The sequence below is a fragment of the Clostridium mobile genome (genome assembly GCF_018918285.1).
Taxonomy (GTDB): Bacteria; Bacillota; Clostridia; order Clostridiales; family Clostridiaceae; genus Clostridium_AW; species Clostridium_AW mobile.
Map to the genome: position 1 here is coordinate 229905 of NZ_JAHLQF010000003.1, position 115343 is coordinate 345247.

107 protein-coding genes, 1 tRNA gene, 1 riboswitch and 2 other annotated features (2 of these 111 cut by a window edge) are annotated in these 115343 nt (G+C 30.4%); of the genes, 89 read left to right on the top strand and 19 right to left on the bottom strand.

Going from position 1 to position 115343, the window contains the following annotated elements; all coding sequences use genetic code 11:
* From abc-f (KQI86_RS12815) to KQI86_RS12900, 18 genes are all read left to right on the top strand, one after another.
* Positions 1 to 264 carry the final stretch of a ribosomal protection-like ABC-F family protein gene (gene abc-f, locus KQI86_RS12815; protein ID WP_216439780.1) on the top strand. 1383 nt of this gene lie to the left of the window's left edge, so the window shows 264 of its 1647 coding nt (coding positions 1384-1647); the start codon falls outside the window, past its left edge; it ends in the stop codon at positions 262 to 264.
* Between the two features lie 96 nt (positions 265 to 360).
* Positions 361 to 1125 carry a MerR family transcriptional regulator gene (locus tag KQI86_RS12820; protein ID WP_216439781.1) on the top strand — a complete coding sequence of 255 codons (765 nt, stop codon included), beginning with the start codon at positions 361 to 363 and terminating at the stop codon, positions 1123 to 1125.
* 210 nt (positions 1126 to 1335) lie between these two features.
* Positions 1336 to 2001: a GntR family transcriptional regulator gene (locus KQI86_RS12825; RefSeq protein WP_216439782.1), complete on the top strand. Its 666-nt coding sequence runs from the start codon at positions 1336 to 1338 to the stop codon at positions 1999 to 2001.
* Between the two features lie 246 nt (positions 2002 to 2247).
* Positions 2248 to 2532, top strand: coding sequence for a citrate lyase acyl carrier protein (gene citD, locus KQI86_RS12830; protein WP_216439783.1), 285 nt, complete (start codon positions 2248 to 2250; stop codon positions 2530 to 2532).
* Between the two features lie 14 nt (positions 2533 to 2546).
* Positions 2547 to 3455: an aldolase/citrate lyase family protein gene (locus tag KQI86_RS12835; protein WP_216439784.1), complete on the top strand. Its 909-nt coding sequence runs from the start codon at positions 2547 to 2549 to the stop codon at positions 3453 to 3455.
* Entirely contained in the window at positions 3445 to 4998 is a 1554-nt protein-coding gene (citF, locus tag KQI86_RS12840) for a citrate lyase subunit alpha (RefSeq protein WP_216439785.1), read from the top strand. Before KQI86_RS12835 ends, citF begins: the two co-directional genes overlap by 11 nt.
* 80 nt (positions 4999 to 5078) lie before the next feature.
* Positions 5079 to 6437, top strand: a complete 1359-nt coding sequence (gene citS, locus KQI86_RS12845) for a citrate/sodium symporter CitS (RefSeq protein WP_216439786.1) — start codon at positions 5079 to 5081, stop codon at positions 6435 to 6437.
* Between the two features lie 107 nt (positions 6438 to 6544).
* Positions 6545 to 6727, top strand: coding sequence for a hypothetical protein (locus KQI86_RS12850; RefSeq protein ID WP_216439787.1), 183 nt, complete (start codon positions 6545 to 6547; stop codon positions 6725 to 6727).
* Between the two features lie 137 nt (positions 6728 to 6864).
* The gene (locus KQI86_RS12855) at positions 6865 to 8040 is read left to right on the top strand and encodes an NAD(P)-dependent malic enzyme (RefSeq protein ID WP_216439788.1); all 1176 of its coding nucleotides are present in this window, start codon (positions 6865 to 6867) and stop codon (positions 8038 to 8040) included.
* A 119-nt stretch (positions 8041 to 8159) separates the two neighbouring features.
* The gene (locus KQI86_RS12860; RefSeq protein ID WP_216439789.1) at positions 8160 to 9326 is read left to right on the top strand and encodes an iron-containing alcohol dehydrogenase; all 1167 of its coding nucleotides are present in this window, start codon (positions 8160 to 8162) and stop codon (positions 9324 to 9326) included.
* A gap of 60 nt (positions 9327 to 9386) precedes the next feature.
* Positions 9387 to 9977: a sigma-70 family RNA polymerase sigma factor gene (locus tag KQI86_RS12865; RefSeq protein WP_246582798.1), complete on the top strand. Its 591-nt coding sequence runs from the start codon at positions 9387 to 9389 to the stop codon at positions 9975 to 9977.
* 2 nt (positions 9978 to 9979) lie between these two features.
* On the top strand, positions 9980 to 11071 hold the full coding sequence (locus KQI86_RS12870; protein WP_216439790.1) for a DUF4179 domain-containing protein: 1092 nt from the start codon (positions 9980 to 9982) through the stop codon (positions 11069 to 11071).
* 470 nt (positions 11072 to 11541) lie between these two features.
* Entirely contained in the window at positions 11542 to 13104 is a 1563-nt protein-coding gene (locus KQI86_RS12875; RefSeq protein WP_216439791.1) for an AbgT family transporter, read from the top strand.
* Between the two features lie 187 nt (positions 13105 to 13291).
* Positions 13292 to 14386, top strand: a complete 1095-nt coding sequence (locus KQI86_RS12880; protein ID WP_216439792.1) for a glycerol dehydrogenase — start codon at positions 13292 to 13294, stop codon at positions 14384 to 14386.
* Positions 14387 to 14449: 63 nt separating this feature from the next.
* Positions 14450 to 14679: a binding site (T-box leader), on the top strand.
* Between the two features lie 201 nt (positions 14680 to 14880).
* Positions 14881 to 16170: an aspartate--tRNA(Asn) ligase gene (aspS, locus tag KQI86_RS12885; protein WP_216439793.1), complete on the top strand. Its 1290-nt coding sequence runs from the start codon at positions 14881 to 14883 to the stop codon at positions 16168 to 16170.
* 60 nt (positions 16171 to 16230) lie between these two features.
* Complete coding sequence (locus KQI86_RS12890) at positions 16231 to 16701, top strand: DUF1905 domain-containing protein (protein WP_216439794.1); 471 nt, start codon at positions 16231 to 16233, stop codon at positions 16699 to 16701.
* Between the two features lie 149 nt (positions 16702 to 16850).
* Positions 16851 to 18692, top strand: a complete 1842-nt coding sequence (locus tag KQI86_RS12895) for a glycerophosphodiester phosphodiesterase (protein ID WP_216439795.1) — start codon at positions 16851 to 16853, stop codon at positions 18690 to 18692.
* Positions 18693 to 18919: 227 nt separating this feature from the next.
* Positions 18920 to 19975 carry an HD-GYP domain-containing protein gene (locus KQI86_RS12900; protein ID WP_246582799.1) on the top strand — a complete coding sequence of 352 codons (1056 nt, stop codon included), beginning with the start codon at positions 18920 to 18922 and terminating at the stop codon, positions 19973 to 19975.
* A gap of 141 nt (positions 19976 to 20116) precedes the next feature.
* On the opposite strand, the gene KQI86_RS12905 is transcribed toward KQI86_RS12900, so the two are convergent.
* The 3 genes from KQI86_RS12905 to KQI86_RS12915 form a co-directional block, all read right to left on the bottom strand.
* Positions 20117 to 20266, bottom strand: a complete 150-nt coding sequence (locus KQI86_RS12905; protein WP_216439796.1) for a hypothetical protein — start codon at positions 20264 to 20266, stop codon at positions 20117 to 20119.
* A 385-nt stretch (positions 20267 to 20651) separates the two neighbouring features.
* Positions 20652 to 21116 carry an ImmA/IrrE family metallo-endopeptidase gene (locus KQI86_RS12910; protein WP_216439797.1) on the bottom strand — a complete coding sequence of 155 codons (465 nt, stop codon included), beginning with the start codon at positions 21114 to 21116 and terminating at the stop codon, positions 20652 to 20654.
* A gap of 40 nt (positions 21117 to 21156) precedes the next feature.
* A complete protein-coding gene (locus KQI86_RS12915) occupies positions 21157 to 21534 on the bottom strand; it encodes a helix-turn-helix domain-containing protein (protein ID WP_216439798.1) in 378 nt (125 codons plus the stop codon).
* 275 nt (positions 21535 to 21809) lie between these two features.
* Between KQI86_RS12915 and KQI86_RS12920 the strand changes: the two genes are divergently transcribed.
* The 27 genes from KQI86_RS12920 to KQI86_RS13060 all read left to right on the top strand — a co-directional run bounded on the left by KQI86_RS12920 (position 21810) and on the right by KQI86_RS13060 (position 42718).
* Positions 21810 to 22259 carry a sigma factor-like helix-turn-helix DNA-binding protein gene (locus tag KQI86_RS12920; protein WP_246582800.1) on the top strand — a complete coding sequence of 150 codons (450 nt, stop codon included), beginning with the start codon at positions 21810 to 21812 and terminating at the stop codon, positions 22257 to 22259.
* 308 nt (positions 22260 to 22567) lie between these two features.
* The gene (locus KQI86_RS12925) at positions 22568 to 22747 is read left to right on the top strand and encodes a hypothetical protein (protein ID WP_216439799.1); all 180 of its coding nucleotides are present in this window, start codon (positions 22568 to 22570) and stop codon (positions 22745 to 22747) included.
* Between the two features lie 27 nt (positions 22748 to 22774).
* Entirely contained in the window at positions 22775 to 23206 is a 432-nt protein-coding gene (locus KQI86_RS12930; RefSeq protein WP_216439800.1) for a phage tail terminator family protein, read from the top strand.
* On the top strand, positions 23199 to 23375 hold the full coding sequence (locus KQI86_RS12935; RefSeq protein WP_216439801.1) for a hypothetical protein: 177 nt from the start codon (positions 23199 to 23201) through the stop codon (positions 23373 to 23375). The genes KQI86_RS12930 and KQI86_RS12935 overlap by 8 nt, the downstream gene beginning before the upstream one ends.
* Complete coding sequence (locus KQI86_RS12940; protein ID WP_216439802.1) at positions 23376 to 24692, top strand: phage tail sheath family protein; 1317 nt, start codon at positions 23376 to 23378, stop codon at positions 24690 to 24692. It abuts the gene before it with no gap.
* 3 nt (positions 24693 to 24695) lie between these two features.
* Positions 24696 to 25160 carry a phage tail tube protein gene (locus KQI86_RS12945; protein ID WP_216439803.1) on the top strand — a complete coding sequence of 155 codons (465 nt, stop codon included), beginning with the start codon at positions 24696 to 24698 and terminating at the stop codon, positions 25158 to 25160.
* A gap of 28 nt (positions 25161 to 25188) precedes the next feature.
* Complete coding sequence (locus KQI86_RS12950) at positions 25189 to 25599, top strand: phage tail assembly chaperone (RefSeq protein WP_216439804.1); 411 nt, start codon at positions 25189 to 25191, stop codon at positions 25597 to 25599.
* A gap of 261 nt (positions 25600 to 25860) precedes the next feature.
* Positions 25861 to 26943 (top strand): hypothetical protein, encoded by a 1083-nt coding sequence (locus KQI86_RS12960; protein ID WP_216439805.1) that lies wholly within the window; start codon positions 25861 to 25863, stop codon positions 26941 to 26943.
* A gap of 121 nt (positions 26944 to 27064) precedes the next feature.
* A complete protein-coding gene (locus KQI86_RS12965) occupies positions 27065 to 28999 on the top strand; it encodes a phage tail family protein (protein WP_246582801.1) in 1935 nt (644 codons plus the stop codon).
* Positions 28999 to 29655: a LysM peptidoglycan-binding domain-containing protein gene (locus KQI86_RS12970; protein WP_216439806.1), complete on the top strand. Its 657-nt coding sequence runs from the start codon at positions 28999 to 29001 to the stop codon at positions 29653 to 29655. Before KQI86_RS12965 ends, KQI86_RS12970 begins: the two co-directional genes overlap by 1 nt.
* Before the next feature lie 10 nt (positions 29656 to 29665).
* A complete protein-coding gene (locus KQI86_RS12975; RefSeq protein ID WP_216439807.1) occupies positions 29666 to 30640 on the top strand; it encodes an XkdQ/YqbQ family protein in 975 nt (324 codons plus the stop codon).
* Between the two features lie 2 nt (positions 30641 to 30642).
* Positions 30643 to 30975 (top strand): DUF2577 domain-containing protein, encoded by a 333-nt coding sequence (locus KQI86_RS12980; protein ID WP_216439808.1) that lies wholly within the window; start codon positions 30643 to 30645, stop codon positions 30973 to 30975.
* A 3-nt stretch (positions 30976 to 30978) separates the two neighbouring features.
* Positions 30979 to 31383, top strand: coding sequence for a DUF2634 domain-containing protein (locus tag KQI86_RS12985; protein WP_216439809.1), 405 nt, complete (start codon positions 30979 to 30981; stop codon positions 31381 to 31383).
* The gene (locus tag KQI86_RS12990; protein WP_246582802.1) at positions 31384 to 32427 is read left to right on the top strand and encodes a baseplate J/gp47 family protein; all 1044 of its coding nucleotides are present in this window, start codon (positions 31384 to 31386) and stop codon (positions 32425 to 32427) included. It abuts the gene before it with no gap.
* A 4-nt stretch (positions 32428 to 32431) separates the two neighbouring features.
* On the top strand, positions 32432 to 35209 hold the full coding sequence (locus tag KQI86_RS20210; RefSeq protein ID WP_246582803.1) for a pyocin knob domain-containing protein: 2778 nt from the start codon (positions 32432 to 32434) through the stop codon (positions 35207 to 35209).
* A 3-nt stretch (positions 35210 to 35212) separates the two neighbouring features.
* The gene (locus tag KQI86_RS13005; RefSeq protein WP_216439810.1) at positions 35213 to 35830 is read left to right on the top strand and encodes a YmfQ family protein; all 618 of its coding nucleotides are present in this window, start codon (positions 35213 to 35215) and stop codon (positions 35828 to 35830) included.
* Positions 35831 to 35841: 11 nt separating this feature from the next.
* Complete coding sequence (locus KQI86_RS13010) at positions 35842 to 37008, top strand: hypothetical protein (protein ID WP_216439811.1); 1167 nt, start codon at positions 35842 to 35844, stop codon at positions 37006 to 37008.
* A 15-nt stretch (positions 37009 to 37023) separates the two neighbouring features.
* Positions 37024 to 37314 (top strand): hypothetical protein, encoded by a 291-nt coding sequence (locus KQI86_RS13015; RefSeq protein ID WP_216439812.1) that lies wholly within the window; start codon positions 37024 to 37026, stop codon positions 37312 to 37314.
* Between the two features lie 12 nt (positions 37315 to 37326).
* Positions 37327 to 37473, top strand: coding sequence for a hypothetical protein (locus KQI86_RS13020; protein ID WP_216439813.1), 147 nt, complete (start codon positions 37327 to 37329; stop codon positions 37471 to 37473).
* 103 nt (positions 37474 to 37576) lie between these two features.
* The gene (locus KQI86_RS13025) at positions 37577 to 37864 is read left to right on the top strand and encodes a putative phage tail protein (protein ID WP_216440233.1); all 288 of its coding nucleotides are present in this window, start codon (positions 37577 to 37579) and stop codon (positions 37862 to 37864) included.
* Between the two features lie 11 nt (positions 37865 to 37875).
* The gene (locus KQI86_RS13030; protein ID WP_216439814.1) at positions 37876 to 39282 is read left to right on the top strand and encodes an NHL repeat-containing protein; all 1407 of its coding nucleotides are present in this window, start codon (positions 37876 to 37878) and stop codon (positions 39280 to 39282) included.
* 18 nt (positions 39283 to 39300) lie between these two features.
* Positions 39301 to 39579, top strand: coding sequence for a hypothetical protein (locus KQI86_RS13035; RefSeq protein WP_216439815.1), 279 nt, complete (start codon positions 39301 to 39303; stop codon positions 39577 to 39579).
* Position 39580: 1 nt separating this feature from the next.
* Positions 39581 to 39721, top strand: a complete 141-nt coding sequence (locus tag KQI86_RS13040; protein WP_216439816.1) for a hypothetical protein — start codon at positions 39581 to 39583, stop codon at positions 39719 to 39721.
* 149 nt (positions 39722 to 39870) lie between these two features.
* On the top strand, positions 39871 to 40485 hold the full coding sequence (locus KQI86_RS13045; RefSeq protein WP_216439817.1) for a YdcF family protein: 615 nt from the start codon (positions 39871 to 39873) through the stop codon (positions 40483 to 40485).
* 137 nt (positions 40486 to 40622) lie between these two features.
* On the top strand, positions 40623 to 41333 hold the full coding sequence (gene uppS / locus KQI86_RS13050) for an undecaprenyl pyrophosphate synthase (RefSeq protein WP_216439818.1): 711 nt from the start codon (positions 40623 to 40625) through the stop codon (positions 41331 to 41333).
* A 189-nt stretch (positions 41334 to 41522) separates the two neighbouring features.
* Positions 41523 to 41945: a phage holin family protein gene (locus tag KQI86_RS13055; protein ID WP_216439819.1), complete on the top strand. Its 423-nt coding sequence runs from the start codon at positions 41523 to 41525 to the stop codon at positions 41943 to 41945.
* Positions 41942 to 42718, top strand: coding sequence for a peptidoglycan recognition protein family protein (locus tag KQI86_RS13060; RefSeq protein ID WP_216439820.1), 777 nt, complete (start codon positions 41942 to 41944; stop codon positions 42716 to 42718). The genes KQI86_RS13055 and KQI86_RS13060 overlap by 4 nt, the downstream gene beginning before the upstream one ends.
* A 153-nt stretch (positions 42719 to 42871) precedes the next feature.
* Here KQI86_RS13060 and KQI86_RS13065 read toward each other — a convergent pair whose 3' ends face one another.
* Together KQI86_RS13065 and KQI86_RS13070 are read right to left on the bottom strand one after the other, a co-directional pair.
* The gene (locus KQI86_RS13065) at positions 42872 to 43564 is read right to left on the bottom strand and encodes a TraX family protein (protein WP_216439821.1); all 693 of its coding nucleotides are present in this window, start codon (positions 43562 to 43564) and stop codon (positions 42872 to 42874) included.
* 80 nt (positions 43565 to 43644) lie between these two features.
* Positions 43645 to 44343: a cyclic nucleotide-binding domain-containing protein gene (locus tag KQI86_RS13070; RefSeq protein WP_216439822.1), complete on the bottom strand. Its 699-nt coding sequence runs from the start codon at positions 44341 to 44343 to the stop codon at positions 43645 to 43647.
* Between the two features lie 326 nt (positions 44344 to 44669).
* Here KQI86_RS13070 and KQI86_RS13075 point away from each other — a divergent pair, with 326 nt between their 5' ends.
* Complete coding sequence (locus tag KQI86_RS13075; protein WP_216439823.1) at positions 44670 to 45092, top strand: DMT family transporter; 423 nt, start codon at positions 44670 to 44672, stop codon at positions 45090 to 45092.
* A gap of 11 nt (positions 45093 to 45103) precedes the next feature.
* Positions 45104 to 45562, top strand: coding sequence for a DMT family transporter (locus KQI86_RS13080; protein ID WP_216439824.1), 459 nt, complete (start codon positions 45104 to 45106; stop codon positions 45560 to 45562).
* A 42-nt stretch (positions 45563 to 45604) separates the two neighbouring features.
* Here the strand turns inward: KQI86_RS13080 and KQI86_RS13085 are convergent, their stop codons facing one another.
* Complete coding sequence (locus KQI86_RS13085) at positions 45605 to 45967, bottom strand: phage holin family protein (RefSeq protein ID WP_425514378.1); 363 nt, start codon at positions 45965 to 45967, stop codon at positions 45605 to 45607.
* 153 nt (positions 45968 to 46120) lie between these two features.
* A complete protein-coding gene (locus KQI86_RS13090) occupies positions 46121 to 47317 on the bottom strand; it encodes a DEAD/DEAH box helicase (protein ID WP_216439826.1) in 1197 nt (398 codons plus the stop codon).
* Positions 47318 to 47820: 503 nt separating this feature from the next.
* On the opposite strand from KQI86_RS13090, the gene KQI86_RS13095 reads away from it, so the two are divergent.
* The 4 genes from KQI86_RS13095 to KQI86_RS13110 all read left to right on the top strand — a co-directional run bounded on the left by KQI86_RS13095 (position 47821) and on the right by KQI86_RS13110 (position 55255).
* A complete protein-coding gene (locus KQI86_RS13095) occupies positions 47821 to 48252 on the top strand; it encodes a response regulator (protein ID WP_216439827.1) in 432 nt (143 codons plus the stop codon).
* Positions 48253 to 48516: 264 nt separating this feature from the next.
* Positions 48517 to 50712 carry a DNA topoisomerase III gene (locus KQI86_RS13100; protein ID WP_216439828.1) on the top strand — a complete coding sequence of 732 codons (2196 nt, stop codon included), beginning with the start codon at positions 48517 to 48519 and terminating at the stop codon, positions 50710 to 50712.
* A gap of 531 nt (positions 50713 to 51243) precedes the next feature.
* On the top strand, positions 51244 to 53109 hold the full coding sequence (ftsH, locus tag KQI86_RS13105; RefSeq protein ID WP_216439829.1) for an ATP-dependent zinc metalloprotease FtsH: 1866 nt from the start codon (positions 51244 to 51246) through the stop codon (positions 53107 to 53109).
* A 19-nt stretch (positions 53110 to 53128) separates the two neighbouring features.
* On the top strand, positions 53129 to 55255 hold the full coding sequence (locus KQI86_RS13110; protein ID WP_216439830.1) for a HelD family protein: 2127 nt from the start codon (positions 53129 to 53131) through the stop codon (positions 55253 to 55255).
* Between the two features lie 44 nt (positions 55256 to 55299).
* Here KQI86_RS13110 and KQI86_RS13115 read toward each other — a convergent pair whose 3' ends face one another.
* Positions 55300 to 56373, bottom strand: coding sequence for a PRK06851 family protein (locus KQI86_RS13115; RefSeq protein ID WP_246582805.1), 1074 nt, complete (start codon positions 56371 to 56373; stop codon positions 55300 to 55302).
* Positions 56374 to 56451: 78 nt separating this feature from the next.
* Positions 56452 to 57630 (bottom strand): cation diffusion facilitator family transporter, encoded by a 1179-nt coding sequence (locus tag KQI86_RS13120; RefSeq protein ID WP_216439832.1) that lies wholly within the window; start codon positions 57628 to 57630, stop codon positions 56452 to 56454.
* Positions 57631 to 57766: 136 nt separating this feature from the next.
* On the opposite strand from KQI86_RS13120, the gene KQI86_RS13125 reads away from it, so the two are divergent.
* The 3 genes from KQI86_RS13125 (at position 57767) to KQI86_RS13135 (ending at position 69397) form a co-directional block, all read left to right on the top strand.
* Positions 57767 to 59068, top strand: coding sequence for a M18 family aminopeptidase (locus tag KQI86_RS13125; RefSeq protein ID WP_216439833.1), 1302 nt, complete (start codon positions 57767 to 57769; stop codon positions 59066 to 59068).
* A gap of 64 nt (positions 59069 to 59132) precedes the next feature.
* A riboswitch (Lysine riboswitch) is annotated at positions 59133 to 59300 on the top strand.
* A gap of 85 nt (positions 59301 to 59385) precedes the next feature.
* Entirely contained in the window at positions 59386 to 60678 is a 1293-nt protein-coding gene (gene lysA, locus KQI86_RS13130) for a diaminopimelate decarboxylase (protein WP_216439834.1), read from the top strand.
* Positions 60679 to 60829: 151 nt separating this feature from the next.
* Positions 60830 to 69397 (top strand): glycoside hydrolase family 94 protein, encoded by an 8568-nt coding sequence (locus KQI86_RS13135; RefSeq protein ID WP_216439835.1) that lies wholly within the window; start codon positions 60830 to 60832, stop codon positions 69395 to 69397.
* Positions 69398 to 69455: 58 nt separating this feature from the next.
* Here the strand turns inward: KQI86_RS13135 and KQI86_RS13140 are convergent, their stop codons facing one another.
* Entirely contained in the window at positions 69456 to 69662 is a 207-nt protein-coding gene (locus KQI86_RS13140) for a hypothetical protein (protein ID WP_216439836.1), read from the bottom strand.
* Between the two features lie 219 nt (positions 69663 to 69881).
* Between KQI86_RS13140 and KQI86_RS13145 the strand changes: the two genes are divergently transcribed.
* The 3 genes from KQI86_RS13145 (at position 69882) to KQI86_RS13155 (ending at position 73297) form a co-directional block, all read left to right on the top strand.
* Complete coding sequence (locus tag KQI86_RS13145; protein WP_216439837.1) at positions 69882 to 70256, top strand: desulfoferrodoxin; 375 nt, start codon at positions 69882 to 69884, stop codon at positions 70254 to 70256.
* A gap of 45 nt (positions 70257 to 70301) precedes the next feature.
* Positions 70302 to 70535 (top strand) — a binding site (T-box leader).
* 69 nt (positions 70536 to 70604) lie between these two features.
* Entirely contained in the window at positions 70605 to 71612 is a 1008-nt protein-coding gene (gene trpS / locus KQI86_RS13150) for a tryptophan--tRNA ligase (RefSeq protein ID WP_216439838.1), read from the top strand.
* Between the two features lie 89 nt (positions 71613 to 71701).
* Positions 71702 to 73297 (top strand): peptide chain release factor 3, encoded by a 1596-nt coding sequence (locus tag KQI86_RS13155; protein WP_216439839.1) that lies wholly within the window; start codon positions 71702 to 71704, stop codon positions 73295 to 73297.
* A 56-nt stretch (positions 73298 to 73353) separates the two neighbouring features.
* Here the strand turns inward: KQI86_RS13155 and KQI86_RS13160 are convergent, their stop codons facing one another.
* From KQI86_RS13160 to KQI86_RS13170, 3 genes are all read right to left on the bottom strand, one after another.
* Positions 73354 to 73509, bottom strand: coding sequence for a DUF5670 family protein (locus KQI86_RS13160; RefSeq protein WP_216439840.1), 156 nt, complete (start codon positions 73507 to 73509; stop codon positions 73354 to 73356).
* Between the two features lie 99 nt (positions 73510 to 73608).
* Positions 73609 to 73779, bottom strand: a complete 171-nt coding sequence (locus KQI86_RS13165) for a zinc-ribbon domain-containing protein (protein WP_216439841.1) — start codon at positions 73777 to 73779, stop codon at positions 73609 to 73611.
* 156 nt (positions 73780 to 73935) lie between these two features.
* A complete protein-coding gene (locus KQI86_RS13170) occupies positions 73936 to 75063 on the bottom strand; it encodes an endospore germination permease (protein ID WP_216439842.1) in 1128 nt (375 codons plus the stop codon).
* A 95-nt stretch (positions 75064 to 75158) separates the two neighbouring features.
* Here KQI86_RS13170 and KQI86_RS13175 point away from each other — a divergent pair, with 95 nt between their 5' ends.
* The 10 genes from KQI86_RS13175 to KQI86_RS13220 all read left to right on the top strand — a co-directional run bounded on the left by KQI86_RS13175 (position 75159) and on the right by KQI86_RS13220 (position 87524).
* Positions 75159 to 76571, top strand: coding sequence for a spore germination protein (locus KQI86_RS13175; RefSeq protein ID WP_216439843.1), 1413 nt, complete (start codon positions 75159 to 75161; stop codon positions 76569 to 76571).
* A complete protein-coding gene (locus KQI86_RS13180; protein ID WP_216439844.1) occupies positions 76552 to 77661 on the top strand; it encodes a Ger(x)C family spore germination protein in 1110 nt (369 codons plus the stop codon). Before KQI86_RS13175 ends, KQI86_RS13180 begins: the two co-directional genes overlap by 20 nt.
* A gap of 56 nt (positions 77662 to 77717) precedes the next feature.
* A complete protein-coding gene (locus KQI86_RS13185) occupies positions 77718 to 78869 on the top strand; it encodes an AlbA family DNA-binding domain-containing protein (RefSeq protein WP_216439845.1) in 1152 nt (383 codons plus the stop codon).
* Between the two features lie 122 nt (positions 78870 to 78991).
* Positions 78992 to 79411: a hypothetical protein gene (locus KQI86_RS13190; protein WP_216439846.1), complete on the top strand. Its 420-nt coding sequence runs from the start codon at positions 78992 to 78994 to the stop codon at positions 79409 to 79411.
* A gap of 183 nt (positions 79412 to 79594) precedes the next feature.
* On the top strand, positions 79595 to 80815 hold the full coding sequence (gene tyrS / locus KQI86_RS13195) for a tyrosine--tRNA ligase (protein ID WP_216439847.1): 1221 nt from the start codon (positions 79595 to 79597) through the stop codon (positions 80813 to 80815).
* 438 nt (positions 80816 to 81253) lie between these two features.
* On the top strand, positions 81254 to 82681 hold the full coding sequence (gene hydA, locus KQI86_RS13200; protein ID WP_216439848.1) for a dihydropyrimidinase: 1428 nt from the start codon (positions 81254 to 81256) through the stop codon (positions 82679 to 82681).
* 102 nt (positions 82682 to 82783) lie between these two features.
* The gene (locus tag KQI86_RS13205; protein ID WP_216439849.1) at positions 82784 to 84157 is read left to right on the top strand and encodes a cytosine permease; all 1374 of its coding nucleotides are present in this window, start codon (positions 82784 to 82786) and stop codon (positions 84155 to 84157) included.
* 496 nt (positions 84158 to 84653) lie between these two features.
* Positions 84654 to 85037, top strand: a complete 384-nt coding sequence (locus KQI86_RS13210; RefSeq protein WP_216439850.1) for a RidA family protein — start codon at positions 84654 to 84656, stop codon at positions 85035 to 85037.
* Between the two features lie 20 nt (positions 85038 to 85057).
* A complete protein-coding gene (gene dpaL / locus KQI86_RS13215) occupies positions 85058 to 86281 on the top strand; it encodes a diaminopropionate ammonia-lyase (protein WP_246582808.1) in 1224 nt (407 codons plus the stop codon).
* Positions 86282 to 86339: 58 nt separating this feature from the next.
* Positions 86340 to 87524, top strand: a complete 1185-nt coding sequence (locus KQI86_RS13220) for a YgeY family selenium metabolism-linked hydrolase (protein WP_216439852.1) — start codon at positions 86340 to 86342, stop codon at positions 87522 to 87524.
* A gap of 91 nt (positions 87525 to 87615) precedes the next feature.
* On the opposite strand, the gene rimI is transcribed toward KQI86_RS13220, so the two are convergent.
* From rimI to KQI86_RS13240, 4 genes are all read right to left on the bottom strand, one after another.
* Entirely contained in the window at positions 87616 to 88059 is a 444-nt protein-coding gene (gene rimI / locus KQI86_RS13225; protein WP_216439853.1) for a ribosomal protein S18-alanine N-acetyltransferase, read from the bottom strand.
* The gene (tsaB, locus tag KQI86_RS13230; protein ID WP_216439854.1) at positions 88049 to 88750 is read right to left on the bottom strand and encodes a tRNA (adenosine(37)-N6)-threonylcarbamoyltransferase complex dimerization subunit type 1 TsaB; all 702 of its coding nucleotides are present in this window, start codon (positions 88748 to 88750) and stop codon (positions 88049 to 88051) included. The genes rimI and tsaB overlap by 11 nt, the downstream gene beginning before the upstream one ends.
* Entirely contained in the window at positions 88747 to 89205 is a 459-nt protein-coding gene (gene tsaE, locus KQI86_RS13235) for a tRNA (adenosine(37)-N6)-threonylcarbamoyltransferase complex ATPase subunit type 1 TsaE (protein ID WP_216439855.1), read from the bottom strand. Before tsaE ends, tsaB begins: the two co-directional genes overlap by 4 nt.
* 142 nt (positions 89206 to 89347) lie before the next feature.
* The gene (locus KQI86_RS13240; RefSeq protein WP_216439856.1) at positions 89348 to 90592 is read right to left on the bottom strand and encodes an HD-GYP domain-containing protein; all 1245 of its coding nucleotides are present in this window, start codon (positions 90590 to 90592) and stop codon (positions 89348 to 89350) included.
* Positions 90593 to 90746: 154 nt separating this feature from the next.
* Here KQI86_RS13240 and KQI86_RS13245 point away from each other — a divergent pair, with 154 nt between their 5' ends.
* The 12 genes from KQI86_RS13245 (at position 90747) to KQI86_RS13300 (ending at position 103111) form a co-directional block, all read left to right on the top strand.
* Positions 90747 to 91634 (top strand): metal ABC transporter substrate-binding protein, encoded by an 888-nt coding sequence (locus KQI86_RS13245; RefSeq protein WP_216439857.1) that lies wholly within the window; start codon positions 90747 to 90749, stop codon positions 91632 to 91634.
* Positions 91634 to 92011 (top strand): zinc ribbon domain-containing protein, encoded by a 378-nt coding sequence (locus KQI86_RS13250; RefSeq protein WP_216439858.1) that lies wholly within the window; start codon positions 91634 to 91636, stop codon positions 92009 to 92011. Before KQI86_RS13245 ends, KQI86_RS13250 begins: the two co-directional genes overlap by 1 nt.
* 179 nt (positions 92012 to 92190) lie before the next feature.
* A tRNA-Trp gene (locus KQI86_RS13255) sits at positions 92191 to 92266 on the top strand.
* 225 nt (positions 92267 to 92491) lie between these two features.
* A complete protein-coding gene (locus tag KQI86_RS13260) occupies positions 92492 to 92932 on the top strand; it encodes a sigma-70 family RNA polymerase sigma factor (RefSeq protein WP_216439859.1) in 441 nt (146 codons plus the stop codon).
* Positions 92907 to 93845 (top strand): DUF4179 domain-containing protein, encoded by a 939-nt coding sequence (locus KQI86_RS13265; protein WP_216439860.1) that lies wholly within the window; start codon positions 92907 to 92909, stop codon positions 93843 to 93845. Before KQI86_RS13260 ends, KQI86_RS13265 begins: the two co-directional genes overlap by 26 nt.
* A 360-nt stretch (positions 93846 to 94205) precedes the next feature.
* Positions 94206 to 95924, top strand: a complete 1719-nt coding sequence (locus KQI86_RS13270; protein ID WP_216439861.1) for a methyl-accepting chemotaxis protein — start codon at positions 94206 to 94208, stop codon at positions 95922 to 95924.
* A gap of 95 nt (positions 95925 to 96019) precedes the next feature.
* A complete protein-coding gene (locus KQI86_RS13275; protein WP_216439862.1) occupies positions 96020 to 97576 on the top strand; it encodes a spore germination protein in 1557 nt (518 codons plus the stop codon).
* Positions 97569 to 98744 (top strand): Ger(x)C family spore germination protein, encoded by a 1176-nt coding sequence (locus KQI86_RS13280; protein WP_216439863.1) that lies wholly within the window; start codon positions 97569 to 97571, stop codon positions 98742 to 98744. Before KQI86_RS13275 ends, KQI86_RS13280 begins: the two co-directional genes overlap by 8 nt.
* Entirely contained in the window at positions 98744 to 99859 is a 1116-nt protein-coding gene (locus KQI86_RS13285; RefSeq protein WP_216439864.1) for a GerAB/ArcD/ProY family transporter, read from the top strand. Before KQI86_RS13280 ends, KQI86_RS13285 begins: the two co-directional genes overlap by 1 nt.
* A gap of 153 nt (positions 99860 to 100012) precedes the next feature.
* Entirely contained in the window at positions 100013 to 101455 is a 1443-nt protein-coding gene (locus KQI86_RS13290; RefSeq protein ID WP_216439865.1) for an NAD(P)/FAD-dependent oxidoreductase, read from the top strand.
* Positions 101456 to 101469: 14 nt separating this feature from the next.
* Positions 101470 to 102735 (top strand): NAD(P)/FAD-dependent oxidoreductase, encoded by a 1266-nt coding sequence (locus KQI86_RS13295; protein WP_216439866.1) that lies wholly within the window; start codon positions 101470 to 101472, stop codon positions 102733 to 102735.
* Positions 102736 to 102739: 4 nt separating this feature from the next.
* Positions 102740 to 103111 carry a DUF1667 domain-containing protein gene (locus KQI86_RS13300; protein ID WP_216439867.1) on the top strand — a complete coding sequence of 124 codons (372 nt, stop codon included), beginning with the start codon at positions 102740 to 102742 and terminating at the stop codon, positions 103109 to 103111.
* Between the two features lie 15 nt (positions 103112 to 103126).
* Here the strand turns inward: KQI86_RS13300 and KQI86_RS13305 are convergent, their stop codons facing one another.
* Complete coding sequence (locus KQI86_RS13305) at positions 103127 to 103741, bottom strand: RusA family crossover junction endodeoxyribonuclease (protein ID WP_216439868.1); 615 nt, start codon at positions 103739 to 103741, stop codon at positions 103127 to 103129.
* A 134-nt stretch (positions 103742 to 103875) separates the two neighbouring features.
* On the opposite strand from KQI86_RS13305, the gene tsaD reads away from it, so the two are divergent.
* The 4 genes from tsaD to KQI86_RS13325 all read left to right on the top strand — a co-directional run bounded on the left by tsaD (position 103876) and on the right by KQI86_RS13325 (position 107891).
* Positions 103876 to 104901 (top strand): tRNA (adenosine(37)-N6)-threonylcarbamoyltransferase complex transferase subunit TsaD, encoded by a 1026-nt coding sequence (tsaD, locus tag KQI86_RS13310; RefSeq protein ID WP_216439869.1) that lies wholly within the window; start codon positions 103876 to 103878, stop codon positions 104899 to 104901.
* A gap of 68 nt (positions 104902 to 104969) precedes the next feature.
* On the top strand, positions 104970 to 106253 hold the full coding sequence (locus tag KQI86_RS13315) for a glycoside hydrolase family 18 protein (protein ID WP_216439870.1): 1284 nt from the start codon (positions 104970 to 104972) through the stop codon (positions 106251 to 106253).
* A 255-nt stretch (positions 106254 to 106508) separates the two neighbouring features.
* Entirely contained in the window at positions 106509 to 107321 is an 813-nt protein-coding gene (gene proC / locus KQI86_RS13320; RefSeq protein ID WP_216439871.1) for a pyrroline-5-carboxylate reductase, read from the top strand.
* Positions 107322 to 107420: 99 nt separating this feature from the next.
* Entirely contained in the window at positions 107421 to 107891 is a 471-nt protein-coding gene (locus KQI86_RS13325) for a response regulator (RefSeq protein ID WP_216439872.1), read from the top strand.
* Positions 107892 to 108027: 136 nt separating this feature from the next.
* On the opposite strand, the gene abc-f (KQI86_RS13330) is transcribed toward KQI86_RS13325, so the two are convergent.
* Entirely contained in the window at positions 108028 to 109944 is a 1917-nt protein-coding gene (abc-f, locus tag KQI86_RS13330) for a ribosomal protection-like ABC-F family protein (RefSeq protein ID WP_216439873.1), read from the bottom strand.
* Positions 109945 to 110159: 215 nt separating this feature from the next.
* Here abc-f (KQI86_RS13330) and KQI86_RS13335 point away from each other — a divergent pair, with 215 nt between their 5' ends.
* The 6 genes from KQI86_RS13335 to KQI86_RS13360 all read left to right on the top strand — a co-directional run.
* Positions 110160 to 110792 carry a redox-sensing transcriptional repressor Rex gene (locus KQI86_RS13335; protein ID WP_216439874.1) on the top strand — a complete coding sequence of 211 codons (633 nt, stop codon included), beginning with the start codon at positions 110160 to 110162 and terminating at the stop codon, positions 110790 to 110792.
* 281 nt (positions 110793 to 111073) lie between these two features.
* On the top strand, positions 111074 to 111853 hold the full coding sequence (locus KQI86_RS13340; protein WP_216439875.1) for a short-chain-enoyl-CoA hydratase: 780 nt from the start codon (positions 111074 to 111076) through the stop codon (positions 111851 to 111853).
* A gap of 12 nt (positions 111854 to 111865) precedes the next feature.
* Positions 111866 to 113005: an acyl-CoA dehydrogenase gene (locus KQI86_RS13345; protein ID WP_216439876.1), complete on the top strand. Its 1140-nt coding sequence runs from the start codon at positions 111866 to 111868 to the stop codon at positions 113003 to 113005.
* 17 nt (positions 113006 to 113022) lie between these two features.
* Entirely contained in the window at positions 113023 to 113802 is a 780-nt protein-coding gene (locus KQI86_RS13350) for an electron transfer flavoprotein subunit beta/FixA family protein (protein ID WP_216439877.1), read from the top strand.
* A gap of 16 nt (positions 113803 to 113818) precedes the next feature.
* Positions 113819 to 114826: an electron transfer flavoprotein subunit alpha/FixB family protein gene (locus KQI86_RS13355; protein WP_216439878.1), complete on the top strand. Its 1008-nt coding sequence runs from the start codon at positions 113819 to 113821 to the stop codon at positions 114824 to 114826.
* A gap of 83 nt (positions 114827 to 114909) precedes the next feature.
* Positions 114910 to 115343, top strand: partial view of a 3-hydroxybutyryl-CoA dehydrogenase gene (locus KQI86_RS13360; RefSeq protein ID WP_216439879.1) — the 5' portion only. Its footprint extends 415 nt past the window's final position; only the first 434 of its 849 coding nucleotides appear in the window; the start codon lies at positions 114910 to 114912; its stop codon lies off the right edge, out of view.

Below are 115343 nucleotides of genomic sequence, written 5' to 3' on the forward strand. Positions count from 1 at the left end.
TCTGTTGCGGATAATATAATGACCATAGAGAACCATAAAATAAAAATATTTAAAGGAAACTACCAGGAATACTTATCTAGCAAAAGTATGTGTTTAGATAAGGATAAAGATGATATTGAAAAACAAATTTTTATACTACAGAATCGACTTTCAGAAATCATAGGAAGATTATCTATGCCATCAAAGAAGGATGATATAGTAGCGCTAGATAAAGAGTATTATGAAGTATTAGATAAATTAAAAAAGTTAAAGCTAAAAATATAAATAAAAACATGAAATTGGATGAGAAACTATTATATAAAAACCCTTGACATTAACGCAGCGTAAAGGTGTAGAGTAATATTGGAAGGGGGTAAGCGTATGGAATATACAGTGCAAAAGCTAAGTAGATTAGCAGGTATTAGCACTAGAACACTTAGGTATTATGATGAAATAGGAATTCTTAAGCCGGCAAGAATTAATTCATCAGGATATCGAATTTATGGTCAAAGAGAAGTTGATAGATTACAACAAATACTTTTTTACAGAGAATTAGGCGTAAGTTTAGATAATATAAAAAATATAATAATGTCACCTTCCTTTGATGAAATAGTTGCACTTAAAGAACATCGTGAAAAGCTCCTGGAGAAGAGAGAACAATTAGATTTGTTAATAGCTAATGTAAATAAAACTATAGCTTTAACAGAAGGGAGAGTTGAGATGAGTGATAAAGAAAAGTTTGAGGGTTTTAAACAAAAGATGATCCGTGATAATGAGGAGAAATATGGTGAGGAAATTCGAGAAAAATACGGCAAGAACGTAGTTGAGAAATCAAATGCAAAATTAATGAACATGACTCAAGAAGAATATGATAAAGTAACAAGTTTAGCGGAAGAGGTAATATCAACATTAGAAGAAGCTTTTAAAACCGGTGATCCAGCTAGTGATATAGCTCAAAGAGCGGCTGATTTGCACAAGCAATGGTTAACATTTTATTGGAGTGAATACAGTAAAGAGGCACACGCTGGTCTTGCTCAAATGTATGTTGATGATGAAAGATTCACAGCATATTATGATAAAAAACAGCCTGGAACAGCAGTGTTTTTAAGAGATGCAATTTTAATTTATACAGGGATGAAAGAATAATATTTCATAACAGATTAGATAAAAGGGACTGGTTTTTAATCAGTCTCTTTTTATATGTATATTGTTAATATGTGTATAGACACTCAAACTTGAATTATGGTATAAATTAACTTATAATATATTCTATAAAAGAATTTTTAAAAATAAAGTAAGTATGTAATAATGGAAGTATAAGTTTAAATATAATGATTTATTAAGGAAGTTGAATTTATGGAACATATTTTTGAAAAGATTGATGATAACGATTCAAGATCTGCAAGAGAAATTATTCTTGAAGAACTTAGAGCTGCTATTTTCGATAAAAAATTAAAACCAGGAGATAGGTTGGTTGAGAATAATATAGCTAAAAGTATGGGAGTTAGTAGAACACCAGTTAGAGAAGCTTTGCGACAGTTAGAAATAGAAGGATTAGCTATAAATATTGCTAGAAAGGGAACCTTAGTAAAGGGCATTAGCAAAGAAGATGCTATGGAAATTTATGATATAAGAGAAGTGCTAGAAGGATTAGCAGTAAGAAAGGCATGTTTAAATATCTCAAGAATAGAAATATTAAGGTTAAAAGAAATAATTGAGACAATGAGAAGATGTATTGATGAAAATGACAATGATAACTATATTAAGTCTCACAATGAATATAATAAAATAATACTAAAGTCCTCAAAAAACAAAAGACTTATAGAAAAGTTAGAGCATATATATGAATATCTAAAAAGCATGAGAAAAATAAGTCTGGCTAACAATGTTAGAAAAGAAAAAGCTCTTTTAGAACATAAAGGAATAGTAGAGGCGATAGAAAAAGGCGATGAATCATTAGCGGAAAGATTAGCTAGAGAACATGTTATAAATGCGAAAAATGCATTTATAGGGAAAATATAAAATATAAAAGACATGGATGATGGAATACATTATCCATGTTTTTTATTTTAACTTAATTAAAAATTTAATTGAGTTAAAATTCATAATATTACTAAATTTTCTAAAAACACTATTGAAATTACTGGAATAATAGTATACAATAACTAATAACGGTATACAATTCAATAATATTGCATACAATGTCATTAAATGTATATCCATAAGGAATGAGATGCATAAAGAGCTAGGGGAAAGGGAGGATTTTACATGGAACTCAAGGTAGTAGCTAAAGCGGGGACTTTAGAGTCAAGTGATATTCAAATAATAATAGAGCCAGATAATGATGGTATAGATATTGAATTGAGTAGCACTGTTATGGCTCAATTTGGAGAGCAAATAGAATCTGTTATTAGAGAAACTTTAAATTCATTAGGGATTAAAAATGCAAAAATACTTGCTAATGATAAAGGTGCAATAGATCCAGTAATTATAAGTAGAGTTCATACTGCAGTATACAGATCAGCACAATCAACAGATTTTAAATGGGTATAAAGGGGGAAGGAGAAATGAAGCTTAGACGTTCGATGTTGTTTGTTCCTGGTAATAACCCGGGTCTAATTAGAGACGTACACGTATATAGACCTGATTCAGTAATGTTTGACTTAGAAGATTCCATTTCAATTACTGAGAAGGATTCAGCTCGTTTCTTAGTTCATAACATGTTAAAAAAGCTAAGAGATTATTATAAAGAACTAAATATAGAAACTGTAGTTAGGATAAATGGATTAGATACTGACTTTGGATTGAAGGACTTAGAAGCAGTAGTTTTAGCTCAACCAGATATAATTAGAATACCAAAAACAGAAACTCCACAGGATGTACTTGAAGTTGAAAAACATGTAGAAAAAATAGAAAAAGAAGCGGGAATAGAAATTGGTTCAACTAAAATAATGGTTGCTATAGAATCACCTCTAGGAGTTTTAAACGCATATGAAATTGCGACTTCTTCAAAAAGACTTGTGGCCATGGCAATAGGAGGAGAAGACTTTGTAACCAGTATGAAGACAAACCGTTCACAGGAAGGATTTGAGATGTTTACAGCAAGAGGGATGATAGCTATGGCTGCTAGAGCCGCTGGTATCTCAGCATTAGATTCAGTATATTCAGATGTGAATAATGATGAAGGTTTCTTAAGAGAAGCGAAACTTATAAAACAATTAGGTTTTGATGGCAAATCATTAATACACCCAAGACAAATAGAACTTATTCATTCAGTGTATACTCCATCAGAAAAGGAAATACAAAAAGCTTATAAAATAGTAGTGGCGACAGAAGAAGCTATAAGAGAAAACAAAGGAGTGTTCACTGTAGACGGAAAAATGGTAGACAAACCTATAATAGATAGGGCAAATCATGTTTTAGCATTAGCAAAAGCCGCTGGTGTTAAAGTAGGGGGTGACTGCGATGAAATCTAAAAGAGTAAATGAGATTTTATTAAAAAGTATAGAGGGTTATGAGGATAGAAGGCCTTATGTTGAGCCATTCACTTACCATCCAGAAGGGACTATGGGTCATAGTGAAAGTGAAAATATAAAAGAAAAAGTAAAGAGAGACAAGCTAGCAGAATCCTTAAAGGAAGCAATAGAAAATGCAGGTATAAAGGATGGAATGACAATTTCTTTCCACCATCATTTTAGAGCTGGGGATAAACTAGTTATGATGGTTGTAGAAATCCTAGCAGAAATGGGAGTTAAAGATTTAAGAATAGCTGCAAGCTCACTAACAAGTGCTCATGAAGAACTTGTTGAATATATAAAGAGCGGTGTAGTTACAAGAATAGAAACTAGTGGTATAAGAGGAAGATTGGCATCGGAAATATCAGAAGGAATATTAGGAAAACATCCAGCAGTAATACGTTCTCATGGTGGAAGAGCTAGAGCTATATGTGAAGGTGAAATAAAAATAGATATTGCATTCATTGCTGCGCCATCATCGGACTGTATGGGGAATGCCAATGGTGTTAAAGGAAAATCTATATGTGGATCCATGGGATATGCTAAAGTAGATGCAGAGTATGCAGATAAGGTTATAGTTGTTACAGATACATTAGTTGATTATCCTAACTTTCCACAAAGCATTCCACAGACATTAGTTGATTATGTAGTTGTAGTTGATGAGATTGGAGATTCTAAAGGGATAATGTCAGGTGCAACTAGACTTACATCTAATCCAAAGGAATTATTAATGGCTAAGAGAGTTTCAGATGTTATGTTAGCTACGGGACTATTTGTTGATGGTTTTTCAATGCAAACTGGTTCAGGGGGGGCAGCTCTTGCAGTTACTAGATTTGTAAAAGATGAAGCCAAAAAGAGAAACATAAAGCTTAGTTATGCCTTAGGTGGAATAACTAAACCAATGGTTGATTTATTAGAAGAAGGCTTAGTTGATACATTATTTGATGTACAATGCTTTGATTTATCTGCGGCAGAATCTATAGGTAAAAATGAAAAACATGTTGAAATAAGTGCAGACTTTTATGCCAATCCATTTAATAAATCAGCAGCAGTGAACAAGTTAGATTTCGTTATATTAAGCGCATTGGAAATAGATGTGGATTTTAATGTAAATGTTATATCAGGATCTGATGGAGTTATAAGAGCTGCTTCAGGAGGACATAGTGATACTGCAGCAATGGCTAAGGTTTCTATAGTAGTTGCTCCACTTACTCGTGGAAGGATATCAACAGTAATTGATAAGGTTACTACTGTTGTTACTCCAGGAAGCACTGTAGATATACTTGTAACTGATTATGGAGTAACTGTTAATCCAAGACGTAAAGATTTAATTGAGAAATTTACAAAAGCGGGTCTTCCACTTATAACAATGGAAGAGTTAAGAAAAATTTCTACAAGATTATTAGGAACTCCAAAGGAAATAGAGTTCAGTGATGAAGTTGTAGCGGTAGTAGAGTATAGAGATGGAAGTATAATAGACGTAATCAGAAAGAGGAAGCAATAATCAGTTGTTCATTAAATTGTAAGAGGTGCTATAAAACATCTCTTACAATTTAAAAATAAATTTGGGGGAGGAAAATTAAAATGTCTACAACAACGGTTACAAAAACGACTAAAGAAATGAAAGAAACCTTTAAAGTATTTGGAATGCCATGGTATATTTTGGCTGGAGTTTCATTAACAGTTATATTTGCAGCCGCAAAGGGATTTTTGCCTAACAACATAGTAGGAGGTTTTGCATTACTTTATACAGTGGGTATATTATTTGGATTTATAGGTGACAGAATTCCTATATGGAATGAATATGTTGGTGGAGGACCTATATTAGCATTCTTAGGCGCAGCGGCATTAGTTTATTGGGGTGTAATACCGGAGAAGAGTGTTGAAACTGTAAAATTATTTATGGATACAACTGACTTTTTGGATTTATTCATTTCAGTACTTATAACAGGTTCGATATTATCAGTTAATCGTAAATTATTAATGAAGGCATTCTTAGGATACATTCCAGCAATAATTGGAGGAATTATCGCTGCCTTTGTATTTGGAATCTTAGGAGGGGTAGTATTTGGTATACCTGCTAGCGAAGTTGCTACAAAGTATGTTTTACCTATAATGGGTGGAGGAACTGGAGCGGGAGCTATACCAATGAGTGAAATATATGCTAGTGTTACAGGAGGGGACCCAGCGGCATGGTTATCCTTTGCATTATCAATATTAACTATAGCCAACATAATAGCTATATTTTCAGCTTCCGTATTAAGCAAACTTGGAGAAACAAAAGCAGGGGAAAAATTTAATGGACATGGTGAATTAATTAGAACAGCAGACGATATTTCGAAGTTAGAAGAAAAAGTAGAGATTAAGGTTACTGCTAGAGAAGTTGCAGTTGGGTTAATATTATCTTGTGCATTTTATGTATTAGGAAACATATTTTCAAAGATTATAATAATACCTGAGTTCACTGTATTTGGAACTAATGTAAAAATAGATATACACAGATTTGCATGGATGGTTATCTTAGTAGCAGTTGCTAATGTAGCTAATGTTATACCTCTAGAATTGAAAGAAGGTGCTAAAAAACTGCAGGGATTCTTCTCAAAGCAATTTACAATAGTAGTAATGGTTGGAGTTGGAATAGCATTAACAGATCTTGGAGAGTTGATAGCAGCATTTACCTTTGGAAATGTTGTTATAGCAGCACTTATAGTTTTTGGAGCTATAGTGGGTTCAGGTTTAATTGGATGGCTAGTAGGATTCTATCCAATTGAAACAGCAATAACTGCAGGGCTTTGTATGGCAAACCGTGGAGGATCTGGAGACGTAGCTGTTTTAACAGCGGCAAAACGTATGGACTTAATGTCATTTGCACAAATATCATCTCGTCTCGGCGGTGGACTAATGCTTGTCATCGCAAGCATACTATTTGGTATATTCTTTTAGGAGATAAAAAGTAAAAGAGTGTTGATTTTCAACACTCTTTTTAAACAAACTATTGAATTAGATTTATTTATAGAATTAGGAAACTATCTAATATGAGAGGTGTTAAAATGGGGAAAAAGACTATAAAGAAATTAGCAGAAGAAGCAAGGCGAGAGGGTTTGTTCAGTGAAGCTTTTGAAATATCCAAAAGAAAAAAGGTATACAGGGTTAAGAGTTTAAAGGATGGTATGCTGATAGTACTTTATTTCATTTTAGCTCTTATATTTGTTGCTCTTATTAGAAACATTTAATAGATTAAGAGTTGGATTATGATAAAAGATGATCATATGAATTATGTTGATGTAGAGAGGAATTTAGGATAACTTATAGAAACGTAGAAGGAGGTGTAGTTGAACTAGGGTGTTTTTACCCAGTTTGACAAAAAAATATGAGTTTAGATGTAAGAGGGCAAGCTTTAAAAATCCATGAAGAGAAAAGGGGAAAGTTAGAGGTAGTAGGAACTATACCAATTGAAAATGGACAAGACTTGGCTTTGGCTTATACTCCAGGAGTAGCTGCACCTTGTTTAGAGATAGCTAAGGATAAGAATAATGCATATAAATATACCATAAAAGGAAAGACTGTAGCAGTTGTTTCCAATGGAACAGCAGTGCTTGGATTAGGAGATATAGGGCCAGAAGCATCTCTTCCAGTAATTGAAGGTAAAGCATTGCTGCTAAAAAGGTTTGGAGAAGTGGATGCAATACCCATTAGTATAGATTCTACAGATTCTAATGATATAGTAAATACCATAAAAAATATAGCCCCAGGCTTTGGAGGTATTCATCTTGAGGACATAAAAGCTCCTGAATGTTTTTATATTGAAGATAAACTAAAAGAACAATTAGATATTCCAGTATACCATGATGATCAACACGGCACCTCCATTGCTGTATTAGCCGGCTTATATAATGGATTGAAGATATTAAATAAAAAAATAGAGGAAATAAAAATAGTTATAAATGGAGCCGGTGCATCTGGTATTGCAGTAGCCAAGCTTTTAAGGGTAGCAGGTGTTAAAGATATAATTCTATGTGACTTACAGGGGGCCGTAATTGAAGGCGATACTTCATTAAATGGAGCTCAACAAGAAATTGCAAAAGTAACTAATAGAAATTTTGAAAAGGGTAAATTAGAAGATGTAATTAAGAACAAGGATGTATTTATAGGAGTTTCCGATGGAAATGTACTAACTAAAGAAATGGTTAAAACAATGAATAAAGATAGTGTAGTTTTTGCTCTAGCTAATCCTACTCCAGAAATAATGCCAGATGAAGCGAAAGCAGGAGGAGCAAGAATAATAGCTACGGGTAGGTCTGACTTCCCAAATCAAATTAATAACGTATTAGTATTCCCAGGAATATTTAAAGGAGCTTTGAAGGTTAGGGCAACGGATATATCTGATGAAATGAAAATTGCAGCAGCAAAGGGACTTGCTGATTTAATAAAAGAAGAAAGATTAAATGAAGAATATATAGTTCCTAGTGTATTTGAAGATGGAGTTTGTAATGCTGTGGCAAATGCAGTAATAAAAGTAGCAAAGGAACTTGGGTTAACTAAGTAAAATATAAAAATTTATATTTTTAGAAAGCCTTCTATTATATTTTTTATATTACTATTTATACTATGATATAATAAAATTAACATAGTAGTATAAATTTATTATACGAGGAGGATTATAATATGAACAACTTTACATTTTACAGCCCAACATATTTTGTTTTTGGGAAAGAAACAGAAAATCAAGTAGGTAAATATGTGAAGCGCTTTGGTGGGACTAAGGTTTTAATTCATTACGGTGGTGGTTCAATCGTTAAAAGCGGTTTATTGGATAGAGTTGTAAAATCACTTTCAGAAATTGGTATAGAATACACAACTTTAGGTGGTGTAAAACCAAATCCAAGAAGTGGACTTGTTTATGAGGGAATAAAGCTTTGTAAAGATGAAAATATAGATTTTATTCTAGCTGTTGGTGGAGGAAGTACCATTGATTCTGCAAAAGCAATAGCAGCAGGAGCAAAATATGATGGGGATTTTTGGGACTTCTATGAGGGCAAAGAGATAACAGATGCAATTCCAGTGGGAACTATTTTGACAATTTCAGCGGCAGGTAGCGAGGGTTCAAGCGGATCTGTTATAACCCATGAAAAGGGTATGTTAAAGCGTAGTGCAGGTGGAGATGTACTTAGACCAGTATTCTCAATATTAAATCCAGAACTAACGGTTACTTTGTCTAAATATCAAACAGCTTGTGGTGCTACAGATATTATGGCACATGTATTTGAAAGATACTTTACCAATACTAAAGATGTTGAGATAACGGATAGACTTTGTGAGGCAGTGCTATTGACAATGATCAAAGAAGTGCCTACAGTTATCGAAGACCCAGAAAATTATAGTGCCAGAGCAAATATAATGTGGGCAGGAATGGTTGCTCATAATAATATTTGTGGAGTAGGACGTGTTCAAGATTGGAGCAGTCATCGTATAGAACATGAATTATCAGCTATGTATGATGTTGCACATGGAGCAGGGCTTGCAGTTATTTTCCCAGCATGGATGAAATACGTGATGAAAAATGCTGTAGGCAAATTTGCTCAAATGGCAGTTCGTGTATGGGGATGCGAAATGGACTTTGAAAACCCTGAAAAGACTGCACTAGAAGGAATTCATAGATTTGAAAGCTTCTTAAAGTCAATTGGTATGCCATTAACCTTTGATGAAATTGGAGCAAAGGAAAGTGACATTCCCGAAATGGTAAATAAATTAATGAGGGATAATGATTCTCTAGGTAGTTTGGTATCACTAACTGCTGATGATGTGGAAAAAATATATCGTTTAGCGTTATAATAACAGAAATTTTCACCCCTTGAGTTTTTACGCTCAAGGGGATTTTTATTTTGTAAATTTATGCAACGTTTCTTATGCCTCATACGTCTAATAAATGAAGCAGCTTCGAAAGGGAAAATGAAAGGAGTGGAGAAGTTGGTTGATGAAATAAGCTTTTACAAAGCTAAAGATGGAGATGGGGAGAGTTTTTATAGGATGCTAGAACCTATAAAAAACAAGCTATACAGAGTGGCTCTTATTTATATGAAAAATGAAGATGATGCATTAGATTGTATTCATGATTCTATTGTAAAAGCTATTCAATCCATTGATAAATTAAAAGAGCCACAGCATTTCAATACCTGGATTACTCGTATTATGATAAATACTTGCAAGGATCATATACGTAAAAATAAAAATATAGAGATAAATGATACTACTACTTTTGAAGAAAAATTGATCTATAATAATAGCAATATAGAAGAAAATATGGATTTGTATAAGGCTTTAGATAGCTTGAAGGAAAATGAAAAAGAGCTAATTGCAATGAGATATATGGATGATATGAGCATAAAGGATATATCACAGGTAACTAATGTTCCAATGGGAACTATTAAAAGTAGTATTAGTAGAACCATAAAGAAGTTGAGAGTCTATATGAAGGAGGTATAGAAATGAAGTATGAGAATATAGATAAAATTAAAGTTTCATCAAAGCTAGATGAGAGAATTAGAGATGCAATTGAAGAGGGGTATAAAGGTAAGGGAGAATCAAAAATGAAAAATAAATGGAAGAAAAAAGTAGCGGCAGCGGCGGCAACTATGGTAATTGGAACAACAGCATTTAGCGTGGCATTTCCGGCCTATGCTAAAGAAATTCCTGTTATAGGAAATATATTTTCTTATTTAAGTGAAAACAGAAATGGAAGCTATATGGACTACAAGGAGTATTCTAAATCACTAGATATGACTCAGGAAGATAAGGGAATTAAAATTACTTTAAATGATGCAATATATGATGGAAGGACAGTCATGATCACATATACTATAGAAAGTGAAAAAGATTTGGGGGATAGCATATATACTAAAGATGATCTTAGCATTGAGGGATATAAAGGTGGAATGACAGGTAGCAGTGGAGTTCATAAGGTAAGTGAGAACACCTACGTGGGCTTTACTAGAATGTCTATAGATGAGCCTAAAGATGATCTTAATGTAAAACTAAAATTTGAAGGTATAAATGATTATAATGATCACAATGGCTTAGATATAAATGGTAATTGGGGTTTTAAATTTAATCTTAAAAAGAGCGATGCTGATATTATGATGATTAATAAAAGCACAACTAAAGAAGGAGTAAATTTAAATATAGAAAAAATAACTTTTACACCTATGTCCACTATTTTATATTATAGTCAACAGGTTTCTGACGAAGAATTAAATGGATATCATAGTGTAGACACTGAAATTGTTGAAGTGAAAGATGATTTAGGTAATGTATATTCAGGTGAGGGAGACGGAGGACATGGTACTAAAAACATTATGAATTGGACGTCTACTTACGAAAAAATAGATGAAAATGCTACTAAGCTTATAATAACTCCTAAAGCTGAGTTTAATGTATTAGCTAAAGATGGGCAGCGAATAATTGGATCATCAGCCCTTAAAGATAAATATATGGATAAAGAAGTGTTAGAGTACTTAAAAGAGAAAGGAACAATGCCTAAAGAGGTAATTTTAGATGACATAGTTATTGATTTAAAATAGATGTTTAGATTTAATCATAAATTTTACCCCTTGAATTTTATATTCAAGGGTATTTTTATTTTTTAAGTTTAAAAGAGAACTAGTGACAATAAAAATGCAACTTTCTATTAGTTTATATGAGGATATAAATGATAAAAATGAAATATAATTTTCGTATAGGTTTCTTTTTATGCAATTCTTGATAAAAAATATTTTATTATGAAAAAAAGAAATCATCTTGAATTTTCTTGATTTAAATCTTATAATATTGATGTTATAAGGATTTTATTAGGAAATTAAATATTAAATATATATATAATTTGAATAAGAAATATAATAAATAATTCAAAATTAAATATTATTGAATTATTTTAAGTCATATGTTAGAATGTTAATAAATTGTAAATGAATATTAAAAATAATATGCTAAATTTAAATAAATAATAATGTGTATTATTAAAAAAATTAATATTATGATGGGGGAGTGAATTATGGCTAGACCTATTACGGAAACTAAAAAAGACAAGAAAAAAGGTACCGGAGGCTTTTTAAACTGGGTTGAAAGGGTTGGAAATAAAATGCCACACCCTATGGCGATTTTCATTATATTAAGTATTATAGTAATAATAGTATCCGACCTTTGTGCAAGAGCAGGCGTAAATGTTCAATATGATATGTTGGACAAGGTCAATGGAGGAACAAAATTAACAACTGTAGAGGCAGTAAGTTTACTTACACCGGATGGCATAAGATATATGTTTACAACTGCAGTTACGAATTTTACTTCCTTTGCACCATTAGGAACAGTTTTAGTTGCTATGCTGGGAGTAGGTATGGCAGAGGAAACTGGATTTATACAAGCTCTACTTAGAAAAACAGTAATGAGCACACCTAAACAATTAATAACAGCAATAGTTGTATTCCTTGGTATTATGTCTAACATAGCATCAGATGCGGGATATATAGTTTTAATACCTTTAGGAGCATTGGTGTTTTTAAGCTTTGGTAGACATCCACTTGCAGGTATTGCTGCAGCGTTCGCAGGTGTATCTGGTGGTTTTAGTGCGAATTTACTTATAGGTACTACAGATCCATTACTTGGTGGTATTAGTACTGAAGCTGCTAGACTTATGAATCCAGGTTACGATGTAGCAGCTACAGCAAACTGGTATTTTATGATTGTTTCAACTTTTTTAATAACTATTATAGGAACTTTTGTAACGGATAGAATAGTAGAACCAAGGCTTGGAGTATACAAGGATGCTCCAGCAGAAGACATACTTGGATTAACTAAAGAAGAGAAGAAAGGTTTAAAGTATGCAGTTATAGGATTCTTAATATTTTTAATAGTTATATTAGCAATGGTTGTACCATACAATGGTATACTTAGACATCCAGAAACACATAAAATTATAGGAAAAACTCCATTTATGGACTCAATTGTTCCAATCATAGCATTATTTTTCTTTGTGCCAGGGGCTTGTTATGGAATCGCTGCTGGTAACATAAAAAGCAATAAGGATATTGCAAATGCTTTAGGTAAATCCATGGGTAAAATGGGAGGTTATCTTGTTTTAGTTTTCTTTGCAGCTCAATTCGTTGCATATTTTGGTCATACTAATTTAGGAACTATATTAGCAGTAAAAGGTGCACAATTCTTAGAAACTACAGGACTGACTGGTATACCGCTTATAATATTATTTATTTTACTTTGTGCATTCATAAATTTATTTATGGGATCAGCTTCAGCAAAATGGGCGATCATGGCACCAGTATTTGTCCCAATGTTTATGGGAATAGGCTTTACGCCAGAATTTACTCAGGCAGCCTTTAGAGTAGGAGATTCATGTACAAATATTATAACTCCGCTTATGTCATATTTTGCGTTGATAGTTTCTTTTGCTGAAAAATATGATGAGGATACAGGAATAGGTACATTAATATCAATGATGTTGCCATACTCCGCATTATTCTTAATAGGATGGAGCGCTTTATTGATGTTATGGTATGGTCTAAACTTACCACTAGGACCTGGAATAGGAATATTTATGTAGTAAAATATAATATTAGAATCATATAGTTATATATTTATATAGTTAATAATCCCCTTAGGTTTTAATCCTCAAGGGGATTTATTTTATTGTAATTATTTAGCTTATTTTTATTATTAATACGAATAAAATAACATGAAACACATAAACTATTCACTGAATAAAAATAGCTATTTAAGGAGTGATTTATATGACAACAAAAATTGTTGCATCACCAAGTAAATATATTCAAGGAAATGAGGAGTTGGCTAAAGTTGGGAATCATACAAGAGATTTTGGCAAGCTCCCATTTGTTATTGCAGATGATTTTGTTATGAGTTTGACTAAGGATATTATAGAAAAAAGTTATAAAGATAATGGCTCAAATTTTGTAATGGAAAAATTCAATGGAGAATGTTCAAAAGTAGAAATAAATAGATTAAAAGAAATATGTAGAGGTAAATCTTGCGATATAGTTGTTGGTATAGGTGGTGGAAAAACTTTAGATACAGCAAAAGCTATAGCTCATTATTTAAATTTGCCTGTTATTATAGCACCTACTATAGCATCTACAGATGCCCCTTGTAGTGCTTTATCTGTAATTTATACTGAAGAGGGAGAATTTGATGAATATCTATTATTGCCTAAAAATCCAACAATGGTGCTTATGGATACAAAAATAATAGCAGCTGCACCAGTAAGGTTACTAGTAGCAGGTATGGGAGATGCTTTAGCTACATATTTTGAAGCTAGAGCTTGCAAACAGTCAAATGCAATTACAATGGCTGGAGCACATTCCACTGAAGCTTCCTATGCCCTTGCTGAGCTTTGTTATAATACGCTGATGACAGATGGATTAAAGGCGAAATTAGCAGCTGAAAGCAAAGTGTCAAACCTATCTTTAGAAAAAATAATTGAAGCTAATACATATTTAAGCGGTATAGGTTTTGAAAGTGGAGGATTAGCAGGAGCCCATGCTATCCACAATGGTTTTACGGTATTAGAAGAGTGCCACCATTTATATCATGGTGAAAAGGTTGCCTTTGGTACAATAGCACAACTGGCGCTTGAAAATGCTCCTATGGAAGAGATTGATGAAGTAATTGAATTTTGTATTGACGTAGGACTTCCTATAACTCTTGAGGATATGGGAATAAAGGAAGTTAAAGAGGATGATATAAGAAAAGTTGCTAAAGCCTCTACCGCTGAAGGAGAAACCATATACAACATGCCTTTCCCAGTAACTGAGGATGATGTATATGCAGCAATATTAACTGCTGATAAAATAGGAAGGTTATATAAATAAAAATAATATTTCCTTGACAAAATAATTATTAAATCATATTATAGATAGTAAAATATATTATATTGAATTCCATTGAAGGGAAGAGTAAATATTATCTTAGTATCCAAAGCGAGTGGAGGCAGGTGGAAGCTCCATGAGAAAAGTGGTATTGAAAGACATCCTAGAGGAGTTTATCTGAAATTAAAAGTAGGATAAAACGGATTCCACCGTTAAAGGGATTAAAGATAACTTAGTTATTAATTAACTTTGTTGAAGCAGGATGGCACCGTGAATTTATAGCTTTCACTCCTATAAGGAGTGAAAGCTTTTTGTTTTATCCGATGATTAGAATAGGGCCCATTCTAATTATATGGTGTTATTCTATGGTTTCATAAGTTAATAATATAAGATTAATTAGGGTGGTACCGCGAATTTTCGCCCCTTGAGCTTTAATGCTCAAGGGGATTTTTGATTATTAAAATTAGTTTTTATTAAATTTAAAAGGAGAGATTGTAATGAGAAGAGTTATGGTAAAGGAATTAAATAATTATATAAATGAAGAAGTTAAAATTCAAGGATGGATTTATCGTATTAGAAAACTTAAAGAGATTACTTTTATGATTTTAAGAGATAGAACTGGCTTAGTGCAATGTGTTATAGATAATAAAACAATAGATATGGGAAATATAAAATTAGAATCTGTAGTATCAATTATAGGAGAAGTAAAGGAAAATAATAATATATTGAATCCTTTTGAGATCTCTACTAAGAACTTTGAAATATTAAATGAAGTAAAAGAAGAACTACCTATTGAGATTAATAAAAAACAGTTAGAAATTAATTTAGATACTATGTTAAATAATAGAATTTTAAGCTTGCGTCATGAAAAGATAAATTCTATATTCAAAATACAAAATCTTATAATACAAGGATTTAGAGAGTTTTTGACTAAAGAAGGATTTACCGAAATTTTTACACCTAAGATTGTAGCTGAAGGTGCTGAGGGAGGTACAGAAATATTTGAAGTAAAATATTTTGAAAATAAAGCATATCTTGCACAAAGCCCTCAATTTTATAAGCAGATGATGGTTGGAGCTGGCTATGAAAGGGTTTTTGAAATAGCCCACGTATACAGGGCGGAACAGCATAATACTAATAGACATCTCAATGAATATATAAGCATGGATTTTGAGATGGGGTTCATTGAAAATGAAGAAGATGTAATGAACATGGAAGAAAATCTTTTGAAGCATGTACTAAATAAGATAGAAAAAGAGGGGAAGGAATATTTAGAGATATTGAATATAGTTATACCTAAGATAGAAAATACCATTCCAAGAATTAAATTTAGTGAAGCTATAGAGATACTGAGAAAGGAATATAATAAAACTGACATAGATGGAGACTTAGACCCTGAAGGAGAAAAATTAATTTGTAAGTATGCAAAAGAAAAATTGGGATGCGAGTTTATATTTTTAACTCATTATCCAAGAAAGAAAAGACCTATGTATACAATGCCTTGTGGGGAAAATGAAACTCATAGTTTTGATTTATTATTTAGAGGCATTGAAATAACAACTGGAGGACAAAGAATTCATGAATACGATATGTTAATAGATAATATAAAGTACAAGGGTTTAAATCCAGAAAAATATCATAACTATACCTCAGTATTTAAATATGGAATGCCTAGGCATGGAGGTCTTGCTATTGGACTTGAAAGAATAACAATGCAAATTCTTAAATTAGAAAATGTGAGAGAGGCTTCATTAATTCCTAGGGATAGAACAAGATTGACTCCATAGAAGTATTTGAGATGATGTTGTAAACTTAATGTTGTAAGTTTAATAAGGAGGAAATAAAATATGCTAAAAGTATATGAATTTAAAGAAACTATAGAAGCTCGTGAGGGCATTGATGGGGCATATATACAGTTTCCATACAATGTGAAAGAGGAGTTTGGGACCAATGGAATAGTTAAAGTAATCGCCACTTTTGATGGCGTAGAATATCGTGGTGCACTGATTAAAATGGGTACATCATGCCATATTATCGGTATAACAAAGGCTATAAGAGAAAAGATTGGCAAACAACCAGGTGATGAAATAGTAGTTACCATTAAAAAAGATACTGAAAACAAAGTCAATGATATACCAGAAGATTTTAGTATAGCATTAAAAGAAAACCAGCAGGCCTCAGAATTCTTTAATAATCTTACTGTTAGTCAAAAAAATAAATTTATTAATTTTATTGCTTCAGCTAAGAAAAAAGAAACATCAGATGCAAGGGTGCTAAAAGTTATCACTATGCTTGAAAATAAGGAGAAAATGAAGTGAAATATAAAATCAATTAACAAAGGGACTTTGCTTAAGCAAAGTCCCTTAAATTTATTTATAAGAAAACTTCGTAGTGAAACATAGTCTAATTTTCCTAAGTGGACTTATATATTATAAGTATATAGAAATCAAGAAGGTGAGTACTCATTATGAAAAATCCATTTTTAAATGAAATAAAAGCATTAAATAATTTTAGATATGGGTTAAAGAATTTTATAAAATACCAAATTGTAACAAAACTTTTATTATCTATAATTATACTTCCTATATCTTCATTTATAATAAATATATTAATGAGTAGAAGAGGATTTTACATTATCACCAATGATGAAATTTTAAAATATGGTTTTTCCATGGAAGGAATATTAACTCTGCTCACACTATATATAATGTCAACCTTAATAATACTTTTAGAAATAGGGGGACTAATAGTAATTAGTAATGAAACTTTGTCAAATAGAAAAGAATCTGATTTTTACTCTATATTAAAGTTTTGTTTAAAGAAAACTCCTAAGTTCATAGGGGTAGGTGGTATTTTTGCTATTTTATTTTTCTTCATTTTTACAAGGTTTATAGGAATAGAGTCATATACAAGTTTAGGATTTTCATTTAAAATTCCATATTTTATACAAAGTTTTATAGATGAATATATATTTTTAAGCGCTATGGAAGCATTGATTTTAATTATACTTTTCATTAAATCTATAGAATTAATTTTTTCATTTCATTTTATAATATTAGATAATAAAAAACCTATGAAAGCCTTAAGAGCTAGCAGGAAATTAATTAAAGACAATAGAAAAAAATTTCTAACTTATTTTTTAGCTATAACTATACTTCATATAATATTATTTCTATTAATTTATATGTCATGGATTTCAATTATGGCTGCTTTAGTAAGAAAAGTTAATTATAATTCTTATTTAGGAAGAATTATAATATCAAGTATATTTGTATTTCATCAAATGGGAACTATGATATCTTCTTTTGTAGTTGCTCCATTAGGAGTTTATTATATAACAAGGCTTTTTTATATATTAAAACAAAGAAATAATGAAATACAGGTTGCACCTTTAAATATAAAAATTAAAGAAAGACCAGGTTTATTAGATAAAATATTTTCTAACAAAAGAAGAATTCTTGTGGCATTTATTTCTGTATTCCTAGGCTTTACTATAATAACAAGTTTTATAGTAAGTGAAATAATAAACATTAAGTATGATGTAAAGATAACTGCTCATAGAGGAGCTGTTAAAGAAGCACCAGAAAATACTTTGTCATCTATAGAAGCAGCAATAAAACACAATGCAGATTTTGCTGAAATTGATGCACAAGAAAGTAAAGATGGGGAGGTAGTTCTTTTACATGATTCTAATTTAAGGAGGACAACAGGTCTTAACAAAAATATATGGGAGATTACTTATAATGAAATAAAAGAATTGGATGCAGGAAGCTATTTCGATAAAAGGTTTTCTAATGAGAGGATACCTTTACTTGATGAAGCTATTAAATTATCAAAAGACAAGATTAAACTTAATATTGAAATTAAGACAAATGGTCATGAAAAGAATTTGGTTAAAAATGTAGTGAAAATAATAGAAGAAAATGATTTTATTGATTCTTGCGTTATAACATCCCTTGATTATAAAGTACTTGAAGAGGTAAAAGAAATAAATCCTAAAATTAAAAGAGGATATATTATATTTTTGATAAAGGGAGATTTGAAAAAACTAGATGTAGATTTTTATAGTATTGAACAATCAATTGTTAACGATGATATTATATATACAGCTCATTCCATGGGAAGAGAAGTTCATGTTTGGACTGTAAATAATTCTATCAATGTGAAAAGATTAGTTAATTTAGGCGTAGATAATATAATAACAGATGATGTGGTTATGGTTAAATATATTTTAAATGAAATGAAGAAAATATCTCCTTATGAAAAGTTCTTTAACAATATTATAAATATTCAGGGAAAATTAAAATAAAGAATAGGCAGAAGCTACCGATATATATTGTAATAGATTAAACGTTTTATTAAATTTAATTTATAAAATAATAATAATTATTTATAAAATATGGAATATTTATGGTGGCTACTATATAACAGCATTTATTTAATATATATAATTGATGAGATGGATTATACGGGTATGGTGGTTGTATTAGTAATTTGACACTAATATTATGTAAGTGGAAGAGAGGTTGATTTGGTTTGGGAGATAAAAAGGTTGTTGCAAGTGTAGAAGATTTAAAAGAGGGTATGATTGCAGCAGAAGAGATTATAGTTAATAATAATGTACTAATAACAAAAGGAACAAGGTTAACAGAGAGTATAATAAAGAAATTAAAAAATGTTTATTTAGAGAATGACTTGCAAGTATATGAAAGAGATCCAGAGCAAGAAAATATATTAAAAGAAGGTAAAAAAGAACTAGAACAAGCTCAGATAACTGTTAAAAAATTATGTAACCATTTGGAGAACATATTTTTTAAAATAAAGCTTGAGGGAAAAACAGATATGAATGAAGTGAGAAATTTCTCTAAAAAAGTAATGGAAGAGTTAATTTCTCCAAGAACTATGATTAAGAATATAGTAATAGAGGGAAATGGACAAGACTCCATATATAAGCATTCAGTTAACGTCATTGTATTAAGTTCTCTACTAGGAAAATGGTTAGGATTTGCAGAAGATAGGTTGAACTTATTAGCTTATTCAGCTATTTTACATGATTTCGGTAAAACAAAAATAGATAAAAAAATAATTTCTAAATCTTCTAGGCTTACTACAGAAGAAAGAGAAGAATTAAGAAAACATCCAGTAATAGCTTATAATTTAATTAAGGATATATCTTACTTAAGCAATTCTGTAAAATATGGTGTATTGATGCACCATGAAAGAATTGACGGATCAGGATATCCTCTAGGATTAAAAGATAATAAAATACATGAATTTGCAAAAATTATAGCTATTGCAGATACTTTCGATTATATTAATTCAAATAAAAATTCTGATGATCCTTTTAAAGCGTTAGAATATATTAGGAAGGATTGTTTAGGAAAGCTTGACTATAACTATAGCAAGCTATTTGTAGAACATGTAGCAAACTATTTCTTTGGAGAAAATGTGTTATTGAATAATGGTAAAGTAGGTAAGATAGTACATATAGATATAAATAATTTATCCAGACCTCTCATTTTATGTGATGAAAATTTTATAGATTTAAAAAAGGAAAATGAATTAAAAATAGAAGGTTTTCTAGCAGATTAGCCCTATAAGTCCACTGAAATTGTTATATTATGATATTATTACATATGGATAAATTATTGAATTATAAAACCCCTAGAAGCAGCTAAAATGCTTCTAGGGGTAAACTTTTTTAATAAATTCAGATTTTTATATAATAATAAATTATTTTTTTAAAACTGAATATATTAGGTTTGTAAAGTATTCTAAATTAAAACCTTCATTTTTACAATAAAGTCTAATATCACTATTACACTTATTGTTATCACGAGAATTAACATAATAATCTAAATAAGTTACTCCGATCATGAACATATATATCACCTCCTAATAAATTATTTGCAGTTGTCATGTTAAAATTTTTCATCATTTTGCATACGCTCCTTTCTTATTTTTTTATATTAAAAAAAGCCATGGAAATACCAAGGCTTTTTAATAGCATAAATATAATATTAAAAATTTAAAAAGCCATGGGCTATGATAACCCATGGACACAAACACTAAAAATATTAATAAATAAAAATTTATATAATACTTGTGGCAGAGCTATCAGTACTTATCAAGATGTATTTAGTTGAATTTTTTAATGAAAATATTGATGTTAACATAACTCTACCTCCTTATAGTAAATTTTAACAAATTAATAAAATAATTATAGCATGTGTAGAAAAAATTGTAAATAGTTTATTTGATAAATTTATTATATATTTTGATTTTTGCTATCTAAAAGTAATTTTAAACATTTAACGGGCAAATTAAAGCTATTAGCTATTTGCTCTATAGTAAAACCTTCAAAAGCGATTTCATCCATATTAAGATCCATTAATTTTAAAGCAAAATAATTGGCTTGCTTTTCAAGTTTATTTAAATTTAAAAGATTTCTACTAAAAGCACTAGTTATTATATTCGTATGTATAATAGCGTGTCCCAATTCGTGGCATAATATAAATTTTTCATATTCCATATTTAAATCATCACGTATAAATACAACTTCTTTATTTAAAAAATTTCTATTATAAAAAGCTTCATTACCTTGAAGTAAAATATTACACTTAGGTAACTTTCTTATGGAAATTTCTAAAGAGTCGTATAGTTCATAAATATCCTTAGTACCGTAAACATCAATCAACCCATCTATGAAATTATCAATCCATTTATATTCCATAGAACCCCTCCATTTGTATAGATTAAGCTATAAATTCAAGTCATTTTTTATATTTATAGCTTATTAACTTAAGTTGTCTTAACAATTCATTAGCAAACTCTATAATTTCATCATCGCTCATCTTACTTATGTCAAATCCCCCAAAACCCATAATAGCTGGTTGTTCAATAATAAATTTCATAGCTTCTTCTGGAGTATTAAAATTTATGCCAGTATCTTTATTATCCTCATCTAGCAGATCGCTGGTTTTTACCTCTAAAGAATTAGCGATAGAATTTAGTACATCTAAACTAGGGTTATATCTACTATTTTCCACGTCAGCAAGATAAGAACGTGATATATTAGCTTTTTCTGCCAGCTCTTTTTGCGTCATTATTTTTTCTTTTCTATATTTTTTTATATTTTTTCCGATAGACATACAAACCTCTCCTGTATACTGTTAAATTTATCATGTGGGTTTAACCGACATTCTTAATGCTATTATATAATATAAAATACGTAAATACAATACATTACTAGTCGGATATACCAGTTAATAGGAGTTAAAAGACGTATAAACAAGTAAAATAAATATATTTAATTAAAATAATCCAAAAACAGGAATATAATGCTTTTACATTTTGACGGAAATACAATACAATATTTTTAAAGGATATTGAAGTTTTAAATAATGAAATTTAGGGGGTATATATAATGGATAAAAATTTAAATAGAAAGACGGATGGACTATTAAATAGTTACAACTTAATATTAGCGGAGATAAAAAATTTAGAAATAGAAATTGAAGAATTAAGGCTTGAGTACAATGGGTATAAATCAATTAATTATAATGAAAAAACAAGCAAAACCTTTAAAATTAACAATGTAGTAGAAGAGGAATACATAAGAAAAGAAACTTTAATAGATAAATTGATGAAAGAAAAAGAAAATAAAGAGAGATTAATTAATAAAGTAGATAATGCTTTAAGCACGCTAGATGATAAAGAAAGAAGCATTGTAAAATTAAGATGTATAGATAATAAACCTTGGAAAGAAGTAGGGGAATTATTAGGCTTAGATTATGATTATGCAGGGAGAATAAAGAGAACTGCCATAAAGAAGATATCTGATTTAATATGGATTAAAGAAAAATACAGTAAATAAGTCGTAAAAATTACTTTTATGTTACGTTTCATTCGTGGTTTAATAGTAAATGAGAAAGTGAACTGATTCGAAAAAACATTCAGCAGTTCATTATTTTAATGAGACTCTTGAATTTCAAGGGTCTTTTTATTTTATCCGATGACTACCATCTGTAATACTCCCATCTTCTACAAGTGGGAGATAACGGATGGTACGTCCCTGGATAAGTTCTTCTAAGCTTCAGTTGGAGTAAGTATTTCTTTTAAGCAAACTCCATCTGAAGCTAAGAATCACTTGATAGATATTTTTTAAAAAGGGAGGTGATGCATATGGAAACAGCTACTTTAATACATGAGAAAATAAAAAAAGACTTGTACAAAAAGTATCCTTATGATAGAGATGGCACTAGTTTTAAAGAGCGACTAAGCATTAGAGACTTAGAAGAGCTAATGGGAGTTAACAGGCCTACTTATAAAAGGCACAAAGGTGCTTATAGGCAGAATTATTAAGCCCAATATTAATGGTAGGTGATTTAAATGGCAAATATAAATGATTTAATAATAGGAATTAGCCAAGCACTAGAGAAAGAATTTCCCAACATAAATATATATAAAGAAGAAGCAAAAGAGGACTTTAAAAGGCCTTATTTTTTTATTAAGGTTTTAAGCTCCATGCAGAAGAAAGAGTTTAATACTAGATATAAAAGAAATGTTTCTTTTGATATCAGCTACTTTAGTGACAAAGAAGATATTAATTGGGATTGTTTAAACATAGCTGATAAACTCTATGAAATTCTTGAATATGTAGCTGTAGATAAAAATCTATACAGAGCTACCAATATGACACACGAAATTACAGAGGGAGCTTTACACTTCTTTTTACAGTTTAGTTACAGAATAGTTAAACAAGTAGAGGAAGAACCTAAAATGCAAACATTACATGGGGAGGTATTAACTAAGAATGACTAAGAAGGAAATTAATAAAGAAATCAAATTTACAAAGGAACAAATTATTAACTGTAACAAGTTTAATACAATCGAGAAAGATATTTTAGAAGCTTTGCTAGAAGATAAAGAATATAGCTTAGATGAGGCTAAAAAGATCATAGAAGACTTTAATAAGAAAGAGGTGAAATAAATGGCAGGAGGAACATGGAATAAACAAAACAAAATTAGACCAGGAGCATATATAAATTTTAAATCTAAAAGGAAGGATTCTCATATCCTTGGAGAAAGAGGAATAGTTACAATGCCTTTAAATCTTTCATGGGGACCAGAAAAACAGGTTATTGAAATAGGGGCTAACGATGATTTATTTGATTTAATAGGTATAGATACAACTGAAGAAAGTGCATTATTAATCAAGGAATCACTTAAAAGAGCAAATAAACTTCTATTATATAGAGTTAATGCAGGTACTAAGGCTACAGCTACAATTGAGGGATTAACTATAACAGCTAAACATAGTGGTATAAAGGGAAATGACATTAAAGTTATTATACAAAATAATATTGATGATGAAACTTCCTTTGATGTAATTACTATGTTAGGAAATAGACAAGTAGATAAACAAATGAGAGTTAAATCTATAGAGAATTTAAAACCTAATTCTTTTTTAGAGTTTAAAGGTACTGGAGAGTTAAAAGCTACTGCAGGTATTAACCTTAGTGGAGCTAGCGATGGTGTAGTGACTAATGGAGATTATACGGATTATTTAGCTGCAATTGAATTGTACAATTTTAACACTATGGCAATTCCTACTAAGGATGCTAGTATTAAGGCTATAGCTACAAGCTTTATTAAAAGACTTAGAGAAGAAGAAGGAAAGAAGGTACAATGTGTACTTGAGAATTATCCAGAAGCTGATTATGAAGGAATAATTTCTGTTAAAAATGGTGTAATTTTAAATGACATGACTGTCATTCCTTCTGAAAAGGCAGTGGCATTTGTTGCAGGAGCAACTGCTGGTGCAAATGTTAATCAGTCTCTAACTTATAGTAGCTATGATGGAGCTGTAGATGTAGATACTAGATATACAAATAAAGATATAGAAAATGCTTTAAACAATGGGGAACTAGTATTTATAACAAGTAATAGCAAGGTAATCATGGAGCAGGATATAAACACCTTAAAAACTTTTACAGAAGATAAAAATGATGATTTTAGAAAAAATAGAATTATAAGAGTTATAGATGGAATAGGTAGTGACATTAAGTCTTTATATGAAAATAACTATATAGGTAAAGCTTCTAATAATGAAGATAGCAGAAATTTATTTAAGAAAGATATAATAAAATACTTAGAAACTTTACAAGGCATAGGAGCAATAAGAAATGTTGTTACAGAAGATGTAACAGTATCATATGGAAATAATAAGGACTCCGTATTTACTACAGTAGGAATACAACCTATAGACAGTATGGAAAAACTTTATATGAACGTGGAGGTGCAATAACATATGGGATTTTTTAAAGCAGAAGATACTATTGGTGGACAAGAAGCAAGAGGATATATTACTATAGAAGGCCGTAACGAAGAGCTTTTTTATGCGAAGAAAATAGAGGCTAAGGTGGAAAAACAAAAGGCAGAAGTAAAAACACTTGGTAAAAGGGGAACACAAAATAGAGCCATAGGGTGGAAAGGAACAGGAACACTTACGGTTTATTATGCTACATCTTTGTTTAGAGAGCTTATGCTTAAATATATGAAAGAAGGTAAGGACGTTTACTTTGATATTACTGTAATCAATGAAGACCCAACAAGTAGTTTAGGTACTCAAACAGTTGTGTTAAAAAATTGTAATCTAGATGAAGTAAACATGACTACCTTTGATGTAGATAGTGAAGTTTTAGAGGAAGAGATGGCCTTCACTTTTGAAGATGTGGATTTATTAAATAAATTTAATAAACCAATATTAGGATAAGACAGGATAATAATAGGAGGAGTATGGAATGGATTTTAAAGACTTTTTAATGGATGAGTTTGAAGATATAGAACCTATAGAGAAAATTGTAAAAATGGGTGGCAAAGAAAAGAAAATGAAATTTAAGCCTATATCAGCAACACTAGGTGATGAACTTAGAAAAAAGTGTAGGAAAGTAGATTTTTATAAAGGGCAAAAGGTTATAGAAACTAACCAAGATAAGTATGTTGCTAACTTAATAATAGAGACCACCATGCATCCTGATTTAAAAAATGCAGAGCTTCAAAATGCGTGGGGAGTTAAAGGGGCAGAGGAATTATTAACTTCTATGAAAGCTAAAATGAATGATGGGGAATATGCAGAATGGTCAAGCATAGTTAGCCAGATAAATGGATATGACAAAAGTATGCAGGAGCTAGTTGAAGAAGGAAAAAACTAATAAAGGAGGGCGACAGTGAGGCAAGCTATGCGCACTATGCCCTCCATAAACTTAAAATTAGACCAGGAGTATTAATGGGTAAATCTCCTCTAGATACAATAGATAGAAAAGAAAGAGCTTTTATATATGCTTCTATAGATATACACGTTGAGAATGAAAAGAAAGCTATGAATAAGTCTAGAAAGAAAAGATAGGTATAAAAATATATACTGTCAAATATTGTATTGGTATAATAGACTATAAAAGGGGAGGGGATTTATAATGAAAGTAAAAATGAGAAAAATATTAGTTTTTTTACTTATCACCATTATTACTATTGCACCAACTTCTGTATTTGCTAGTACCAATAAAAAGAATATAAAAGTAGCCTTTAATAAAGCTAACATTAAAGTTGATGGAGTTAGTTTTAATGGCAATAGAATGGTGTACAACAATAAAATATATCTACCAGTTGAAAATATTGCTAAACTATTTGATATGAATATTTATAACTATAAAGAAAAAAATACAATATATATAGGTCAAGTACCGGCAGGAGAGGTTTCTAAGAAGGTTATTGAGTCTTGGAAAAATGTGAAGCAGCCAGATAAAAATAAAAAAGAAACACTAATTTCAAAAGAATTGACCACTATTAATGGAGTATTTAATAGTGTTAGTATTAAAGTTCATGGGGAAAAAATGAATACGGAAAATATTCTGTATAATAATATTATTTTTATATCATTGGAAGAAGTTTGTAAAATACTCGAAACTAATTACAATTATTACAAACCAACTTCAACAACATATGTAGGAATGATTCCTCAAAATGAAGTTCCATACGATGTATATAAAAAATGGGTTTCTCATAAAACAAAAGAATTACAATCAAAACCAGCATCAGGGGAAATGGCAGGATGGCAAAAACTTATAGGTCATGAATATGAGAGTATCGCTGAGATTTACTATAAGTTAGATGGAGATATTTTATACGTAGAATTAAACGATATAAGAAAAGTTGATTTAAATAGAGTCATAGAATGGACAAATGATGATGGTATAAAAATACGTAGCACATTAGGAGATATATATTCACTATTTTGTGATTTAAGTCCATATTTAACAGAGTGGCTTAATAATAAATTCGGTAAGATCTATCAAGATTGGATACTTGTAAGCACCATAGAAGCTGAAAATATAGTATCCGATTACCTACAAGAAACAGGACAAATGCCAAAACAAAACAATATATTGTTAACTCCAGACGCTGAATTTAAAGTTATAGAACCTGAAAAAAATACTCCTAGTGCTGAAGAAATAATAAGAAATATAGAAAACTATATGAAAACTATTGAAAATAAATAAGAATATAAACTTAGAATTGAACTAAAAAAGTATTTTAATAATAAAAACACTTACCAACGTAAGTGTTTTTATTATGTGTAAAAGTGAGGTGATAATTATAGATACAGTATCAAATAGTCTGATGGTGATTGAAGGAATGTCAAGATCTTTAGAACAAGTACCTCCAGCATTACAATTTCTGAGATTAGTAATGGATAGTATTAACAATAGTGCAAATATAGATATGGAAATGTCAAATAGAAGAATAATTGACGTAGAGATAATTGAAGAAACCTCAGCAGAATTAGAAGAATTAACAAGAGCTCAAGACGCTGCAGCTAATTCTTCTAATGGACTATCAAGTAAAATTAAAGGTTTGATAGATGATTTTCTAAAATTTGAAAATATAAAAAAAGGATTAGATGCAACCATAGGGGGAGCAGCTAGATTAGAGAGAGAAATTATCGATATGGGCAATGCATTAGGAAATAAAGATGTTGGAGAAGCTTTCTTTTTAAATTTAAATAAGTATGCTAACGAAAGTGCATATAGTATAGAAGAACTTAATGGAATAACAAGGCAATTTATTAATTCCACAAAAGATCCAAATAAATTGATGAATTTAAATAAAACTGCTGAAAAGCTTACATTATTAAATCCAAATGAAGGACTAACAGGTGCAGGTGGGACGCTAAAAGAAGCTCTCGGAGGGGACTATGCCTCTTTACAAAGTAATTTTCAATTCAATGATGGTGACATCCAAATGTTGCAAAGTGCTAAAGGTATGGATGATTTCATAAATAAGTTTAATATTTTATTAGATAAAAAAGGAGCTACAGAGCAGTCATTACAAGAATTGAATATGTCAGCTTCAGCCCAGTTTAGTAATCTTAAATCTAATATGCAAACTTCTTTTGCACAAGCTGGTAGCAATGCTTTACAAGCCTTAAAGCCTATTTTTAGTACTATTAATGAAGGTTTTAGAGATGGGAGATTTCAACCATTTTTTAATGGAATAGCTGGCGGACTAAGTTTTATAGCTAATATAGGAGCAAAGCTAATAGATGTATTTAGCTGGATAGGTGAAACAGTGCAGAGTAATTGGGGAATAATAGGTCCTATATTGTCATTTGCTGCAGGTACTTTACTAGTAGCGTTGACTCAAAAATTGCAGGCTTCAGCGTTAGCGTTATGGGCACAAGTAGCACCATTAATATCTCAAGCTTCCGCATGGTTTCTTCTCAATTGGCCTATTATAACTATAGTTGGGTTTATAGCTGTTATTATTTATATGCTGAATAAATGTGGAGTTACAGCAGAGCAAATAGTTGGATCTATTGGAGGAGCTTTTGGTATTTTATTTGGATTTTTATACAATATGGTGGGTACAATATGGAACATATTTGCAAGCTTCGCAGAGCTTTTAGTCAATGTATTTAACCATCCACTTTATTCAATTAAAAAGTTATTTGTTAACATATGGAACAGTATAGTTGAATTTGTTGGTGGAGCTTTAGATTCTATAGTCGGACTTATTAAGAAAGTTCCATTTTTAAAAGATTTAGTAGGAGATTTCTCTTTTGTAAATACTTTTACAGCTGATGCAGGACCTCCACCAGAAGATTATTGGGAAACACCTAAAATAAAAATGAAGGATTATGCTAATGAATTGAATTTTGGATATAATAAAGGCGCAGATATAGCAAATGGTGTAGGGAATTTATTTGGTGATTTCAAAACACCAAAAGACCAAAATGCATTGTTAAACAATGGCCTAGATACAGGTCTAGATAAATTCGCAGCTGCTCCAGAGATAGGAACCAAAGATGGTTTGGCATTGGCTAACGATAATCTTGGTCAAATTAAAGATAGCATAGATGTAAGCAATGAGAATTTGGAACTTATGAGAGATTTAGCTGAGCAGGAAAGTATACAAAACTTCGTTACTCTAACTCCTACGGTACAAGTGACTACAGGGGATATAAAAGAGGAAGCAGATATTAATAAGATAATATCTAAGATAGAGACTTATATGCAAACTGAATTGGTTAATAGTGCAGAGGGGGTATATGCTTAATGTATAAGATGTATTTAGGAATAAATGAAGGGGAAGAAGGATTCGTTCTTCCTGTACTCCCTGAGAAAATAGAGTTTAATGAAAGTGGAGATAACAAAACCTTTGATATTGTAAATTTAGGAGAGGTTAGTACAATAAATAAACCTAAGTTAACTCAAATATCTTTTGAAAGTTATTTCCCTAAGAATATAGGACCATATGTAAGTGCAGAGCAGCTATTCTCTCCTAATGTTTATATTTCTAAAATAAGAGAGTGGAGAGAAAAAGAGCAAAGGATAAGGTTTATATTTACAGGAAGTCCTTTAGATATTAATGACCTGTTTACTATAGAAAGTTTTAAGCTAACGGAAAAAGGTGGAGAAGTAGGAGATATACATTATTCCATAGAACTTAAAGCCTACAGACCTTATGCAGCAAGGAAGATAGTTATGGATACTAAGGGGAATAATACTAGCAAAGCTAAAGTAGAAGCTAAACCTCCAAGACCAGCGGAAAAACCAAAGCAAAAAACACATACCGTTGTTAGCGGAGATACATTATGGCATATTGCTAAGAGGTATCTTGGTGATGGTGCTAGATATAAAGAAATAGCAAAAATAAATAATATTAAAAACCCTAATTTAATATATCCAGGACAGGTTTTTAAAATTCCATAGGGGTGATTTTATGCAAATACAATTATTGCTAGATGACAAAAGAGGAAATATATTTGATATAAGTGAACTTGTTACACAGATTACATGGAAAACTAAAAGGAAAGGTAAACCTTCTAGTTTAGAATTTAGCTTCTTAAAAGATAAGTCCATAGCTATAAATAATGGATATGTAGTTAGCTTTAAAGCAGATAACTATAAGGTCTTTTATGGATATGTATTTGATATAAGCGGCAGTAAAGACCAAGAAATAAAAGTAACAGCCTACGACCAAATAAGATATCTACTAAGTAATGATACTCATGCATTTACTAATAAAAAAGCTAGTCAAATAATAATGCAAATTCTTAAAAACATAGGATTAACAATGGGAACCATAGAAGATACAGGCTATGTTATACCAAGTCTTCTCGAGGAGAACAAGAAGCTTTTGGATATAATGTATAGTTCACTAGAAAAGACATTAATGAGTACAAAACAAACTTATATTTTATATGATGATTTTGGTTCTATTTGTTTAAAAAATATAAATAATATGAAGCAACAAGTTGTAATTTCTGACTATAGTAATTTGGGTGACTTTGACTGGAAAAATAGTATAGATAATGACACATATAATAGAATTAAAATAGTTAGAGACAATAAAGAGATCAAAGGTAGAGATGTATATATAGGACAGGATAGTGAAAATATTGCTAAGTGGGGAAGGTTACAGCATTTTCAAAAGGTAGATGAAAATCTAAATAAGGCCCAAATACAAGAAATGATTAACAACTTATTGAAGCTTAAAAATAGAGAAAGTAAAACATTAAAACTTAAAGATGTATTAAGCACAGACATTAAAGAGGATTTAAAGCTAAGAGCCGGATCAGGTGTGTATGTAGAAATAAAAGAAAAAGATATAGGTCAATATTATTTAATAGAAGATGCTACACATAAATTTGAAAAGGGAAGTTTAGTTATGGATTTTGATTTAAAGGTGGTGTAGATATGGGAATGATAGATATTATAAAGAAGGCTGGAGTGGATGCAGTAGGAGCAAACAATCCAGTTAATATTTTGTTTGGCGAAGTATTAAATGTAGAGGATTTAAAAATAAAAATAGATCAAAAGCTTATATTATCTAAAGAATTTTTTATTATTCCTCAGAGTTTAACTAAATATGAAATAGATTTAGGCCATAGTCATAGTTATTCCAATGGTTCAACTTCTAAAGAACTAAACAAGATAGTTATTAGAGAAGGACTTAAACAAGGGGATAGGGTGTTACTTTTAAGAGTACAAGGTGGGCAACAATATGTCGTCCTAGATAAGGTGGTGTGATAATTGAGCGTATTACCACAAGGAGCAACAATAGAAAATGATTTAGAAATAGAAAAAGTAATTGAATCTAGCAAAACTTATAAAATTGACTTTGAAAAAGGAAAAATAATAGGGTATTGTAATGAGGTTGAAGCACTTAGGCAGGCTGTACAATTAATATTAAACACCGAAAGATATGAGCATCTTATTTATAGTTGGGACTATGGCAGTGAATTAAGGGATTTAATTGGTAAGGATAAAGATATAACAGAGAGCGAAATTAAAAGAAGGATAAGAGAGGCTCTTATGCAGGATGATAGAGTTAATAATGTGGATAATTTTATATTTAATTATGATAAAGATGGTGTAACGGTAGATTTCACTGTCTTTTCTATTTACGGAGAATTTACTGAAAGTGTGGTGAGATAGTTGTTTGAGGAAGTAAATACAGATGAAGCTATACTTAAAAGAATGATGGATAAGGTTCCAAGTGATTTAGATAAAAGAGAAGGTAGTATAATTCACAATTCCCTAGCTCCTATAGCTTTAGAGTTAGCTGTAGCTTATTCTAATTTAGATAGATTCTTAGAGTATACTTTTGCACAAGCAGATACTCCAGAAGAATTCTTAGAAAAAAGGGTAAGCGAAATAGGAATGTATAGAAAGCAACCGACTAAAGCTATTAAAAAAGGACAGTTTTATAATGGTGAAAATAAATTAATAGATATACCTATGGGTAGTAGATTTTCTATAGATGATTTAAATTATAAAGCAGTAGAAAAGATAGACACAGGTATATATAAAATGGAGTGCGAAGAATTAGGAACTGTAGGAAGCAAGTCAACAGGAGTTTTAATTCCCATAGATTATATAGAAGATTTAGCAATTGCCAAGTTAGAAGAAACAATACAAGAAGGACAAGATATTGAAGAAGGTGAGGATTTATATAATAGGTTCACAGAAAAGATTCAAAATCCTACTACCTCTGGTAATTATAATCATTATAAACAATGGGCTTTAGAGGTTACAGGAGTTGGTAAAGTAAAGATATTCCCACTTTGGAACGGTAATGGAACTGTTAAGGTAGTAATAGTAGATAGTAATAAGAAATCTCCTTCACAGGATTTAATAGATAAAGTCTACCACCATATAGAAGAAGTTAGGCCTATAGGAACTAAAGTTACTGTGAAAGGGGCTATGGAAAAACCAATTGATATAAGTGCAAAAATAGTACTATCTAGTGGCTTTAATATTGGGAAGGTTCAAGGAGAATTCATTAAATTATTAGATGCTTATTTAAAGGATATAGCTTTTGAATTATCTTATATTAGTATAGCAAGGATAGGAAATCTACTTCTTAGTACTCCAGGAGTTTTAGACTATGCAGATTTAAAGATCAATAATTCAACGGTAAATATGGGACTAGAAGATGAAGAAATACCAGTTTTAGGAACTGTGGAATTGGGGGTGTAGAAATATGTATCCTAATGATATAGATAAGTTTACAGAAAAGCTAAATAAGATTGATGGCAACACCTATGTAATTGAAGAGGAAGTTAGTTTAAAAGATGGAGTCTATGAAGGAGAGCTAGGACATGATAATGCAAGCAGTTCTAGTGTAAGGGTTTATGCTGGATCAAAATTAACGGGAGAAAAATTAGAAAACTTTATATTGTCTACTCCAAGTACTACCCCATGGAAAACTATAATTCGTCTTTATGGAAATGTAGATAAAGCCTATATTACCTATGAAACTCCTGGTGATACCATAGAAGCGGAAGATATAAATAAAGTTCAGGAAAGTATTGTTAATACTCAGAAAGCATTAAATAGTGAAGTTGAAAGAGCGACTAAATCTGAAGAAAATATAAATAAAAATTTAAATGAAGAGATAGGAAGAGCTAAAAATGCAGAGAAGGTTTTAACGGATAATCTAAATAGTGAAATTAATAGGGCTAAATCAGCGGAAGAAAAGTTAGCTAGTAATATTAGTGAAACAAATAAGAATCTAAATAATGAGATTATTAGAGCGAAAGCTTCTGAACAAAATTTATTAGATAATCTTAACGCAGAAGTTAATAGAGCTGTAACTAGCGAAAAGTTATTGTCTGATAATCTTAATATAACTAATGATAATTTAAATTCTTATAAAACTACTAATGATGCTGAAATACAAGGATTAAGGACTAAAGATACTGATTTAGAAAATAAAAAAGCTAATAAAACTTATGTAGATACTGAATTAAATAAAAGATATTTAAAAGAACAGGTATTTACTAAAGAAGAAGTTCTACAAAAGATAAAGGATGTTATAGGAACCGCTCCTGAAGCCTTGGATACCTTACAAGAGATAGCAAAGGCGTTGAATAATGATGCAGACTTTGCTGTAACAATGACTAATGAATTAAGTAGAAAGGTTGATAAAGTAGCAGGAAAACAATTAAGTACAGAAGATTATACCACTGCAGATAAAAATAAACTTGCGGGAGTAGAGCAGGGAGCAAATAAGTATATTCATCCTTCAACACACAGCGCTGATATTATAGTTGAAAATGCAAATAAAAGATTTGTGAGTGATACAGAAAAAGCTAATTGGAATTCTAAAGAAACACCTACAGGTGCCCAGACTAAAGCAGATAATGCTCTTAAGACAGCTAAAGAATACACAGATACCCATGACAGCAATGAAATAAAGCATATATTAGCAGCTGAAAGAACTAACTGGAATGAAGCCTATGGTAAAAGACATGAACACAGCAATAAATCCGTATTAGATAAAATTACACAAGCATTGTTAGATGCATGGGATACTTCTGTAACTCACATTTCAGATTCTATAAAGCATATAACATCCAATGAGAGAACACTATGGAATACTGTAAGCAATAAAGTTGACAAAGCGACAGGCAAAGGGCTATCAACTAATGATTTTGATAATAACTATAAAGGTAAATTAGATGGAATAGCTACAGGAGCCACTAAAGTAGAAAATAGCAGCACCAACGGGAATATTAAAATAAATGGAACAGAGGCGACTGTATATACTCATCCCTTAGGAACTAATCCTCATGGAACCACTAAAGGTGATGTGGAATTAAGTAATGTGGATAATGTTAAACAAGCTACCAAGACAGAATTTGATACACACGCAGCCGATAACGTAAAACATATAACTGCTGCTGAAAGAACAACGTGGAATAATAAGTGGGATTACAATGTAGCAACTATAAAAGCAGTAAAAGTAAATAGTGCGGTTAATTCTGATACAGTTGGCGGAAAAAATATTAGTGATTTTGTACAAAGAAATTCTTTAGAGAGAATAGAGGGTACAACTAAAGACTTAAATAACTACACATTAGGTGGTTTTTATAACGTAAAAGCAGGTGTTCAAAATTATCCGCTAAACCATGATGGGTATTTAATTGTTATGCCTTGGGATATATCTAACGGAAAGTTTTCAGGACAAATAGTATTCGCAGGTGCAGTGAACCCAAATCCAGATATGTATTATAGATATTCAAAAAGTAATGATGCTAGTATTTGGAGTACTTGGACCAAGATAGCTAAGTTTAGTGATTTGCCAACAAAACTAAGTCAACTTACTAAAGATATTAACTTTGATGACAGATACTACACTGAAATTGAAGCAAATTCTAAATTTGCAACAAAACAGGAGTTAGAAAGTGCTGGGTATGGAGATATGCTTAAATCTATCTACGATAAAAACAGTAATGGTAAGATTGATGTGGCAGAGGTTGCCGATAGTGTAACTTGGGCAGGTGTAACAGGAAAGCCAAGTAGCTTTAACCCATCCACGCATACGCACACTAAAGCTCAAGTAACAGACTTTCCATCTAGCCTGCCAGCTAATGGAGGAAACGCTGACACAGTAGATGGGAAACATGCTAGTGATTTTCTATTAAAAGCAACAAAGTTAGCTGCAAACACAGATTTTAATAATATAACAGCCGAAGGGATTTATTATAATCCTGCCAATGCAGAGGTAGTTACTATGAAGAATGTTCCCATTCAGCAAGCCTTAACGCTAGTTGTATTGCCTAATGCAGGTTGTACACAAATTGTTGTAAATTATTTAAATAATGATGAGAGAATATATATAAGAAATATGTATTCGAATAATTGGGGCAGTTGGAAACAAATAGCTAAACAAGGGGATAGTTATTTAAAATCTGAAAGTGATAGCAAATATATGAAAAAAGGTTCTGTAATTTGGAATGATTTAAAGGGGGTGTAGGCTATGTATGGATCTATAAAGTATGGTACTACTAAATACGGAGAAAAACCATCATTATCAGAAGAGGAAATAGATTTATATAGACCTAATCTTTTAGCTTATCTACCTCCAATTTTAAGAGAAATTAAAGAGTTTAAGATAATAGATGATGTGGTGGGATATGAGTTAGGACTTTTGAGTTGGAATATACAAGATTTGCTTAAACAATGCTTTATTGATAATGCTACATGGGGACTAACCTTATGGGAAAAAGAATATGGAATTAACATAGATATAAGTAAGAGTTACGAAGAAAGAAGAGAAGTAATAAAAGCTCAAAAGCGAGGGCATGGTACAGTAAGCAAAAAACTTATAAAAGAAACAGCAGAAGCTTTCAGCGGTGGAGAAGTGAAAATAATAGAACACCATGAAATCTATTCTTTTACAGCACAATTTATAGGGATTAGAGGTATACCAAAGAATCTAGCAGGTTTTAAAGATATATTAGACAATATAAAGCCAGCTCATTTATCCTATGATTTTAAATACACTTATACGATTTGGGATTATTTGAATAAAAAGAAATTAACATGGACCAATGCTAAAGCTAAATCATGGAATGATTTGAAAGTATATGAATAGAGGTGATTATAATGAAAACTACAATTAACTATGGACTCAAAAAGCCAGAAGGGACAGATGTAGTTAATATTGAAGACTTAAATTACAATGCAGATGTAATTGACAAGAAAATAAAAGAAGTAGATACAAAGGCATCAAATATAAAAGTTCCAGTGACTTCTGTAAATGGGAAGACTGGAGCAGTTACTTTAGCAGTTAGTGATTTAGGCGCAGTTCCTACGAGCAGGAAAGTTAATAATAAGCCTTTATCCGCAGATATTGCATTAAGTGCAAATGATATTAAGACAAGTTCAGGATCTACAGTTGAGTCACAATTGGCTCAAAAAGCGACGAAAACAGAAGTTGGAAATATAAATGATACTACTTTGCCGGCTGAATTGAGAGGGAAGTCTTTAACGGAGATGGCAAAAATAAATTTTACCTCTGGAGTTAATGCAAAAGATGATATAAGGAACGCCGTTAACTCCAAAGGTGGAAGCGTTCCTATTAACCCAACAGTAATCAATTTAGTAGATTCCATAAATAAATTAGCAGTTATAGACTTAATTAAATTACGAAGTAGAATATTAGACATAACGAGAAAAGGAGACAACCTTTTTAAATGGTATATAACACAAAATGGTGAGTTTGTAACTATAAAAATTGTAGATAGCAAAGATGTGTATATAGAAAAATATAACCTTGATAATGTTTTAGTAAATAGTACTAAAATTTACACATCAGCATCAAGCATACATTATGCTATATTTAGTATGTATAGAGGTCATGTAGTTTTATTTGGTAGTAATCCAGACATGTTAGGAATTACTAAAGATGGCGTGCTTAAATATTCAAATTTGGGGTATTTTTCTTCTAATAGAGAAAGTAAGAGCCATAAATGTTTGGTAGATAATGGGAGGAATGAATTTGTTGTTGAGGCTACTGGTGATGGCTATGTAAGAACATATACCACGGGTGGTACTGTAATAGATGCCACAGCTCATACTGCTAAATACCGTACTGCGGACACTTATGGATATGACAATAATTATTTATATTTAAGGATACCTGGATATGACCATACATTTTATGTAGAATTATATTCAGGACGTGTAAGTTATGCTAATCAGTATAATATGATAGATGAGTATTTAAAACCTTCTATATACTTTAGTACACTTAGTAGGACAATATATTAAAAAAGGAGTGTTTTTATGTTCTTAAAAGTAAAGAATTTTATGGATAAAAATGTTGATTATAAAGGTTTAATTATAGATTCTATTAAACCATTTTCACAGTCTGTAGATTATGATAAAAATGAATCTGTATTTATATATAATGATACTTATGAAGAAAACGAGGATATTATAGAAATAACAGAAGAAGAATATTTAATGTTTAAAGAAGAAATAGAAAATAAACTCAAACAGCCAACCGAAGTTGATTTGTTAAAACAACAAATTGAATCTTTAAGTATAGCAATGGCTAAAATAATAGGAATGTAGGAGAAATAATATATGCCAATATGGAAGAAAACTATTTTTGTTAATGCAATAAAGTCAAGAATGGATCAAGAAAATAGGAATGCAGAAGATATACTACAAGAGTATATTAAATTAACGGGGGAAGAGAAAGCAGAGATTTTAAGTGCTATAAATTCATAATTGAGTATTATTGCAACATAAGCTAAATAAGGACTGGAACACAGTCTTTTTATTTTGCATAATTTTTTAATGAAGAGCTTATTGATGAGAAAGAAGTGCATTCATAGTAACTAAAAAATTTATAAAAGAAACAGCAGAGGCTTTCAGCGGTGGAGAAGTGGAAATAAAAGAACACCCTGAAAGCTATTCTTTTACAGTGCAATTTATAGGAGTTAGAGGTATACCAAAAAACTTATCAGGTTTTAAGGGTATATTAGACAATATAAAACCAGCTCATTTATCCTATGATTTTAAATACATTTATACAGTTTGGGATCACTTAAGTGAAAAGAAATTAAGTTGGAATGATGATAAAAACAAATCATGGAATGGCTTAAAGGCATATGAATAGAGGTGATTATAATGAAAACTACAATTAACTATGGACTTAAAAAACCAGAGGGTACAGATGTAGTTAATATTGAAGACTTAAATTACAATGCAGATATAATTGATCAAAAAATAAAAGAAGTAGATACAAAGGCATCAAATATAAAAGTACCAGTGACTTCTGTAAATGGGAAGACTGGAGCGGTTACTTTAGCTGCTATTGATATAGGGGCAGTACCTACAGGTAGAAAAATTAACAGCAAGCCTTTGTCCGTAGATATTGCACTAAGTGCAAGTGATATTAAGACCAGTTCAGGAGCTACAGTTGAGTCGCAATTGGCTCAAATTAAGACAGATATAGGGAGTGAAACATTACAAACCACTAAGAAAAATCTTAAAGGTGCTATTAATGAGGTTTTTCAATTTGCCAATGAGGGAAAAAAGTCTATCTCAACTGCTGTAACAGCTAAAGGTGTTCCTGCGAGTCCTTCTGATACTTTCCCTACATTGGCTAACAAGATAGGTCAGATTGAAACGGGATATGGTGTAGGTAAAAAAATACCTGCTTCTAGTTTACAATTTAATTTTGGTGTTTTATGGGACTTTACTGTCACCAATAATATTTTATCCCCTGTTGGTAAAGTTATTAGTGACAGTGAAAACAACACTTACACATATGACGCTCGTGAATCAAAGGTTGTAAAAATATCTCCAAGTGGCACTTTGTTATGGGAATATTATGGGTTTGTTGGTGCTATACATGATATAGCTATAGATAAATATAATAATGTTTATGCTTGTGGTAATGATAGAACAATTAGAAAAATATCTTCACTTGGTGAGGAAATTTGGAAATTAAGTATTACTGGTATGCCTAGTGTATTGACTGTAGCCCCTAATGGAAGGGTTTATGTTGATGAAGCTTATGGTGATGTTGTAAGGATAAACTCGGATGGTAGTGGAAAGGTTACTATGACAATTCATAGTAATAAAGCTATAGCAAGTATTGATGTAGATAGTGATAATAATATTTATACATGTGCTAATTACTCTGTTAAAAAGAATAAAGACTCGATTTTAATATGGGAATATACTAATAAAACATATGCTTATTATTTAGCTGTTGACTCTAATAATTGTTGTTACATTATGGGTGATATCCTTACAAAGTTAAAAGTAGATGGTGTTAAGGATTGGGATTATTCTGGTTTTAAAGAAAGACCAAACTGTTTGACTTTAGACAAAGAATCTAATGTATACACAAATAATGGATACTATAACATAAAAAAACTAACCTCTAATGGTGTTGCTTTGATGGATTTTGAAATACCTTACGACCGACCTATTAGGGCTATTGACGTTGACACACTTGGTAATTTAGCTATTAGTGCTAGAAATACTATTTTTAAATTAGAACAAAGCTATACTGTATTAAACTAAAAAAGGAGTGCTATTTATATGAAATATTATTTTTATGACAATCAAGGAAATGTGTATTTAATTTATGGTGTTGAACCACCTATTGAATTAGGTGCTCAATATATTAAAACAGATGAAATATTTGCAGAAAAAGAAGGTTATAGATTAGAATTTAAAGTTATTGATGGTATTTTATATTCTGAATATATAGAACTTCCAAAAGATAAATATGAATTGTTGTTAGCAGAAAATGAAGCTACAAAACAGGCTCTAGCAGAGCTTACATTATTTATATCAACAATGAATGGAGGAATATAGTATGTTTAATAAAAATAGTGGATTAGTTAAGGTATGGGTTAGCTTGATAATGGTAGGTACTTATAAGCTTGAACAGGTGCCAGCATTAAGTAACCTAAAGGAAGTAGTAACAGAAGTGATAAATGCTACAGCATCGAGTTAAATTCTTTAATATATTTAATACCAAACTCTTTATTTCATATTAGTATAATATTTGGTATAATGTTCTCTAACAAGGATTGAGACAGTTCTGTAAGAAATTGCGAAACATGTATAAATAAATTATACGCAATGAATGGAGTGAAAAAGGAAATGGATGCTAATATTCTTATTATTTTATTAAAGTATATGGCAATAAGTGTTTTTATTTTTATTATTATAATCCTTGTATTAATCAACTTATATCCTCTTTTGTTTTATAAGTCTCCTGCAACAAAATTGAAAAGGGATGGATTTGATGTGATAATTATTTTAGGCTTTCCTGCATTACAGGACGGGAGGCCTTCTCCGATAATGAGAGAAAGAGTTATAAAAGCAGTTGAATTATTTAATAAGGGATACACTAATAACATTATATGTTCGGGTGGAGGAGTCTATAATAAATATATTGAAGCAGATATTATGGCTAATTTCGCAGAATCATTAGGTATTCCAAATAGTTGTTTGATTAAAGAGGATAAATCAAGAAATACATATCAAAATATACAAAATTCAATAAAGATAATGGTAGATAAAAATTGGTCATCAGCAATGGTAGTAACTTCTCCTTGGCATTTAAGACGTTCTAACTATTTTTTATCAAAATTCAATATTACATATCAAATGGAGAAATCTAACTATCCAAGAGAATTCTCTTATCTTTATATTATTACTATATATATGTGGGAGAATTATGTAATGACCAAAACTAAAATAAAAAGACACTAATACTATACTGTTTCGCAACTTTCTTTTTTTCGTTGCAGTATTTATAGTGCAAGATTGTAAAAAGCAAGAACGTAAGAAACAGTGAAATAACATATCTTTAAAGAACATATTAATGCATTTGGAAATGGGGACAATAAATGATTGAGAAAGCAAATAACAATATTCCAAAACACGTTGCTATTATGATGGATGGTAATGGGAGATGGGCGAAAAAAAGACTGATGCCACGTAAAATGGGACATATAGAAGGCAGTAAAAGGCTTGAAGATATTTGCGAAAGTTCTTATAAATTCGGAATAAAATATCTTACAGTATACGCTTTTTCAACCGAAAACTGGAACCGCCCAAAAGATGAGGTTCAAGGAATTATGAATCTATTCCGAAAATATTTAGTAAATAAAATAAACGAATGCATTCAAAATAATATGTGTGTTCAAGTTATAGGAAACAGAAATGGTTTAGATACTGATATTCTTCAAATGATTGAGAATATTGAAGAAGCAACAAAAAAATGTAGTGGCTTAAATTTGCAAATAGCTGTGAATTATGGTGGAAAAGATGAAATAATAAGGGCAGTTAATAAAATTCTTTTGTTTAAAGAACACTTGAGTAGTATTACTGAAGATGAGTTTTCTTCTTATCTGGATACATGGGACATTCCTGAACCTGATTTATTTATTAGAACTGGTGGAGATAAGAGATTATCTAATTTCTTATTATGGGAGATGGCATATACTGAGTTCTATTTTACTGATGTATTATGGCCAGATTTTAATGAAGAAGAATTGAAAAATGCACTAAATGCATTTACTAAAAGAGAACGTAGATTTGGTCAAATAAAAGAATAATTATTGGTAATAAAAGGCATAACCAAACTTAAAGAATTGATTCACGATTTTCTTATTAAGCGATGTAAAACTAAATTTACGTCGCTTTAGAGTTATATTACGATACAAACTAAATAACTAAAAAGCAAAATAAAGACTGAAACGCAGTCTTTTTATTTTGCCTATTTTTTCAAAACAAGGAGGGATGATATGGATAAAAAAGAAGTATTTAATGGGGTGATTGCAGGAGCTGGAACATTTTTTACTTATCTTTGTGGATTTTGGGATACTGCTCTTATAGTGTTAATATCTTTTATGATATTGGATTATATTACTGGAATACTTGGAGGAATGGTATATAAGGATTTAAGCAGTGAAGTTGGCTTTAAGGGTCTTTTAAGAAAGTTCACTATAATGGTAGTACTCATTGTTGCAGTTTTACTTGATAGATTATTAAATGATGGAACTTGGGTATTTAGGACATTGGTATGTTATTTTTATATAGCAAATGAGGGGATTAGCATATTAGAAAATGCAGGTAGGTTAGGGCTCCCCCTTCCAGAAAAACTACTAGAGGCATTATCTCAGTTAAAGGAAGGTAATAAAAAAGCTAATAAAGAAATAAGGAATTGATTAAGTTGAAGATAATTAAAACTAATTTAAATAGGATTGGTTCTTTAAAATGGGGTAATAAACCTAATAAGATAATAATTCATCATCCTCAGTTCTATGGGGGCGTTGAAGAGTTAAATAATTTAATGATAAACATGGGATACTCCATGATAGGATATAATTATTATATAAGAAAAGACGGTAGTTTATGGGAAGGAAGGCTAGTTGAAGCTATAGGAGCTAACTGTTATGGACAAAATTCTCGTAGCATAGGAGTGTGCTTTGAAGGAGATTATGATAATGATAGAACTATGCCAAAAGCTCAACTCAATTCAGGTATAGAACTAATAAAATATTTGATGAAGAAATATAGTATAGAGGAAGTAGAGGGACATAGGGCTTATTACAACACCTCATGTCCAGGTAGGTATTTCCCATTAGAGGAACTGTTGAATGGAGTAAAAGAACATTCCTATATAAGTATAGATGGAGGAGCATACTCAAATTACAAAGGTATGCCTGCATTAAATTTAATTATCAGAGATTATTCAAAGGATATTTTAAGAGTTTTTGCTTGGGTGGATAGCGATAAGAAAGCAAGCTGGGCCTTTGATATTAAACCTCCTAATAGTAATTATACAAGGTTATTTAAAAATATTAACAAAGTTATAAATACAAGAAATGGTGGGTTCACTTTTTCTAAAGGAGCCTACTATAAAATTAAAGCTAAAGGCTACAATGACATGGGAAGAGTTGTAGCAGAAAATCAAATAGTTTTAAAAGTTCTAGATTAGAATTAAAGCTAAAGTTAAAGCCATGGGTAAGAGAAAACTTATCCATGGCTTTTTGTTTTTATATTATTAAAATTTGTGCAATTAAAACTGAGAAAATTAAAATAATCATAGATTAAAAATTTAGGTTTATTCCTTTATATTCTTTTAGATTTTTTACATTATCTTTATTAAATATAATAGCAAAAGATGGGTTGGATAGAAAGCGTAAAACAGATATTTTATATTAAAGCCTTTTTCTCCATTGTATAATTTTATTGGTATTAATGCTAATATGGCTAAAAGTTGCATAAGCATATCTAAGGATAATAGATATTGAACTGGTACTCCTAATAGCAACATATATGCACTATAGGCTAATTGGGCCACGAGTATGAGAAATATTTGATTCTTAGCCATATCTTTAAAGCTGTCATGGTATTTAAAGAAGAAGTAAATGCTAAATACTCCAGTAAAGTCTCCGTCTATACGCAAGAAGAAAGCTGCAATGGCAATAACCCAAACAAAAGCAATTCTATATTTACTTTTAGAATTATCATAAAGATATATAGCTACAAGTCCTAAAAATAAATCAAAGATAGTATTCAGTGCAAGAAAATTTTCCCCAAAAGCTTGTCTAAACGCAAGGGTAAAGGGTATTTGAGATATTAAAGCACAAATAAACAATCTTAACATATACTTCTTTTTATTTCTTGTTTTTAAATATCCTTCTGCAATAAAAAAGCAGAATATAGGAAAGGCAAGTCTTCCTATTAGCTTAAAAATTATAACTTGTGGATAAAGAACAGTTCCAATATGATCTAAAAGCATTGCTATAATAGCAAAAATTTTAAGAGTAGTTGAATTCATATAAATTCCTCCTGTATTTTTATTAATAATATAAAGATACAGGGTAATTTTAAGGATTCTATAAAGTTTATATAAAAACTTTACTCATATATATCCCCAGCTAATTTTTCTAAAGCTTCCCCATCCAATATAATTATAGAATTTTTATCTTTTTTAATTATTCCATCGCTGCATAATTTATTTATGGTTCTATGAAGATGTCTATAGCTGCTGCCAAGTAGGTCAGCCATTTCAGTTAGCTTATCTGTTGAAATTCCGTTAATAGTATCACTCCATTCCTCCTTTGAAGAAGAAACCGCTAAAAGATAACTGGCTAATCTATTTTCTAGAGGGTAGAGAAGATTAATAGAGCTGACTTTTGAATTTTTATCTAATTTATCTCCCAGACTATTTATTATGTATCTTAAAAACAAGGTATCATCAAGGGCAAATTGGCGCAATATCTTCATGGGTATGCATATACATAAAGCTTTTTCTACTACCTGAACATTTGAGTGAGTATAATTATCATTTACAATTTCCACATCTCCTATTATACTTAAAGGCTTATAAAATCTTAATAAGAGGGATTTGCCATTCTTAAGCAACAAATAAACCTTAGTTTTACCTTTTACTAAAAAATAAAAATACTCTAGTCTTTCTTTTGATTTGCATATATACTCATTTTTATCGAACATATATAGCTCCATATATTCGGTCATATCCTTTAAAAACATATCTTTAATATTATACTTATCAATATAATATTTAAGTTTATTTTTATCTGTAATTTTTTGCAAAACTATCACCTCAAGACTAAAATTTATACTTATATCAAGTGATTCTTAGCTTCAGATGGAGTTTGCTTAAAAAGAATACTTACTCCAACTGAAGCTTAGAAGAACTTATCCAGGGACGTCATCCGTTATGCACAGCATAAGAACTCTAAATCACTGAAGCTCAAGAGCTCTAATATCTCCCACTTGTAGAAGATGGGAGTATTACGGATGGTAGTCATCGAATAAACTAAATAAATTAATAAAATTATGACATATGTCCTATTATATAATTTTATTTATATTATAACATTAAGTAAGAACAAATAATTGAAATGGAGAGTAAATGTATGTATAAACTAGGTTCAGTAATTATAGGATTTTTAATTACAATCATGGTCACCATCAATGGTGTTTTAGCCAAAGGAGTAGGAGATTATAAATCAGTATTAATAATACATGTGGTAGGTCTTATAGCTATAAGTTTATTACTATTATTAAGAAAAGAAAAAATTAACTTGAAAAAAGAAATTCCTAAATATCTTTTCAGTGGAGGAGCTATTGGAATTTTTGTTGTACTATTTAATAACATATCATTTAATAAATTGGGAGCGGCTCTTACATTGTCATTAGGTCTATTTGGACAACTAATAATGTCAGGAATAATAGATCATTTTGGATTGTTTAATATGGATATAAGTAAGTTTAATGTAAAAAAGATATTTGGTTTTTTGCTAATTTTTGCAGGATTAGTTGTTATGATCATATATTAGGAGGGTGAGATATGATAAATATTATGATTGCCTTTATAACTGGAGCTTTAGTTATTTTATCTATGGTAATAAACTCTAGTTTAGGAAAAAAGATTGGAGTGCTCCAGGGAACTTTTATAAATTATATTGTAGGATTGATAGGCATTGCTGTGGTACTTTTAATTAAATATGGTGGAATAGATATACCTTTTGGAGATCTACAAAAGGTACCCTTATGGGCATATTTAGGAGGAGCAATAGGGGTTATAGTGGTAGCAACTTCTAATATTATAATACCTAAGATTCCAACTATATATTCAACTTTATTAATTTTTATAGGACAACTTGGAACAGGTATAGTAATAGACTATTTAACAATGAATGTAGTATCAAAAGGAAAGATTATAGGAAGTATTCTTATATTATTAGGACTTGTATATAATTTTTATATAGATAAGAAAGAATTAGTAAAAGAACAAGCTGGTTGTTAAAAACCAGCTTGTTAATTTTAAAAATATAAAATAATATTAACTTTACATAACTCTTCCAGGTAATAAAGCATCTATTACTCCAATAACTAAAGCAGCTAATATGGCACCTATTATAGATACTCTCATATTAGGTACAAAAAGTTGAGTTAAGTATATTATTATAGCTGCTATAATAAATCCTTTAAAGCCTTTTCCAAAAGGTGAGGCATCTGCGCCCATGAAGCTTTCTACTAAAGCATCTATTATTGTAATTACAACTGCGGCTAATATCATTGGCCAAAATCCTACTATAGTAAAGCCAGGTGTTAAAAAGGATGTTATTGCTAGCACAATAGTAGTTAATACAAGTCTTATTATATAACCCATAAAAGTAGAGTTAGTACCTTCTGCATTTTTGTTGCCCATAATCATTTCCTCCTTTAAAATAAAAAATTAATTCATATATATTGTGTGTATAAAATATAAAAATATTTAAATAATAAGAGAATATTTTTGATATTAATTTATCATTACCTTAAAAATATAAAAAAATGCATTTATAAATGCATTTTTTTAAAATTACTTAAATTTTTTTGAATTATTATCTCGTTTTTTATTAGTTGCTTTATTAGATTCATTGCTATCTATTAAATTTCCTTTATATATAGATTTACCTATAATTTTTATATTTAAGTCTTTCTCATATCTTTTGAGCAAGGAAACTTCCTTTTCTGTAGCTATAGAAATAGTAGTTCCTAAACTACCTGCTCTTCCAGTTCTACCTGCCCTATGTATATATTCTTTTGAGTCCTGTGGTAAGTCTAGGTTAAATATATGAGTCACTTCTTTTACATCTAACCCTCTAGCTGCTAAATCAGAAGCTACTAATAATTGAAATTTACCACTTCTAAAACCATCTAAAGCTTTTTTTCTTTCTTCCTTTGAAGCATTTCCATATATTCCATAAGCATTAATATGATGATATTGAAGTTTTGATGTAGCTATTTCCACCTCATCTGGTTTATTTATAAAAATTATACCTCTCTTAGGTTTTGTTGCGGCTATTAATTTTCTTAAAACTTCAATTTTATCTCTTTGTTCACAAGTCAAATATAAATGATTAATATTTTCGTTAACCTGAACTTTATCTTCTATGGTTATAATTTCAGGATCCTTCATTAGTCCTTTTGCTATATCTAAAGTTCTATTGTTTATTGTAGCTGAGAAGGTCATCAGTTGCCTATCTCTCATTGTTGTTTTTATCACATCTTTTACACGAGTTAAATTATTTTGATCAAGCAATCTATCGCCTTCATCTATGACTATAGTTTTTATAGTGTGGGCACTGATTTTTTTCATTTTTATAAGCTCAAATATTCTACCTGTAGATCCCACAATTATATGAGGTTTTTCTTTTAGCTTTTCTATTTGTCTTTTTACATTTACTTCTCCTATTATAGGAGTTGAAGTTACAGGAATTTCAGAATTTGTAGCTAAAAGTTTTATTTCTCTGTCTATCTGCATAGCTAGCTCATGAGTTGGAGCTAATATAATAGCTTGCATTTCTCTTTTTTCAGAATTTATTTTTTGAAATATAGGAAGTAAATAGGCTAAAGTTTTACCGCTTCCAGTCTGTGACTGTCCTATAATATCTTTATTTTCTAAAGCTAGAGGAATAGCTTTTGCTTGAATATCTGTAGGGACTTTTATACCACCTTTATTCAATCCATCCACTAATTGAGGATTTAAATTTAGTTTATCAAATGATATCGTCATATTTATCTCCTTTTGTTTATCTATTTAAGAATTATTATTTACTGGATTAATTTTTATATAGCATTTTTATAGAAAGATTTACTTATAAACTTTTTTCATAAAGAAATGTTAGTTTGAAAGAAATAATCTTTATCTGTGACTTCTCTTGAAAGAGCTGTAATAATTCTGCATTTAATATTATAATCTGACAAATTAATAAAATCTACTATATTATTCTTTTTACTGAGTTCTTTCTACTTTTTTTATAAGATCAAATGTATAATTTTTTCTAGTTTCAAAAAATATATTAATATTATAACATATCTTCTATTATAAAAATGCAATACAAGTGTAAGAATATGTAGTAGATAGTTTACATATATTATTTTAAGAAATACTATTAGCAATGTAATAGTTATGCTCTTTAAGAGGCAAGGATTGTGTAAATATTTAAAATTTAGTATAATTTTACTTAAGCATAATCCTTTGTAATGAAATTCATTAACTTAAAGGAGGAAAAATTGATGATTAAAAGAATAGTAATAGCCGAAGATGAGCCTATTACTAGAATGGATATTTCAGAGACTTTAATGGAGGCGGGCTACGAAGTTGTAGGCATAGCCTCTAATGGATTAAGTGCAGTGGAGATTGCTAGAAAAACTAATCCAGATTTAATTGTTATGGATATAAACATGCCTGTACTTAATGGATTAGAAGCCTCAAAAATGATTATTGAAGAGGCAATAACAAATTGCATTATAATTATAACAGAACAAAATATAGAAGAATTTATAGATGTTGCAGATGAAATTGGAATTATGGGATATGTGGAAAAACCCATAAATGAAAAAAAGCTTTTATCTACTATAGAGACAGCAATATTTGAAAGTAAAAAAATGAAAAGTAATAGAAAGTACATAAATAACATCAATACAAAAATAGCTATGGATTTTTAATTTAGCTTTGTGTATTATATATTTAATTTTAAAAAACTAATAGGCATAAAAAATATAATTAATTTATAGAATTATTATGTTATAATTATATTAATAATTAAATATAGAAATTAAACATAAAATTGATAAAGTAGTTATTTTAGTTTACTATTAGAATATAAGTAATGTATTAAATAAAATCATGTAATTATAAAGGGTATCTTTAAAACTAAGGTACTCTTTTTTTTATATAGTTATTATAAAAGTTAATATGGAGGAAAAATTATGGGAAAGATTTTAGTTTTGGCGGAGAAGCCAAGTGTAGGTAGAGATTTAGCAAGGGTTTTAAAGTGTAATATAAAAGGAAATGGATATCTAGAAGGAAATAAATATATTGTAACTTGGGCATTAGGGCATTTGGTTACCCTAGCAGATCCCGAGGCTTATGATGACAAATATAAAAAGTGGAGTATGGATACTCTTCCAATGCTGCCTAAAAGGATGAAGCTTAATGTTATAGGAAAGACTGGGAAGCAATTTAGTCAGGTAAAAAAAGTAATGACTAGAAATGACATAGATGAGCTTGTTATAGCAACAGACGCTGGAAGGGAAGGAGAGCTAGTTGCTAGATGGATTATTGAAAAAGTAGGTTTTAGAAAGCCTATAAAACGTCTTTGGATTTCATCTCAAACGGATAAAGCTATAATTGATGGTTTTAACAACTTAAAGCCTGGAAAAAACTATGAAAATTTATACAGATCTGCAGTATGTAGAGCAGAGGCAGATTGGCTTGTAGGGCTTAATGTGACAAGGGCATTAACATGCAAATATAATGCTCAGCTTTCTGCGGGAAGAGTTCAGACACCAACTCTTGCATTAATAGTAGAGAGGGAAGAGGAAATTAAAAACTTCAGACCTAGGGATCAATATAGTATAGGGGCTAGCGGTAAGGGTTTTACCCTTCGTTGGCAAAATAAAGGAGGGCAGTTCTATACTTTTGATGAAAATATTGCAAAAGAGGTTGTAGCTAAGGTTAGTGGTCAGAGTGGTAGAATAGTTGAAGTACTAGAAAAGGATAAGAAGCAATATGCTCCAGCTCTTTATGACTTAACGGAGCTTCAGAGGGATGCAAATAGAATATTTGGATATTCTGCAAAAGAAACACTTTCTATAATGCAAAGATTATATGAAAATCACAAGGTGTTGACTTATCCAAGAACGGATTCTAGATATATTTCTAGTGATATTGTATCTACGCTTCCACTTAGATTGAAATCCATAGCCATAGGTCAGTATAGCAAATTTGCAAATGATATATTAAAAGATAGGATTAAAGCTCATAAAGGTTTTGTAGATGATAGCAAGGTATCAGATCACCATGCCATAATTCCAACAGAGCAAAAGATTAATTTAGCATATTTGAGTAGTGAAGAAAGAAAGATATATGATTTAGTTATTAAACGTTTTTTAAGCGTTATGCTTCCACCTTTTGAATATGTGCAAACCACTATTAAAGCAGAAGTTAATGGAGAAACATTTATAGCTAATGGTAAAAATATTAAAGCAAAGGGTTGGAAGGCTATTTATGATAAAGAGGAAGAGCTAGATGAAAGCATGGATGGAGAAGATGAAATCAAAGATCAGAACCTTCCAAAGGTTAATAAGGGAGATGCTATAAGCTTTATTTCCGTTAACATAAATAAAGGGCAAACAAAACCACCTGCAAGATTTAATGAGGGAACACTTTTATCAGCTATGGAAAATCCTCAAAAATACATTAATTTGAACAAAGAACATGCAAAGACATTAGGAGAAACTGGTGGACTAGGAACCGTTGCTACAAGAGCGGATATAATAGAGAAACTTTATAACTCCTTTTATATAGAGAAAAAAGGAAAAGAAATAACTCCAACATCAAAAGGAAAGCAAATTGTAGATTTAGTACCTGAAGATTTAAAATCCCCTGTATTAACTGCGAAATGGGAAAAGGAACTAGATTTGATAAGCAAAGGGAAGATTAGTGATAGAGAGTTTATAGATAAAATGAGAACATATTCTTCAAAACTTGTAGAAGATGTAAAAGGAAGTAAAGATAAGTATGTACACAACAATTTAACGGGAACTAAATGCCCTGATTGTGGTAAGTATATGCTTGAGGTTAATGGAAAACACGGAAAGATACTTGTATGTCAAGATAGAGAATGTGGTAAAAGGCAGAATATCAGTAGATTTACTAATGTAAGATGTCCTGAATGTCATAAAAGATTAGAACTTAAAGGGCAAGGTGAAGGGCAGATTTATGTTTGTGGAAATTGTACCTTTAGGGAGAAACTTTCTTCATTTAATAAGAGATTTAAGGAAAACGAAGGTAAGTTAAATAAAAAAGAAGTTTCAAGATATATGAAAAAAATGAAAGAGGAAAGTGAAGCACCTATAAATTCAGCTCTTGCAGAAGCTTTAGCAAAATTAAATTTAAAATAATTAGTGAACAAAATATAATTTTAAGACACATAGCTTTTCAGAACTAGAGGATGACAAATTGTTTTTACAAGTATAAGTTTTACAAAGACAACTTGTTATGGAAAATAGAAAGCTAAATATGTAGTGAAGCCACTTCATCAAAAGTCGCTATTTCACTACATATTTAGCTCTTTTATAGTTTACAAATCTTTTTTCAATTATAGTAAATACTCATTTACTGTCTAAAACTTAAAAATGCTATGTAATGCATACTTAGAAATCTAAATATCTAAATAAAGTTGCATCGCAATTTTTAATATTATTAACATTGAAAAGCATAGATGATATAAAGTATAATATAAATATGTAAGTACCGTATAGGGGTATTAATAACAAATATGTATAAAATAAAAACTCTATTTAAAACTATTGTAAACAATATTTTTAAATGTATAATTATTTATTATAATCAATATATACAGTTATTAAAAACAATGTATGTAGTTTTTTAAAACTAGCATACATAATTAAATTTAAATATGGAGGAAGATAATGCTCAATAATAAGAACGACAAAGACAAGAACAATAAGTTTGATGACAATAAATTTAAATACATCATTTATTATGCTATCGCTGTTACTTTAGTTGTATTTCTAATTAATGACTATGTAGTAAACAATCAAGTTAAGCATATAAAATACACAGAATTTAATACTATGGTTCAAGAGAATCAAATAAAAGAAGTACAAATTGCTTCAGATAAAATTATAATATATCCTAAAGAAGGTACAAAAGATGAAGGAAAGGTGCTTTATACAGGTAAGATAGCAGAGGATGAAGAGCTGATAGAAAGATTAAAAAAAGCTAATGTTCCTTATGATGGAGTTGTAGTTAAGCAAGATAGCCCTATTAAGAGCTTTATAGTAAACTGGGTTTTACCATTTTTAATTTTCATGGCTCTAGGAAGATTCATGTTTAGTAAAATAGATAAGAAAATGGGTAGCGGTGTTATGTCCTTTGGGAAAAATACTGCAAAAATTTATGCAGAAAGTGAAACAGGTGTAACTTTTAAAGATATGGCAGGACAAGAAGAAGCTAAGGAATCTCTTGTGGAGATAGTTGATTTCTTGCACAATCCTAAAAAGTATTCAGAAATTGGTGCAAAGCTACCTAAAGGAGCATTGTTAGTGGGTCCTCCAGGAACAGGTAAGACGCTTTTAGCTAAAGCTGTTGCAGGGGAAGCAAAGGTTCCTTTCTTCTCTATATCTGGTTCAGGTTTTGTTGAAATGTTTGTAGGTATGGGTGCTGCCAGAGTAAGGGATTTATTTAATCAGGCTCAAGAAAAGGCCCCATGTATAATTTTTATAGATGAAATAGATGCCATAGGTAAAAGCAGAGATGGAAACTTAGGTGGAAATGATGAAAGAGAGCAGACTTTAAATCAGTTGTTAGCTGAAATGGACGGTTTTGATTCCTCTAAAGGGGTAGTAATTTTAGCTGCAACAAATAGACCAGAAGTTTTAGATAAGGCTCTTTTAAGACCAGGTAGATTTGATAGAAGAGTTATTGTAGATAGACCTGATCTAAATGGTAGAGAAGAGATACTAAAGGTTCATATAAAGGGAGTTAAAATGTCAGAGGATGTAGACTTAAATGCTGTAGCAAGATCAACTCCAGGTGCTGTAGGAGCGGATTTAGCAAATATTATAAATGAAGCAGCATTAAGAGCAGTAAAGAATAATAGAAAAGAAGTTATACAAGAGGATTTAAATGAAGCTGTAGAAGTTATAATTGCAGGAAAAGAAAAGAGAGATAGAATATTATCTCCTAAAGAAAAAAGAGCTGTTGCGTTCCATGAAGTTGGCCACGCATTAGTAGCTGCATTGCTTACTAATACTGATCCGGTTCATAAAATTACAATTGTACCAAGAACAATGGGAGCGTTAGGATACACCATGCAGCTTCCAACAGAGGAAAAATATTTAATAACTAAAGAAGAAATGTTTGATCAAATTTGTGTAATGCTAGGAGGAAGAGCAGCAGAAGAAGTAGTGCTTAATAGCATATCTACTGGTGCATCAAATGATATCGAAAAAGCTACAGCTACTGCAAGGAGCATGGTAACTATTTATGGAATGACCGAAAAATTTGATATGATGGGATTAGAATCCACATCAAATAGGTATTTAGATGGAAGGCCTGTTAAAAATTGTAGCGCTGAAACAGAAGCTATTATTGATGAAGAAACCTTAAAGATAATAAAAGAAGCTCATAAAAAGGCAATAGATGTATTAACAGAAAATAGAGAGTTATTAGATAAGATTACGGAAAGACTATTAGAAAAAGAAACTATTATGGGCGATGAATTTATGGCCATAATAAAAGGTGAGGAAGAATCTGCCCAGGAAGAAGAATAATTAGGGTGGTGGTAAAATAATGATTAATTCTGAAATAGAAAAGGAACTTCAAAAAGAGATACAATTCAACATTGAAAAAGAAAAGTTAGAAGATACTATTATTATAATAAATAATGAAATAAATAAATTGATAAACAGTAGAAAAAATATAATAGATCATATAACAACTCATAGAAAAGATGATGTTGAAGAATATAGAAAAGATGAAGACCAGGTAGCGGAATACTTCGATCATGAAAGATATATACTAGAAGAACAATTTAGGTTTATAGATAGGAGATTAAAGGAGCTAACTATATTAGCTTCTTCTCCTTACTTTGGAAAGGTAGGCTTTATAGAGGACAATTCTATAGATGAGGAATATATCTATATAGGTAGATTTGGTTTAACGCCAAAGGATACTTACGAACCTATAGTTATAGACTGGAGATCCCCTGTGGCAGCTTTATTTTATACTGGTAAACCAGGTGAAGCTTCTTATAATGCACCTGCAGGAGAGATTAAAGTAAATATACTCGGGAAAAGACAACTAATAGTAAAAAGAGGAAAGCTTTTAGGGCTATTTGACTCTGCTCTTGATATAAAAGATGAAATACTTCAAATGGTATTGAGTAGCAATTCAAGTGATAAATTAAAAGATATAGTAATGACTATACAAGAAGAACAAGATAATTTAATAAGGCAACCTCATAATAAAACTATAGTAGTAGATGGAGTAGCGGGTAGCGGTAAAACTACAATAGCTCTTCATAGAATTGCATACTTATTGTATAATTACAGAAATATTCTTCAAGATAGAGTACTTATACTTGGTCCTAATAATATATTTATGGAATATATTTCAATGGTTTTACCGAGTTTAGGTGAAGTCGGGGTTAAGCAGAGTACTTTTGTAGATTTTGCTATGTCATTGATAGACATAGACGAGATAATGGGCTTAAAAGAGTACATGGAAAAAGTAATTCAAGAAGATGAAGAATTTATAGAAAAAATTAAATATAAAGGCTCATACAGATATCTTAAAGAATTAGATCTCTTTTTAGAGCATACTAACAATAATTATTTTAAAGTTGAAGATGTAATATTCTTCAATAATGTAATATTAACTAAAGAAGAAATAGAAGAGATGTTTGATAAACATTTTAAAACAATGCCTCTATTTAAGAGGAGCAAAAGAATAAAGAGAGTTATATATACTAAAATCAGAGATGCTAGAGATGAAAGAGTAAGAGAAATAGAAAAAAACTACAAAGAAACTTTGGCGAAAATGACGCAAGAAGAATTAAATGCTCATGGAAGTCAATTGGAATTCCAGAGAAGGATTAATATTAGAAATGTAATTTCTGAGGTTATGGAAACTAAGAAAAGACTGGATTGGTTAAAGAATGATGATGTAGTAGACATGTATATAGAATTTAATAAGGATAAATATTTAACAGTTGATGACTTAGCGCCTATACTATATTTAAAGATTAATTTAGAAGGATTAACATATAAAGATGATATAAGACATGTAGTCATAGATGAAGCACAAGATTATAATCTACTACAGTTAATTGTGATCAAGGAATTAACAAAATGTAAGCATTTCACTATAGTTGGAGATAGAAATCAAAGGCTAATTCCCTATGAGGATAAAATAGCTATGGAGTACTTAGAAGAGTATATGGAACTTGAAAATGTAGAGAGATATCCTTTAAATAAAAGCTATAGATCTACTCAGGAGATAATGAAATATGCTAATACTTATTTAGGTGAAAATGAAATAATCCCATTAGTTAGAAAGGGAGAAGAAGTAATAGTAGAAGATATATATGAGGAAGAAAAACTCCAAGAGAGGCTTTTAAGTAGTATAAAAGAATTTAAAGATAAGGGATTAGAGACTATTGCTGTAATATGCAAAAATAATGATACCACTCAATATATAAGCAAGCTTATAAAAGGCAAGATGTATATAAAGACTATAGATAGAGAAGATGCTATATATACCTCAGGAGAGATAGTGATATCATCATACCTTGCTAAGGGCTTAGAATTTGATGGAGTAATAATAATTGATGATAACTTCACTAACTATTCAAAAATGATGTACGTTATGGCGACAAGGGCTTTGCATAATTTGAGGGTTCTTAAGTTGAAATATTAAAATTTAAAGATATAAAGGAAGCTAATTTAGCTTCCTTTATATCTTTAATATTCTAGAAGTCTATGGATTATTTTTTCCGAAATTTCATCTCTACATTGAAAATCTATGTTATCAACATAATATTTCTCAAGATCGTCATGAAGTTTTTTACAATTTGATAAATTTTTAAGACCTATATCTAATAATTTATAAAAATTATAACTATCTTCTAATATTAAATCTTTAACAGAATCTATATAATCGTTGTTTAATAAAGAATCCATATCTATTACTTCATCAGATAGAGATAGTTTACTTATTTCGCTGGAGGTTAGAAGGGCTGTATCTAGTTCAGGTAAAATCAAATGTTCAATTCTTTCCGGATTTAAAGGATCATGGAATACCTCAACATCATATCCGTTTACCAAAGCTTCCTCCTTAATGTAGTTTAATAATTCAGTTTTTCCAGTTCCAGGTCCACCTTTTAGAAGGTATGTTTTACTACAATGTTTATATATAGTATCTATATAAGTTATTATCCCATTAGGAGTAAAAGCTGTAGCAAATAAGTGTCTCTCACTTCCGTTCTTATCTACATTGTTTTTAATTATTTTATTTTTAAAATCTATTTTTAATTTCCTTAACTTATCTTTATCTAATGCTTTACTATTATGATGTCTCCAGTCATCGTGAACCTTTTTTGCAGCGCCTATATAAGCGTATGCTCTTTTGAAACTATCCTTAATTTTGTTATCTACATTCATTATTTCTTCTTTTACTTTAGAAAGATTAGATTCATTTAAACAAACTCCAAAATTAATGATTTCATCTACGGCACCAGGTACTTTTGGATCATTAATGTGAGGAGCAGTACCATCTAATAGTGCAATTCCTAGTTCCTTAATTACTACTGCATCTAGGGATTCATTGTCGGAAGAACAATGAAAATATTCAATTGAATAACCCTTTTCACTAAATACTTTTCCTATTTTTTTCATAAGGAAGGATTTGCCCGTTCCAGGTCCGCCTTTTATATAAAATATTCTTTTAGCTTCATTTAAAGGTATAATATATTGAAAAAATGAATGAAACCCCATGGAAGTATTGCTTCCAGGGAATAAATGTCTCTCTTTATTCATAACATACTCACTCTCCATAATATAAGAATCAATATATACTATGCTGACGCTGGGATTATGTTGAAAAAATTTTATTTTTTAAAGAAAATCTCTATCTATGGTAATTACTGCATTATACTGAGGATGAATATTTTTAATATCTCTATTTATACTTTCTATTATATTATTTTGAAATTCCTCAGTAAGAGGTTGCTTATAATCGATAACTATATCAAATATTAAATTCTTTTTTTCACCTTCTCCCACGATTCTAAAATCGTGAAGGGAGGTTATTGTAGGATAATTTTTTATTATTTTTTCTAGCTCTTCTCGGGCGTAATTAACTTCTTCATCGTCTGTGTTTATAGGATCCATATGAATTACCAGTATTATATTGAGCTTTTCAGATAATTCCTTTTCTGCTCTATCAATTATTTCATGGATTTTCACTAGAGATATATCTTGAGGTACCTCAGCGTGAATTGATGCCATGAATTTACCGGGTCCATAATTATGTATAACTAAATCATGTATTCCGGAGATATATCTATAACTTAATACTCCGTTGATTATTTTATTGGCTAAATCTTTATCAGGGGCTTCACCTAGTAGAGGGCTTAAAGTGTCTTTTATTAAACTGTACCCTGAGTACATAATAAAAAGAGAAACAAGTATTCCGATATAACCATCTATAGGAAAAGTGGTCCATTTTGATATTGCCAAAGATAAAGCAACGCAACTTGAAGTAAATACATCTCCTAAAGCATCAAGTGAGGAAGCTTGTAGAGCAGTAGAATTAATTTTTTTACCTATAAAGCTGTTAAACCTACTCAACCAAACTTTTGTACCGATAGACAAAAGTAATAATACAAAGGATAAGGTCTTAAATTGAACGGGTATAGGGTTGATTATTCTACTATATGAGGATTTAATAAATTCAAAGCCCACTAAAATTACCATAAATGAAACAACTAAACCAGATAGGTATTCTATTCTTCCATGGCCAAAAGGATGTTCCTTATCAGCAGGTTTTGAAGCTAGTTTAAAACCTATCATAGTTATAAGTGAAGAAGTTGCATCAGAAAGGTTATTAAAAGCATCAGCAGTAACAGATATACTCTTTGTTATTATACCCACAAATAATTTAACTATGAATAAAATGGTATTGACTATTATCCCTACTGTACTCCCTAAAAATCCATAGGAATTTCTTACGTTTTCTTTATCCACATTTTCAGGTTCTTTAATAAAAGTTTTAACTAAAATTTGAGATAGCACTTTTAACACCTCTTAAAAAATTTAATAAACATATTTTAATACTATAGCATATTATAGCAAATATTAATAAAATAATACAATTCATAAGTAAACTATGATATTCTAATGTTAATAGCATTATATGGAGGTATTAAAAATGAACGAAAAATTAAAGTTAGCAGAAGAACTTATAGATTTTTCATACAGCAGCCCAACAGCCTTTCATGCTGTGGAAACTGTGGAGAACATATTGCAGGGTTGTGGATTTAAAGAATTAAAAGAAAGAGATAAATGGGATTTAATAAGTGGAGAGAAATATTATGTTAAGAAGAATGGATCCGCTATAGCAGTATTCATAATGGGAAGTGAAAGTGTAGTAGAAAATGGATTTAAGATCATCGGTGCTCACACAGATTCTCCAACCTTTAGAATAAAACCAAATCCATATATGGTTAGCGAAGGAGCGTATTTAAGATTAAATACAGAAGTATATGGAGGACCAATATTAAATACTTGGTTAGATAGACCTCTATCTATTGCTGGAAGGGTAATACTAAGAGGAAAAAAGGTAATGGAGCCTATTGAAAAACTAGTGAATATAAAAAGACCTTTGTTAGTAATACCAAACTTAGCAATACATATGAATAGAGAAGTTAATAGAGGTATTGAACTTAATCCTCAGGTACATACTCTTCCACTTATGAGCATTATAAATGATTCACTAGAAAAAGAAGACTATTTAGTTAACTTAATATGCAAGGAATTAAATTTAAACAAAGAAGATATTTTAGATTTTGACTTATTCTTATATGAATATGAAAAAGGTTGTATAATGGGAATGAATAATGAATTTATTTCTTGTTCAAGACTAGATGATTTATCCATGGTGCATGCAGCTCTTAAGGCTTTAGTAGAGAGTGAAGCAGGAAAGACCACTAATATGGTAGTTTTCTTTGACAATGAAGAAGTAGGAAGTTCAACAAAGCAAGGGGCGGATTCAATTTTTCTATCTAGTATATTAGAAAGAATAGTAGAAAAGGAAGAAGTGGGAAAAGAACCTTATTTTAGGGCCTTAGCTAAATCCTTTATCATATCATCAGATTTAGCTCATGCAGTTCATCCAAATTCCCCAGAGAAGGCTGATCCAATAAACAGACCGATGATTAATAGGGGACCAGTAATTAAAATAAATGCTAATCAAAATTATACAACGGATAGCTACTCTTCATCTATATATGAAGCTATATGTAAAAGAGTAGAAGTTCCTGTTCAGAAGTTTGTAAATCGTTCTGATGCTAGAGGAGGTTCAACTATAGGACCAATATCATCAACTCACATAAATATACCATCTGTAGATATTGGAAGCCCGATTCTTGGAATGCACTCAATAAGAGAATTAGGTGGAGTTGAAGACCATTACTTTATTACAAAATCTTTTAAAGAGTTTTATAGATTATAATTACTATTGAAAGATAGTATGCATTATGATAAACTATTTTTAATAATTTAATATATTAAAGTTACCTATGGGTAGAGGTGCTGTAGTTAATAGTACTTATTTGGAGAAGCCACACTGTGAAGAATAAGGAAAGGAGCTATAGCCGAAGAAAGCAACATTGGCAATTTGTTTTCTGGCTTTGCATAGAATATATGTAAAGTTGTCACTATTATGGTGGAGAGCTACAGGGGTCACAAGGTTGTTAAAATTGCAGCTAGAGGTGTACCTTAGCTGCTTTAATTTTTTTATAAAGAAGATTTTATAGGGAGATGAGAAGAATGAGGTTATTTGGAAATATGGAAGTAAAAAACAATACTTTATATATAGGTGGAATAAGTGCTATAGATTTAGTGAAAGAACATGGTTCACCTCTATATGTAATGGATGAAGGTTTAATAAGAAAAAATTGTAGGGAATATTATAAAGACTTCAAAGTTGAAGAGATGGGCAACAAGGTAGCTTATGCAGGAAAGGCTTTTTTAACTAAGGCTATGTGTAGATTAGTAAAAGAAGAAGGATTATACTTAGATGTAGTATCCGGTGGAGAGCTGTATACCGCTTATAAATCAGAATTCCCAATGGATAAGGTGTATTTTCATGGAAATAACAAAACCATAGATGAAATTCAAATGGGTATAGACTTAGGTGTTGGGAGATTTGTAGTAGATAATTTTGGTGAAATAGATATAATCAATGAAATAGCTAGAGAAAAAGGTATAGTTCAAAAAATAATTTTAAGAATTAGCCCAGGTATTGAAGCTCACACTCATGATTATATAAAGACAGGTCAAGTTGACTCAAAGTTTGGATTTACATTAATTGAAGATGAGGCTTTTAAAGCAGTAGAAAAATCCATTAAATGTTCAAATATTAATTTGGCTGGTTTACACTGCCATATAGGGTCACAAATTTTTGAAACCACACCTTTTGAAGATGAAGTAGATATAATGCTGGAATTAGTTAATGATATATATGAAAAATTTGACTATAAGCTAGAAGAATTAGACTTAGGTGGTGGTTTTGGAATATATTATAAAACAGGAGATAAGGCTAAAACTGCTGAAGAATATTGTAATGCTATAATAAATAGGGCTATAAAAAAAGCTAAAGAACTTAAAATGGAGCTTCCTATACTGACAATTGAGCCTGGAAGATCAATAGTAGGTAACGCAGGAATAACTTTATATACCGTTGGAGCAATTAAAGATATACCTAATATTAGAAAATATGTATCCGTTGATGGAGGCATGACAGATAATATAAGACCAGCTTTATATAATGCAGAGTATGAATGCTTAGTAGCAAATAATGTATATGGAGAAATTTCAGAAAAAATTACTATAGCGGGAAAATGCTGTGAATCGGGAGATATACTATTAACTGATATAGTTATGCCTCAAGTTAACAGAGGAGACATTTTAGCTGTTTTATCTACAGGGGCTTATGGATACGCTATGTGTAATAACTATAATAAAACACCAAAACCACCTGTAGTATTTGTAAGCAATGGAAGTTGCAGATTAGTTTGCAAGAGGCAAAGCTATGAAGACTTATTAAGCAATGAAATATAAACTGAAAGTTAGTAGAGTATCTATAAAAATTTAATATTAATATATTTTAAAAGAATATTTAAAAATATTATGGAGAGTATCTCCATAATATTTTTTATTTTTTTGGAAATAATAACTTAAGCAATTTATATTTTGAAAGGGATGGATAGTTATGTTATATTACGAAGTTTCTCTTATCATTCTTTTAATATTGTTGATATCTTCTATTTTATATATTTTTTTGAAAAACAAAGAAGAAAGTGAAGACTATAGAGAGATGTATGGGGAGGAATTTGAGGAATGTCCCTATAATAGAAAAGATAAAAGCATTAAAAGCAGAATAAAAGTAATAAAGAATTTAGATAAATGTTATCAAGATATTTTGAATGGATATGACTATATAAATAGTGAAGCAAATAGAAAAAAAGACATACCTCCTGCAGGAGAATGGTTGTTAGATAATCTATATCTAATACAAAAAGAATATAAAAGCATAAAGAGCAGCATGCCTAATGATTATTATGAAAATCTACCTTTAATTAATAAGGGTGCTATAAAAGGGTATCCAAGAATTTATCATATAGCAAGGAAAATAGTTTATAAAACAGAAGGAAAGGTTAATGGAGAATACATAGAAAAATTTATTGATGAATATCAAAAGCATACAATACTTACCAGTGGCGAATTATGGGCTTTACCTGTAATGATAAGGGTAGCTTTAATACAAAATATATGCGAAGTTACAAAAGATATAGTATATGCTCAAAGTGAAAAAAATAAAGGAGAAACGGTTGCGGAAAGGTTAATAGAAAACTCTAATAATGAGGAAGCCTTAGAGAATTTATTTAAAGAAAATATAAATTTCACCCCTTATTTTACAGAGAAATTATTAAAAGTATTAAGGGATAGCGGTTTTGAAAATGAAGATGTATACAGTTGGATAGATGAGAAGTTAGTGATGCAGGACATTAACGGTGAAAAAATAGTGTTATTAGAGCATAAACGCCAAGCCCTTTTTAGAATGATAATTGGAAATAGTATAACAGGCATCAGAGAAATATCTTCGTTAAATTGGAGGGAATACTTCGAGAAGTTAAGTTATCTAGAAAAAACCTTAAAGGAAGATCCAGCAGATATATATGAAAATATGGATTTTGCTACTAGGGATTTTTACAGACATAAGATAGAAAAATTAGCAAGGCACATGAAGTTAGGAGAGTCTTTTGTTGCCAAAAAGGCGATAGAATGTGCAAAAGAAGCTACGGAACATGAAGGGAATCCATATTTAAAACATGTAGGTTACTATATTATTGATGAGGGAATTCAATGTTTGAAAGATAAAATTGGATTTAAAGACCATGGATTTAGAAAATTAAAATATATAAATAAAAGTAAAAGGGCGAACTACTATATTAGCTTCATAACTTTTTTAACTCTGACTTTAGCTTTTATATTGATGTACTTTAATTTTAATCCATATAGTACGCCCTTATGGCAGTATATTTTAACCTTTATAGTTATATTAATACCTTGTAGTGAAATAATAATTTCCGTAACTAATTGGAGCATAACTCATTTAAGTAGACCTGAGATCATACCTAAGCTTGAATTTAAAGAAGAGATACCAGAAGAATATAGTAGTATTGTAGTTATATCTACTTTGATAAATAGTGAAAAAAGAGCTAAAGAATTAGCTAAAGATTTAGAAGTTTATTACCTAGGTAATAGATGTAAAAATATATACTATGCAATATTAGGAGATTTTAAAGACAACAAAGAAAAAGATCATATAGATGATGAAAAAATAATAAACTCTGCCTTAAAAGAAATTAAAAGATTAAATGATAAATACGCAAAAGAAGGAGAGGAGATTTTTTATTTTTTCAATAGATATAGACAATATAATGAAAAAGAAAATGTATGGCTAGGTTGGGAGAGAAAAAGAGGGAAGTTGGTGGAATTTAATCGACTGATAAGGGGAGATGAAAATACAAGTTATAATGTTATAAGTGGAGATATAGAGAAGTTATATAAAGTTAAATATGTAATAACCCTTGATGCAGATACAAAACTACCTAGAGATTCCTCTAAAAAGCTTATAGCTTCCATGGCCCATCCTCTTAATCATCCATATGTTGATAAAGATAATAAGAGAGTACTAAGAGGATATGGGTTAATGCAACCTAGGATTAATATTTCAAACATTAGCGCCAATAAAACTTTATTCTCTAAAATTTTTTCAGGAGAAACGGGAATAGACCATTATACAACTGCCATATCAGATGTATATCAAGATATGTTTGGAGAAGGAATATTTACTGGGAAAGGCATTTATGATGTTGATATATTTAATTTTATGCTAGGAGATGAAATACCGGAAAATTCAGTATTGAGCCATGATTTATTAGAAGGGTCCTATGTTAGAACTGCACTTTTAACAGATATAGAATTAATTGATGGGTATCCCGCTTATTACAACTCTAGTTGCAAGAGGTTACATAGGTGGGTTAGAGGAGATTGGCAACTACTTCCTTGGATTTACAAGAGAAGCTCATTAAATAAATTATCTAAGTGGAAAATGTTAGATAATTTGAGGAGAAGCCTTTTAAGCCCATCCATAATATTATTGATAATATTATCTTTAAGTGTACTAGAAGCTTCAGAAGGATGGATAATACTTTCATTTATAGCTTTAATTTCTCCTCTATTATTTGATATCTCTGAAGCAGTTATTGCACCGATAAAAGGTATAAGTCTTTCAGGAAAAATAAAGAATTGGAAGGTTGGTATTGAACAGTTCTTTTTAATTTTCTCTTTTGTACCTCACCAAGCTTATTTGATGACGGATGCGATAATAAGAACTTTATACAGACTTAAAATAAGTAAGAAAAATTTATTGGAATGGCAAACTGCAGCGGATGCAGAAGTTTCCTCTGGGAAAAGGCTAATAGATTATATTCGGTATATGTGGGTAGGAAGTTTTATTTCGTTGATTATAGCTTTTCTAGCATTATATAAATCTGCTTCTTTAGGATTTATACTATTGCCATCCTGCATTATATGGTTCTTCAGTCCTTATACGGCCTACTATATAAGTAAGGATATAAAGAGGGAAACATATAAAATAGGAATAGAAGAAAAAATAATCTTAAGAGGGATCGGTAGAAGGATATGGGCTTATTTTGAAGATTTCAATAATGAGGAGAACAATTGGCTAGCTCCAGATAATTTTCAAGAATACCCAGAAAACGGAGTGGCCCCTAGAACATCACCCACTAACATGGCTATGGGGCTTATATCTAATATTATAGCTTATGATTTAGGATATATAGGATTAACTCAGTGCATTCATAAAATTGAAAAAACTGTTGAGAGTATGAAAACCCTTGAGATGTATGAGGGACATTTTTATAACTGGTATAACACTAAAACTAAAGAGCCTTTATATCCAAAGTATATTTCTACTGTAGACAGTGGTAATCTTTTGGGATATATATGGTTGACAAATAGAACTTTAGAAGAATATATAGAAAATCCTATTTTTAATATTGATATGGCTAAAGGGTTAGGAGATTTATTGATATTAAGCAATGAAGAATTAAAGGATATGCATAGCGATTTCTATAAAGATTCCTTAGAATGGGTAAGTAAGTGGGATGGAGATTTAGTAGAGTATATAAAAGGGCTAAATAAAATATCTGATAGCATAAATGTAATTGAAAAGGGAGATAAGTGGAAAGAGCTATATTGGAATAAAAAATTAAAGGATACAGTAAGGGATAATGTTATTAACATATTTAATTTATTCCCTTGGCTAGAAATAGAGTATTTTACTAATGAAGAAGAGATGTATTTAGAAGAGCTAAAGTCCATAGCTAACAAAAGTGGTATTAATGATATACTGATTGCATTGCAAGAATTAAAGGATAGATTACATGACAAAAGTGAAGTTTTATATAAAGCAGTTTTAAAAGGAGAAAGTAATTTAAAAGATTTACTTAGCTTAATAATTAAAATTAAAGAGTATTTGGAAGAAATAGAGGAAGAAATGGACTTTAAAATGTTATTTGAAGAGTCCAGACAATTGTTTTCCATAGGATATAATGTGGAAAGAGGTAAGATCGATAACTGTTATTATGATTTACTAGCCTCAGAAGCAAGGCAAGCAAGTTTTTTAGCTATATCTAAAGGAGATGTGGAGCAGGATCACTGGTTTAAATTAGGAAGAACTTTAACATCTGTTAAGAATAACAAGGGCTTAGTTTCTTGGAGTGGAACTATGTTTGAATATCTAATGCCCTTGCTAATAATGAAAAGCTATCCAGATACATTATTGAATAGTACCTATAATTTTGTTGTGGAATCTCAAAGAGCCTACGGAAATAAAAACAATGTCCCTTGGGGAATATCTGAGTCTGGATTTTATGCTTTTGATATAAATTTAAATTATCAATATAAGGCTTTTGGAGTGCCCGGAGTGGGATTGAAAAGAGGACTGTCTAAAGACTTAGTAATATCACCATACTCTACTATAATGGCATTACAGGTGAATATTAAAGATTCAATTTTGAATATAAAAAGATTCATTAAAGAAGGATTTTTAGGAAGATATGGGCTTTATGAAGCTATAGATTTTACAAAAGAAAGGCTACCAAAAGATGAAAAATATAAAATAGTAAAATCTTATATGGTCCATCACCAAGGAATGAGCTTAATGGCTTTAGACAATTTAATAAATAATAATGTACTTCAAGAAAGATTTCATAGAGATCCAAGAGTTAAAGCTTCAGAATTATTATTGCAAGAAAAAGTGCCTAACATGGTTATATATGATAGAGAAGAAAAATATGAGGAGAACCTATTTATAAAAGATAAAAATGTAGGCATGATTAGAAGGTATACTACCGCCAAAACTTCTTATCCAGAAGCAAATATACTCTCCAATGGTAATTATTCTGTTATGGTTACAAATAGGGGAAGTGGATACAGTAAAAAAGAAGATATGAATGTATATAGATGGAGAGAAGATATAACTAATGATAATACAGGTATGTTTTTCTATATAAAAAACCTTAATTCTAATGAATATTGGAGCAATTATTATCAACCTTGCAAGCATGAAGGGGAGGAATATGAAGTTATATTTGCTCAAGATAAAGCTGAATTTAGAAGGAAGGATGGAAATTTATATACAGTTACAGAAATAGGTGTTTGTAGTGAAGATAATGGGGAAGTTAGAAAGATAAGCATAACTAACAATAGTAATAGCAATAGAACTATAGAAGTTACTAGTTATTTTGAGGTGACTTTAACTAATTACAATTCAGATTTAGTTCATCCGACATTTAGCAATCTTTTTGTAAGGACTGACTTCCAAGAGGATCCTATGTGTTTATTAGCTAACAGAAGAAAAAGAGAGAAAGAAGGAAAAGAGCCTTGGGTAATGCATACTGTTATAGGAGATGAAAAAATAGTAGGAAAAATACAGTACGAAACCAGCAGGGCAAGTTTCATAGGAAGAAATAGAGATTTACATAAACCAGAAGTAATGGAAAATGATGCTCCACTTACAAATACTAAAGGAGCCGTATTAGATCCTATCTTAAGCCTTAGAGTAAGAGTGGAAATACCTTCAGGGGAAACTTGCAAACTAGCTTTTATTACCGCATTAGGAGACAGCAGAGAAGAGGTTATAAAGTTAGCTGAAAAATATAGAGACTGGAATAATGTAAATAGAGTATTTGAACTTACTTGGACACAAGCACAAGTAGAGAATAGATATCTAGGTATAAATTCTTCTATGGCAAACTTATATCAGTCTATAGCTTCTAAGATTATATTTATGAACAATAGTTTTAAAGAAAGAGAGAAGTATATAAAAGCTATAAATAGGGGTCAATCAGAACTTTGGAAATACGGCATATCCGGTGATTTGCCTATAGTTTTGTTAATAATTAGAAAAGAAGAAGATTTAGAGTTATTGAGGCAACTATTAAAAGCCCATGAGTATTGGAATATTAAAGGCTTAAAGACTGATCTAATTATATTGAATTTAGAAGATACAGCTTATATACAGCCATTAGAAGATGGTATTAAAGAGCTGGTATTTTCAAGCTATGCTAGGGATAAAGTAAATAAGTCTGGTGGAACATTTTTGTACAATAAAGTCACTATGAGTTATGAAGATATTAACCTTATTATGTCTATAGCTAGATTAGTGATTGACGGTGATAAAGGTAGCTTAAGTAGTCAGGTAAAAGTTAATTTAGGGCTACAGTATAATTATGAGCTATTAGAGCCTAAGGAAATAAACTATAAGGAAGGTAATTTTACATTTGCGGTTCCTGAGCTTCAATATTTTAATAGTTTAGGAGGATTTAGCACTGAAGGAGATAAATATTTTATAATACTAGATAATTATAAGAACACACCAGCTCCTTGGATAAATGTTATTTCAAATAGAGATTTTGGATTTCATATTTCCGAAAGCGGAATTTCCTATACTTGGAATAAAAATAGTAGGGAAAACAAAATAACTACCTGGTCTAACGATCCTGTAAAGGATAGTGAAGCGGAAGGTTTATATATAAGAGACGAATATACAGGAGATGTTTGGAGCATTTCACCAAAACCCGTGAGAAACAATGGAAAATATATAGTAGAGCATGGATTTGGATACTCTTCTTTTAGACATAAAGCATATGGAATAGCCGGAGAGTTTACCACTTTTGCTTCTTTAAATAAAAGCGTAAAACTATGTATTGTAAAACTTAAAAATGATACAGATATTGAGAGACAATTATCTTTAACTTACTATGCTCAATTAGCTTTAGGAGTTGTACCTCAAGGAACAGCCCAGTATATATCCACTTATATAAATGAAGAAGGTGAATATATACATGCTAAAAATCCTTATAGTAGCAACTTTGGCAATCTAATTGCTTTTCTTAAAGTGGTAGGAGGAGAGGAAACTACATTTACTGGAGACAGAAGGGAATTTATAGGTAAAGAGGGCTCTTTTGAAAGTCCTGAAATACTAAATAGAAAATTCTTTTCTAATGCTGTAGGAGCGGGATTAGATCCTTGTATGGCTGTAAATACTAAGATATCTGTAAATCCAGAAGAAGAAAAGACATTATTAGTTATATTAGGTCAAGAAGAGAATATTAATAATGTAGATGAGATAATTAAAGAATATAGTAGTACAGAAATTGCTTTAAGAGAACTGGATAAAGTTAGAGATTACTGGAAAGAGATACTAGGTGTAATTCAAATAGAAACACCAGATAAAACAATGGATATAATGGTAAATGGATGGCTTATGTATCAAGTAATAGCTTGTAGATATTGGGCTAGGACAGCTTTTTATCAATCAGGTGGAGCTTATGGATTCCGAGATCAATTACAAGATACTTTAGCAATATCCTATTTAAAGCCAGAGATAACAAAAGAGCAAATACTGTACTCATCTTCAAGGCAATTTATTGAAGGAGACGTTCAGCACTGGTGGCATCCAGTTGTAGATAGTGGTATAAGAACTAGATTCTCTGATGATTTGCTGTGGTTACCTTATGTAACATTACAATATATAAAAAATACAGGAGATTATTCAATCTTAGACCATGAAGTTCCATACTTAGAGGATGAACCATTAAGAGAAGGAGAAGACGAAAGATACAATATTGCAAGAAAGTCTGAAATAAAGGAAAGCGTGTATAAACACTGTGTAAAAACTATAGATAGGGCATTAAAGTTTGGTGAACACAATATACCTTTAATGGGGTCAGGAGACTGGAACGATGGAATGAGTACTGTTGGAAATAAAGGTAAGGGTGAAAGCGTATGGCTGGGATGGTTTTTATACACTATCCTTAAAGACTTCATAAGAATATGCGACATAAAAGGAGATAGCGAAAGAGAAAAAAGATATAAAGAAATGTTGCAATTTATCATAGACAATATAGAAAAAAATGCTTGGGATGGCAATTGGTATAGGAGAGCTTATTTTGATGATGGAACTCCTTTAGGTTCTTCTGAAAATGATGAATGTCAAATTGATTCATTATCACAATCTTGGGCTGTTATATCTGGAGGAGCCAAGGAGAGTAGAAAAAAAGAGGCAATCTTATCTGTAGAGAGGTATCTTGTTAAATATGATAAAGGTTTAGTAATGCTTTTAACACCACCTTTCCATAACTCATCTTTAGAACCAGGATATATAAAGGGTTATGTACCAGGAGTAAGAGAGAATGGTGGCCAATATACACATGCTGCTATATGGTATATATTAGCGTTGACTATGGTAGGATTTAATGATAAGGCTTGCAATATATTTAATATGATCAATCCAATTAACCATGCACGTTCATACTTAGATTGCCAAAGATATAAAGTAGAGCCTTATGTGGTTACAGCTGATGTTTATGCAGTAGAACCACATGTGGGCAGAGGTGGATGGAGCTGGTATACAGGTGCTGCAGGATGGATGTATACTACAGCTATAAATGGTATATTAGGTTTTAAACTTAAAGAAAATGAAGGCTTTACTGTAGAGCCTAGAATACCTGAGAATTGGAATGGATACAAGATGACTTATAAAAGAGGAGAATGTATATATCATATATATGTTGAAAGAGGAAAAGAATTTAGTATATTGCTTAATGATAAGCCATTAGAAAAAAATATTATTCCATTTATGGAAAATGGAGAACATAGAGTAGAAGTGATAATTAAAGATTAATAAATAAAAAGGAACTGTCTTCTAAGATGTGAATCATGGAAGACAGTTCTATAAAAACTTATTTAAATAAATCTTTTAATTCCCACATTTCTTTAGAGGTGTAATCAAATTCTACATTAGATATATTGTTAGAAACTATAGGATCTCGTACATTATCAGGCAACTTAGTATAGTCTTTTTTACCTGGTGAGTAAGATTTAATTATCTTTTGATTTACCTCTAAATGGTCTCTATCGTTTGGTAGGTAAGTTTCTCCTCTATCCATATTTTCTCCTCCTTTTTATTTAATAATATTTTTAGTATTTGACACATGAAAAATACTATTCACATACTTATATAATGGTAAAAGTTAATATAAGCTATTAAAAATGGTAGAAACTAATATAAAAATATTAAAAAAAGAAGGGGAATAAATATTTTTATAGAATAATTAATATATATTAGTAGTTTTGATTAAATAAAAATTATTAAGGAGGTACTTATTATGACAGAATTAAGACAAATTTATAAATGTGAAATATGTGGAAATATAGTTGAGGTAGTTCACCCAGCAGGTGGAACTTTATCATGTTGTGGTAGACCAATGACATTAAAAAAAGAGAATACTACTGATGGAGCAAAAGAAAAGCATGTTCCAGTTGTAGAAAAGGTTGAAGGTGGAGTATTAGTTAAAGTTGGAGAAGTTGAACACCCAATGATAGAAGAACATTACATTGAATGGATAGAAGTTTTAACTGAAAGAAAAACTTATAGAAAATTCTTAAAGCCAGGCGAAAAACCAGAAGCATTATTTAATATCGATGAAGAAATTATAGCTGTAAGAGAATACTGTAATCTTCATGGTCTTTGGAAAAAATAATGTTATTGACAAAAAAAATTATTTATAATATTATAAATTAAAAATATTAACTCAGTGAAGGAAAGTAGTAGGCTTGAAAACAGATTTATAGAGAGTTGTAGCTGGTGAAATTACAATATTTATGATTAAGCTGAATGGGTTCTGGAGAGTCGGGATGAAATTAAAGTAGTTCTAGACGTAGGTCTCACGATATAGAGGCAGGATATTGTTGTATCCTTATAAGGAGGAAGATTAGATCTTTCTTAAAGTTAGGTGGTACCGCGTTACTACGCCCTATAGTTTTGCTATAGGGCTTTTGTTTATTTAATTATATATTTAAAAATTTGATACAGATTAGGAGGAACAATAATGGAGGAAAGCAAAAAGGTTATATTTAGTGGAATTCAACCTTCTGGAAATTTAACTATAGGAAACTACTATGGTGCATTAAAAAATTGGGTTAAGCTACAGGATGAATATGATACTTATTATTGTATAGTAGATTTACACGCTATAACTGTAAAGCAGGAGCCAAAAGAACTCAGGAGAAGAACTTTAGAGGTATTAGCTATATATTTAGCTTGTGGGTTAGATCCAGAAAAGAATACTATATTTATTCAGTCCCATATACCAGCTCACAGCGAAGCTGCTTGGTTATTGAATTGTTTTACTTATACAGGAGAACTGAGCAGAATGACTCAATTTAAAGATAAATCTGCAAGATATGGAGAATCTTCTATAAGTGCAGGGCTACTTACTTATCCAGTGCTTATGGCAGCGGATATATTGCTTTACAATGCAGATTTGGTGCCAGTAGGAAGTGACCAAAAACAACATTTAGAAATAACTAGAGATATTGCTTCAAGATTTAATAATTTATATAGTCCTACATTTAAAATTCCTGAACCTTATATAGGAAAGTCTGGAGCTAGAATAATGGATTTACAACATCCAGAAAAGAAGATGTCAAAGTCTGCGGATAATCCAAATAGCTATATACTTATAATGGATCCACCAGAAGTAATTAGAAACAAGATAAATAGAGCTGTTACAGATACAATAGGGGTTGTAAAATATAGTGATGATCAACCTGGAATTAAAAATTTAATGGATATATTAAGTGTGGCTACAGGAAAAGGTATAGATGAAATAGAGAGAGAATATGAAGGACAGGGATATGCTAAATTTAAAAAGGATGTTGGAGAGGCCATAATAGAAGAATTATTACCAGTTCAAAATAAAGTAAAAGAATATTTGAATAACAAGGACTTATTAGAAGCAATATATACAAAAGGTTCTGAAAAAGCAAACTATGTAGCTAGAAAAACTTTATCAAAAATGCAAAGGAAGATTGGTTTCGTGGCTAAATCAAGGTAGTTAAGTCAAGATAGCAAATTTAATTGACAGTAAAATTACTTAAAGTTAAAATCTATTTAGTACACATTTTAAAAAGAGGAGAGAATATAGTGGAAGATATAGTTAGAGCGATAGAGAAAAGAAGAACCTTTGCAATAATATCTCACCCAGACGCAGGTAAAACTACACTAACAGAAAAACTATTGCTATATGGAGGCGCAATAAGACTTGCAGGGTCAGTAAAGGCTAGAAAGGCTTCAAAGCATGCAGTTTCAGACTGGATGGAAATAGAAAAGCAAAGAGGTATCTCCGTAACCTCATCAGTTATGCAGTTTAACTATAATGGTTATTGTATAAACATATTAGATACACCTGGACACCAGGACTTTAGTGAAGATACCTATAGAACATTAATGGCAGCGGATAGTGCAGTAATGGTTATAGATGGAGCTAGGGGTGTTGAAGAACAAACCAAAAAGTTGTTCCATGTATGTAGCCTAAGAGGAATTCCTGTATTTACTTTTGTAAATAAAATGGATAGAGAAACAAGGGATCCTTTTGAACTTATGGAGGAACTTGAAACAGTCCTTGGGATAAGATCCTATCCAATGAACTGGCCTATAGGTTCAGGTATTGATTTTAAAGGTGTTTATGATAGAAATAAAAAGGTAATTGAAGTGTTTAACGATGGTAAACATGGTCAAACGAGAGTTGAAGCTCTTGAAGGAACTGTTGATGATCCTGTATTTAAAGATTTATTAGGGCAACCTCTTCATGATAAATTGATTGAGGACATAGAACTTTTAGATATAGCTGGAGATGATTTTGATTTAAACAAGGTTAGAAGTGGTGAGTTAACTCCTGTATTTTTTGGTAGTGCATTAACTAATTTTGGAGTAGAACCATTTTTAGAAGAATTTTTAAATCTAACACCACCACCTTTAGGTAGAGATTCTAACGTAGGGGAAATAGATGCATTTTCAAATGATTTTTCTGCCTTTGTTTTTAAAATACAGGCTAATATGAATCCAGCTCATAGAGATAGAATAGCTTTTATGAGAATATGCTCAGGTAAGTTCAAAAAAGGTATGGAAGTATTCCATATGCAAGGTGGAAATAAAGTAAAATTAGCTCAACCTCAACAGTTTCTAGCTCAAGATAGAGAAATAGTTGAGGAAGCTTATGCTGGTGATATTATAGGTGTATTTGATCCAGGAATATTTAGAATAGGAGATACATTATGTACACCAAGCAATAAATTTTCTTTTGAAGGAATACCTTCCTTTGCACCTGAGCATTTTGCCAGGGTTAGAACTGTAGATACTATGAAGAGAAAACAATTCGTAAAGGGTATTACTGAAATATCCCAAGAAGGTGCCATTCAGGTGTTTAAAGAAATTAACATGGGATTTGAAGAAATAATAGTAGGAGTAGTAGGGGTTCTACAATTTGAAGTATTAGAATACAGAATGAAAAATGAATATAATGTAGATATTAAAATGGATAGACTACCATATAGATATGTAAGATGGGTTGAGAGTTCCAATTTAGATGCAGATAAGTTAACTATAACTAGTGATACTAAGGTAGTAAGAGATTTTAAAGATAGAGTACTTCTGTTATTCCAAAGTGATTGGGCAATAAGCTGGGCTTTAGACCATAATAAAGATATAGTATTATCCGATGTAGGTAAAAGCGAAGATTAATAAAAATTGCGATACAATTTTTTCAGTAGAAAGTTAAAAAATTGTATCGCAATTTTTTATACTTCCTTTTTTCTACCAAATAACACATCTACAATAAATATTAAAGCAGCTATTAACAATAGAAGGTTTATTAAATTGCCACCTATTCTAAATATCAATCCTATTAACCAAAATAAAACTACAAATCCACCTAGCCATTTAAGAAATATCATATAAAAAACCTCCATTTTAAATTAGGTATCGCAAAAATTAGTATTTGCAAATATGGAGGTAATTATATAAAAAAAATAAAAAGAGAGGTAAAACCTCTCTTATCTTCTTTCTCTTGGTCCATTATTTCTTTCAGCTTTTCTAGCTCTTCTACATTCTGGACATCTTACTGGATCATTTTCAAATCCTTTTTCTTTATAGAATTCTTGTTCTCCTTCTGTGAAGATGAATTCTTTTCCGCAATCTTTGCATTCAATTGTTTTATCAGCCAAAGCAAAAACCTCCTTTTAATCATAGGGTAATTTTTCATGGATAGCTCTCCTATGATAAAGGAGTTAAGTACCTGAGAAATTACCTATATATTTAATAATAAATACAGTTGTAATTATATCATAAAAGCCATTATATATACAATATGGAAAATCAATTTATGATTGATTATTTACTGAATTTTGAGAACTATTGCTTTTAGCCTTTTTTTTCTTATTTTCTCTGTTATTTTTGAAATTAAATATTATTATAGCTAGTAAAGGTATTATAAAAAAGTTTATTAAGGATACATAAGTATATAGATTTAAATACTTAAAAAATAACAGTAAATCATCTGCGATATAATTGGTGAATGCAAAAATGAATAAAGTTATTATATAAATAGTATATTTTCCATCAATTTTTATCTTCTTTAGTGCTTTTAATGTTAATGCTAATACAAGTACATACTTAACATACCATCCTCCTATTGTTTGAAGCATAACGAAAAGCTCTCCACTCTCTAAGAATCTCAAAAAGCTTACTAATTGAGTTTGAGTAAGTTTAGGATAAGATAGATTGTTTAATCTATCAACTCGAAAGGTCATGAGAACTCCTAAAGTAGATACAATTTGCATTTGAATTAAAAAAAGCATTGTTAAAACACCGTGTTTTAATAATTTATCTTTTTTAGCTACATACTCTAAATAGGGATAAGCTAAAGTCACATGGGCATATAAGCCTAATATTTGCAATGTGCAAAGCCAAAATCCCAAAGTAAAAACATTTTGGAACATAGGTAATATAAAAGTTATATGTTTATATGTACTAGTAAGAATAGCTAAATTTATTCCAGCTAATATCATTAATATTATACCTATTATGGTAGTTGATAAAATACTCTTGGTACCTTTTTTTACTATATATATGGCTGGAACTGTCATAAATATTAGAATATACCATATGGGAGTTTCTAGTAATAAATTAGTATGTATTGCACTGGACTCTACTCCTGCACATTCTACTAAAGTTAATATAAGAGATATTATATAAAATATATGAAAAGTGTTTCCTAATATTTTACCAAAAGAAGAACAATATATATCATATAAGTCGTAACAATTTGACTTTTTAAATACCTTAATTGAAAGAATAAAATACAATAATATTATTATAGATGCAATAATTGTGGCAATCCAAGAATCTTTACCTCCATTTCTGATGTAAATGGTAGGATAGGTTTTTTGAGACACTATTACTAATCCCAAAATTATAAAAAACATTTGTTTTGAAGTCATTTTATACATTTACTCACCTTTGAAAAAAAATTTTTATTTATATTATTTACCAATTGCCGAATAATATTCTTAATAACTACAAATAATAATCAAGGGTGAAATTTATGAGTAGATATTTTGAATTAATAAAAGAAAAGTTAAAGGATAATTTTGATCTAAAATATAGAGAAATTGAAACGGTTATAGGGCCAATATACATAATGTATATTGATGATCTATGTAACTCTAGTTTTATAAGCCAGTATATTGTTACTCCAATAATTCAAAACCAAGATAATATAAAAGATATAGATAATTTAAAAAAAGGGATACTCAATGCAAATTCTGTAGATGATATTAATAATTTTGATGAAGCAATGATACATATATTATCTGGAGATGTGCTGATAATATTTGAAAATAGTGAAAACATATTATACTGTGAAGCTAAGGGTTACAGTAAGAGAGCCATATCAACCACTGAAACAGAAAATGTTATAAAGGGACCTAGAGAGGCATTTAATGAATCTTTTGTAGATAATGTAGCATTGATAAGAAGAAGGATAAAAAATGCTGATTTAAAATTTGAGAGTTTTCATATAGGAAAAAAATCAAATACAGTAGTAGTTATGGTCTATATAAAAGGTGTAACGGAAGAGGATTTAATTAATAAAGTAAGAGATAAAATAAATGGAATAGATCAGGATTTTATTTTGGGGTCTAACTATATATCGGAAAAATTCTCTAATAATAAAAGTTTTTTTGATACTACTGGATATAGTGAAAAGGCGGATGTAATATCCTCAATGTTATATGAGGGTAGAATAGGAATTATTGTGGATGGTTCTCCATTTATAATGACTATACCACACTTTTTAATAGAACATTTTCAAGCGCCAGATGATTACTATATTAATAAATATTATTCTAATGTAGCAAGAATATTAAGAGAGTTTGCTTTTTTGATAGCTACATTTTTGCCAGGATTATATCTAGCTATTACAACTTATCATTTTTCTCTAATACCCTCTGTTTTTGTTTTTAGACTTGCAGTATCAAGGGCAGGGGTTCCATTTCCAGCAGTAGTGGAGTTGTTTTTAATGATGTTTTTCTTTGCAATATTAAGAGAGTCTGGAATAAGGCTACCTCAACCTGTAGGTCAAGCGGCTAGTATAGTAGGAGCTCTCATTCTTGGTCAGGCAGCCATAGGTGCTGGTTTAGCATCACAAATAGGATTAATAGTTATAGCAGTATCTTCTATATGTTCTTTTTTAGTTCCTAAACTATATGGACCTATTGCCGCTTGGTCTATAATTATAGTTTTATTCTCTTCCCTTTTAGGATTACCTGGATTTTATATAGTAATGCTTACATTTGTGGCTCATATATCTAGTTTAGAGTCAGTAGGATATCCTTATTTATATCCATTAGGAACATCTAAAGAATTTAAATTTAAAGATATTTTATTTAGAGGAGATTTGGAAAATATATCTAAAAATATAGGTAAGGATGATTTAAATGAAGAAAATATTAGTTAGTTTAATATTATGTATGTGTTTCTTGCTAAATGGCTGTTTTAACTATACAGATATAAATAGAGTATTATTTTCTACTAGTATTATAATTGACATTGACGAAGATAATAACCCTATAGTATATGTGGAGACATTTAAACCCTATAGAAGTGCTAGAAGTGGATCAGAAAAAGGAGAGAGGATTGTATATAAAGGAAAAGGAAAAACTATTTTTGAAGCTATAAGAACTATAGGATTATCCACTAGCTATAAAATAAATGCTACACAAAATAAGGCTTTAATATTTACAGAGAAAGCAGCAGCTTATGGAATACATGATTTTATAGATCTCATAGGCAGGGATCAAGAATTTATACTAAGACAATACGTAGCAGTATATAGAGGTGATGTGGAAAGATTGCTGAGTGCTCATATAAAATCAGAAGAATATATAGGGATATTTATAACGGATTTAATAGATAATATAGGAACATCTTCAAGGGCCATAAAACTTACTATAAATGACTATTTTAATGAAAGATTAAAGCCTGGCCGCACTACTGTAATAACTTTATTAGAAATGAGCAAAGATCAACTAGAAGAGTTGCTAATTATCAATGGCGGAGCAATAATGAAATATGATAAATTAGTGGCTGATATACCACTACATGAAAGTCAAGGATATAATTTTCTTATTAATAGAGTTAAGACTGGAACTTTAGAAATTCCTTATTCAGATGAGGAAAATAAGTATGTAACTTTAGAAATAAAAAATAGCAATACTAAAACTAATATGGAATACGATGGAGAAAACTTAAAGTTGATTAAAACGATTAATGTAAGAACTACTGTTGGCGAAACTCAATCTAAGTTAAATTTTACTCCTGAAAATTTAGAAAATATCTCTAGAGGAGCTGAAGATAATATTATAAGAGCTACTAAAGATGTATTTGAAACATATAAAAATAATAATTTAGATATATTTAATTTAGAGAGGGATTTTAAAATTAGGTATCCTCATGCAAATTCAGAAAATATATTAGAAAAGACTACACTGGATGTAAATGTAAAAGTTGTAATAGAAGGTTCATCTACTAGGCAGGGATTTCATTAATATATGATATAATATAATTAAAGTAACTAGTAATTATTGTATGAGGGTAAATTAATATGGATAGTAAAAAACTTTTGAATTTAATTAAAAGAGGAGAAGGAATAAAATTAGATTTTAAACAAATGTTGGAGTTGGATATAGAAAGCGGTAGAAAAGAATTATCGAAGGATATATGTGCAATAGCCAACTCACGAGGTGGCAGAGGATATTTAATTATAGGAATTGAAGATAAAACAAAAAAGATTATAGGCGTAGATGAAGAAAACTATAGTGAGGAGAAAATACAGCAAATAGTAAGCTCTAGATGCGAACCTCCTATACCTGTTTCATTAGAATTTGTAGATTTAGGTGATAAAAAAATAGCTGTAATAAATATATATGATGGGGCACAGAAACCATATCAATTAAGAGAAAATGGAGCTTTTTATATTAGAAGGGGCTCAACAACGGATACTATGAGAAAAGAAGAAATTATATCTGCTTTAAATGAAAGCTTAAGTTTAAATGTGGAATTATGCCCTGTAGTAAAAAGTGATGTGAGCTTTATAGACAGAAGCTTAGTTCAAAAATACTTCAATTTAAAGAGTATTGAAGTGAATGACAATAATATAATTAATCTTATGGAAAATGCCTCAATAATTACTTTTGATAAAGATTCTAATAAATATCTAGCAACATTAGGGGGCATGTTGGTCTTTTCAAAATATAATAGCATTTTCCTTCCCCATAATATGATTAAGATAATAAACAATGTAAATAAAAATTTTCCTAACAATATAATAATAACTGGTGATTTATTATCTATGTTAGATAAAAGTGAAGAGTGTTTAAGAGAGGTTTTACCTAAAAATTATCCTATTAAAGGTGTTTATGAAGGTTTAACCAATTCAATACTTTATAGAGATTATACTTTATGTTGTAACGAAATAGAAATCATTATAAATCCCAATAGCATTGTTTTAGTGAGTCCAGGTGTAATTATAAACGGTAAAGATATAGAAACTAGTAAATATTTAAAGAGAAATATGTGGATATATGAAAAGCTTATAACTATAGATAACAAAAATAGATTTTTTAATACAGGTAGGGGATTTTTAAGAATGAAGAAATATTTCAAAGGAAAAGGTAAAGTAGTGTTTGTAAACTCAATAAAAGAAAACTCCTTTAAAATTATTTATCCAGGGGTCAGGAGTATTAAGCAAATGTAGAAATATGTAATATAAAAATAGATTTTTGGGCAAAAATGCCCATTTTTTTCATTGCAAAAAAATTCAGAATATTATATAATTTATATAAGAAAACCTTAAAAAATATAGTTAGGGGTGGTAATATGATTCAAGTACTTTGCGCCCAAAGAGGAGCAGGAAAAACAAAGACATTGATAGAGATGGCAAACAATAGGGTAGAAGACAATAAAGGACATATAGTATTTATTGACGATGACAAAAGAATCATGTTTGAACTTCAGAGGGATATCAGATTTGTTTCAACTTGCGACTATAACTTAAGAAATCACCATAGTTTTTACGGATTTTTGTGCGGCATACTTTCAAGTAATTATGATATTGATACCATTTTTGTTGATGGTTTATTTAATATTATAAACCTTGATATAGAGGATGCTGCTTATTTATTTTATGAGTTAGAAATGTTAGAAAAACAATATGACGTTGATTTTCTGATCAGCGTAAATGAGGAAGAAATGCTTGATTGCATGAAGAAATATGTTGTTGATTTGGTTTGTGCTTGATGTAAACATTTTAGTTAGTGAGAAAATAATGTGGATTGATATAGATAATTTTATATGTTTTTACAAAAAGCTGGTGGCAAATATCCAGCTTTTTTTATTTGTAAAAGTTGATAAAAAGAACGTTTATATATATACTATAAAGAAGAAATAAATACATAAAATATACCAGGGGAGGTAGTACAAATGAGTAATGTATATGACATATTATTAGAACGAGGATATATAAAACAAACTACTCATGAAGATGAAATAAAAGAATTGTTATCTAAAGAAAAGATAACTTTTTATATAGGTTTTGATCCTACAGCTGAGAGTCTTCATATAGGACACTTTTTACCACTTATGATGATGTCCCATATGCAAAAGGCTGGACATAGACCTATAGCTTTAGTAGGCGGAGGAACTGTCATGGTAGGGGATCCTTCAGGAAAGACTGATATGAGAAAGATGCTTTCAAAGGAATCCATAGATAACAATGTAGCTTGTATAAAAAGTCAATTATCAAGATTTATAGAATTTGATAATGGCAAAGCTATAATGGCTAATAATGCAGATTGGTTATTAAATTTAAACTATGTAGAATTTATAAGAGAAATAGGAGTTCACTTTTCAGTAAATAGAATGTTAACTGCAGAATGTTTTAAACAGAGATTAGAAAAGGGTCTTTCGTTCTTAGAATTTAACTATATGTTAATGCAGGGATACGACTTTTTAGAACTATTTAGAAGACATGATTGTGTTATGCAATTAGGTGGAGATGATCAATGGAGTAACATGTTGGCAGGAGCAGATTTGATCAGAAGAAAAGAAGGAAAACCTGCTTTTGCAATGACTTGTACTTTACTAACTAATAGTGAAGGAAACAAAATGGGTAAAACTGTTAATGGTGCATTATGGTTAGATAAAGAAAAGACTACTCCTTATGAATTCTATCAATATTGGAGAAATGTTGATGATGCAGATGTAGAAAAGTGTCTGGCTCTATTAACATTCTTACCAATGGATGAAGTAAGAAGATTAGGTGCACTAGAAGGCTCAGAAATAAATGAAGCTAAAAAAGTACTTGCATACGAAGTTACTAAGTTAATTCATGGAGAAGAAGAAGCCCAAAGATCCAAAGAAGCTTCAGAGGCTCTATTTGGTGCTGGAAAGGATATGAGCAATGTTCCAACATCATATATTACAAAAGACAAATTAAATTCCTCATTGCTTGATATTCTTGTTGAAACAAAAATAATTCCATCAAAAGGAGAAGGAAGAAGATTAATACAACAGGGTGGATTAAATATAAATGATAACAAAGTTACAGATGTAAACTTAATAATTACAGAGAATGATTTCGCAGATGGTAGTGTTATAATTAGAAGAGGAAAGAAAAATTATAATAGAATAGTGCTTGAATAAATATAATGAGTTTATCATTATGATAAAAAATATTGATGAAAAATTCAATGAAAAGTTGGAAAACTAATGTCTCATAAGCTTATTATCGATTTGATAATTTTTTTCAAATTGATAATAAGCTTTTTTCTATTATATATTAAAATTCTATAATTTATTATTCTATCCGATGACTACCATCCGTAATACTCCCATCTTCTACGCATAACTGATGCTACGTCCCTGGATAAGTTCTTCTAAGCTTCAGTTGGAGTAAGTATTCCTTTTAAGCAAACTCCATCTGAAGCTAAGAATCACTTGATAGTAATGAAATATAAGTAAATCCAAGATATAACATAAATAAATATAATATTATAAGGAATTGGTATGAAGTTTGCTCTTATATATCAGAAAATATTTAATCTTCAAAATATTATTTTGTAAATTAAGGAGGATATTGATATGTATGACTTAACAATCAAAAATGGGTATGTAGTATCTCCCTCTTCTACAATTAAGGCTCATATAGGTATTAAGAATGGAGAAATAAAATCAATAGGACTAGGAGAAGAATTTGACAATAGTAAAAGAGTAATTGATGCAGAGGGAAAATATATATTACCAGGAGTTATAGATGCTCATATGCATGTAGAAGCACCTTTTCAAGGATGTTTTGGGGCAAATGATTTTTATACTCAAAGTATATCCGCAGCTTTTGGTGGAGTTACCATGATGATGGACTTTACTAATACATTTAAAGGTAACTCTGTATTGGAAGCTGTTAAAGAAAGGCATAAAGAAATGAGCAAATCAGCCATTGACTACAGTATACATGGTAAATTCGTTGAAGCACCACAAAATATAATAGATGAAATAGAAAAAATCGTAGAGTACGGATGCCCTTCATTTAAAATGTTTATGACATATAAAAAAGAAGGGGTTATGTCTGAAGATGAGACATTAATAAAAGTATTTAATAAATCAAAGGAATTAAGCGCACTTCCCATGGTTCATGCTGAGAACAATGCTATAGCGGAATTAAATATTGAAAAATTTAGAGAAGAAGGAAACTTGAGTTGGTCTAAATTTGCAGAAGCTAAACCTATATTATGTGAAGCTGAAGCAGTGAGTAGGTCTATATATTTTTCTAAATATGTAGGAAATGCTTTGTGTATAGTTCACACAACCAATGGGGAAGCTTTGGAGGTTGCAAAAAAGGCTCAAAATAATGGATATCCAATATATATAGAGACATGTCCTCATTATTTAACTATTTTCAAAGATATATATGAAAATTTGGAAAGTGGTCATTTGGCCATTTGTTCCCCTCCATTAAGAACAAAAGAGGAAGCAGAAAATCTGTGGAAGGGTATACAAGAGGGCGTAATATCTATTACTGGATCAGATGATTGTACATATTCAAGAGAAGAGAAATCCATGTTTTTAGAGAAAGATGATAGGGGAAATATAATACATGATTTTACTAAAGTAGTAAATGGACTTTCAGGAACTGAGATAAGATTACCTATATTATTATCAGAAGGAGTATCAAAAGGAAGAATATCAATAAATAAATTGTGTGAGATTACAAGTACTAACATTGCAAGGCTTTATGGATGTTACCCTCAAAAGGGCATATTAGCTCCAGGAAGTGATGCAGACATTGTCATAGTGGATATGGATAAAGAAGTGACTTTATCTCATAACATTCTTCACAATAATATAGATTATTGTTTACATGAGGGAATGAAGGTGAAGGGATATCCTGTAATGACAATAGCTAGAGGTAAGGTTATAGTGGAAAATGGTGAGTTTCATGGTAACAAAGGAGAAGGAAGATTTATAAAGAGAAAAATTGATAAAAGAATATTAGAAAAATTTAGCTTATAGTTTAGTTTAAACTATGTGATATATGAAAAATAGCACACAAAAAATAAAAGATAAAGAAATTTAGGATTATGACTTATTTAATTTTAAATAGGAGGAATAAATATGGAAATTAAAAATTCTCTTACAAGTCCAGAACTTCTACCAACGAAAGATTCGGAAAGAGATATATCTTTATTAGATTTTACACTACTTTGGTCTGGAATGACTATTAATATTGCTGGTTTTGCTATAGGCGCACAACTTTATCCAGGATTGTCACCTATGAAAATTATATATGCTATACTTGTTGCATATTTAATGGTTACTGGTCTATTAGTGTTAACAGGAGATATTGGAATTAAATATGGAATACCTTTTGCAGTATATACTCGAGCTTGTTTTGGATATAAGGGTTCATATATAGCTGGGTTTATAAGGGCTATACCTTGCTTTTTCTGGTTTGGATTTCAAACCTGGGTTGGTGCAATAGCGCTAAATGAAGTTATGAAAATGTTAGTTGGATATTCAAATGTTACATTACTAATTATACTATTTGGGGCAATTCAAATAATTAATGCAATCTATGGATTGAAGGCTATGGCTAAATTTGATTGGATTGCCATACCTACTTTAGCAATAGTATTAGGGGCTATGATGTTTTGGTTACTTAAAACCCATAATGTTACTATTGTTGATATATTAGCTACTCCAGGAGATAATACAGCACCTTTTTCATTTGCGGTGATGGGTATTGCAGGTGGATGGATTACAATGGCTTTGAATAGCCCTGATTTAACTAGGAGCCTAAAGAGAAGTGAAAACTATGAAAATCAGACTTTCTTCCAAAGAAATAAAAATTCCATAATAGCTCAAATACTAGGCCTTGTTTTAGTAGGTACTGCAATATTGTTAGTTGGTATGACCGCAGGAATATTAACTGGGACATGGAATCCTATAGATGTAGTTATAGAAAGCTTTGGTAGTTCTAAACCTGTAGTTTTAGCATTTTGTTTTTTAACAATAGTTTTTGCACAATGGTCCACTAATACGGCAGCTAACCTATTACCACCAGCATACATAATGCTTAATATATTTCCTAAACTAAATTTTGTAACTTCTACAATAATTTCAGGTATTATAGGAATTGTTATTTTACCTTGGAAGTTTGGAAATTATCTTGTTCAATTTCAGGCTATAACATCTGGTTTATTAGGGCCAATAGTAGGTATAATGATAACAGATTATTATATCATAAGGAAACAAAAATTAAATGTTAAAGACTTATATGAGGAAGGTGGACAATATACCTATAAAAATAATTTTAATCCAGCAGGGATGATATCTCTTTTCATATCTTTTGGTATTGCTATGATATTTAGTGATTATGCTTTCTTTATAGGATTTGGACTAAGCGTTGTTCTTTATATAGTTTTAATGAGAACTATGGTTTTAAATAAATATGATCAAAAAATAGGCCAACATATACCATTTGATTAATAATATACTTTATTATTTGGTAGCGTTGCTGCATTTATATGTCAGCATCTAGGAGAGCCGTACGGTATAATGTCCGTTGTATTTGGATTAGTGGTAAGTACAATAGTCTGTGTAAATTAATAAATATATACACAGACTTTGTCTTTGAGTACGCTAATTTTATATGGTTTTATTATGTGATTGTTAAATAGATAAATATGAAATTAAAATCATAGTTTTTATCAATATGATAATTTGTACTGATTAAAATCTACTTATCACAGAGAAGTAATTGAAAAGCAACATTTATCAATATGATAAAAATTATCATATTGATAAGTCAAAAAACATGAGAATTTCATTAAACATATAGGAAGTATAGCTTTTTCTGCATTGGCACGATTATTGCTGTATTTATAAACAATTTAGAATATAACCAAGATAGTTACCTATTAATAAATAGGGATATTAGAACTGATTAGCTATCGGATAAAAGATCTTAAAGGAGGAATTAAAATTGAACAAAAGAATTATATGTAGTAAAAATGCGCCGGCTGCTATAGGGCCATATTCACAAGGGATTGGATTTTCTAACTTAGTTTTTCTTTCAGGACAACTTCCTGTTAATCCAAGTACTGGAGAAATGCCAAAAGGCGTAGAAGAGCAAGCGAAGCAATCCATTGAAAATATTATATCAATATTAAAAGAAGAAGGATTAACTCTTAGAGATGTAGTTAAGACTACAGTATTTTTAAAGAACTTAGAAAATTTTTCAAAGGTAAATGAAATATATGGTGAGTATTTCGAAGGATTCTATCCTGCAAGAAGCTGTGTTGAAGTAGCAGCACTTCCTAAGGATGCAGAAATTGAAATAGAAGTTATTGCAGTGAAAAATGATTAAATAACTGGAGGTAGATAATGATGAAAAAGGAACTAATAAAGTCTGTATTAAATGAGAGAGCGAGAGATAAAGGATATAAAAAAGTTAACACAGACTTTATATCAGATAAGGTTATAGGCAATGTGAGGGATTTTCATAAAAGTTTCTCAGAATACTCAGTTACTCCATTACACAAATTGGATAATTTAGCTAAGTACTTAGGAGTAAATAATATATTTTTAAAGGATGAATCTTATAGATTTGGCCTTAATGCATTTAAAGTATTAGGAGGTTCCTACTCAATAGGAAAATATCTAAGCAAAAAACTTGGAATGGATATATCAGAAGTATCTTTTGACCTATTAAGATCAAAGGAAATTAAAGAAAAGCTAGGAGAAATAACTTTTGTAACAGCAACAGATGGAAATCACGGAAGAGGAGTAGCGTGGGCAGCTAATCAGTTAGGACAAAAATCAGTTGTATACATGCCAAAGGGCTCATCTCTAACTAGATTAGAAAACATAAGAAAAGAAGGGGCTGAAGCAAGTATCATAGATGGAAACTATGATGATGCTGTAAGACTTTCAGATGAAATGGCTAAGAAGCATGGATGGGTAGTAGTTCAAGATACAGCTTGGGAAGGATACGAGGATATTCCAACATGGATAATGCAAGGATATGGAACATTAATCCATGAAGCTATGGAGCAGTTAAATGAAAATGGAGTAGATAATCCAACCCACGTGTTTGTGCAAGCAGGGGTAGGTTCTTTTGCAGGAGCAGTACAAGGATATTTAGCATCAAAATTTGGAGAAGATAGACCGATAACTATTGTATTAGAACCAGATTATGCACCATGCATATACAAATCAGCTAAAATAAATGATGGTAAACCGCACATAGTAACAGGCGATATGCAAACTATAATGGCAGGACTAGCTTGTGGAGAACCAAATACAATAAGCTGGGAAGTATTAAGGGACTATTCAGATGCATACTTCTCTTGTCCAGACTATGTGGCAGCGAGAGGAATGAGAATATTAGCTAGTCCACTTAAGGGAGATCCACAGATAATATCTGGAGAATCAGGAGCCGTTGGAACAGGAGTACTAAGCTTGCTTATGGAAAAGGACTGCTACAAAGAGCTAAGAGAAAAACTAGGATTTAATGAAGATTCAAAGATATTAATAATTAGTACAGAAGGGAATACAGACCCTTATAAATATAGAGATATAGTATGGGATGGAGACAATGCTTCCATTTAGCAATTAATAAAGATGAGGGTTAATGGGAAAAAAATAAATTTTGAAAGGGGACTTTAAAATGTTAACAGTTGAGAAACAAGAAAAGGTAATTAAAATATGTCAAGAGCTTATACAATCTAAAAGTTACTCTGGTGGAGAAGGAGAAGTTGTAGAAAAACTAAAGAAAATATTCAATGAATTAGGTTTTGATAGCTTTTATGTAGATGAATATGGAAACATAGTTGGATGCATAAAAGGAAATAAGCCAGGTAAAAAAGTATTATTTGATGCTCATATAGATACAGTAGAAGTTTCAGATCCATCGAAGTGGACAGTGGAACCATTTGCTGGAGAAGTGAAAGATGGAAAGGTATACGGAAGAGGGGCTTCTGACATGAAAGGTGCCCTAGCAGCTATGATTTGTGGTGCGGCAAACTTTGCAGAAGCTACAGGAAGAAATTTTGCAGGAGAAGTATACGTAGCTGGAGTTGTTCACGAAGAATGCTTCGAAGGAGTTGCAGCAAGAAAAATCAGTGAGAGAGTAAAACCTGATTATGTTGTAATTGGAGAGGCTTCAGAATGTAACTTAAAAATAGGACAAAGAGGTAGAGCAGAAATAGTCGTTGAAACTTATGGAAAACCAGCTCACTCAGCAAACCCGCAAAAAGGAATTAACGCAGTATACAAAGCATCAAAATTAATTAACAGAGTAAGAGAAATGGAAATGACCTATGATGAAGAATTAGGACATGGAATATTAGAATTAGTTGATATAAAATCCTCACCATATCCAGGAGCTTCAGTAGTACCAGATTACTGTAAGATAACTTATGACAGAAGACTTTTGGTTGGAGAAAGTAAAGAAGGAGTATTAAAGCCAGTATTAGATTTAATTGAAGAAATGAAAAAAGAAGATGCAGAATTCGATGCTAAGGCTTTCTACGCTAAGGGAACAGAGAAATGCTATACAGGAGAAATAATTTCTGATGAAAGATTTTTCCCGGCATGGAGATACTCAAAAGAAGATGATTTTGTTAAAAATTCCTATGATTCATTAATAGAATCAGGATTAAATCCTATAGTAACTTACTACTCCTTCTGTACAAATGGAAGCCACTACGCAGGAGAAGCAGGGATAAAGACAATAGGATTTGGACCATCTAAAGAAAATTTAGCTCATACAATAGATGAGCATATTGAAATAGAACAGTTAGTAAAAGCTACTAAAGGATACGAGGCTATAAGCAAAGCTTTATTAAAGTAAAATTTACAGTATAAATTGATTATATATAAATAAGGACACGTTCAATAAGGTACTAAGGATTTAAAACCTCAGTACCTTATTTTTTATATACTTATATATTATATTTCCACATGATTATGGCATCTTCTCTATTATCGCTATAGTAATTTTTTCTAACACCTTCATTGACAAAATCAAATTTTTCATAAAGCTTTTGAGCAATTATATTAGATTTTCTAACTTCTAAGGTCATGCTATGTACTGCATGACTTTTACATTGTTCTATTAATTCTTCTAATAATGCAGAAGCTATACCTATACTCCTATAATTAGGATGAACGGCAATATTGGTTATATGACCCTCATCTAGAATAACCCATATCCCGGCATAACCTATAACTTTATCATCTTTTAATACTACTAAATATAAAGAATTTTCATTAACGATTTCATTTTCTACAGACATTCTGCTCCAAGGTACTGAAAAGGATAAATCATTAATTTCGCATATATCATCTATATGGCCCATATTAGCAATAGAAAATTTAAAGTCCATTTTTATTTTCATACTCTCTTTCTGCTTGAGATTTTCTCAAGTATATAGGAGCAAAGGTATGTATATCTTCACTTATATCAGATTTAATAAGATTTAATCCGATATCTCCTAAAGAGGAGGCCTTTACTACATTTAAGGAAGAAGGGGCAAAATAGATGTTTTTAAGAGAAGTATTTAACTTATCTTTAAACTTTTCAGTGCAATCTCCAATGAAGGTAATTTTTTCATCATAAGTGTTTAAAATAGAGATTAATTCTTCTATAGATATTGCAGAATAATCTATAAGGCATTCTAAAACACCATCGTTAAATCTGTATAAACATGTATAAACATTATCTCTTAATGCATCTAAAATAGGGCATATGATACCATCGGTATAAGCTAAGTTAAATGCAAGCCCATCTAAAGAAGAAACTGAAACAAAGGGCTTTCCTGTACCTTCACTTAATCCTTTTATAGTAGCTGCACCTATCCTAAGACCTGTAAAAGATCCAGGACCTTTAGATACTACAAAACCATCTATATCTTGAATGGTAAGATTTAAGTTTTTTAAAAGATAATCTATCATAGGCATTAAAATAATAGAATGTTGTTTTTTATAATTAAAAACAACCTCTCCTAATAGCTTATTTTCGTCTAATATAGCACATGTAGCGCATTCTGTTGCAGAATCTAAACTTAATATTTTCATAGTTTTATCTCCTTTATGTATTTATATCTATCTCCATAGTAATCTATTGTTATCTTACGGTATTCGCTTTGTTCAGGGATTTTTTCAATTAGTATAGATATATGTTCTCTTGGTATAAGCTCATCTATATAATTTGCCCACTCAATAATACTTACTCCATCAGAAAATATATATTCATCAAATCCAATGGCAGCAATTTCATCCGGATCATTTACCCTATATACATCGAAATGAAATAATTTTATTCTTCCAGAAGTATATTCATTTACTATATTGAAGGTAGGGCTTGTTATATAATCCTCTATATTCAAGCCTTTAGCAATACCTTTTGTCATATGGGTTTTACCCGTCCCTAAATCTCCTATAAGGCATATAATGTCGCCTGGGCTGCAAAGTCTTCCTATTTGCTCACCTATATACAAAGTCTTATCAAGATCATCAACAAAAAATTCCATATATTAACCTGCTTTCTAGTATAGTTTTATTTCAAATATAATAGATACCCATAAAGGCATTTATATTAAATTTCGCTTTATAAACATATTTTAACCAATAAAACGAAAAAAGAAAAGGTAGCATTAAAGTTACCTTTCTCTATTATAAATCATTATATCCAATTGTTTCTTTTAAATAGCCTAAAGCTTTATAACATATTAAATATTTATCAGCCATATCATTCATTATTCTAAAGGTTTTTTCATGAGTGAAGCCTTTTTTATAAGGCCTGTCCTCTGTTAAAGCTTGATATATATCGCAAATTGCCATAATTCTAGATTCCTCACTTAATTCATGGGACTTTAAACCTCTAGGATATCCAGTACCATCTAACTTTTCGTGATGATTGCTTGCCCAATCGCTTATATCGGGAATATCTTCAATTCTATCTAAAATAATTTTAGAATAATAAACATGAGATTTAATAATATTGAATTCATCATTTGTTAATCCAGAATTTTTATTTAATATTTTTATAGGGATGGCAAGTTTTCCTATATCGTGGAGCAAACCTGCAATTTTCATTTTTATGCATTTTTCCTCGTCGTATTTAAGATGTTTAGATACATTATAAGCTAATTCACCTATGTTAAGAGAATGAGAGGCTGTATGGTCATCTTTTTTATCTATTATATCAGAAAAAATATAAGCTACTTTTTCAAATTCGTATAGAGTTAAATTATGATTTATCTTTGGAGCTACATTATCTAAAATAAAATTCATAGAATTTAAATTCTCTAAGTTAAACCAAAATATATCCTTTCTAGAACATCTTAAAAAAGCTTCTGTAATGTTAGAAGGATATACTCTATTGTTATTTTCCTTAATCCACTGTACTATTCTGTCCTTTTGAACTAAGGAGGGTTGAGTTTCATTGAAAAGAAGTTCAATTAAATCTGATATTCTAATTATTTGGCTTTCAAAGGGGATATTTTCTCCACTTAGCTTTAATGGCCCAGATCCATCGTAATTTTCGTGATGATAAAGTATAATATCAGATAAATTATTAAACAAAGGAAATTCCTTTGTTAAACTACTACCTATTATAGAATGTTCATAAATAAAATCATTTGAATAGTGGCTAACGTTGAAGAAGTTAGTGGCACCTATATCGTGTAAAAGTGAAGAGATATAAACAGCTTGGAGTTTATCCTGTGGTATATTTAATTCTTTTCCAATTTCTATAGCTATATAGCATGTTCTAAGTGAATGATTCATAAATTTATGTTTAGAATAATTTATATTAGTTACTTCTTCTATTATATTTGTACCATCAACTGAACTCATTTGAGATAAATCTAAGGCAATGGATATGGCACGAATTACTTTATTTAAGCTAATTTCCATAGGGTACCTCACAAAACTATATTCAAGATAATTTTACCATATAAAATGGTAAGAATAAACATTAATTTGCATTGGACATATTACTTATGTAAAATATATGTAGATTCAATTTGTGAGGTGGAAAAAATTGAAAAAAATTAAATATATAATTATTATGTTAATTTTTATCCTTTTATTATCTGGCTGTGAGAAAATAAATGAAGATATTGAAATAAATTTAAAAGTAAGTAAAGGTAGCGATGTTGTATTAAATATAATGACTACAGATAAATTATTATATTTCATGACTAAAGATATAGTTGGAGATAAACATTTTGTTGATTTTATGTTTAAAAATAGAGAAGAAGAATTAAATTATGTTTTTTCACAAGATGCAATAAATAATATAAGTAAATATGATTTGTTTATATACAATGGTGGAGGATTAGAACCTTGGGCCAGTGATTTTGTAAATAAATTAAGTAAAGGTAAATTAGGAATAATAAATCTTTCAAGAGGAATAAATATACTTTCATATAGTGATAATGTTAAATATAAAAAATATATTTTTAAAGAGAATCCTTACTATTGGATGAATATTGATAATTATAAAATAGCTCTTTTAAATATAAAAAACTCAATACAAGATAAAGATCCTAAAAATAGAGAATTTTATGAGAAAAACTTCGATAATATGGTAAAGGAATTGGAAGAATACGAGAAAAAAATAAAAGAACTATCTGCAAATTTAAAAGAAGCTGAGGTATATTACTCAGAAGAAGATTTAGAATATTTTTTGAAGTATTGCAATATAAAAGGAATTAAGATACCTAAAGGTAAGGGGTTAACGGAAGAAATTAAAGATGACAATACTAATAAAAATAGATTGTTTTTTTACTACAACGAAAGTGAACTAAAAAAGGCAGAGGAAAATATAAAAAAATATAATATGGTACCTATAAAGATTTTAATACACAAAGAAGATGCTCGTTACATTGATATAGTAAAATATAATGTTAATAGCTTAAATAAAGCAGTTTTATCAAATGGGGGTAACCAATAATGTTCTTTTTTGGAATAATGGGTATTGAGGAAAAGAAAAAAAGTATCAAACACATTCAAAATATAATATGTAAGAGCTGTGAGCGTATGTCTACATATGAATTGATTAAAGTATACACTGTTTTTCATTTCTTTTTTATACCTTTAGCTAAGTTTAATAAAAAATATTATGTAATTTCACGATGCTGCAATTCTATATTTGAAGTCCCACAGGACATGGGGGAGCTTATAGAGAGTGGCAAAGAAGTAACCATTGATGATTTTAATTTAAAAGAGTTATATGTTAATAGTAGAAGTGGTAACGTATGTAATTATTGCGGTGGAGTTATAGACAGATCCTTTCAGTTTTGTCCCCATTGCGGTAGAAAAGTTGACTAAGTATAATGTTTGTTAGTGATTAATGATGAAAGAGATATAACTATTATTATTTACTTGTTGCATAGTAGTAAACAGTAGCAAAAAATCCCTTGACAGCATGGCTTTTTTATAATATAATAACCCTTGTCAGTAGTCGTTACAGCAGAAATTCTAAAAAGTTGTAAAGTGCTGATGAATATAGGGGTATAGCTCAATTGGTAGAGTAGCGGTCTCCAAAACCGTTGGTTCCGGGTTCAAGTCCTCGTGCCCCTGCCAAAACGAAAATCCAGTAGAATTAATAGTTCTGCTGGATTTTTTATTTTTAAACATTTTTATTAAGTAGCTTTGCCAATTGCGGCACTGGCTACTTTTTTATTTCTTTTATTAGTATGATTATCATTTTTAAAATGGTGAAAACAGGTGCAACTTTTAAGCAATGTTGCCCGTCTAATGTGTGAATTCAAAGACAATCCAGGTTGTTTGTATGAAAGGAGATAAAGAATGGAGAACGCTGACATCAGTGAAATAAGAGATATGGAAATTAATAGCAAAAAAACCTCAGAAGAGAATATAGTGAAAAGTGCTATAAAAGGCAATAAGGAAGATTTTGTATCTCTCATAGAAATATATAAAGAGTACCTTTATAAAACAGCTTACTTATACGTGAAAAATCAACATGACGCGTCAGATATATATCAGGAAACAATTTATAAAGCATTTATAAGCATTCATAAGCTAAAAAAGCCTGAATATTTTAAGACTTGGATAACGAAAATTTTAATCAATAACATTAATGACAAGTTTCGAAAAAGTAGTAAAGTGGTTCTTATGGATGATAATGAATATCTAACAAATTGCCATGACACTATAGATACAATATCCAGCATTGACCTATATAACGCCATAGATAATTTGGGTGGCAAACATAAAACTTCCAGATAACATAGATTTATTAACTGCAAATGCCATCAAAAAAGGCGAAGAATACAAGAATAATAAAGCTGTGCATAGAAGGATACTTGCTACAGCGGCATCAATTTGTTTAGTTTTTACTATTGGGATTACTTCATTATGCGTAGCTGCTGAAGCTTTTGAATTTGGGGGCAATGTATTTAAAGAAATAAAGGAACTTGTTGGATTACGAGGAGGTAGTCAAGGAACTGAACTTATAAACAAAACAACCACTAAAAACGGAGTTAGTTTAACATTACAAGATGTCATTTGTGATGAGTATGGGGTCTATGTATCTTTTATCGTAAAAAGCAAGAAACCATTTATCAATACTAATGACTCTCAATTATTATTAAATGATAACTATGCAAGAACCAGTTTCCACAAAGGTAATTTAGATACAGGAGGCATAGCAGGACTTGAAGGAAAATTTATAGATGAGAATACTTTTATAGGAGTAGAAACATATTTATTTACAGACCTAAAAACAAAAGTACCTGAAAATTTTACATTAAATATAAAGATTGGCGCAATCCCATTAAATAGCGTAGAAGACAACAGTATTATTCGTGGAAATTGGAAATTCTCTGTCCCTGTTGAATTAAACGGTGATGGAGTAAAGGTAATAACTCCTTCTATAAGAAACAATAATATTTCTATAAAAAAGGTAACATTAAGCAAGCTTAATACATTCATAGAAGTAGAACTGCCAATAAGTTTGAGAGAGGAAAGAGTTACGCTTATAACAGATAAGGGAGTTCTTATAGATACTATATCAACTACGACTGAGGAAAATAATGGTAAGATAATGGTAGGTCAAAGGTTCAAGGGAATTCCTGATGATACTGATAGTTTGATACTTAGCTTTGGAGATACGGAAAGTATAACAATAAATATTAGATAATAATATAAGTAATGTTATTAATGAGGCCAATATATTTAAGTTCTAACACAATTTAGCAAATATACTATAGAGAGTTTGAAGATTTATATATACATGATGTAAAAGAAATACTTAAAAGTGAATTTTGACAAACAAAAATCTCCTGGTATTAGAAAGAAGTACCAGGAGATTTTTTATTTGGATAAAAGAAGGCTATACTCAGTTAGTTGGAATATTTTTATATTACATATATATACAATAAAACATAAACGTGGTAAAATATATTTATAAATATTTTGTTGAAATTTGTAGAAAAATATTTAATTATATTAAATTAATGAAAGTAAGTTATGGAAAAAATTTAAAAAAGGAGCTGAAAATATGAATGTATTAAAAAAATTAAAAATCCGGACCAAATTATTGTTATCCTATTTTATTTTAGTAGTTACCATTATCTTTATAGGTGGTGTAGGAATTTCCAGTATAAGAAAAGTCAATAATAACTCCTATGACATGTATAATATTAATTTAAAGAGTGTAGATTATTTATATTCTCTTAATACTAACTTATTAAATTTACGTGGAGAACTTCAAGATTTAATATTTATGAATGATGGGGATAGTAAAAGTAAGGAAGAAAAAATAAGCAATATCGAAAAGTTAAAAGAAGAAAATACTAGACTAATAAACCAGTATGAAAAAGGCAATTTAATGGATTGGGAAAAAGAGAATTGGGGAAATTTTAAAGAAAAGTTAGAGCGATATAGAGATATAAGAGAGAATGCTATAGAGTTAGTAAAGAAAAATAAATACAGTGATGCTCAAAAAGGTTGGTCAGATATAATGGCACTTAGAGCTGATATGGCAAACGAATTAAATAAAATTATCCAGATGAACTTGGATCAGGCCCAAAAATCTGATGAAAATAATTCCTTAATATATAAAAATGTTACCATTATAATGTATTCATCAATTATATTTACTATTTTAGTAGCGATTATATTAGCGCTATTTATATCAAAATATATAGCTAATTCAATTAATAAAGGGCTAAATTTTGCAGAAGCTATTAGTAATGGAGATTTAACTTATGAAATTAATATTAGCTCTAAAGATGAATTTGGACAACTTTCTAATGCTTTAAATAATGCAAGAAATAGTATAAAGACATTAATCATGGAGATTACAGGTGAATCTCATAATATGTCCATGGCCAGTGAAGAATTGTATAATACAACTAAAAATATTAGTTTGAAAATGAACAGCATTAATGATTTTACCAAAGAAATTGTAAAGGATACACAAGAAGCTAGTGCTGTAACTGAAGAAATTTCTGCATCAGTAGAAGAGATAAATGCAGGAATAAATGATTTATCTAATAAAGCCGTAAATGGAAGTAACCAATCTTTAAATATTAAGAATAGAGCAGAAAGTATAAGGATAAAGGGGATATCATCGAAAGAATTAACGGATAAAATATATGATGTCAAATATGAAGACATAACAAAAGCTATAGAAGAAGGAAAAGTAGTAGAAGATATAAAAGTTATGGCAGATTCTATAGCGCAGATAGCAGAACAGACAAATTTATTAGCACTTAATGCAGCTATAGAAGCAGCAAGAGCTGGTGAAAAGGGAAAAGGGTTTGCAGTAGTAGCAGATGAAATTAGAAAGCTTGCAGAACAGTCCTCAAGTAATGTAAAAAGCATAAAAGATGTAATAGAAAAAGTACAAAATGCATTTAAGAATATATCAATAAATTCTCAAGACTTATTAGAATTTGTTGATAATAATGTTAAAGAAGGGTACCAGCTATTAGTTGATACTGGTAATAGTTATGAGCAGGATGCTAGATTTGTTAATGACATGTCAGAGGACATAGCGGCGATGACAGAAGAAATAAATTCAACAGTGGATGAAATAACGAAAGTAATACAAAATATAGCTTCCTCTGCACAATCTACATCTTCAAACTCTAGTGAAATAATGAATAATGTATCATCAACCACTCAGTCCATAGAACAAGTAGTTGAATCTGCTGAAAATCAAGCAGAATTATCTCAACGTTTAAATCAATTAGTAAATAAATTTAAATTATAATTAACAGGCGTTTCTTTAAGAAACGCCTTTATATATTTTGATACTTAATGTATAAAAACTAGTTATAGTAAAAAACTACTAATGGGTGAATTGATATGTTTTCTAAGTTAATGACTGTGTATAAATATATTAAGCTTAAAAAAATAAATAGTGAAACATGTAATAAATCTAATTATAGTTGTGAATCTATACCTAAATCTATAGCAGAAGTGAAGAAAAAATTAGTTGAAGATTTTAAAAATTGTAGTGATGTTATTTATAAAGAAGTAATATTGGGATCAGAAAAGAGAAGGGGATTAGTTTGTTATATAGCATTACTTGCTGATAGAAAAGTTATAGACAATGAACTAGTAAACTCTATTATGAGTAATGAAATTATACTTCCAAATAAAAGAGCCATTGAATATGTTATGAATTCTATTATTACGGAATGTGAAGTAGAAAAACTTTCTTCCTATGAAGATGCTATAGAAAAGATATTATCCGGCAATGGAGTTCTATTCATAGAAGGGGAAAAATCCGCTTTAAGTATAAATGCGCAATATAATTTTGGTAGAAGTGTAGAAGAACCGGATAATGAAACTGTAGTAAGAGGTCCTAAAGAGGGATTTATAGAAAGTATTGATGTAAATATAGCCCTTATAAGAAAGAAGATTAAAGATATAAACCTTAAAGTTGAAAAAATTAAACTTGGACAAAAAACAAAAACTGAAGTAGCTATATGCTATCTCAACGGGACTGTAAAAAAAGAAATAGTAGAAGAAGTAAAAAAAAGAGTTAATAAAATTAAGATAGATGCAATATTAGAATCGGGATATATAGAGCAATTCATAGAAGATAAGCCTTATTCAACTTTTTCTACAGTGGGAAACACTGAAAAACCAGATGTAGTCAGTGCAAAAATACTAGAAGGTAGGGTTGCTATACTTTGCGATGGAAGTCCTCACGTACTTACAGTACCCCATCTCTTTGTAGAAAACATACAAATAAGTGAAGATTATTACGGTAACACCATAATATCATCCTATTTAAGGATGATAAGAGTTATTTCTGTTTTCATTAGTATTCTTTTACCAGGAATTTATGTAGCTTTACAGACATTTCATCAAGAAATGATACCTACTGTTTTGTTAATTAGTATGACTTCAGCAAGAGAAGGAGTGCCTTTTCCAGCAGCAATAGAAGCTTTACTTATGAATTTTTTCTTTGAACTTTTAAGAGAGTCAGGGGTTAGGTTGCCTAGAGCGATAGGACCTGCAATTAGCATAGTTGGAGCGTTAATATTAGGAGAAGCTGGCGTTAATGCAGGTTTAATATCAGCACCTATGGTCATGGTTATAGCACTTACAGGATTAGCAGCATTTATAACTCCCAGTCTTACAGGACCTATTACTACAAATAGAGTTATATTTATTATTTTAGGAGGGACTTTAGGGATATATGGTATAAGTGCTGGGGTTTATATTATGCTTACCAATATGCTTTCTATAAAATCTTTTGGAGTGCCATATATGTATAGTTTTTCACCTTTTATAAACTTTAAAGATTCCATCCTTAGATTTCCTATGTTTAAAATGAAGAAAAGCTCTGAACATCTAGACAAATATAATTTAACTGCAGAAAAAGAAGAGGAGACAAAAAAGAATGAATAGGAAAAAGATAATTATAGTAGTATTAATTATTTCTACTATATTTTTAGCCTATGGATGTATAGGAAAGATGGAATTAAGTGAATATGGAATAGTCACTATGATTGGGCATGATATAAAAGATGAAAAAGTTAAACTTAACTTTGAAGTGATAGAACCATCTAATAAAAAAGATAAAAGCAACGGTAAGCCCTCAATATTTACACAGGTAGAGGGTAGAACAGTTTTTGAAGCCATAAGAAATACAACATTAATATTTGATAGAAAGTTATACTTCTCTCATTCAAAAATACTTATGTTTAGCGAGGAAATGGCCAGGGATGGGATATTAAAATATTTAGACTTTTGGAATAGAGACTATGAAGTAAACTTAGGGGGTTACATATTAGTAGTAAAAGCTGATAAATCTGAAAATCTATTCGTAGAACCTAAGGGAGTAGAAAGACTACTATCAAATCACATTGAATATTTAATAAAGAATTCTAAATACAATGGGAAATCAACAGTTGTAAAGCTTAGGGACTTAGTTAAACAATATTATAGCGAAGGATCACAAGTTTATGTTACAGGAGTGATAAGTGCAGGAAGTAATAATGTGAAAAATAGCAGTAAGAATTATAATAGTTTAAATATAGAGGGATTAGCAATTTTTATAAAAGATAAATTAGCTGGATATTTAGACGGAATTGAAACTATGGGATATAACTTTATAAAAAACAATATAAAAAGTGGTGCAATAGTTTCCCCTTCAGAGGAAGAGTATAAATTCTATACGGTGAAAATTATAGATTCCAACGCTAAGAATTCTGTGTTCATTGAAGATGATAGCTTAAGAATTAATGTGGATGTAGAAGTATCAGGTATGATGAATGAAATTATGACCGGTGAGAATTTAAGAGAAGTCAACACTATGGAAAAGATTGAAAAATTAACTGAAGATAGTATAAAGAAGATTATTGAAAAGACTATTAAAAGGTCTCAAGAAGATTTCAAAACAGATATATTTGACTTTTATAAATATGCATATAGATATAATTATTCTGATTGGGTGAAAGTAAAAGATAGATGGAATGAATTGTATGCTAATGGGGATGTTAAGGTAAACGTTAAAGTTAAATTAGAAAAGGAAGCTTTGCTAGACGATAGTTTTATGAGAAGGGAGACAAGATAATGTTAGATTCCTATGATAAACTATCCTCCTATCAGATGATAATGATTTTAGTATTATCTAAATTAGTTGATGCATACACTTATTTATTTATAATATTAAGCTATCCAGGGAATCAAGATATATGGATAATGGTAATATTATCTTTTATTTACATATTAATTATTTATATTCCTATTATGTTTCTTTCCAATAGATATAAGGGATTATCTCTTATCGATATTGGAGAAGTGCTTACCGGAAAAATAGGAGGAAAAATATTATCTTTAATGCTAAGCTTACTTTTTCTTTATAATTCTATTATTAGTTTAGCTTTAATAGGATATTTTTTGGGTAATTCAACCTTGCCAGATACCCCTTTTTTTATTGTCACTGGAGTTGCTATAATTTGCTGTAGTTACTCAGCATATAAGGGTTTATCAATTCACGGTAGATTATCTGAAATAATTGCACCAATAACTTTGTTGTCGGTAATAGTTTTTACATTATTAAACTTAGGAAATATGGATTTTAAAGAATTGTTACCTATACTAAAAACCTCAACCTTTAAGGGTATGAATTATGGTGCTTTAAGTACAGCTTCTATTTTTTATCAAGGAATTTTATTGAGTCTATGTGTACCACAACTAAAAAAGGTTGAGGATATAAATAAGATATTTATATATTCAATTGCTATAATTACAGTGTTTTATGTAATTATAATAACTACAACCTTTGCTGTATTTGGCGTTAGGCAAGCACAGCATCAATCTCTTCCATATTTAGCTACAGTACAGCAAATATCCTTGTTGAATTTTATAGAGAGAATAGAAGTTATAGCAGTGTTTAATTGGCTTATGGGAGTGTTCATTAATTTTTCTTTAAATGTATATTTTCTTTCTAAAAGTATATGTTATGGTCTGAATTTTAAAAATGAAAAAGTACTTATAATTCCTTCTTTAGTATTAATATTTATTATAAATAATTTTACACCTTTAAAAAAATCTTTATATGTTATAAAAATATTGTCCTATGAGATAAGATTTCCCATATACATTATTTTCATATTGGTAATTCCTTTAATGCTATTAATAATGTATTTTATAAGAGGAAAAAACAAAGAAGTTAAGAGTGAATGAACACTTCTGTTTAATTGAATTTTTCTTGAAATATAACTGTATAAGTGATAAAATAAAACTAAGTAAATATGTATAGGCGGAGTTTAAGAGAGCCAAATTTAAGGTTTAATACCTTATATTTGTGCTCTTTTTTATTTTTTAGGAGGTAAGAATATGTATGATGTGGTAATTATTGGAGCTGGAATAACAGGATGTTCAATAGCAAGAGAATTATCTAAATATAAACTAAAGATTTGTGTTCTAGAAAAGTGTAATGATGTATGTATGGGTACTACTAAAGCAAATAGTGCTATAATTCATGCTGGTGAAGATCCTATACCTGGAACACTAAAAGCAAAACTTAATGTCAAAGGAAACTCCATGTACACAAAACTTTCAGAGGAGCTTGATTTTAGTTTTAAAAGAAATGGTTCCTTAGTACTTTGTTTTAACGAGAAAGATATGGATAAGCTAATAGAGTTAAGAGACAGAGGAATTGAAAATGGTGTTCCAAATATGAGTATATTAAACAGAGAAGAGGCTTTAGAGATAGAACCTAATTTATCGGAATCAGTGGTAGCGGCACTATATCTACCTACTGGAGGTATAGTTTGCCCTTTTGAAGCTACAATAGCTTTTGCAGAAAATGCCTATATAAATGGAGTAGAATTCAAACTTAATACAAAGGTTAATAATATAATAGAAATAGAGAATGGTTATAAATTAATAACCGATAATGGGGATATAAGTGGAGCAATTGTAGTAAATGCAGCAGGAGTTTTTGCTGACGATTTAAATAATATGGTAAGTGAAAAGAAAATTAAAATTACTCCAAGAAAGGGAGAATACTGTTTATTTGACAAAGCTACAGGAGATTTAATATCTAAAACCTTATTTCAGTTACCAACAGAACTAGGAAAAGGTGTATTAGTTACACCAACAGTACATGGAAATCTATTAATAGGACCTGATGCTGAAAATATAGAGGATAAAGAAGATTTAAATACAAAAAAAGAAGCATTAGACTATGTTTTAGATAAAGGCAAACTAAGTATAAAGGAAATACCTTTAAGTGGAATAATAACTTCATTCACAGGACTAAGAGCAAAGGGAGATACAGGAGATTTTATAATAGGTGAGGTAGAAGACGCTCCTAATTTTATTAATGTAGCCTCTATAGAATCACCAGGATTGTCTAGTGCTCCGGCTATAGCTGAAATGGTAGGAGAAATAATTAAGGATAAGTTGTCGCCAGAAAAAAATGAAAATTTTAATCCTATAAGAAAGGGAATAATAAAATTTGAAGGTTTAAGTAATAAAGAAAGAAATAATCTTATTAAAAATAATCCTTCCTATGGTAAAATTATATGTAGATGTGAAACAGTAACAGAAGCTGAAATAATTGATGCCATAAGAAGACCACTAGGTGCAAGAGATTTAGATGGCGTTAAGAGAAGAACGAGAGCAGGTATGGGTAGATGCCAAGCTGGTTTTTGTACTTCTAGAATAGTAGATATACTATGTAAAGAATTAGGTGAAGATAAAGGTAAAATAACAAAGTTTGGAAATAAGTCTAATCTATTAATCGGTGGAAAAAATAAGGATGATATTTATTAGTGGAGGGATTAATTATGATTGAATATGATATAGTTATCATTGGCGGGGGACCAGCAGGACTTGCTGCAGCGATTTCAGCAAAACAAGAAGGTGTTGATAATATCATTATATTGGAGAGAGAAAACACATTAGGGGGAATATTAAATCAATGTATTCACAATGGATTTGGACTTCATAAATTTAAAGAAGAGTTAACTGGACCTGAATATGCTCAAAGATATGTTGATGAAATCATGGATATGGGAATTTCTTATAAATTAAATACTATGGTTATTGACTTATCAAAAGATAAAATCGTAACTGCGGTAAATGGTGAAGATGGCGTCATTGAAATAAAAGCAAAATCTATAATTCTTGCTATGGGATGTAGAGAAAGACCAAGAGGAGCACTGAATATTCCAGGTAGTAGGTGTGCTGGTATATTTACGGCAGGAACCGCTCAAAAGTTTGTAAATATTGAAGGATATATGCCTGGTAAAGAAGTAGTAATATTAGGCTCAGGTGATATTGGACTTATAATGGCAAGAAGAATGACTTTAGAAGGAGCAGAAGTTAAAGCGGTTATAGAATTAATGCCATACTCAGGAGGATTAAAAAGAAATATTGTTCAATGTTTAGATGATTTTGATATACCTTTAAAATTAAGTCATACAGTTATTGATATAAAAGGTAGAGATAGATTAGAAGGGGTAACTATAGCCAAAGTAGACGATAACAGAAAACCTATAATTGGAACAGAGGAATATATACCTTGTGATACTTTGCTTCTATCTGTTGGGCTTATACCGGAAAATGAGCTTTCAAGAAAAGGGGAAGTGAAGTTATGCAAGGTAACAAACGGTCCGTCAGTAAATGAAAGTTTAGAAACTAATATAGAAGGAATATTTGCCTGTGGTAATGTACTGCATGTTCATGACTTAGTAGATAATGTTAGTATGGAAAGTCATATGGCAGGAAAGAATGCTGCGAAATACATCAAGGGAGAAAAATTTAAGAATAAAGAGAATGCTATAAAACTTATAGCTACAGAAGGGGTAAGATATACTGTCCCAAATTATATAAATAAAAATAATATAGATAAATTTATTCAAGTAAGATTTAGAGTGGATAATGTGTATAAAGGAAAATATATATCTGTATATTTTGATGAAGAAAAAGAAATAAAGATTAAAAAAAGAATTTTAACTCCAGGAGAAATGGAGGAGTTTAGAATCACAAAAGCTATGCTCCAAAAATATCCTGAATGTAAACAGATCACTTTTAAAGTGGAGGAGGAATAATTATATGGAAGTTAGAAATATAACCTGCATAGGATGTCCTATAGGCTGCCCTTTAAAAGTAGAAATAGAAAATAGTGAAGTGATAAAAGTTACAGGGAATAGCTGTAATATAGGCATTGAATATGCAAAAAAAGAGTGTACTAATCCTACAAGAATAGTTACTAGTTCTGTATTTATAGAGAATGGAGAAATAGATGTGCTACCGGTGAAAACTGAAAGTGACATCCCTAAAAGTAAAATAGAAGAATGTATAAAAGCTCTTAAAGGTATTAAAGTTAAAGCGCCTATAAAAATAGGTGATATTATAGTACAAAATGCTGCATCTACAGGTGTAAATATTGTGGCTACAAGAAATGTTAAAGAAAAGATTGCTTAAATGAGTAGGGAGTGTTTAGAAAAGTTTTTTCAAACACTCCCTGCATATTTTCATTTTTCCGCCATTAGCAGATAAGAGCTGATCATTATTTACTTCCTTTCCGCATATGTTGCAACTACATTCACTCTTATTAACACTTGTCTTTACCTTAGCAGTCATTCCTTTTTTATTGCTAGGAGGAGAGTATTCAATGGGCTTATCTTCAATTTCCTTATTAAGTATTTCATAATTAATATAATAAGTACTTTCGCCAAAAAGTTCTAATTCGAACCTAGGATTCTCTTTATCATAATACTCCTCTATTATTATCCTTCTAATTTGAGCATCATTTACAATAAGGCCACTTTTTTCTATGCCATCAAATATACTTTTAGTAATATTATTAGTGTCAGGATGTCTCTTTTGACTTTTATAATATACTTTAAGTATTGCAATTAAAGATTCGCTTAGTACGGTATTAGGGTTTTGAAGTCTTGTTTGGTATGCAATTTCTTCTTCGTATAGTGCGTATCTATCATGATATTTTCCAGAATTATAGGGAAGTATGGCTCTTCCATTTAAGTTGAATAGTTTAAAGTTTGATTTAGATATTGGAGAACCCATTACAATTACCTTTGCGTAATTTTTCATTATTTATCACCCTATTATATGTTATCATCTATTGGGGAATGCTTTCAATAGAACGTTGATAATAAAAAACTATTAAAGTATAATTGGTTATATTAAATTAACAATATAAGTAGTTAATAAAAGGAGTTAATAATATGAATAAGGATATAAAAATACTTGCTATAGAGAGCAGTTGCGATGAAACTTCAGCTGCTGTAGTGGTTAATGGAAGAGAAGTGCTTTCCAATATAATTTCTTCTCAAATAGATATACATAAAAAGTTTGGTGGGGTAGTACCTGAAGTAGCTTCAAGAAAGCATATAGAGGTAATTGGAGCTGTAGTTAAAGAGGCTCTAGATGAAGCATCAACATCTTTACAGGATATTGATGCTATTGGAGTAACTTATGGACCAGGATTAGTGGGGGCTTTATTGGTAGGTCTTCAATATGCTAAGGGACTTTCTTACGCCTTAAATAAGCCTCTAGTTGGAGTAAACCACATAGAAGGGCATGTAAGCGCAAATTTTATACAGCATAAAGACCTAGAACCTCCTTTTGTATGTCTTATAGTATCAGGAGGGCATACAAATATTGTTTACATGAAGGATTATGGTGAATTTGAAGTCTTAGGTCAAACTAGAGATGATGCAGCAGGAGAAGCCTATGATAAGATAGCTAGAGCCTTAGGACTTGGATATCCTGGAGGACCTAAGATAGATAAGTTAGCTAAGGAAGGTAATCCAGAGGCTATAAAATTCCCAAGAGCAAATTTTCATGATAATTCATCTTTAGATTTTTCATTTAGCGGGTTAAAGTCTGCAGTATTAAACTATTTAAACGGTAAGGCTATGAAAAATGAAGAAATAAATAAAGCAGATGTGGCTGCATCTTTCCAAAAGGCAGTTGTAGATTTCCTCGTAGATAATTCAATAAGAGCTTGTAAAACGAAGAAGGTAGATAAAATCGCTATAGCTGGAGGAGTTGCAGCAAATTCATGCCTTAGAGATACTTTAGTTAAAGAAGGAGATAAAAATGGAATAAAAGTTTTATTTCCAGAATTGATACTTTGTACAGATAATGCAGCTATGATAGGAAGTGCAGCATATTTTGAACTAATTAAAGGCAGAACTGCTTCTTTAGATTTAAATGCTATTCCGAATTTAAAGCTTGGACAAAGATAAAAATATGAACGTAAATAAAATAGCTGAATATAATAATTATGGTAGTATTTTAAAAGAAGGTAAATTTATTGAGTATTTATGTAGTAAAACCTGGAGACAGTGTTTGGTCTATTTCTAGGAGATTTGGGGTAACCCCTGAAAGTATTTTAGATGCTAATGGAATTGGAGAAGATACTGTTTTGGTTGTAGGTCAATCCTTGGTTATACCCTCAACGGAAACGGCATATAGGGTTAATCCCGGGGATACTCTATGGAGCATTGCTAGAAAATTTGGCGTATCCGTAGAGAGTATAGTTCAGCTAAATAATATTTCAGATCCATCATCAATTTACCCAGGACAAATAATAAGAATTCCTGATAAATCAAAAAATTATGGTCACATTGAAGTCAATGCGTTTATTCAACCAAGTACACCAGAAAGAGAAAGAGGTATTTTAACTCCATTGTTACCTTACTTAACTTATGTAAGCCCTTTTAGTTACAATGTAAATGCTGATGGTACATTGAATCCGATAAGAGATGAAACAATAATAGAAGTTGCTAGAGGAGGAGACGTTGCTCCACTATTATCTGTGACTAATATAGCGGGAGCAAATTTTGATACTGAATTAATAAGAAATATATTAAATAGCGATCAATTACAGCAGACTTTGATAAACAATATATTAAGTACCATACAAAGCAAAGGCTATTATGGTGTAATAGTAGATTTTGAAAGAATTCCTCCAGAAGATAGGGAAAAGTATAATAACTTTTTGAGAAAGCTTGTAGCTGCACTGCATCCAAATTATATTGTTGCAACAGCATTAGCACCGAAGACTTATGATGCCTTAACTGGATCATGGCATGGAGCTCATGACTATAGAGCTCATGGTGAAATTGTGGATTTTGTAATTATTATGACCTATGAATGGGGTTGGTCCGGTGGTCCTCCTTTAGCTGTAGCGCCAATAAACGAAGTAAGAAAGGTAATTAATTATGCAGTATCAGTAATTCCTCCTAATAAGATAATGATGGGAATGCCTTTATATGGGTACGATTGGACATTACCTTATACTCCAGGAGGAGAATTTGCTGAAAGTATAGGCAATCAAGAAGCTATTGAAAGAGCGGCTAGATATGGAGCTACAATCCAATATGATGAAGAAGCCCAATCACCTCATTACACCTATATAGATGCACAAGGCAGAGAACATGTAGTATGGTTTGAAGATGCTAGAAGTGTAGAGGCGAAATATAAACTAGTTAGTGAATATGGACTAAGGGGAGTAAGTTATTGGGTACTAGCAAGACCTTTTCCACAGAATTGGCAAGTGTTAGATGATATGTTTTTTATTGATAAAGTAGTTTGATGACATTGTAAAATATAAAAGAGCTAAGTATGTGGTGAAATAGCGACTTTTTTGGAGTGGCGTCACTGCGTACTTAGCTCTCTGTTTGGTACAATAAATCATATCTGTAGAAACTTAGAACTGTGAAAATAATTTGGTCTATTCTAAGACTTTGAAAAATATTTATCTTAAATTATAGTTTTTAATGCGTGACAATTTTTTTATGTGGTATAGTAATAATATATTAACTTCCTTTATGGAATTGGAGGGATACATATGAGTAAATTTATTGGAATTATAGGTTGTGGCAATATGGCACAGGCTATAGCGGAAGGAATAGTGAAGTCAAATATTGTTGAATCTAAAAATATTATAGTAAGCGATATGGACGAAGAAAAGCTAAATTACATGAAGAAAAAACATGGAATAAATGTTACTAAGGATAACGGAGAAGTTGCTTTAAATTCAGATATAATTATATTAGCTGTGAAGCCTAATGTTTATGGAGTAGTTATAGAAGGAATAAAAGATAAGGTTAAGGATAATGTGGTAGTTGTATCTATAGCAGCGGGGATAACAATAGAGTTTATTGAGAAAAAGTTTGGAAAAAATATAAAGATAGTAAGAACTATGCCAAATACTCCTGCACTAGTTGGAGAGGGAATGACAGCATTATGTCACAACGATTTTTGTAGTGAAGAAGATACAACATATGTAATTAATATATTTAAAAGCTTTGGAAAGGTTGAAGTTATAAGTGAAAAACTTATGGATGTAGTTCCAGCTATAAGTGGGTCATCTCCAGCTTATGTATATATGTTTATAGAAGCTTTAGCTGATGGAGGAGTGCTAGGCGGCCTTCCTAGAGATAAGGCTTATAAAATGGCAGCACAAGCTGTTTTAGGAGCAGCGAAAATGGTATTAGAAACAGGAGAGCATCCAGGAGCATTAAAAGATAAAGTATGCTCACCAGGGGGAACTACAATAGAAGCAGTATATTCTTTAGAGAAAAATAACTTTAGAGGTTCAGTAATCAAAGCAATGAAAAAGTGTACGGAAAAGACTATTAAAATGTCTGAAAATAGCTAAGAATATTTTAGTAGATATACTTTTATGGATTAATATTGAAAATAGTCCAGTTATAAGATAGAATGATACTAACAATAATTACTTATTGTGAGGTAAGCAATGAAAAAGATATTGGTTGTAAACGACTCTAAATTCGAAAGTTACATATTAAAGGATTTACTAATCCAATTAGGATACGACGTGGAGATTACTAATGAGTATTCTGCTATTTATGAAATTAATAAGTATTCTCCTGATATTGTTATAGCTAATTTAATTATGAAAGAGACCTCAGGAGATCTATTAATAAAGAAAATTAAGGACATGAAAAAAGATACCAAATGTCTTTTATCTTCATGTAACAATTTAAATATTGAGGATTTTAGATATAATAAAGTAGATGGCATCATTAAAACTCCTGTGAAACTAGATGATTTAAATATAATATTAAAGAGCTTTTTTACAGTAAATGATAGAGTGGATTTTTTATTTTGCCCTTTCTGCGGAGGTAAGATAGGGGAGCAATTATATGCATTTTGCCCTTACTGTGGAAATAAGCTGAAAAATGAAAAAGTAGGAATTAATATTTAAAATTTTTAAATAAAAGTTTTTTAGAATTAAAAAAGGCTTTGGGTGTACTTCCAAAGCCTTTTATTATTAGAATTTTAATTATGAAAAGCTATTACTTAACTATCTGTTATTAATTATTCACTATCAATTTATTACTTTACTCTATAAAGTTCTCCCATTGGCTATACAAGTTTTCTAGTTCTTTTTCTATTTTTAGAATTTCTTTATTCACTTCTTCACTTTTAATTGGATCAGAATATATTTCTTCTAGGCATAGATCATTTTGAAGTTCTACTAAATAACTTTCTTTATTAGATATTTCTTCTTCTATATTCTTTAATTTTTGTTTAATTTCTTTTTCGGCTTTTTCGGCCTCTCTCTTTTTACGTTTCTCCTGTTGTATTTGAGTTTTTGTTTTTCCCTCACTCTCTTCTTCGTAATTATATCTTAAGGGATTTTTCTTCTTCTCAACATAGTAACTATAGTTACCTAGGTATTCTTTGGCTTCATTTTCTTTAAGTTCATATATTCTATTGATTACTTTATTTAAAAAATATCTATCATGAGAGATTACCATGACAGTACCATTATATTCTATTATGGCATCTTCTAAAGCTTCACGAGACATAATATCTAAGTGATTTGTAGGCTCGTCTAGTAGCAATAGATTTGATTCTGAAAGCATAAGTTTTAAAAGATTAATTCTACACTTTTCACCGCCGCTTAATGTAGAGATTTTTTTAAAAACTTCTTCTCCTCTGAATAAAAAAGCTGCTAGGGCAGATCTTATCTCTGTAGTAGTCATATTAGGGAACACATCCCAAACCTCATCTAATATTGTTTTTTCTGGGTTTAAATCTGATTGTTCTTGGTCGTAATACCCTATAAAAACATTTCGGCCTAAAACAATCGTCCCACTATCTTTAGATTCTTTTTCCATTATGATTTTTAATAGAGTAGTTTTACCTCTTCCGTTTTCTCCTATAAGTGCTACTTTTTCGCCTCTCTTAACATCCATATGAATATTATTAAATAAATTATTTTCTCCAAAACTTTTGCTAAGGTTCTCCATATATAAAACATCATTTCCACTAGTGATCTGAGCGGTAAAATTTATTTTGGCACTAGTTGGATCTTTATCAGGAGCATCTATTCTTACTACTTTATCTAGAGATTTTTGGCGGCTTTCCGCGGCTCTAATACTTTTTTCTCTATTAAAGGATCTATATCTTTCAATTATCTCTTCTTGTCTTTTAATTTCAGCTTGTTGTAGATTATAAGCTTTTAGTTTATCTTCAAAATCCTTTTTCTTAAATTCTATAAATTTTGTATAATTGCCATCATAAGAAATTATTTTTCCATTTAATAATTCCATAGTTCTGTTAGTTACTGAATCTAAGAAGTATCTATCGTGAGATATAATGATTATGGAACCCTTATAGGATTTAAGATATTCTTCTAACCATTCTATAGCATCTAAATCCAGATGATTTGTAGGCTCATCTAACAATAATATTTCTGGATTGAGTAGTAGTAATTTACATAATGCTACTCTAGTTTTTTGTCCACCACTAAGTATTTTTATTTCCTTATCATAATCATCCTCACTAAAACCAAGTCCTTTTAGCACACGAGAAATTTCCCCTTTGTATGCATATCCGTTTTTATTACTATATAATTCTGTTGTAGCAGTATATTCATTAATAATTTTATTATGATAATCAGCCTTTTTAGCATCATAAGGTTCATTCATTTTTATTTCTAACTCTCTTAATTTTTCCTCCAATGAAATTAATTCACTAAATACAGAAAGCATTTCAGAATAAATAGTGCTATTTGAATCTAAGGTAAGGTGTTGAGATAAATAACCTACTTTTTTAGACTTATCTATAAAAAGCTCTCCGCCATCATAGTCAATAATTCCAGATATAATTTTTAGTAGTGTTGATTTTCCAGCACCATTAGGACCTATAAGACCTATTTTGTCTCCTTCGTTCACTCCTAAGGTAACCTTTTCTAGTATTGTATCTATACCATAACTCTTGTTTAAATCTTTACAACTCAAAATAATCATTTTATTCACCTCTTATCCTTACTATTGTACTATGTTATATATAAAATTTGTAGTTTTAATGTATTTATTATATAATAATAATGCATTTATTGTATAATAATATTGAATAAACATATATAACTGTTATGACAGATTAAAAGAAATGTTGTAGTAGAATTGTCAATATTGTGATAAAATAAACTTGATATTAAAATTAATTCGTAAGAGGTGTGATAATGGACAAAAATAAGAACATATCAATGGCTGTTATAAAGAGATTACCCAAATATCATAGATATTTGTCTGATCTACTAAAGAATGATGTAGACAGAATTTCCTCTAAAGAATTAAGCAGAAAAATTGGATTTACAGCTTCTCAAATAAGACAGGATTTAAATTGCTTTGGCGATTTTGGGCAACAGGGATACGGGTATAACGTAAGAGAGCTATATAATCAAATTAGTGGAATATTAGGACTTGACAGAGAATATAGTATGGTAGTGCTAGGAGCAGGGAACATAGGGCAGGCTGTTGCTAACTACACTTACTTTGAGAAACTAGGATTTGAACTAAAAGCCATTTTTGATATAAATCCAAAGCTTGTAGGTATCAAAATCAGAGACATTGAGATAAAGGATATTGATACACTAGAGGAATATTTAAAAAATAATGAAATTGATCTTGGAGTAATTTGTGTACCAAGTAGAAGTGCTCAAAGAGTATGTGATATTTTAACAAAGAATGATGTTAAAAGCATATGGAATTTTGCACCAGTAGATTTACAGGTTCCAGAGGGAACACATACAGAAAATGTACACTTAAGTGATAGTTTATTGACATTAAGTTATTTAATGAATCATGAAGAATAGCCTGATAAGAAGAATTCAATTGTCAAAAACATATCAATAAAAGCTCTCATGATATAAAGCTTTATATCATGAGAGCTTTTATATTTAAACTTTAACTAAGTATTAACAATCTATGAAATTATTACATTTATGTTAAATATAAATCTAAATTAAACTTTTATATTGAAAAAAAAACTATTAAAGTATATAATATATACGAGCGAGATTATTATATTTTTTTAAAATAATTTGTTATATAATTAACAAATTGGTCGAAGAAAATAAGGGGGGACAAACCTACTATGGAATTTAATAATGTTTTATTAGAAAAAGACGGTAATATAGCGGTTGTTACCATTAATAGACCTAATGCATTAAATGCTTTGAATTCAGAAACTTTAAAAGAGTTAGATATTATAATTGATAACTTAGCAGATGATGAAGAAGTATTAGCAGTAATACTTACAGGAGCTGGTAAGGCTTTTGTTGCTGGAGCAGATATAACTGAAATGAAAGACTTAAATACTGTTCAAGGAAGAAGATTTGGATTACTTGGAAATAAAGTGTTTAGAAAACTTGAAACTTTAGAAAAACCTGTTATTGCAGCAGTAAATGGTTTTGCTTTAGGTGGAGGATGTGAAATATCAATGGCATGTGATATAAGAATAGCATCTCAAAAAGCAAAATTTGGACAACCAGAAGTAGGACTTGGAATTACTCCAGGCTTTGGAGGAACTCAAAGATTACCAAGATTAGTAGGAGCATCAATGGCTAAACAATTGATTTTTACAGGGGAAATTATTGGTGCTGAAGAAGCTTTAAGAGTTGGATTAGTAAATAAAATTGTTGAACCAGAAAAACTTATGGATGAAGCAAAAGAAATGGCAAAGAAAATTGCTGGAAACGCGCCTATTGCTGTGAGACTTTGTAAAGCAGCTATAAATAGAGGAATACAGTGTGATATAGATACAGGTATAGCTTATGAGGCAGAAGTATTTGGTGAATGCTTCTCAACTGAAGACCAAAAAGAAGGTATGACAGCATTTGTTGAAAAAAGAGATAAGTGCTTTAAAAATAGATAGGAGGTAAAAGTAATGAATTTTGCATTAACTAGAGAACAAGAATTTGTAAAACAAATGGTTAGAGAATTTGCTGAAAATGAAGTAAAACCAATTGCAGCAGAAGTAGATGAAACAGAAAGATTCCCTATTGAAAATGTTGAAAAGATGGGTAAGTTAGGAATAATGGGAATTCCATTCCCTAAAGAATATGGCGGAGCAGGTGGAGACGTATTAGCATACGCATTGACAGTAGAAGAATTATCAAAAGTATGCGGTACTACAGGAGTTATAGTTTCAGCTCATACTTCCTTATGTGCTTCAGTAATATACGAAAATGGAACAGAAGCTCAGAAACAAAAATACTTACCAGATCTTTGTGCAGGTAAGAAAATTGGAGCATTTGGTTTAACTGAGCCAAACGCTGGTACTGATGCTGCAGGGCAACAAAGTGTTGCAGTTGATATGGGAGATCACTATTTATTAAATGGAACTAAAATATTCATAACAAATGGTGGATATGCAGATGTATTCATAGTATTTGCTATGACAGATAGATCTAAAGGAGTAAAAGGAATCACTGGATTCATACTTGAAAAAGGAATGCCTGGATTCTCCATAGGTAAAGTTGAAGAAAAATTAGGTATTAGAGGATCTTCAACAACTGAACTTATATTTGAAGATGTAAAAGTTCCAAAGGAAAACCTAATTGGAAAAGAAGGAAGAGGATTTGGAATAGCAATGAAAACTCTTGACGGAGGAAGAATTGGAATAGCAGCTCAGGCATTAGGAATAGCTGAAGGTGCTTTTGAAGAAGCTGTAAACTACATGAAAGAAAGAAAACAATTCGGAAAAGAATTATATAAATTCCAAGGATTATCATGGATGATGGCAGATATGGAAGTAGCTATAGAATCCGCAAGACTTTTAGTTTACAAAGCTGCTTGGAAAAAACAAAATGGAATTCCATATTCAGTAGATGCTGCTAGAGCAAAATTACATGCAGCTAATGTTGCTATGGATGTAACAACTAAGGCTGTTCAGATGTTTGGTGGATATGGATATACTAAGGATTATCCAGTAGAAAGAATGATGAGAGATGCTAAGATAACTGAAATATACGAAGGAACTTCACAGGTTCAAAAATTAGTTATATCAGGAAATATCTTTAAATAATAGGAGGGTTCGAGTAAATGAATATAATTGTTTGTTTAAAACAAGTTCCAGACACAACTGAAGTTAAAATAGATCCAGTTACAGGAACTCTTATAAGAGAAGGTGTTCCATCAATAATAAACCCAGATGATAAAAACGCTTTAGAAGAAGCTTTAAGATTAAAAGAAGAAAATGGTGCAAAAGTAACTATAGTATCAATGGGACCAGCACAAGCTGAAGTTGCATTAAGAGAAGCTTTAGCAATGGGTGCTGATGAAGCTATATTAATATCAGACAGAGCATTTGCAGGTGCGGATACACTAGCTACATCAAGAGTTCTTGCAGCAGCAGTTAATAAATTGGAATACGATATAGTATTTGCTGGAAGACAAGCTATCGATGGAGATACAGCACAAGTTGGACCAGAAATAGCTGAGCATTTAAATTTACCACAGATAACTTATGTAGAAAAAGTTGAAGTGGATGGAAAAGAATTAAAAGTTAGAAAAGCTTGGGAAGATGGATATGAAAATATCAGAGTTGAAATGCCAGTACTTCTAACAGCTATAAAAGAATTAAATGAGCCAAGATATATGAGCGTAGGTAATATATTTGGAGCTTTCGATAAAGAAATAAAAGTTTGGAATGCAGATTTCCTAGGAGTAGATAAATCCCTTCTTGGACTTGCTGGTTCACCAACAAAAGTTAAGAAATCAACTACTAAGGAAGCAAAAGGTAAGGGAGAAATTGTTAACTTACCTGCTAAAGAAGCGGCAGCACTTGCAGTTGCAAAATTAAAAGAAAAACACTATATCTAGTAGGAGGGATTTGAAGATGAATATAGCAGATTACAAAGGTGTTTGGGTATTTGCTGAACAAAGAGATGGACACTTACAAAAAGTTTCTTTGGAATTAGTTGGAAAAGGAAGAGAAATTGCAGATAAATTAGGAGTAGAATTAACAGCTCTACTTCTTGGAAATGATATGGATGAAGCTTGTAAAGAATTAGTAGCATATGGTGCTGATAGAGTTATATATGCTAAACATCCACTATTAAAACATTATACAACAGATGCGTATACTAAGGTAATTTGTGAAATAGTAAATGAGAGAAAACCTGAAATAATACTAGTTGGAGCTAGCTACATTGGAAGAGATTTAGGGCCAAGAGTTGCTGGAAGATTAGAAACAGGACTTACAGCTGACTGTACAGGACTTGACGTTGAAGAAGGAGCAAACCATTTATTAATGACAAGACCTGCATTTGGTGGAAACTTAATGGCTACAATTATATGTACTGAACATAGACCACAGATGTCAACAGTAAGACCAGGAGTTTTTGAAAGATTACCTAAGGATGCTGGAAGAAAAGGCGAAATTGAAACAGTATCAGTTAACTTAGAGCAATCAGATATAAGAACAAAGGTAGAAGACGTTGTAAAAATAGCTAAAAATGTTATGGATATCGGAGAAGCTGAAATCCTAATATCTGGTGGTAGAGGAGTAGGCTCAAAAGAAGGATTCGATACATTAAAAGAACTAGCTGACCTTATGGGTGGAAGTATTGCAGGATCAAGAGCAGCTATAGATAATGCTTGGATAGATAAAGCATATCAAGTAGGTCAAACTGGAAAAACTGTTAGACCTAGAGTATACATAGCTGTTGGAATTTCAGGTGCAATTCAGCACTTAGCTGGTATGCAAGATTCAGATTTCATAATAGCTATAAATAAAGATGATTCAGCTCCATTAATGAAGGTTGCAGACCTTGCACTAGTTGGAGACTATAAGAAAATAGTTCCTGAATTAATAGCTGAATTAAAGGCTAAAATAAATAATTAGTAAAAGATGATACATGTTTGTATTTAAATACAAACATGTATCCTTTATAATAATATTATTACATAAATCAGGAGGGATAGTTTATGAAAAAAGTATGTGTTTTAGGTGCGGGAACTATGGGAGCAGGAATTGCTCAGGCTTTTGCAGTAAAAGGATACGAAGTAATATTAAGAGACATAAAAGATGAGTTTGTTGAAAAAGGTTTAAACGGAATTAATAAAAGCTTATCTAGATTAGTAGCTAAAGAAAAAATGACTCAAGAAGATATGGATGCCATTTTATCAAGAATAACAGGAACAGTTGATTTAAATATGGCAGAAGATTGCGATTTAGTAATTGAAGCTGCTATAGAGAATATGGCAATAAAAAGAGAAATATTTGGTGACCTAGATAGAATATGTAAACCAGAAACTATATTAGCATCAAACACTTCTTCACTTTCAATAACTGAAATAGCTACAGCGACTAAAAGACCAGATAAAGTTATAGGAATGCACTTCTTTAACCCAGCTCCAGT

What these genes read in the sequence shown, in the direction of transcription:
- KQI86_RS12915 (WP_216439798.1), bottom strand. Translation starts at nt 21,534, where the DNA reads ATGTCTATCGGAAAAAATATAAAAAAATATAGAAAAGAAAAAATAATG.
- KQI86_RS13190 (WP_216439846.1), top strand. Translation starts at nt 78,992, where the DNA reads ATGATTCAAGTACTTTGCGCCCAAAGAGGAGCAGGAAAAACAAAGACA.
- KQI86_RS12860 (WP_216439789.1), top strand. Translation starts at nt 8,160, where the DNA reads ATGAACAACTTTACATTTTACAGCCCAACATATTTTGTTTTTGGGAAA.
- rimI (WP_216439853.1), bottom strand. Translation starts at nt 88,059, where the DNA reads ATGGACTTTAAATTTTCTATTGCTAATATGGGCCATATAGATGATATA.
- KQI86_RS13045 (WP_216439817.1), top strand. Translation starts at nt 39,871, where the DNA reads ATGGATGCTAATATTCTTATTATTTTATTAAAGTATATGGCAATAAGT.
- dpaL (WP_246582808.1), top strand. Translation starts at nt 85,058, where the DNA reads ATGAAAAAGGAACTAATAAAGTCTGTATTAAATGAGAGAGCGAGAGAT.
- KQI86_RS13250 (WP_216439858.1), top strand. Translation starts at nt 91,634, where the DNA reads ATGTTCTTTTTTGGAATAATGGGTATTGAGGAAAAGAAAAAAAGTATC.
- KQI86_RS12905 (WP_216439796.1), bottom strand. Translation starts at nt 20,266, where the DNA reads ATGTTCATGATCGGAGTAACTTATTTAGATTATTATGTTAATTCTCGT.
- KQI86_RS12960 (WP_216439805.1), top strand. Translation starts at nt 25,861, where the DNA reads ATGAAAGTAAAAATGAGAAAAATATTAGTTTTTTTACTTATCACCATT.
- KQI86_RS13280 (WP_216439863.1), top strand. Translation starts at nt 97,569, where the DNA reads ATGAATAGGAAAAAGATAATTATAGTAGTATTAATTATTTCTACTATA.
- KQI86_RS12825 (WP_216439782.1), top strand. Translation starts at nt 1,336, where the DNA reads ATGGAACATATTTTTGAAAAGATTGATGATAACGATTCAAGATCTGCA.
- KQI86_RS13065 (WP_216439821.1), bottom strand. Translation starts at nt 43,564, where the DNA reads ATGAATTCAACTACTCTTAAAATTTTTGCTATTATAGCAATGCTTTTA.
- KQI86_RS13355 (WP_216439878.1), top strand. Translation starts at nt 113,819, where the DNA reads ATGAATATAGCAGATTACAAAGGTGTTTGGGTATTTGCTGAACAAAGA.
- KQI86_RS13115 (WP_246582805.1), bottom strand. Translation starts at nt 56,373, where the DNA reads ATGAATAAAGAGAGACATTTATTCCCTGGAAGCAATACTTCCATGGGG.
- lysA (WP_216439834.1), top strand. Translation starts at nt 59,386, where the DNA reads ATGAGGTTATTTGGAAATATGGAAGTAAAAAACAATACTTTATATATA.
- KQI86_RS13100 (WP_216439828.1), top strand. Translation starts at nt 48,517, where the DNA reads ATGGGAAAGATTTTAGTTTTGGCGGAGAAGCCAAGTGTAGGTAGAGAT.
- KQI86_RS13020 (WP_216439813.1), top strand. Translation starts at nt 37,327, where the DNA reads ATGCCAATATGGAAGAAAACTATTTTTGTTAATGCAATAAAGTCAAGA.
- KQI86_RS13110 (WP_216439830.1), top strand. Translation starts at nt 53,129, where the DNA reads ATGATTAATTCTGAAATAGAAAAGGAACTTCAAAAAGAGATACAATTC.
- KQI86_RS13285 (WP_216439864.1), top strand. Translation starts at nt 98,744, where the DNA reads ATGTTAGATTCCTATGATAAACTATCCTCCTATCAGATGATAATGATT.
- KQI86_RS12975 (WP_216439807.1), top strand. Translation starts at nt 29,666, where the DNA reads ATGCAAATACAATTATTGCTAGATGACAAAAGAGGAAATATATTTGAT.
- KQI86_RS13220 (WP_216439852.1), top strand. Translation starts at nt 86,340, where the DNA reads ATGTTAACAGTTGAGAAACAAGAAAAGGTAATTAAAATATGTCAAGAG.
- KQI86_RS13180 (WP_216439844.1), top strand. Translation starts at nt 76,552, where the DNA reads ATGAAGAAAATATTAGTTAGTTTAATATTATGTATGTGTTTCTTGCTA.
- KQI86_RS12910 (WP_216439797.1), bottom strand. Translation starts at nt 21,116, where the DNA reads ATGGAATATAAATGGATTGATAATTTCATAGATGGGTTGATTGATGTT.
- KQI86_RS12935 (WP_216439801.1), top strand. Translation starts at nt 23,199, where the DNA reads ATGACTAAGAAGGAAATTAATAAAGAAATCAAATTTACAAAGGAACAA.
- KQI86_RS13040 (WP_216439816.1), top strand. Translation starts at nt 39,581, where the DNA reads ATGTTTAATAAAAATAGTGGATTAGTTAAGGTATGGGTTAGCTTGATA.
- KQI86_RS12925 (WP_216439799.1), top strand. Translation starts at nt 22,568, where the DNA reads ATGGAAACAGCTACTTTAATACATGAGAAAATAAAAAAAGACTTGTAC.
- KQI86_RS13035 (WP_216439815.1), top strand. Translation starts at nt 39,301, where the DNA reads ATGAAATATTATTTTTATGACAATCAAGGAAATGTGTATTTAATTTAT.
- KQI86_RS20210 (WP_246582803.1), top strand. Translation starts at nt 32,432, where the DNA reads ATGTATCCTAATGATATAGATAAGTTTACAGAAAAGCTAAATAAGATT.
- KQI86_RS13145 (WP_216439837.1), top strand. Translation starts at nt 69,882, where the DNA reads ATGACAGAATTAAGACAAATTTATAAATGTGAAATATGTGGAAATATA.
- abc-f (WP_216439873.1), bottom strand. Translation starts at nt 109,944, where the DNA reads ATGATTATTTTGAGTTGTAAAGATTTAAACAAGAGTTATGGTATAGAT.
- KQI86_RS13270 (WP_216439861.1), top strand. Translation starts at nt 94,206, where the DNA reads ATGAATGTATTAAAAAAATTAAAAATCCGGACCAAATTATTGTTATCC.
- KQI86_RS13340 (WP_216439875.1), top strand. Translation starts at nt 111,074, where the DNA reads ATGGAATTTAATAATGTTTTATTAGAAAAAGACGGTAATATAGCGGTT.
- citS (WP_216439786.1), top strand. Translation starts at nt 5,079, where the DNA reads ATGTCTACAACAACGGTTACAAAAACGACTAAAGAAATGAAAGAAACC.
- KQI86_RS13030 (WP_216439814.1), top strand. Translation starts at nt 37,876, where the DNA reads ATGAAAACTACAATTAACTATGGACTTAAAAAACCAGAGGGTACAGAT.
- KQI86_RS13055 (WP_216439819.1), top strand. Translation starts at nt 41,523, where the DNA reads ATGGATAAAAAAGAAGTATTTAATGGGGTGATTGCAGGAGCTGGAACA.
- KQI86_RS12940 (WP_216439802.1), top strand. Translation starts at nt 23,376, where the DNA reads ATGGCAGGAGGAACATGGAATAAACAAAACAAAATTAGACCAGGAGCA.
- KQI86_RS13325 (WP_216439872.1), top strand. Translation starts at nt 107,421, where the DNA reads ATGAAAAAGATATTGGTTGTAAACGACTCTAAATTCGAAAGTTACATA.
- KQI86_RS13175 (WP_216439843.1), top strand. Translation starts at nt 75,159, where the DNA reads ATGAGTAGATATTTTGAATTAATAAAAGAAAAGTTAAAGGATAATTTT.
- KQI86_RS12875 (WP_216439791.1), top strand. Translation starts at nt 11,542, where the DNA reads ATGGCTAGACCTATTACGGAAACTAAAAAAGACAAGAAAAAAGGTACC.
- KQI86_RS13275 (WP_216439862.1), top strand. Translation starts at nt 96,020, where the DNA reads ATGTTTTCTAAGTTAATGACTGTGTATAAATATATTAAGCTTAAAAAA.
- KQI86_RS12835 (WP_216439784.1), top strand. Translation starts at nt 2,547, where the DNA reads ATGAAGCTTAGACGTTCGATGTTGTTTGTTCCTGGTAATAACCCGGGT.
- KQI86_RS13095 (WP_216439827.1), top strand. Translation starts at nt 47,821, where the DNA reads ATGATTAAAAGAATAGTAATAGCCGAAGATGAGCCTATTACTAGAATG.
- KQI86_RS12965 (WP_246582801.1), top strand. Translation starts at nt 27,065, where the DNA reads ATGGTGATTGAAGGAATGTCAAGATCTTTAGAACAAGTACCTCCAGCA.
- KQI86_RS13085 (WP_425514378.1), bottom strand. Translation starts at nt 45,967, where the DNA reads ATGGGCAACAAAAATGCAGAAGGTACTAACTCTACTTTTATGGGTTAT.
- aspS (WP_216439793.1), top strand. Translation starts at nt 14,881, where the DNA reads ATGAGAAGAGTTATGGTAAAGGAATTAAATAATTATATAAATGAAGAA.
- KQI86_RS13160 (WP_216439840.1), bottom strand. Translation starts at nt 73,509, where the DNA reads ATGATATTTCTTAAATGGCTAGGTGGATTTGTAGTTTTATTTTGGTTA.
- KQI86_RS13005 (WP_216439810.1), top strand. Translation starts at nt 35,213, where the DNA reads ATGTATGGATCTATAAAGTATGGTACTACTAAATACGGAGAAAAACCA.
- KQI86_RS13260 (WP_216439859.1), top strand. Translation starts at nt 92,492, where the DNA reads ATGGAGAACGCTGACATCAGTGAAATAAGAGATATGGAAATTAATAGC.
- KQI86_RS13295 (WP_216439866.1), top strand. Translation starts at nt 101,470, where the DNA reads ATGATTGAATATGATATAGTTATCATTGGCGGGGGACCAGCAGGACTT.
- KQI86_RS12890 (WP_216439794.1), top strand. Translation starts at nt 16,231, where the DNA reads ATGCTAAAAGTATATGAATTTAAAGAAACTATAGAAGCTCGTGAGGGC.
- citD (WP_216439783.1), top strand. Translation starts at nt 2,248, where the DNA reads ATGGAACTCAAGGTAGTAGCTAAAGCGGGGACTTTAGAGTCAAGTGAT.
- proC (WP_216439871.1), top strand. Translation starts at nt 106,509, where the DNA reads ATGAGTAAATTTATTGGAATTATAGGTTGTGGCAATATGGCACAGGCT.
- tsaB (WP_216439854.1), bottom strand. Translation starts at nt 88,750, where the DNA reads ATGAAAATATTAAGTTTAGATTCTGCAACAGAATGCGCTACATGTGCT.
- KQI86_RS12855 (WP_216439788.1), top strand. Translation starts at nt 6,865, where the DNA reads ATGAGTTTAGATGTAAGAGGGCAAGCTTTAAAAATCCATGAAGAGAAA.
- KQI86_RS13245 (WP_216439857.1), top strand. Translation starts at nt 90,747, where the DNA reads ATGTTAATTTTTATCCTTTTATTATCTGGCTGTGAGAAAATAAATGAA.
- KQI86_RS13305 (WP_216439868.1), bottom strand. Translation starts at nt 103,741, where the DNA reads ATGAAAAATTACGCAAAGGTAATTGTAATGGGTTCTCCAATATCTAAA.
- KQI86_RS13205 (WP_216439849.1), top strand. Translation starts at nt 82,784, where the DNA reads ATGGAAATTAAAAATTCTCTTACAAGTCCAGAACTTCTACCAACGAAA.
- KQI86_RS13170 (WP_216439842.1), bottom strand. Translation starts at nt 75,063, where the DNA reads ATGTATAAAATGACTTCAAAACAAATGTTTTTTATAATTTTGGGATTA.
- KQI86_RS13335 (WP_216439874.1), top strand. Translation starts at nt 110,160, where the DNA reads ATGGACAAAAATAAGAACATATCAATGGCTGTTATAAAGAGATTACCC.
- KQI86_RS12850 (WP_216439787.1), top strand. Translation starts at nt 6,545, where the DNA reads ATGGGGAAAAAGACTATAAAGAAATTAGCAGAAGAAGCAAGGCGAGAG.
- KQI86_RS12920 (WP_246582800.1), top strand. Translation starts at nt 21,810, where the DNA reads ATGGATAAAAATTTAAATAGAAAGACGGATGGACTATTAAATAGTTAC.
- KQI86_RS13185 (WP_216439845.1), top strand. Translation starts at nt 77,718, where the DNA reads ATGGATAGTAAAAAACTTTTGAATTTAATTAAAAGAGGAGAAGGAATA.
- trpS (WP_216439838.1), top strand. Translation starts at nt 70,605, where the DNA reads ATGGAGGAAAGCAAAAAGGTTATATTTAGTGGAATTCAACCTTCTGGA.
- KQI86_RS12865 (WP_246582798.1), top strand. Translation starts at nt 9,387, where the DNA reads ATGCAACGTTTCTTATGCCTCATACGTCTAATAAATGAAGCAGCTTCG.
- KQI86_RS12880 (WP_216439792.1), top strand. Translation starts at nt 13,292, where the DNA reads ATGACAACAAAAATTGTTGCATCACCAAGTAAATATATTCAAGGAAAT.
- KQI86_RS13140 (WP_216439836.1), bottom strand. Translation starts at nt 69,662, where the DNA reads ATGGATAGAGGAGAAACTTACCTACCAAACGATAGAGACCATTTAGAG.
- KQI86_RS12950 (WP_216439804.1), top strand. Translation starts at nt 25,189, where the DNA reads ATGGATTTTAAAGACTTTTTAATGGATGAGTTTGAAGATATAGAACCT.
- KQI86_RS13350 (WP_216439877.1), top strand. Translation starts at nt 113,023, where the DNA reads ATGAATATAATTGTTTGTTTAAAACAAGTTCCAGACACAACTGAAGTT.
- KQI86_RS13300 (WP_216439867.1), top strand. Translation starts at nt 102,740, where the DNA reads ATGGAAGTTAGAAATATAACCTGCATAGGATGTCCTATAGGCTGCCCT.
- citF (WP_216439785.1), top strand. Translation starts at nt 3,445, where the DNA reads ATGAAATCTAAAAGAGTAAATGAGATTTTATTAAAAAGTATAGAGGGT.
- KQI86_RS12945 (WP_216439803.1), top strand. Translation starts at nt 24,696, where the DNA reads ATGGGATTTTTTAAAGCAGAAGATACTATTGGTGGACAAGAAGCAAGA.
- KQI86_RS13240 (WP_216439856.1), bottom strand. Translation starts at nt 90,592, where the DNA reads ATGGAAATTAGCTTAAATAAAGTAATTCGTGCCATATCCATTGCCTTA.
- KQI86_RS13135 (WP_216439835.1), top strand. Translation starts at nt 60,830, where the DNA reads ATGTTATATTACGAAGTTTCTCTTATCATTCTTTTAATATTGTTGATA.
- KQI86_RS13290 (WP_216439865.1), top strand. Translation starts at nt 100,013, where the DNA reads ATGTATGATGTGGTAATTATTGGAGCTGGAATAACAGGATGTTCAATA.
- KQI86_RS13010 (WP_216439811.1), top strand. Translation starts at nt 35,842, where the DNA reads ATGAAAACTACAATTAACTATGGACTCAAAAAGCCAGAAGGGACAGAT.
- hydA (WP_216439848.1), top strand. Translation starts at nt 81,254, where the DNA reads ATGTATGACTTAACAATCAAAAATGGGTATGTAGTATCTCCCTCTTCT.
- KQI86_RS13075 (WP_216439823.1), top strand. Translation starts at nt 44,670, where the DNA reads ATGTATAAACTAGGTTCAGTAATTATAGGATTTTTAATTACAATCATG.
- tsaE (WP_216439855.1), bottom strand. Translation starts at nt 89,205, where the DNA reads ATGGAATTTTTTGTTGATGATCTTGATAAGACTTTGTATATAGGTGAG.
- KQI86_RS13345 (WP_216439876.1), top strand. Translation starts at nt 111,866, where the DNA reads ATGAATTTTGCATTAACTAGAGAACAAGAATTTGTAAAACAAATGGTT.
- uppS (WP_216439818.1), top strand. Translation starts at nt 40,623, where the DNA reads ATGATTGAGAAAGCAAATAACAATATTCCAAAACACGTTGCTATTATG.
- KQI86_RS13125 (WP_216439833.1), top strand. Translation starts at nt 57,767, where the DNA reads ATGAACGAAAAATTAAAGTTAGCAGAAGAACTTATAGATTTTTCATAC.
- KQI86_RS12930 (WP_216439800.1), top strand. Translation starts at nt 22,775, where the DNA reads ATGGCAAATATAAATGATTTAATAATAGGAATTAGCCAAGCACTAGAG.
- KQI86_RS12870 (WP_216439790.1), top strand. Translation starts at nt 9,980, where the DNA reads ATGAAGTATGAGAATATAGATAAAATTAAAGTTTCATCAAAGCTAGAT.
- tsaD (WP_216439869.1), top strand. Translation starts at nt 103,876, where the DNA reads ATGAATAAGGATATAAAAATACTTGCTATAGAGAGCAGTTGCGATGAA.
- KQI86_RS12980 (WP_216439808.1), top strand. Translation starts at nt 30,643, where the DNA reads ATGGGAATGATAGATATTATAAAGAAGGCTGGAGTGGATGCAGTAGGA.
- KQI86_RS12970 (WP_216439806.1), top strand. Translation starts at nt 28,999, where the DNA reads ATGTATAAGATGTATTTAGGAATAAATGAAGGGGAAGAAGGATTCGTT.
- tyrS (WP_216439847.1), top strand. Translation starts at nt 79,595, where the DNA reads ATGAGTAATGTATATGACATATTATTAGAACGAGGATATATAAAACAA.
- KQI86_RS12820 (WP_216439781.1), top strand. Translation starts at nt 361, where the DNA reads ATGGAATATACAGTGCAAAAGCTAAGTAGATTAGCAGGTATTAGCACT.
- KQI86_RS13090 (WP_216439826.1), bottom strand. Translation starts at nt 47,317, where the DNA reads ATGACGATATCATTTGATAAACTAAATTTAAATCCTCAATTAGTGGAT.
- KQI86_RS13080 (WP_216439824.1), top strand. Translation starts at nt 45,104, where the DNA reads ATGATAAATATTATGATTGCCTTTATAACTGGAGCTTTAGTTATTTTA.
- KQI86_RS13015 (WP_216439812.1), top strand. Translation starts at nt 37,024, where the DNA reads ATGTTCTTAAAAGTAAAGAATTTTATGGATAAAAATGTTGATTATAAA.
- KQI86_RS12895 (WP_216439795.1), top strand. Translation starts at nt 16,851, where the DNA reads ATGAAAAATCCATTTTTAAATGAAATAAAAGCATTAAATAATTTTAGA.
- ftsH (WP_216439829.1), top strand. Translation starts at nt 51,244, where the DNA reads ATGCTCAATAATAAGAACGACAAAGACAAGAACAATAAGTTTGATGAC.